The 115,343-nt window shown below is 36.1% G+C and carries 121 protein-coding genes (2 of these 121 cut by a window edge); 78 read left to right on the top strand and 43 right to left on the bottom strand.

The window, feature by feature from the left end; genetic code table 11:
• From RHP76_RS06365 to RHP76_RS06345, 5 genes are all read left to right on the top strand, one after another.
• Positions 1–76 carry the final stretch of a glutaminyl-peptide cyclotransferase gene (locus tag RHP76_RS06365; protein ID WP_123277771.1) on the top strand. It extends 947 nt beyond the left edge of the window, so the window shows 76 of its 1,023 coding nt (coding positions 948–1,023); the start codon falls outside the window, past its left edge; the stop codon is at positions 74–76.
• 102 nt (positions 77–178) lie between these two features.
• Positions 179–1,204, top strand: a complete 1,026-nt coding sequence (locus RHP76_RS06360) for a glutaminyl-peptide cyclotransferase (RefSeq protein ID WP_311229754.1) — start codon at positions 179–181, stop codon at positions 1,202–1,204.
• 209 nt (positions 1,205–1,413) lie between these two features.
• On the top strand, positions 1,414–2,310 hold the full coding sequence (locus RHP76_RS06355; protein ID WP_253297131.1) for a hypothetical protein: 897 nt from the start codon (positions 1,414–1,416) through the stop codon (positions 2,308–2,310).
• A 27-nt stretch (positions 2,311–2,337) separates the two neighbouring features.
• Positions 2,338–2,952 carry a deoxynucleoside kinase gene (locus tag RHP76_RS06350; RefSeq protein ID WP_002977952.1) on the top strand — a complete coding sequence of 205 codons (615 nt, stop codon included), beginning with the start codon at positions 2,338–2,340 and terminating at the stop codon, positions 2,950–2,952.
• An 86-nt stretch (positions 2,953–3,038) separates the two neighbouring features.
• Positions 3,039–3,389 carry an arsenate reductase family protein gene (locus RHP76_RS06345; RefSeq protein WP_280210336.1) on the top strand — a complete coding sequence of 117 codons (351 nt, stop codon included), beginning with the start codon at positions 3,039–3,041 and terminating at the stop codon, positions 3,387–3,389.
• Positions 3,390–3,443: 54 nt separating this feature from the next.
• Here the strand turns inward: RHP76_RS06345 and RHP76_RS06340 are convergent, their stop codons facing one another.
• From RHP76_RS06340 to RHP76_RS06330, 3 genes are all read right to left on the bottom strand, one after another.
• Entirely contained in the window at positions 3,444–3,917 is a 474-nt protein-coding gene (locus RHP76_RS06340; protein WP_311229753.1) for a hypothetical protein, read from the bottom strand.
• Between the two features lie 62 nt (positions 3,918–3,979).
• Positions 3,980–4,285, bottom strand: a complete 306-nt coding sequence (locus RHP76_RS06335) for a DUF493 family protein (RefSeq protein ID WP_047433612.1) — start codon at positions 4,283–4,285, stop codon at positions 3,980–3,982.
• Between the two features lie 40 nt (positions 4,286–4,325).
• Positions 4,326–4,997, bottom strand: coding sequence for a DUF4197 family protein (locus RHP76_RS06330; protein ID WP_047433611.1), 672 nt, complete (start codon positions 4,995–4,997; stop codon positions 4,326–4,328).
• Positions 4,998–5,361: 364 nt separating this feature from the next.
• Between RHP76_RS06330 and RHP76_RS06325 the strand changes: the two genes are divergently transcribed.
• The 17 genes from RHP76_RS06325 to RHP76_RS06245 all read left to right on the top strand — a co-directional run bounded on the left by RHP76_RS06325 (position 5,362) and on the right by RHP76_RS06245 (position 28,040).
• On the top strand, positions 5,362–8,211 hold the full coding sequence (locus RHP76_RS06325) for a SusC/RagA family TonB-linked outer membrane protein (protein ID WP_311229752.1): 2,850 nt from the start codon (positions 5,362–5,364) through the stop codon (positions 8,209–8,211).
• A gap of 4 nt (positions 8,212–8,215) precedes the next feature.
• Positions 8,216–9,682 (top strand): RagB/SusD family nutrient uptake outer membrane protein, encoded by a 1,467-nt coding sequence (locus RHP76_RS06320; protein WP_311229751.1) that lies wholly within the window; start codon positions 8,216–8,218, stop codon positions 9,680–9,682.
• A gap of 77 nt (positions 9,683–9,759) precedes the next feature.
• Positions 9,760–11,151 carry a glucoamylase family protein gene (locus RHP76_RS06315; protein WP_311229750.1) on the top strand — a complete coding sequence of 464 codons (1,392 nt, stop codon included), beginning with the start codon at positions 9,760–9,762 and terminating at the stop codon, positions 11,149–11,151.
• A 96-nt stretch (positions 11,152–11,247) separates the two neighbouring features.
• Positions 11,248–11,955, top strand: a complete 708-nt coding sequence (locus RHP76_RS06310) for a carboxylesterase family protein (RefSeq protein ID WP_062671815.1) — start codon at positions 11,248–11,250, stop codon at positions 11,953–11,955.
• Positions 11,956–12,035: 80 nt separating this feature from the next.
• The gene (gene bglX, locus RHP76_RS06305; RefSeq protein WP_311229749.1) at positions 12,036–14,363 is read left to right on the top strand and encodes a beta-glucosidase BglX; all 2,328 of its coding nucleotides are present in this window, start codon (positions 12,036–12,038) and stop codon (positions 14,361–14,363) included.
• A gap of 94 nt (positions 14,364–14,457) precedes the next feature.
• On the top strand, positions 14,458–14,856 hold the full coding sequence (locus RHP76_RS06300; protein ID WP_288441435.1) for a hypothetical protein: 399 nt from the start codon (positions 14,458–14,460) through the stop codon (positions 14,854–14,856).
• 112 nt (positions 14,857–14,968) lie between these two features.
• Positions 14,969–15,379: a hypothetical protein gene (locus RHP76_RS06295; RefSeq protein WP_062671818.1), complete on the top strand. Its 411-nt coding sequence runs from the start codon at positions 14,969–14,971 to the stop codon at positions 15,377–15,379.
• A 786-nt stretch (positions 15,380–16,165) separates the two neighbouring features.
• Positions 16,166–16,669, top strand: coding sequence for a hypothetical protein (locus tag RHP76_RS06290; protein WP_311229748.1), 504 nt, complete (start codon positions 16,166–16,168; stop codon positions 16,667–16,669).
• A gap of 312 nt (positions 16,670–16,981) precedes the next feature.
• Entirely contained in the window at positions 16,982–17,125 is a 144-nt protein-coding gene (locus RHP76_RS06285; protein ID WP_156121528.1) for a bacteriocin-like protein, read from the top strand.
• Between the two features lie 998 nt (positions 17,126–18,123).
• Positions 18,124–19,551, top strand: a complete 1,428-nt coding sequence (purB, locus tag RHP76_RS06280; protein ID WP_047421604.1) for an adenylosuccinate lyase — start codon at positions 18,124–18,126, stop codon at positions 19,549–19,551.
• A gap of 51 nt (positions 19,552–19,602) precedes the next feature.
• On the top strand, positions 19,603–20,574 hold the full coding sequence (locus tag RHP76_RS06275; RefSeq protein ID WP_311229747.1) for a WG repeat-containing protein: 972 nt from the start codon (positions 19,603–19,605) through the stop codon (positions 20,572–20,574).
• 295 nt (positions 20,575–20,869) lie between these two features.
• Positions 20,870–21,805: a PDDEXK nuclease domain-containing protein gene (locus RHP76_RS06270; protein WP_311229746.1), complete on the top strand. Its 936-nt coding sequence runs from the start codon at positions 20,870–20,872 to the stop codon at positions 21,803–21,805.
• A 26-nt stretch (positions 21,806–21,831) separates the two neighbouring features.
• Positions 21,832–25,527, top strand: coding sequence for a phosphoribosylformylglycinamidine synthase (locus RHP76_RS06265; protein WP_311229745.1), 3,696 nt, complete (start codon positions 21,832–21,834; stop codon positions 25,525–25,527).
• Positions 25,508–25,921 (top strand): barstar family protein, encoded by a 414-nt coding sequence (locus RHP76_RS06260; RefSeq protein ID WP_062671903.1) that lies wholly within the window; start codon positions 25,508–25,510, stop codon positions 25,919–25,921. The genes RHP76_RS06265 and RHP76_RS06260 overlap by 20 nt, the downstream gene beginning before the upstream one ends.
• Positions 25,922–26,353: 432 nt before the next feature.
• Complete coding sequence (locus RHP76_RS06255; protein WP_311229744.1) at positions 26,354–26,983, top strand: SGNH/GDSL hydrolase family protein; 630 nt, start codon at positions 26,354–26,356, stop codon at positions 26,981–26,983.
• Positions 26,983–27,315 (top strand): gamma-glutamylcyclotransferase family protein, encoded by a 333-nt coding sequence (locus RHP76_RS06250; protein ID WP_288441449.1) that lies wholly within the window; start codon positions 26,983–26,985, stop codon positions 27,313–27,315. Before RHP76_RS06255 ends, RHP76_RS06250 begins: the two co-directional genes overlap by 1 nt.
• Positions 27,316–27,581: 266 nt before the next feature.
• Entirely contained in the window at positions 27,582–28,040 is a 459-nt protein-coding gene (locus RHP76_RS06245) for a GyrI-like domain-containing protein (protein ID WP_062671841.1), read from the top strand.
• 133 nt (positions 28,041–28,173) lie between these two features.
• On the opposite strand, the gene RHP76_RS06240 is transcribed toward RHP76_RS06245, so the two are convergent.
• Entirely contained in the window at positions 28,174–28,530 is a 357-nt protein-coding gene (locus RHP76_RS06240) for a diacylglycerol kinase family protein (RefSeq protein ID WP_062671842.1), read from the bottom strand.
• 183 nt (positions 28,531–28,713) lie between these two features.
• On the opposite strand from RHP76_RS06240, the gene dnaN reads away from it, so the two are divergent.
• On the top strand, positions 28,714–29,844 hold the full coding sequence (gene dnaN / locus RHP76_RS06235; RefSeq protein WP_034699704.1) for a DNA polymerase III subunit beta: 1,131 nt from the start codon (positions 28,714–28,716) through the stop codon (positions 29,842–29,844).
• Between the two features lie 69 nt (positions 29,845–29,913).
• On the opposite strand, the gene RHP76_RS06230 is transcribed toward dnaN, so the two are convergent.
• Together RHP76_RS06230 and RHP76_RS23430 are read right to left on the bottom strand one after the other, a co-directional pair.
• Positions 29,914–30,747: a GLPGLI family protein gene (locus RHP76_RS06230; RefSeq protein WP_123277755.1), complete on the bottom strand. Its 834-nt coding sequence runs from the start codon at positions 30,745–30,747 to the stop codon at positions 29,914–29,916.
• 77 nt (positions 30,748–30,824) lie between these two features.
• The gene (locus RHP76_RS23430; protein ID WP_409193525.1) at positions 30,825–30,974 is read right to left on the bottom strand and encodes a bacteriocin-like protein; all 150 of its coding nucleotides are present in this window, start codon (positions 30,972–30,974) and stop codon (positions 30,825–30,827) included.
• A 237-nt stretch (positions 30,975–31,211) separates the two neighbouring features.
• Here RHP76_RS23430 and RHP76_RS06225 point away from each other — a divergent pair, with 237 nt between their 5' ends.
• The 4 genes from RHP76_RS06225 to RHP76_RS06210 all read left to right on the top strand — a co-directional run bounded on the left by RHP76_RS06225 (position 31,212) and on the right by RHP76_RS06210 (position 36,227).
• Positions 31,212–32,042, top strand: coding sequence for an AraC family transcriptional regulator (locus RHP76_RS06225; protein WP_311229743.1), 831 nt, complete (start codon positions 31,212–31,214; stop codon positions 32,040–32,042).
• A gap of 63 nt (positions 32,043–32,105) precedes the next feature.
• A complete protein-coding gene (locus RHP76_RS06220; RefSeq protein ID WP_311229742.1) occupies positions 32,106–32,723 on the top strand; it encodes a DUF417 family protein in 618 nt (205 codons plus the stop codon).
• A gap of 205 nt (positions 32,724–32,928) precedes the next feature.
• Positions 32,929–35,331 carry a phenylalanine--tRNA ligase subunit beta gene (gene pheT / locus RHP76_RS06215; protein ID WP_311229741.1) on the top strand — a complete coding sequence of 801 codons (2,403 nt, stop codon included), beginning with the start codon at positions 32,929–32,931 and terminating at the stop codon, positions 35,329–35,331.
• Positions 35,332–35,816: 485 nt separating this feature from the next.
• Positions 35,817–36,227 carry an META domain-containing protein gene (locus RHP76_RS06210; RefSeq protein WP_062671854.1) on the top strand — a complete coding sequence of 137 codons (411 nt, stop codon included), beginning with the start codon at positions 35,817–35,819 and terminating at the stop codon, positions 36,225–36,227.
• Positions 36,228–36,275: 48 nt separating this feature from the next.
• On the opposite strand, the gene RHP76_RS06205 is transcribed toward RHP76_RS06210, so the two are convergent.
• The 7 genes from RHP76_RS06205 to RHP76_RS06175 all read right to left on the bottom strand — a co-directional run bounded on the left by RHP76_RS06205 (position 36,276) and on the right by RHP76_RS06175 (position 42,323).
• Positions 36,276–36,515: a DUF8828 family protein gene (locus tag RHP76_RS06205; protein WP_002977986.1), complete on the bottom strand. Its 240-nt coding sequence runs from the start codon at positions 36,513–36,515 to the stop codon at positions 36,276–36,278.
• A gap of 45 nt (positions 36,516–36,560) precedes the next feature.
• Complete coding sequence (locus RHP76_RS06200) at positions 36,561–37,457, bottom strand: 3-hydroxybutyryl-CoA dehydrogenase (protein ID WP_170872097.1); 897 nt, start codon at positions 37,455–37,457, stop codon at positions 36,561–36,563.
• 10 nt (positions 37,458–37,467) lie between these two features.
• Positions 37,468–37,878, bottom strand: a complete 411-nt coding sequence (locus RHP76_RS06195; protein WP_311229740.1) for a hypothetical protein — start codon at positions 37,876–37,878, stop codon at positions 37,468–37,470.
• A gap of 31 nt (positions 37,879–37,909) precedes the next feature.
• Positions 37,910–38,788, bottom strand: coding sequence for a CGA/CIA family class A beta-lactamase (bla-A, locus tag RHP76_RS06190; RefSeq protein ID WP_311229739.1), 879 nt, complete (start codon positions 38,786–38,788; stop codon positions 37,910–37,912).
• Positions 38,789–38,854: 66 nt separating this feature from the next.
• The gene (locus RHP76_RS06185; RefSeq protein ID WP_311229738.1) at positions 38,855–40,585 is read right to left on the bottom strand and encodes a cellulase family glycosylhydrolase; all 1,731 of its coding nucleotides are present in this window, start codon (positions 40,583–40,585) and stop codon (positions 38,855–38,857) included.
• Positions 40,586–40,717: 132 nt separating this feature from the next.
• On the bottom strand, positions 40,718–41,359 hold the full coding sequence (locus tag RHP76_RS06180) for a hypothetical protein (RefSeq protein WP_311229737.1): 642 nt from the start codon (positions 41,357–41,359) through the stop codon (positions 40,718–40,720).
• 1 nt (position 41,360) lies between these two features.
• A complete protein-coding gene (locus tag RHP76_RS06175) occupies positions 41,361–42,323 on the bottom strand; it encodes a Gfo/Idh/MocA family protein (RefSeq protein WP_034699728.1) in 963 nt (320 codons plus the stop codon).
• 134 nt (positions 42,324–42,457) lie between these two features.
• On the opposite strand from RHP76_RS06175, the gene RHP76_RS06170 reads away from it, so the two are divergent.
• The 4 genes from RHP76_RS06170 (at position 42,458) to RHP76_RS06155 (ending at position 45,503) form a co-directional block, all read left to right on the top strand.
• Positions 42,458–43,105, top strand: a complete 648-nt coding sequence (locus tag RHP76_RS06170; protein WP_120231617.1) for a hypothetical protein — start codon at positions 42,458–42,460, stop codon at positions 43,103–43,105.
• Positions 43,106–43,206: 101 nt separating this feature from the next.
• Entirely contained in the window at positions 43,207–43,857 is a 651-nt protein-coding gene (locus RHP76_RS06165) for a protein-L-isoaspartate(D-aspartate) O-methyltransferase (protein ID WP_062671873.1), read from the top strand.
• A gap of 316 nt (positions 43,858–44,173) precedes the next feature.
• Positions 44,174–45,160, top strand: a complete 987-nt coding sequence (locus RHP76_RS06160; protein WP_311229736.1) for a 2-hydroxyacid dehydrogenase — start codon at positions 44,174–44,176, stop codon at positions 45,158–45,160.
• Positions 45,161–45,209: 49 nt separating this feature from the next.
• Positions 45,210–45,503 (top strand): hypothetical protein, encoded by a 294-nt coding sequence (locus tag RHP76_RS06155; RefSeq protein WP_062671877.1) that lies wholly within the window; start codon positions 45,210–45,212, stop codon positions 45,501–45,503.
• A gap of 118 nt (positions 45,504–45,621) precedes the next feature.
• Here RHP76_RS06155 and RHP76_RS06150 read toward each other — a convergent pair whose 3' ends face one another.
• Positions 45,622–46,056: an endonuclease domain-containing protein gene (locus RHP76_RS06150; RefSeq protein ID WP_311229735.1), complete on the bottom strand. Its 435-nt coding sequence runs from the start codon at positions 46,054–46,056 to the stop codon at positions 45,622–45,624.
• Between the two features lie 289 nt (positions 46,057–46,345).
• Here RHP76_RS06150 and RHP76_RS06145 point away from each other — a divergent pair, with 289 nt between their 5' ends.
• The 3 genes from RHP76_RS06145 (at position 46,346) to RHP76_RS06135 (ending at position 50,034) form a co-directional block, all read left to right on the top strand.
• The gene (locus RHP76_RS06145) at positions 46,346–48,331 is read left to right on the top strand and encodes a urocanate hydratase (protein ID WP_311229734.1); all 1,986 of its coding nucleotides are present in this window, start codon (positions 46,346–46,348) and stop codon (positions 48,329–48,331) included.
• Positions 48,332–48,346: 15 nt separating this feature from the next.
• Positions 48,347–48,889 (top strand): Crp/Fnr family transcriptional regulator, encoded by a 543-nt coding sequence (locus RHP76_RS06140; protein ID WP_311229733.1) that lies wholly within the window; start codon positions 48,347–48,349, stop codon positions 48,887–48,889.
• Positions 48,890–49,272: 383 nt separating this feature from the next.
• Positions 49,273–50,034: an MBL fold metallo-hydrolase gene (locus RHP76_RS06135; protein ID WP_311229732.1), complete on the top strand. Its 762-nt coding sequence runs from the start codon at positions 49,273–49,275 to the stop codon at positions 50,032–50,034.
• Positions 50,035–50,302: 268 nt separating this feature from the next.
• Here the strand turns inward: RHP76_RS06135 and RHP76_RS06130 are convergent, their stop codons facing one another.
• Entirely contained in the window at positions 50,303–51,412 is a 1,110-nt protein-coding gene (locus tag RHP76_RS06130) for a hypothetical protein (RefSeq protein WP_311229731.1), read from the bottom strand.
• A gap of 365 nt (positions 51,413–51,777) precedes the next feature.
• On the opposite strand from RHP76_RS06130, the gene RHP76_RS06125 reads away from it, so the two are divergent.
• Positions 51,778–52,485, top strand: coding sequence for a DUF6261 family protein (locus RHP76_RS06125; protein ID WP_311229730.1), 708 nt, complete (start codon positions 51,778–51,780; stop codon positions 52,483–52,485).
• Between the two features lie 364 nt (positions 52,486–52,849).
• Here RHP76_RS06125 and tpx (RHP76_RS06120) read toward each other — a convergent pair whose 3' ends face one another.
• Positions 52,850–53,419, bottom strand: a complete 570-nt coding sequence (gene tpx, locus RHP76_RS06120) for a thiol peroxidase (RefSeq protein WP_311229729.1) — start codon at positions 53,417–53,419, stop codon at positions 52,850–52,852.
• Positions 53,420–53,730: 311 nt separating this feature from the next.
• Here tpx (RHP76_RS06120) and RHP76_RS06115 point away from each other — a divergent pair, with 311 nt between their 5' ends.
• From RHP76_RS06115 to RHP76_RS06090, 6 genes are all read left to right on the top strand, one after another.
• Complete coding sequence (locus RHP76_RS06115) at positions 53,731–55,362, top strand: NADP-dependent glyceraldehyde-3-phosphate dehydrogenase (RefSeq protein WP_311229728.1); 1,632 nt, start codon at positions 53,731–53,733, stop codon at positions 55,360–55,362.
• Positions 55,363–55,517: 155 nt separating this feature from the next.
• A complete protein-coding gene (locus RHP76_RS06110; RefSeq protein ID WP_062675295.1) occupies positions 55,518–56,027 on the top strand; it encodes an RNA polymerase sigma factor in 510 nt (169 codons plus the stop codon).
• A 10-nt stretch (positions 56,028–56,037) separates the two neighbouring features.
• Positions 56,038–56,853, top strand: coding sequence for a hypothetical protein (locus RHP76_RS06105; RefSeq protein ID WP_062675294.1), 816 nt, complete (start codon positions 56,038–56,040; stop codon positions 56,851–56,853).
• 62 nt (positions 56,854–56,915) lie between these two features.
• The gene (locus RHP76_RS06100; protein WP_062675293.1) at positions 56,916–57,275 is read left to right on the top strand and encodes a DUF7716 domain-containing protein; all 360 of its coding nucleotides are present in this window, start codon (positions 56,916–56,918) and stop codon (positions 57,273–57,275) included.
• A gap of 268 nt (positions 57,276–57,543) precedes the next feature.
• Positions 57,544–58,053, top strand: a complete 510-nt coding sequence (locus RHP76_RS06095) for an RNA polymerase sigma factor (RefSeq protein WP_311229727.1) — start codon at positions 57,544–57,546, stop codon at positions 58,051–58,053.
• 13 nt (positions 58,054–58,066) lie between these two features.
• The gene (locus RHP76_RS06090) at positions 58,067–58,657 is read left to right on the top strand and encodes a hypothetical protein (RefSeq protein ID WP_311229726.1); all 591 of its coding nucleotides are present in this window, start codon (positions 58,067–58,069) and stop codon (positions 58,655–58,657) included.
• A gap of 41 nt (positions 58,658–58,698) precedes the next feature.
• Here RHP76_RS06090 and RHP76_RS06085 read toward each other — a convergent pair whose 3' ends face one another.
• Positions 58,699–60,093 carry a S41 family peptidase gene (locus tag RHP76_RS06085; protein WP_311229725.1) on the bottom strand — a complete coding sequence of 465 codons (1,395 nt, stop codon included), beginning with the start codon at positions 60,091–60,093 and terminating at the stop codon, positions 58,699–58,701.
• A 378-nt stretch (positions 60,094–60,471) separates the two neighbouring features.
• Between RHP76_RS06085 and RHP76_RS06080 the strand changes: the two genes are divergently transcribed.
• Positions 60,472–61,506, top strand: coding sequence for an MBL fold metallo-hydrolase (locus RHP76_RS06080; RefSeq protein ID WP_311229724.1), 1,035 nt, complete (start codon positions 60,472–60,474; stop codon positions 61,504–61,506).
• Here the strand turns inward: RHP76_RS06080 and RHP76_RS06075 are convergent, their stop codons facing one another.
• A complete protein-coding gene (locus tag RHP76_RS06075) occupies positions 61,507–61,794 on the bottom strand; it encodes a GNAT family N-acetyltransferase (RefSeq protein ID WP_062675288.1) in 288 nt (95 codons plus the stop codon).
• A gap of 562 nt (positions 61,795–62,356) precedes the next feature.
• Between RHP76_RS06075 and RHP76_RS06070 the strand changes: the two genes are divergently transcribed.
• From RHP76_RS06070 to RHP76_RS06055, 4 genes are all read left to right on the top strand, one after another.
• On the top strand, positions 62,357–62,812 hold the full coding sequence (locus RHP76_RS06070) for a hypothetical protein (protein ID WP_120231602.1): 456 nt from the start codon (positions 62,357–62,359) through the stop codon (positions 62,810–62,812).
• Positions 62,813–62,926: 114 nt separating this feature from the next.
• The gene (locus RHP76_RS06065; RefSeq protein ID WP_120231601.1) at positions 62,927–63,832 is read left to right on the top strand and encodes a helix-turn-helix domain-containing protein; all 906 of its coding nucleotides are present in this window, start codon (positions 62,927–62,929) and stop codon (positions 63,830–63,832) included.
• Between the two features lie 86 nt (positions 63,833–63,918).
• Entirely contained in the window at positions 63,919–64,920 is a 1,002-nt protein-coding gene (locus tag RHP76_RS06060; protein WP_062675285.1) for an aldo/keto reductase, read from the top strand.
• An 86-nt stretch (positions 64,921–65,006) separates the two neighbouring features.
• Positions 65,007–65,999 (top strand): MBL fold metallo-hydrolase, encoded by a 993-nt coding sequence (locus RHP76_RS06055; protein WP_311229723.1) that lies wholly within the window; start codon positions 65,007–65,009, stop codon positions 65,997–65,999.
• A 322-nt stretch (positions 66,000–66,321) separates the two neighbouring features.
• Here the strand turns inward: RHP76_RS06055 and RHP76_RS06050 are convergent, their stop codons facing one another.
• From RHP76_RS06050 to RHP76_RS06020, 7 genes are all read right to left on the bottom strand, one after another.
• The gene (locus tag RHP76_RS06050; protein ID WP_062675283.1) at positions 66,322–66,714 is read right to left on the bottom strand and encodes a DoxX family protein; all 393 of its coding nucleotides are present in this window, start codon (positions 66,712–66,714) and stop codon (positions 66,322–66,324) included.
• Between the two features lie 38 nt (positions 66,715–66,752).
• Positions 66,753–67,529 carry a DUF1223 domain-containing protein gene (locus RHP76_RS06045; protein WP_311229722.1) on the bottom strand — a complete coding sequence of 259 codons (777 nt, stop codon included), beginning with the start codon at positions 67,527–67,529 and terminating at the stop codon, positions 66,753–66,755.
• 324 nt (positions 67,530–67,853) lie between these two features.
• Positions 67,854–68,618, bottom strand: coding sequence for a LytR/AlgR family response regulator transcription factor (locus tag RHP76_RS06040; RefSeq protein ID WP_311229721.1), 765 nt, complete (start codon positions 68,616–68,618; stop codon positions 67,854–67,856).
• Positions 68,599–69,612: a sensor histidine kinase gene (locus tag RHP76_RS06035; RefSeq protein ID WP_120231597.1), complete on the bottom strand. Its 1,014-nt coding sequence runs from the start codon at positions 69,610–69,612 to the stop codon at positions 68,599–68,601. Before RHP76_RS06035 ends, RHP76_RS06040 begins: the two co-directional genes overlap by 20 nt.
• Positions 69,613–69,692: 80 nt before the next feature.
• On the bottom strand, positions 69,693–70,136 hold the full coding sequence (locus RHP76_RS06030; RefSeq protein WP_311229720.1) for a hypothetical protein: 444 nt from the start codon (positions 70,134–70,136) through the stop codon (positions 69,693–69,695).
• A complete protein-coding gene (locus tag RHP76_RS06025) occupies positions 70,133–71,116 on the bottom strand; it encodes a heme-binding domain-containing protein (RefSeq protein WP_311229719.1) in 984 nt (327 codons plus the stop codon). The genes RHP76_RS06030 and RHP76_RS06025 overlap by 4 nt, the downstream gene beginning before the upstream one ends.
• 172 nt (positions 71,117–71,288) lie before the next feature.
• On the bottom strand, positions 71,289–72,035 hold the full coding sequence (locus RHP76_RS06020; RefSeq protein ID WP_228432193.1) for an SDR family oxidoreductase: 747 nt from the start codon (positions 72,033–72,035) through the stop codon (positions 71,289–71,291).
• Between the two features lie 101 nt (positions 72,036–72,136).
• Between RHP76_RS06020 and RHP76_RS06015 the strand changes: the two genes are divergently transcribed.
• Complete coding sequence (locus RHP76_RS06015; RefSeq protein WP_047377604.1) at positions 72,137–72,472, top strand: winged helix-turn-helix transcriptional regulator; 336 nt, start codon at positions 72,137–72,139, stop codon at positions 72,470–72,472.
• 213 nt (positions 72,473–72,685) lie between these two features.
• Here RHP76_RS06015 and RHP76_RS06010 read toward each other — a convergent pair whose 3' ends face one another.
• Positions 72,686–74,905, bottom strand: coding sequence for an NADP-dependent isocitrate dehydrogenase (locus tag RHP76_RS06010; protein ID WP_311229718.1), 2,220 nt, complete (start codon positions 74,903–74,905; stop codon positions 72,686–72,688).
• A gap of 359 nt (positions 74,906–75,264) precedes the next feature.
• Between RHP76_RS06010 and tpx (RHP76_RS06005) the strand changes: the two genes are divergently transcribed.
• The 23 genes from tpx (RHP76_RS06005) (at position 75,265) to RHP76_RS05895 (ending at position 92,105) form a co-directional block, all read left to right on the top strand.
• Entirely contained in the window at positions 75,265–75,765 is a 501-nt protein-coding gene (gene tpx, locus RHP76_RS06005) for a thiol peroxidase (RefSeq protein WP_062675275.1), read from the top strand.
• Positions 75,766–75,835: 70 nt separating this feature from the next.
• A complete protein-coding gene (locus tag RHP76_RS06000) occupies positions 75,836–76,183 on the top strand; it encodes a VOC family protein (RefSeq protein ID WP_120231592.1) in 348 nt (115 codons plus the stop codon).
• 107 nt (positions 76,184–76,290) lie between these two features.
• Positions 76,291–77,502 carry a DUF763 domain-containing protein gene (locus RHP76_RS05995; RefSeq protein ID WP_120231591.1) on the top strand — a complete coding sequence of 404 codons (1,212 nt, stop codon included), beginning with the start codon at positions 76,291–76,293 and terminating at the stop codon, positions 77,500–77,502.
• Between the two features lie 272 nt (positions 77,503–77,774).
• Positions 77,775–78,365 (top strand): Crp/Fnr family transcriptional regulator, encoded by a 591-nt coding sequence (locus RHP76_RS05990; RefSeq protein ID WP_079242156.1) that lies wholly within the window; start codon positions 77,775–77,777, stop codon positions 78,363–78,365.
• Between the two features lie 77 nt (positions 78,366–78,442).
• The gene (locus RHP76_RS05985; RefSeq protein ID WP_062675271.1) at positions 78,443–78,850 is read left to right on the top strand and encodes a VOC family protein; all 408 of its coding nucleotides are present in this window, start codon (positions 78,443–78,445) and stop codon (positions 78,848–78,850) included.
• Between the two features lie 96 nt (positions 78,851–78,946).
• Positions 78,947–79,357, top strand: a complete 411-nt coding sequence (locus RHP76_RS05980) for a VOC family protein (protein ID WP_062675270.1) — start codon at positions 78,947–78,949, stop codon at positions 79,355–79,357.
• A gap of 25 nt (positions 79,358–79,382) precedes the next feature.
• Positions 79,383–79,844, top strand: coding sequence for a DinB family protein (locus RHP76_RS05975; protein WP_277695033.1), 462 nt, complete (start codon positions 79,383–79,385; stop codon positions 79,842–79,844).
• A 226-nt stretch (positions 79,845–80,070) separates the two neighbouring features.
• Complete coding sequence (locus tag RHP76_RS05970) at positions 80,071–80,571, top strand: DinB family protein (protein WP_311229717.1); 501 nt, start codon at positions 80,071–80,073, stop codon at positions 80,569–80,571.
• Between the two features lie 2 nt (positions 80,572–80,573).
• Positions 80,574–81,350 (top strand): alpha/beta fold hydrolase, encoded by a 777-nt coding sequence (locus RHP76_RS05965; RefSeq protein WP_062675267.1) that lies wholly within the window; start codon positions 80,574–80,576, stop codon positions 81,348–81,350.
• A 90-nt stretch (positions 81,351–81,440) separates the two neighbouring features.
• Entirely contained in the window at positions 81,441–81,872 is a 432-nt protein-coding gene (locus tag RHP76_RS05960) for a VOC family protein (protein WP_062675266.1), read from the top strand.
• A 79-nt stretch (positions 81,873–81,951) separates the two neighbouring features.
• Positions 81,952–82,365, top strand: coding sequence for an SRPBCC family protein (locus RHP76_RS05955; RefSeq protein WP_062675265.1), 414 nt, complete (start codon positions 81,952–81,954; stop codon positions 82,363–82,365).
• A gap of 36 nt (positions 82,366–82,401) precedes the next feature.
• A complete protein-coding gene (locus RHP76_RS05950; RefSeq protein ID WP_228432187.1) occupies positions 82,402–82,641 on the top strand; it encodes a helix-hairpin-helix domain-containing protein in 240 nt (79 codons plus the stop codon).
• A gap of 133 nt (positions 82,642–82,774) precedes the next feature.
• Positions 82,775–83,641: a VOC family protein gene (locus tag RHP76_RS05945; protein WP_311229716.1), complete on the top strand. Its 867-nt coding sequence runs from the start codon at positions 82,775–82,777 to the stop codon at positions 83,639–83,641.
• Between the two features lie 198 nt (positions 83,642–83,839).
• Entirely contained in the window at positions 83,840–84,523 is a 684-nt protein-coding gene (locus RHP76_RS05940) for an SDR family oxidoreductase (RefSeq protein WP_311229715.1), read from the top strand.
• A gap of 113 nt (positions 84,524–84,636) precedes the next feature.
• A complete protein-coding gene (locus tag RHP76_RS05935; protein ID WP_062675262.1) occupies positions 84,637–85,065 on the top strand; it encodes an SRPBCC family protein in 429 nt (142 codons plus the stop codon).
• 87 nt (positions 85,066–85,152) lie between these two features.
• Positions 85,153–85,611: an SRPBCC family protein gene (locus tag RHP76_RS05930; RefSeq protein ID WP_311229714.1), complete on the top strand. Its 459-nt coding sequence runs from the start codon at positions 85,153–85,155 to the stop codon at positions 85,609–85,611.
• Positions 85,612–85,705: 94 nt separating this feature from the next.
• Complete coding sequence (locus tag RHP76_RS05925; RefSeq protein ID WP_280210536.1) at positions 85,706–86,164, top strand: DoxX family protein; 459 nt, start codon at positions 85,706–85,708, stop codon at positions 86,162–86,164.
• 172 nt (positions 86,165–86,336) lie between these two features.
• Complete coding sequence (locus RHP76_RS05920; protein WP_311229713.1) at positions 86,337–88,340, top strand: S9 family peptidase; 2,004 nt, start codon at positions 86,337–86,339, stop codon at positions 88,338–88,340.
• Positions 88,341–89,007: 667 nt separating this feature from the next.
• Positions 89,008–89,586: an RNA polymerase sigma factor gene (locus RHP76_RS05915; protein WP_034697053.1), complete on the top strand. Its 579-nt coding sequence runs from the start codon at positions 89,008–89,010 to the stop codon at positions 89,584–89,586.
• A gap of 11 nt (positions 89,587–89,597) precedes the next feature.
• Positions 89,598–89,930: a hypothetical protein gene (locus tag RHP76_RS05910; protein WP_311229712.1), complete on the top strand. Its 333-nt coding sequence runs from the start codon at positions 89,598–89,600 to the stop codon at positions 89,928–89,930.
• Between the two features lie 92 nt (positions 89,931–90,022).
• Positions 90,023–90,280 carry a hypothetical protein gene (locus RHP76_RS05905; RefSeq protein WP_062675259.1) on the top strand — a complete coding sequence of 86 codons (258 nt, stop codon included), beginning with the start codon at positions 90,023–90,025 and terminating at the stop codon, positions 90,278–90,280.
• Positions 90,281–90,535: 255 nt separating this feature from the next.
• Positions 90,536–91,069 carry an SH2 domain-containing protein gene (locus RHP76_RS05900; protein WP_311229711.1) on the top strand — a complete coding sequence of 178 codons (534 nt, stop codon included), beginning with the start codon at positions 90,536–90,538 and terminating at the stop codon, positions 91,067–91,069.
• Between the two features lie 388 nt (positions 91,070–91,457).
• Complete coding sequence (locus RHP76_RS05895; RefSeq protein ID WP_311229710.1) at positions 91,458–92,105, top strand: J domain-containing protein; 648 nt, start codon at positions 91,458–91,460, stop codon at positions 92,103–92,105.
• 6 nt (positions 92,106–92,111) lie between these two features.
• Here the strand turns inward: RHP76_RS05895 and RHP76_RS05890 are convergent, their stop codons facing one another.
• Entirely contained in the window at positions 92,112–92,261 is a 150-nt protein-coding gene (locus RHP76_RS05890) for a hypothetical protein (RefSeq protein WP_311229709.1), read from the bottom strand.
• Positions 92,262–92,735: 474 nt separating this feature from the next.
• Here RHP76_RS05890 and gcvP point away from each other — a divergent pair, with 474 nt between their 5' ends.
• Complete coding sequence (gcvP, locus tag RHP76_RS05885; RefSeq protein ID WP_062675256.1) at positions 92,736–95,594, top strand: aminomethyl-transferring glycine dehydrogenase; 2,859 nt, start codon at positions 92,736–92,738, stop codon at positions 95,592–95,594.
• A gap of 96 nt (positions 95,595–95,690) precedes the next feature.
• On the opposite strand, the gene RHP76_RS05880 is transcribed toward gcvP, so the two are convergent.
• From RHP76_RS05880 to RHP76_RS05865, 4 genes are all read right to left on the bottom strand, one after another.
• Positions 95,691–96,509, bottom strand: coding sequence for a hypothetical protein (locus RHP76_RS05880; RefSeq protein ID WP_311229708.1), 819 nt, complete (start codon positions 96,507–96,509; stop codon positions 95,691–95,693).
• A 729-nt stretch (positions 96,510–97,238) separates the two neighbouring features.
• Positions 97,239–97,505, bottom strand: a complete 267-nt coding sequence (locus RHP76_RS05875; RefSeq protein ID WP_110010378.1) for a hypothetical protein — start codon at positions 97,503–97,505, stop codon at positions 97,239–97,241.
• Positions 97,506–97,517: 12 nt separating this feature from the next.
• Positions 97,518–98,258 (bottom strand): YggS family pyridoxal phosphate-dependent enzyme, encoded by a 741-nt coding sequence (locus tag RHP76_RS05870; protein ID WP_311229707.1) that lies wholly within the window; start codon positions 98,256–98,258, stop codon positions 97,518–97,520.
• Positions 98,255–98,974, bottom strand: coding sequence for an AAA family ATPase (locus RHP76_RS05865; RefSeq protein ID WP_120231575.1), 720 nt, complete (start codon positions 98,972–98,974; stop codon positions 98,255–98,257). Before RHP76_RS05865 ends, RHP76_RS05870 begins: the two co-directional genes overlap by 4 nt.
• A gap of 1,091 nt (positions 98,975–100,065) precedes the next feature.
• On the opposite strand from RHP76_RS05865, the gene RHP76_RS05860 reads away from it, so the two are divergent.
• Positions 100,066–100,401, top strand: a complete 336-nt coding sequence (locus tag RHP76_RS05860) for a DMT family transporter (RefSeq protein ID WP_120231574.1) — start codon at positions 100,066–100,068, stop codon at positions 100,399–100,401.
• On the opposite strand, the gene RHP76_RS05855 is transcribed toward RHP76_RS05860, so the two are convergent.
• The 3 genes from RHP76_RS05855 to RHP76_RS05845 form a co-directional block, all read right to left on the bottom strand.
• Positions 100,398–101,054 carry a glycosyltransferase family 32 protein gene (locus RHP76_RS05855; protein ID WP_062675250.1) on the bottom strand — a complete coding sequence of 219 codons (657 nt, stop codon included), beginning with the start codon at positions 101,052–101,054 and terminating at the stop codon, positions 100,398–100,400. The genes RHP76_RS05860 and RHP76_RS05855 overlap by 4 nt on opposite strands.
• A gap of 360 nt (positions 101,055–101,414) precedes the next feature.
• Positions 101,415–101,639, bottom strand: a complete 225-nt coding sequence (locus RHP76_RS05850) for a hypothetical protein (RefSeq protein ID WP_120231573.1) — start codon at positions 101,637–101,639, stop codon at positions 101,415–101,417.
• A 7-nt stretch (positions 101,640–101,646) separates the two neighbouring features.
• Positions 101,647–102,075: a hypothetical protein gene (locus RHP76_RS05845; RefSeq protein ID WP_062675248.1), complete on the bottom strand. Its 429-nt coding sequence runs from the start codon at positions 102,073–102,075 to the stop codon at positions 101,647–101,649.
• Positions 102,076–102,266: 191 nt separating this feature from the next.
• Here RHP76_RS05845 and RHP76_RS05840 point away from each other — a divergent pair, with 191 nt between their 5' ends.
• Both RHP76_RS05840 and RHP76_RS05835 read left to right on the top strand, forming a co-directional pair.
• Positions 102,267–103,343, top strand: a complete 1,077-nt coding sequence (locus tag RHP76_RS05840) for a sensor histidine kinase (protein WP_311229706.1) — start codon at positions 102,267–102,269, stop codon at positions 103,341–103,343.
• Positions 103,343–104,065 (top strand): LytR/AlgR family response regulator transcription factor, encoded by a 723-nt coding sequence (locus RHP76_RS05835; RefSeq protein ID WP_311229705.1) that lies wholly within the window; start codon positions 103,343–103,345, stop codon positions 104,063–104,065. The genes RHP76_RS05840 and RHP76_RS05835 overlap by 1 nt, the downstream gene beginning before the upstream one ends.
• 187 nt (positions 104,066–104,252) lie before the next feature.
• Here the strand turns inward: RHP76_RS05835 and RHP76_RS05830 are convergent, their stop codons facing one another.
• Entirely contained in the window at positions 104,253–104,987 is a 735-nt protein-coding gene (locus tag RHP76_RS05830; protein WP_311229704.1) for a DNA-formamidopyrimidine glycosylase family protein, read from the bottom strand.
• A gap of 89 nt (positions 104,988–105,076) precedes the next feature.
• A complete protein-coding gene (locus tag RHP76_RS05825; RefSeq protein ID WP_311229703.1) occupies positions 105,077–105,706 on the bottom strand; it encodes a class I SAM-dependent methyltransferase in 630 nt (209 codons plus the stop codon).
• Positions 105,707–105,909: 203 nt separating this feature from the next.
• On the opposite strand from RHP76_RS05825, the gene RHP76_RS05820 reads away from it, so the two are divergent.
• A complete protein-coding gene (locus RHP76_RS05820; protein ID WP_062675314.1) occupies positions 105,910–107,265 on the top strand; it encodes a deoxyguanosinetriphosphate triphosphohydrolase in 1,356 nt (451 codons plus the stop codon).
• A gap of 7 nt (positions 107,266–107,272) precedes the next feature.
• Here the strand turns inward: RHP76_RS05820 and RHP76_RS05815 are convergent, their stop codons facing one another.
• From RHP76_RS05815 to RHP76_RS05790, 6 genes are all read right to left on the bottom strand, one after another.
• The gene (locus RHP76_RS05815; protein WP_311229702.1) at positions 107,273–108,364 is read right to left on the bottom strand and encodes an NAD(P)H-dependent flavin oxidoreductase; all 1,092 of its coding nucleotides are present in this window, start codon (positions 108,362–108,364) and stop codon (positions 107,273–107,275) included.
• 12 nt (positions 108,365–108,376) lie between these two features.
• Entirely contained in the window at positions 108,377–108,757 is a 381-nt protein-coding gene (locus RHP76_RS05810) for a nuclear transport factor 2 family protein (RefSeq protein ID WP_311229701.1), read from the bottom strand.
• 68 nt (positions 108,758–108,825) lie between these two features.
• Entirely contained in the window at positions 108,826–109,560 is a 735-nt protein-coding gene (locus tag RHP76_RS05805; RefSeq protein ID WP_202838611.1) for an SDR family NAD(P)-dependent oxidoreductase, read from the bottom strand.
• A gap of 7 nt (positions 109,561–109,567) precedes the next feature.
• Positions 109,568–109,786, bottom strand: coding sequence for a tautomerase family protein (locus RHP76_RS05800; RefSeq protein ID WP_311229700.1), 219 nt, complete (start codon positions 109,784–109,786; stop codon positions 109,568–109,570).
• 28 nt (positions 109,787–109,814) lie between these two features.
• Positions 109,815–110,348 (bottom strand): YceI family protein, encoded by a 534-nt coding sequence (locus RHP76_RS05795; RefSeq protein ID WP_311229699.1) that lies wholly within the window; start codon positions 110,346–110,348, stop codon positions 109,815–109,817.
• Between the two features lie 107 nt (positions 110,349–110,455).
• A complete protein-coding gene (locus RHP76_RS05790) occupies positions 110,456–111,046 on the bottom strand; it encodes a Crp/Fnr family transcriptional regulator (protein WP_311229698.1) in 591 nt (196 codons plus the stop codon).
• 181 nt (positions 111,047–111,227) lie between these two features.
• On the opposite strand from RHP76_RS05790, the gene RHP76_RS05785 reads away from it, so the two are divergent.
• Positions 111,228–112,166, top strand: coding sequence for an SPFH domain-containing protein (locus tag RHP76_RS05785; protein ID WP_062675312.1), 939 nt, complete (start codon positions 111,228–111,230; stop codon positions 112,164–112,166).
• A 121-nt stretch (positions 112,167–112,287) separates the two neighbouring features.
• Here RHP76_RS05785 and RHP76_RS05780 read toward each other — a convergent pair whose 3' ends face one another.
• Positions 112,288–112,902, bottom strand: coding sequence for a DUF4377 domain-containing protein (locus tag RHP76_RS05780; protein WP_288441567.1), 615 nt, complete (start codon positions 112,900–112,902; stop codon positions 112,288–112,290).
• Positions 112,903–113,058: 156 nt separating this feature from the next.
• Here RHP76_RS05780 and RHP76_RS05775 point away from each other — a divergent pair, with 156 nt between their 5' ends.
• A complete protein-coding gene (locus tag RHP76_RS05775; protein ID WP_409193523.1) occupies positions 113,059–115,068 on the top strand; it encodes a hypothetical protein in 2,010 nt (669 codons plus the stop codon).
• Positions 115,069–115,190: 122 nt separating this feature from the next.
• Positions 115,191–115,343, top strand: partial view of a lipocalin-like domain-containing protein gene (locus RHP76_RS05770; RefSeq protein ID WP_280210581.1) — the beginning only. It continues 303 nt past the right edge of the window; 153 of the gene's 456 nt are visible here — the first part of the coding sequence; it begins with the start codon at positions 115,191–115,193; the stop codon falls past the right edge of the window.

The raw sequence follows: 115,343 nt of genomic DNA, 5'->3' as shown, positions 1-115,343 counted from the left end.
AATTGCCTTCAAAGGAGATAATATGCTGGTAACAGGAAAGAACTGGCCAAAGATTTACGAAGTTCAGATCAAATAATCTGATTCTATTGATAAAAAATAAAAATAGCGTTCCCTTGGGAGCGTTATTTTCGTTTTGAGGATTAAATTTTAGTACTTTTGGAAAATGATTAATACCTTCATGAAGCGAAATATCCATATTACTTTGGCAGCCGCTTTATTCCTTGTCTCTTGCAGCAACAAGGAAAAAATGCTGGATTCTCTGGCGGATTACAATAACTCAAAAGAAGAAAAAGGTTATCATTTCGGTGATAAACTTGATCTTCCCAAAGAAGTGACTGAAAATACGGAAAGTATAACCATCAGCTTTGGGGATAAAGAAACAAAAGAATTAAGAATTAATCCTCAATTTTTCACATTGGGTGATAATAAAGTAGTCTTTGTGATTAAAACTAATCGCGGTGAAACTTTAAACCAGGATGCTACGATTAATGTATTTACTAAAACTCCTGAGCAGAATATTCCCTATAAAATAGTTGCCGATTACCCTCATGATCCCAAAAACTTTATTGAAGGTTTTGTGGTAGAAGGAAATACAGTGTATGAAAGTGATGGAATGAAGGGATCTTCTCAGCTTATAAAATATACTCTAGGATCTTCAGTTCCCAAAATTATGGCTAAGCAGCCCGCTGATATTTTCTCTGAAGGGTGTACGATTGTAGAAGATAAGGTGTATCAACTGACCTATCAGAATAAAATCGGTTTTATTTATGATAAAAATACTTTGAAAAAATTATCCGAATTTCCATTGCCCGGTGTAATTGGAGAAGGTTGGGGACTGACCTATGATGGGAAAAACCTGATCGCTACGGATGGTTCAAAGAATCTTTATTTTCTGGATGTTAATAATCCTTCAAAAGTAGTGAAAACAATTGCAGTTGGCGGTTATTCTACCGTTTATAATCAGCTCAACGAGCTTGAATATCACAAGGGATTTATCTATGCTAATGTTTGGCATCAACCTGTCATTCTAAAAATTAATCCTGCAAACGGAGAAGTCATAGGTAAACTTGATTTTACACAATTGACAAAGGAAAATGATAAGGAAGACAGCGAGCATGTCTTAAACGGAATTGCTTTTAAAGGGGATAATATGCTCGTGACAGGTAAAAACTGGGAGAAAATTTATGAAGCCGCTTTTCAATAAACTCATTATATCTATTGTAGAGCAGTTTTTTCATCAAGAAGATGGTCTCAATTTTGATTCACCTCAATGAAGATTCTATTGAAATAAAACCATCTTTTGAGTGAAGTTATTTTTCAGTAAATTGACCCCATTAAAAAAACAGAGTGAAGTTTTTAAACATACTATTTTTTTTTCTTTTCTGTATAGCTTCAGCGCAGAATATTCTTCCTTTGGATACATTGAAACTAAAGGAAGCTAAAGATATGCTTGCCGATGACTACGGAAATCTCTATATCTATAAAAACAAAGATTTCAGTTTTACCAAATATGATTCTTTAGGAAAACAGATCGGAAAAATGATGCTTACTGTACCCTACAAAGTTCAGAACGTTCAAAATCCTCTGAATGTACCTTTGTTTTCTGAAAATGCCCAGGAAATGAAATTTGTAGACCAGAATATGAATGAGATTCAAAGATTGGATTTTAAACAGAAATTTGGTTTTATCAGAATGGCTTATGCCGAAGATCTGCAGCAGCTGTGGCTTTTGGACGACAGTACAAAACGTCTGATACAATATAATTTCAGAAATGATACCACCATCAACTCATATCCTTTTGATATCAGTTTTGAAGATTTAATGGATATGCTGGTCTATGAAAATAAGGTCTATATCTTAACAAGAAAACATATCAGGATTTACAGCCTGAAATTTGAAAAACTTTTCGAAGCCCCTTTGGAAAACGGAAAACGTTTTCGAAGAGAGAATGATATGATCCTGGTGGTTGCCAGTAATTTCATTTCACAATATGTCCCTGAAAAAGGGATGACAACCATTTTTGAAGATCAGGAAGCACAAATTGTGGATAAAAACATCCTCTCTTATTTTGCAATCAAAGGGAACAAACTCTATCTTTACAGCCTTGAAAAAGTAAAGAAAGCCCAACAGCAAAAACAGCTCGAAGCTCAGCCGGAATCTCCTCCGCCATCTACAGAAAAACCAGTAGAAAAGATGGAAGAAAAACCAGTTGAGAATACAGCAGAGAAACCTTCAGACAATACTTTACAGAAATTGATTGAAGATATTTCCCAGGTTCAGACTGAGGCTGTCGAAAAACTTATCAACTAATTCGTAAATACAAGGAAAAAGAATATTATGCATATTGCAGTTACAGGAAACATCGGAGCAGGTAAAACAACTTTGACAACGATGCTTTCCAAGCATTACGGATGGGATGCACAATTTGAAGATGTAGATCATAATCCTTATCTGGAAGATTTTTATTCAGACATGAGCAAGTGGAGTTTCGCACTGCAGGTGTATTTCCTGGGGAGCAGATTCCGTCAGGTAAAGGAGATCAGAGAAAGCGGGAAAAACATTATTCAGGATCGTACGATCTATGAAGATGCCCATATTTTTGCGGAAAACCTGAATGATATGAACCTTCTTTCAGACAGGGACTTCAATAATTATTCATCAGTATTTGATCTGATGAAGTCTTTCGTATCTGCTCCAGATCTTTTAATCTATCTGAAATCTGATGTTCCTAACCTGGTTAAAAAAATCTACAAAAGAGGTCGTGAATATGAAGCATCTATCAGTATTGAATATCTTTCAAAACTGAACCAGAAATATGAAAAATGGATCTCCAACTATACAGAAGGAAAATTGCTGATTGTAGAAGTGGATGATCTTGATTTCGTTGAAAAACCTGAAGATTTCGGGTTTATTCTGGAGAAGATTGAAGCAGAACTGCACGGATTGTTTTAACATATTTTTATCAGAACATTAAGACAAACTCAGGTTAAATCTTTTTAAATTTGTTAAGACCAAGTTTAATTTTTGAATAATGTATCATGGTAGTTAAAGTTTTACATAACGGAAACTGTTCAAAGTCCAATGCTGTACTGGAGTATCTTGACGAAAACGGAGTACCTTTTGAGATCATTGATATTGTTGATGATCCTTTAAGTCCTCTTGAAATAAGAACGGTGCTGAAGAAACTGAATCAGAGTGTTTTTCATATTATCCGTAAAACCGATAAGCTTTACGTTGAGAACTATGCAGATAAAAACTATTCAGAAGAGGAATGGATAAAGATTCTTTCCGAAAACCCATCTTTAATACAAAGACCCATTCTGGTAAAAGGTTCAGTCGCAATGCTGGGAAGACCTATTGAAAATGTAAAGTTCTTTATTGAAAAATAGATGAAACTTAATAAATAAAAAAGATCCGTTCTGTTAAAGGGCGGATCTTTTATGTTATGGGGTTTTTGTAGTAACCGGGCCGTTTATCGCCTTATATAAAGCTTCCAGTTCTTTTGGAGGACGTCCGGAATCAAATTCTGAGGAAGTATACTCTTTTCCGCCAGCGGTAATGATAATGGATGCTATCATTGCCCTGTCAGAATGCCTGCCCTCTGTAGGAGCTTTAAGATCTGATATCTTCGATAAATCAATAGTTTGAGCTAATCTGGAAACCATCTGCCATTCTGCGGGAGATATTTTAGTAGTAGTGATTTCTTCGTTAATATTGGATTCTTTTGAGGAAGGAGTGAAAACAATATCTCTGCTGAATCCTCTTGTCCTTTCTGTTAACCGGATCTGTTGAATCTTTTGTTGCTGAACTGCAGAAGAGATATTTTGGGTATTATTTTCGCTGTTATTTTTGTGCATACAGTTTGTAGCGGAGGTTGCTAAAATGATATTAAACAGGATCAGTTGGATATTCATCATATTCTGTTTTTATGTATTAATAATAAAAAAACCGCTTCAACATGATGAAACGGCCTTTGTTTTTATAATAGAATAACGCCTTCTATTTTTGCTACTTCTTTATAAATATTCACTACCTGATTGGCATCCAGAACAAATGCATTGATATTGCAGGCTGTGTATTTTCCATTTTTGCTTTCGCGGTTTCCCAGTGTAAATTTAATACCATCAAAAACTCTGTAAATTTCAGTAAGTTTTGCCTGGTCTGTAGGAATAATAAATTTAAATAAATAGTCCTCCGGAAAATCATGATGATCCTCCAGTTTCTCCCTCAAAGACTGATAAAAGTCTTCAGGGCTTGCGTGTTGATTTCCTTGTAATATATCCATCTGCAATTGTTAATATAATATAAATATAACGAAAAATTTCCTATTTTCCAAATGGTCCCAGCAGAGACTTGGAGTTCTGGTGTTCATAATCTTCGATGATGTTGAATAATCCATTTACAAGCTGTTCAGAAGCAAGTTTACTCAGTCCTCCTGAATTGACAGTGTTGTTATTTCCCCCTAAAAGGCTGCCCAGAAAATTACTTCCTGATAACGCTGTATTGATAGTTTTTACTATGCCATATTCGTTCAGTTTTTCATCTACTTTAGGAGCAATGGCAGCAATAAGCTGTTGGGATGTTTTTTCCTTCAGAATCTGTGTAGCGGTTGTTCCCTGCATAATTCGCGTTACATCCTGAGCATTAAGACTGTTGACTGCATCCTGCAAAATGGGTTTCGAGGTGTTCACGGTATAAGCTGCAGCCTGTGCTATATAATCTCTTTCTTTGGCTACCAGTGAGGGTGCAATTTTCTCCAGCGTAGAATTGATATCTCTCAATTCTTTGGGAAGAGCTTTATCAACCATATTATTCTGCAGGAACGCTTCTTTATTCCCGTAGATACCCATTCCTTTATCAATACCATTGAGCAGAATTCTTTTGATAATAGAAAGCCCCATGTCTGATGTGGCCAGTGAAGTGCAGGATTGTACACTGGTGGTAATAACAGCACCGGTCCCGATCAGAAGAGCGGCTGCAATGATATATTTTTTCATTGATCTTTTATTATGTATTTCTAAGATGCTTTTGTCAAAAACTGCACCAAAGGTAATTACTATTCTGTATTTAACAAAATATTAAATTGAGTACATGTTTTGGTGAATATTGTGTCAAAAAAAATAAAATTTCATTTAGAGATATGATGAATAAAGTATGTTGATTTTAAATAATGGATTATAAAATTTGATTTTTTAGTGTTTTTCATTTAATAAAATGTGGAAATTTTTAAATATTTAAGATAGTTTAACAGTGTTGGATATTTTTTATATTTTTGGCTAATGTCTTTTTTTGAGATTTTAAATAACTCCACTATTTAGAGACAGGTACAAATTTGATTTATTTGAATAAAATTGAAACTATATGAAACAAAGTAATTTAAAGTATTCAGGTCTCATTGCCGTTCTATACTTCGGGATGAATGTGAATGCACAGGTTACGCAGGATTCTGCTAAAGTCCAGAAAATCGACGAAGTCGTTATGATTGGATATGGTAGCCGTAAAAAAGTTGATAATACAACAGCTATCAGTTCTATCAGTGCGGAGGAAGTAACCAGAACCAAAGTATTGAATGCATCACAAGCCATTCAGGGTAAAGCCGCCGGGGTACAGGTAATTGCTTCCGATGCACCAGGATCTACTCCGACAGTGATGATCAGAGGACTTGGTACTGTATTGGGTGGAAGAACACCTTTATATGTAATTGATGGAATGTATGCCGATAACATCAACAATATCAACTCTAATGATATTCTTACTTATGATGTATTGAAAGATGCTGCAGCATTGGCAATCTATGGTAACAGAGCGGCTAACGGGGTAATTATTATTACTACGAAATCAGGTAGAGGGAAGTTAAGTGTTTCCTATGATGGATTGGTTGGATTCAGAACCCCTTTAAAAACCATTAAAATGGCTAACGGGTCTGAATTTGCAAATTATAATAATGCTGGTAAAGCAAGTACTTACCTGAACCCTAATCAGCCGTACAACACAGACTGGTTCAAAGAAATTACAAGAACAGGGATTTATAATCAACATAATGTTTCTATTTCAGGATCTTCTGAAGCTGCTAAATACTTCTTAAGTTTAAGTAACTATGATGAGCAATCTATCCTTAAAGGTACCAATTATAACAGGACTACAGTAAGAACCAATAACGAATTCAGGATTACTAAAGGTATCAGATTAGCGCAGACCTTAAGTGCTACCTTTACCAATGATACTCCTAAATCGTATGGTGCTTTTACAAATGCATATAAACAATCTCCATTAGTCCCTGTATATTATCCGAATGGAAAATATGGACAGCCTATTTATAATAAGACTACCGGAAATATCGATTATGAAGGAGGAAGATTTAATAATGTAGGCAACCCGGTAATGCAGCTTGCTTATGATAATCAAAGGGGAAAAAATTTCTTATTGCAGGGTGGTTTAAAACTGGATATTGATATTTATAAAGATTTGAAGTTTACTTCTCAGTTTAGTGGTGAGTACAATAATTATAAATATTACAATTTTGTAAACTCCAAAGCATTCTGGTTAGATAGCGATCCAATGAGGGTTGACAGTGGATATGATACTTCTTTGCCTCTGACAAGATTAACCAATAAAAGTCAAAACTATTTCAACTGGGTACTTAATAACTATTTAACCTATACCAAGAAAGTAGGAAACCATGATATTGAAATTGTAGCCGGTACAGAAGCTTCAGTTGCCAACGGTCTTGAAACCTTAACGATCAACAGAAAGAATGTACCCGTTTCACAAGACTACTGGAATCTGGATGGTGTAGATTACTATGGTAATTTATTTAGTGACAATACGACCAAAGCTATTGAATCTATAAAAGGAAACAGAAATACTACCATTTCTTATTTCGGAAGACTTCAGTATAAATTTATGAACCGTTATTTATTAAGCGGGACATTCAGAAGAGATGGATCATCTCAGTTCGCTGAGGGGCACAGATGGGGGACATTTCCATCATTTGGAGCCGGATGGATCATTTCTGAAGAAAGCTTTATGCAGGATGGGTTCTTTGATCTTTTAAAATTAAGAGGAGGCTGGGGTAAATTAGGTAACCAGAAGGTTCCGTTAAATTATCTGCCACTTTCATCCGGAGCAACATACAATTACGGATTCGGGACATCGCCTGTAAGTAATGGAATAACTGTTAATCAGGGATATGACCCTAGTTTAGGATGGGAAGTAACTGAAGAAACTTCGTTAGGATTAGATTTTGCAATCCTGAATAAAAGGTTATCGGGTAGCTTTGATGTTTATAACAGAAAAACCAATAATCTTATCTTGGGGGTGGTACCTTATCTTGCAACAGGTATTTCTGAAGTGAATTATTCACATATGGGAAGTGTTGTCAATAAAGGTGCTGAGGTGAGTTTAAACTGGGCTGATAAAGTAGGTGAGGATTTTACCTATTCAATTGGTGCTAATTATTCTTACAATAAAAATAAACTTGCCAGCATTGATCTTTCCAAGCCGGTTTCTCAACTTGTGGGTGGAAATCTTGGAAACGGACAGGATACAAAAATTTTTAATGCTAGTGCACTTGGTTACGCATTAGGAAGTTTCTATTTATGGGAAGCAGACGGTTATGATGCAAACGGTAATCTGAAGTTCAAAGATCTAAATGGTAATGGAGTAACCGGAAGTGCAGATCCGGGAGACAGACGTTTCTTCGGCTCTTATATACCAAAATCAACCTTAGGGGTTAATTTTTCAATGTCTTACAAGAATTGGGATTTTGCTTTGAGCGGTTATGGAGCTTTTGGATTCAAAGTGTACAATGGTAAAAAAGCACAAAGAAATGGTGGAGAAAATGTTGAAGCTTCTGTAGCGAATAATTTCTGGACTCCTACAAACACTAATGCAGCAAATCCTGTAAATCCTGCAAATATCCCAATTGCATCTACATTCTATTTGGAAAGCGGAGATTATTTCAGAATCAATAATATTTCAGTAGGATATACATTTAAAAATGTAACGGATTATATGAAATCAATTAAGCTTTATGTAAGTGCAATTAATCCTTTTGTGTTTCAGAAATACTCAGGATATTCCTCAGAATTATCAGGATATAATCCTGCAGATCCTACAGCAGAAGGAGATCCAATTAAACGTGCAGGGGTAGAATTAGATGCTTATCCTACATTGAGATCTTTTGTATTTGGTGTTAACCTAAATTTTTAAAAAAATGAATAAGAAATATATCATAGCAGCTGCATTTTTAATTTTAGGAGCTGTTAACCAGAGTTGCAGCAATGACTTCGTTGATGTATCACCTACAGAAAAAATTCCTGAAGATGCTTTGGGTGAAATATACAATAATAATGAAGGAGCCAATAGCTTGGTAACTAGTATTTATGCTAAGTTTTTAGACTGGAATATGAGTACGTTTGCATGGATTGGAGTGACATCAATTGTTTCTGATGATGCAGATAAAGGTTCAAGTCCAAGTGACTCGGGTTCAGATAAAGATATTTTAGATGCTTTAACATTTACAGCATCAACACCATCATTCAAAGAATTGTTTGCTTCTAATTATCAGGGAATTAATAGGTGTAATCAGGCGCTAAAATATCTTCCTAAATTAGATAAAGCAGACCCGCAATTAATTCAGAGATTAACAGGAGAAGCAAAGTTTTTGAGAGCATTTATGTACTTTACTTTGGTTAGATCTTTTGGAGGGGTTCCGTTAGTAGATCATGTTCCCGTTACAGGAGTTGAAGCTGATAAGCAAATGACACTAACCAGAAAAAGTAAGGAAGAAATTTATGCATTCATTGAACAGGATCTTAAGGATGCCATAGCCGTTCTTCCTAATAAATCATCATATGGGGCAGGTAATATAGGGAGAGCATCTGTTGGTGCTGCCCATGCGCTTTTAGCTAAGGTGTATTTATATCAGAAGAAATGGCAGCTGGCTGTAGATGAGACTAATTTGGTGACAGGGTATTCATTGACACCTAATTTCCAGGATATTTATAAAGTTTCAGGAGAAAATAATGCTGAATCTGTTTTCGAAATCAACGGAACAGGGGGGACAGCAGGAAGAGCAATCCAGCAGTATAGCCAGGTTCAGGGAGCCAGAGGTACTACAGGCTGGGGCTGGGGATTCTCTACTCCTACCCAAGGTCTGTATGATGCATACTCTGCAACAGATTCAAGAAGAGATGCTACCATAATCCACAGAGATATGACTTTATATGATGGATATTATGTAGGTCCAAATACAGAAAATAAATTCTATAATTATAAAGCTTATTCTTCCAATTATAGAGATCAGGCTTCAACAGACGTAAATATTCGTTATCTGAGATATGCTGAAGTACTATTAATCAGAGCTGAAGCAATGAATGAACTTGGACAAACATCTGCAGCTATTCCTTTCCTGAATCAGGTAAGAAACAGAGCTAACATCGGAAACACTCCTGCTTCTTCTCAGGCAGACGTAAGATTGGATATCTGGAAACAAAGAAGATTAGAGCTTGCTTTCGAACATGACAGATGGTTTGACCTTGTAAGAACCGGACAAGCCCAGGCAGCCATGGCGGCTGATGGTGGTAAAAAATTCATCGTTGGAAAACATGAACTATTCCCACTTCCACAAGACTTTATAATGGAAGCAGGTGGATTGTCAGCACAAAACCCCGGCTATTAAATTTAATCAATAAAAACTTTAGAGGAGAATGAAAGTTCTCCTCTTCTTTTAGTAAGAAACCCTAAAAAAGAGAGCTCATGAAAAGGAACGTATTATCAATAGCTATTACTTCATTATTCTTTGTGTATTCCTGTAAAAACGCGCCCGTTGCCAAACAGGAAACCGGAAAAACTGAAGCGGTAAAAAGCAATATCACGGATGAACAACTGATGGACAGAGTGCAGAAAGATGCTTTAAAATACTTCTGGAACTATGCAGAACCTAACTCAATGCTGGGAAGAGAGCGCTACCATGAAGACAATATTTATCCGGATAATGATAAGCACGTGATCACAACAGGAGGCTCAGGATTTGGGTTGGCAACTATTCTGGTAGGAGTAGAAAGAGGATTTGTTCCAAGAAAAGAAGCGGTGAAAAGGCTTAGTCATATTATGGATTTCTTGGCTAAAGCAGACCGCCATAAAGGAGCATGGTCACATTGGATCAATGGGGAAACCGGAAAAACAGTGCCTTTCGGGAAAAAAGATAATGGTGGTGACCTTGTGGAAACCGCTTTCCTTACCTCAGGAATACTGATGGTCCGTGAATATTTTAAAAACGGAAATGCAGAAGAAAAAGCCCTGGCAGAAAAATGTGATGAACTGTGGAAAGGAATCCAATGGAACTGGTATACTAAAGGAGGTGAGAAAGTTCTATACTGGCACTGGTCACCGGATTACCAATGGGAAATGAACTTTCCTCTTGAAGGATATAATGAATGCCTGATCACTTATATTTTAGCAGCATCTTCACCTACTTATTCCATTGATGCAGAAACCTATTATAAAGGTTGGACCAGAAACGGAACTTACCTTACAGATAAAACAAAATACGGACTACCTCTGTATGTAAAACACAACTATGCCGAAGAATACGGCGGCCCGCTTTTCTGGGCACAATATTCATATATCGGGCTTGATCCGACTGGATTATCCGATAAACTTGTCAAAAATTACTTTGACGTCAATAAAAATCAAACCCTTATCGACTATCAATATTGTGTCGAAAATCCAAAACAATGGAAAGGGTATGGTCCCAACTATTGGGGGCTTACAGCCGGATATACAAGAAATGAAGATGGAAGCACTGGATACACCGCTCACATGCCTGGCAATGATAATGGAGTGATTACTCCTACAGCTGCCTTGAGTAGTTTTCCCTATACACCAAAAGAATCAATGGCTTTCCTGAGATTCATGTATACCCAAAAACCTGAATTCATAGGATCTGCAGGACCTTATGATGCGACCTCCATTAATTATAATAATTGGTTTACCCCAAGATATCTGGCGATAGATCAGGGAACGATAGCACCCATGATTGAAAATTACAGATCAGGATTCCTGTGGAAGTTATTTATGAATGCCCCGGAAATTCAGCAGGGATTAAAAAAACTAAGCTTCCGGTCAGCTAAATATGGAATAAAATAATTCAAAAGGAACGGCCATTGTCCCGAGCTTAGTCGAAGGGTTCCTTAAATAAAAAAAATCAAATCTGCTGGCTTTAACCAAAACCTAAATAACAATATGAAACTAAAACTGAAACATATTCCTCTTTTATTACTGCCGTTTTCATTACCAATGAGTGCACAGGAGATAAAAGCGGAACTCAATAAAGAAATTAAAAGACAGGAGAAAATGTCTTACATTCTGGATTACCCACAAAATGTTAAAGGAACTGTACCATTAATAGTTTTCCTTCATGGTTCAGGAGAACGGGGAACTAATCTTGACCTGGTAAAGGCTCACAGTCCATTTACCTATAAAAATCTGATCAAAGAACCTGTAGCGGTTCTGGCGCCTCAATGCCCGGAAGGAACTTGGTGGGATACGGTTACCGTATATCATCTGATCAAGGAAATTCAGAAGAAATATAAAATTGATGCTTCCCGTATTTATCTTACAGGACTTTCTATGGGAGGATGGGGAACCTTAAAGCTGGCCATGGAGCATCCGGAAATGTTTGCTGCAGTGGCTTCAGTGTGTGCCCCTACAGATCAGGTCATGACCGCTAATATTCATCGGTTTAAAGATCTGAACATGAAAATTTTCCATGGCGGAATGGACGATATTGTACTACCTGCGAATGCTTTTAATTTTTATCAGAAGCTGCATCCTGTAAACCCTTCAGCAGAATTGGTTATCTTCCCGAATGATAATCATAACTCATGGGATTCGGCATACTCAAATCCCGCTTTGTATGAATGGATGCTGTCCAAAAAGAAAGAAAAGTAATCCGGGACACCAATGATTGAAAAATAAGCCCATCAAATTAAAGCAAAAAATATAAAACAATAATTTAAGAAGATAGATTTATGAAAAAGTTAATTGTAATCGCCACTTTAGCATTGGCACCTGTATTTTCCGCACAGGAAATGGTAACGAAGCCCGTTCAGTCTTACCAGACAGCTCAGTATCAGGCTAAGAAGAAAGCTTTTGTAGACAATCTTTTATCTAAAATGACATTGGATGAAAAAATTGGCCAGATGAACCTTCCGACTTCCGGAGATTTCACTACAGGACAGGCACAGAGCTCTGATATCGGAAAGAAAGTAGAGCAGGGATTAGTCGGTGGATTATTCAATATAAAAGGAGCAGATAAGATCAAGGCAGTTCAGAAAGTGGCAGTAGAAAAAAGCCGTCTGAAGATTCCTATGATTTTCGGAATGGATGTTATTCATGGCTATGAAACTACTTTCCCGATTCCTTTAGGGTTAGCCGCTTCATGGGACATGAACCTTATCCAGCAGTCTGCAAAAGTATCTGCGAGAGAAGCTGCTTCCGACGGGATCAACTGGACATTCTCTCCCATGGTAGATATTTCCCGTGAACCAAGATGGGGAAGGGTATCAGAGGGTTCAGGAGAAGATCCTTATTTGGGAAGTGAAATTTCTAAAAATATGGTGTATGGCTATCAGGGGAAAGACCTTGCGAATGGAACCAATATTTTAGCATGCGTAAAACATTTTGCTTTATATGGGGCAGGTGAATCCGGAAGAGATTACAATACGGTTGACATGAGCCATGTAAGAATGTTTAATGAGTATTTTCCTCCTTATAAAGCAGCAGTGGATGCTGGTGTGGCTTCTGTAATGGCCTCTTTCAATGAAGTGGACGGAGTACCTGCGACAGGTAACAGATGGCTTCAGACTGAAGTATTAAGAAATCTATGGAAGTTCAAAGGCTTCGTAGTAACAGACTATACCGGTATCAATGAAATGGTAGACCACGGTATGGGAGATCTTCAGCAGGTATCTGCTTTGGCTTTAAAAGCTGGGGTTGATATGGATATGGTGGGAGAAGGTTTTTTAACAACATTAAAAAAATCCCTTCAGGAAGGAAAAGTGACACAAGCTGAAATTGATATGGCAGCAAGAAGAATTCTTGAAGCAAAATATGATCTTGGTTTATTTGATAATCCATATAAACATGGAGATGCGAAGTTAGCGGCAAAAGAAGTCTATAATATGGAAAACCGTAATATAGCAAGAAATACAGCTGCTCAATCCATGGTGTTATTGAAAAATGACAATCAGGTATTGCCTTTAAAGAAATCAGGAACAGTGGCTGTAATCGGACCATTGGTGAATAACTCAATGAATATGGCCGGAACATGGAGTGTTGCTACAAAACACGCTTCTTCAGTTTCTTTGATGCAGGGATTACAGTCGAACTACGGAAAAGAAGTTAAGTTTTTATCAGCAAAAGGAGCTAATATAGACTATGATGCTAAATTAGAAGAAATCTATGCAGCTCACGGTAAAAAAACAGACAGAGACAACCGTTCCAAAGAGGAGTTGTTAAAAGAAGCGGTAGAGGTTGCCAACAAAGCAGATGTGATTGTTCTGGCTATCGGAGAATCTGCTGAAATGAGTGGAGAATCTTCTTCAAGAACAGAAATTACCATTCCTCAGTCTCAGGTTGATCTGCTAAACGAGTTAAAGAAGACGGGAAAACCAATTGCAATGGTTCTTTTCACAGGACGTCCTTTAGCTTTAACCAATGTAAAAGATACTCCGGATTCTATATTGAATGCCTGGTTTGCAGGATCTGAAGCAGGTAACGCGATTGCGGATGTTCTGTTCGGAAAAGTAAACCCGTCCGGAAAACTTCCAATGACTTTCCCAAGAAGCCTTGGACAAGTGCCAATCTATTATAATGCTAAAAATACAGGTCGCCCGCTGAGTCAGGATAAAGTAGACAAATGTACTTATGAAAGATTCCGTTCAAACTATATGGACGAATGTAATACACCTTTATATGCTTTCGGATATGGATTGAGCTATACGAAATTCAATTATTCTGATATGGCAGTTTCCACTACTACTGCAAAAGGAAATCAGACCGTTCAGGCATCCGTTACTGTAACGAATACGGGAAATTATGACGGAGCTGAGGTTGTTCAATTGTATATCAGAGATATGGTGGGAAGTATTACAAGACCGGTAAAAGAACTGAAAGGTTTCCAGAAAATATTTTTGAAAAAAGGAGAATCTAAAAAAGTAACTTTTGATATCACTCCAGAAAGTTTGAAATTCTATAACGGAGATCTGAAATATGACTGGGAATCAGGAGAATTTGATATTATGATCGGAACCAGTTCTGACAATGTTCAGCATTCAAAGATTAACTGGACTAAGTAATATCCGGAAAAGTAATTCACCGGATTGTGTTATGATGTTTTTTTTGGCACGATTTTTAATAATACCTCGGGTAATTATTAGTATACAAATCGACATGAAAAAAACAATTTTATTAAGCACAATGTTCCTGGGTTCTTTAGTATTTGCACAAAAAGGAACAATAAAAGGTGGTGACAAAGATGCACACGGATGTATTGGTTCTGCAGGATATACTTATTCTCAAATTAAGAAAGACTGTATAAGAACGTTTGAGCAGAAAATCAAATTAACAGAAGTAGCTCCGAAAGACAGCTATACTTCAATAGCTGCAGTTATTTTCAGTAAAGACATGAAACAAGCTGAGGTTTTTGTAAAAGATGCCGGTGAAAGAAGCATTATCCTTACCAGAGCAGGAGGTAAAGCCAAAGCATGGAAAAAGGATGGTTATGTATTGGTTCCTCACAAAAAGCACGGATATCAGCTTAAAAAGGATAATATCGTGATCTATCAGTAAGATCCGGTTAAAAAAACCGCTCGCAAGAGTGGTTTTTTTTGTACCTTAGAGAAATTAATTAATATCACATTTTGGGATATTTTTAATCCATCAGAAAACAAAAATTTTACATATGAAAAAAATAATTTTACTCAGTACCATGTTCCTTGGATCATTCGTTTTTGCGCAAAAAAGTACTCCTGTTCTCGGAGGTGACAGAGATGTTCACGGTTGTATTGGTTCCGCAGGATACACCTATTCCCAATTACGAAATAATTGTATACAGACTTTCAATCAGAAAATAAAACTCAAAGAAGTAAACTCAGACAAAAGCTATACTTCAATGACGGCAGTTATTTTTAATAAAAGTATGACTAAAGCCGAAGTATTCATTCCGGATGGAGCTGCAAAAAGCATTATTTTGGATAAGCAGGGAAAAGCAAAAATCTGGAAAAGCGGGGCTCATGTGAAAGACAGCTATGTTTTAACTCCCTATAAAAAGAGTTACCAGATCAAGAAGAATGATGAAGTCATTTATCAGTAAAATAAAACTTTAAAAATATAAAGCCACTCGGAAGAGTGGCTTTTTTATTATATTAGAAATTTCAAATAGACCTGATAATATTGATTGAATATGCCAATATTAATAATCATTCCCCAAAAAAAATAAACTGGAAAATAAAATTTTATATTTTTGAACCTTTTTTAATTCAATTAAATTAATGATCAGATAAACTATGTCATCACTCAATATTCATCTTATTCTAAAACTTGTGGGGAGGTTTTTGTTTCATACATTAATCATTTTCAGTATAAATCTTTTATATTTTTTAATAATATATTATAATGTTTTTAAACTGGATAAATTTATAGATGTTGATAAAATTAAAAATAGTGTGCATGCAGCAGAGAATAGGTTGATTATTGTATATCTTATTCCTGTTTTGCTTTCATATATATACTATGCTATTTCCATTTATCGAAAGGAGAATTTATTCTTTAAGATTATTTTTTTTGTGGTGGCATTAGTATTATCTCAACAGCCATATTCTTACTGGATAAAAAATGTATTAAATTAAATATTAATTGGTAGATAAATGAGAATAGCGTTGAAAATGTTACAATGCATAAGCATCTTTTGCGTTCTGTTTTTGTGTTTCACATTTTTAATGGTTTTAGCAAGTAGTCATACTATTCCTTTTCAAACTTCTTTACACTAGAAATCCTACAGATTTAGACGGGTGGAGACATGTAAAAGCAGGAACTGCTGTAGATTCTAAAGGTAAAACACTTTTACTGAAGGGAATCAGAATTTTTTAAAAAAATATTAGTGAATCAACAGAAGAAACAAAAAACAATATTGGTAGATAATATGAAATCAATACTATTTTTAACTATATTTTTTTCTCAATTATTTTGTTCTCAAACTAATTTAATAAGTCATGATACTTCTATTTATCAATTAAATAATGAAATTATAGAATTGAAAACGACTTCGTTATATAATAAATATGATGAGAATCTAATAGTTTGGCTCAGCAAAAATAAAAAAGAAGATTATAAATTATATTTTTCGAAAAAAGGAGATTTTAGTTTATTGGAATGGCTAAATGATGATAATTTTTCTGACTATACAATTGATGTTTATAGTACTTTTTTGAAGGTTGTAAAGCCTAAAGAATCTTTTATTATACTATATAAAGGAAATGCTCCTGTGATAAACTACATTTGTGAAAATGAACTACCCCAATACATTAGAAAAACAATATTACGCGTAGAAAAAGATACTAATTTTAAACTATACAAATCAAATTATATATTTATAAAAGAATAGTTTTAATTTATGTAATTATTACATATAAGTTATTTTTGATTTAAATAAAATCTCTATCCGCTGGCGCGAGCGCCTCGCTCGTGCTTACGAATAAATCAGAACCTCTGCAACAGCGGAGGTTTTTTATTCCTTGTTTTAAGAAGCTATATTGAATAATGATTATCAAAAGTTAATAAACAATTGTCTTTGTAAATTATATTAAATGAACAGGTTATGTTTTTTTTATCTCAAAAATATGTATATTGGTATTACCAAATTAAAGCGCAATCCGAAAAGCATGTAGAGTAGGAGAAAAATCAAAAAAACGTTACTATGAAAAATTTAAGAAAACTTTCAAAAAGAGAATTGAAAACAGTTCAGGGAGGTATCCCAATGTGTCTTGCAGGATACTTCTGGTGCTCATTGGAAAGAAAATGTATTCCGGTAGGGTCACCATGCGGACTTATTATCGATTAACTAAATTAAAAATAGTAAAAACAAACAGGCTGTCTCAAAAATGGGATAGCCTGTTTGTTATATGCTCTCCACCAATTGACTTAGGAATCAGTAGCGTTAAGAAAATTTCAATGTAATCCGTTAAAAAATTTCCACTGTCTGAGCATGGGGTTTGTTCAGAACCGAAGCAGAACCGAATGATCCATGCGAGTTTGGAAATTTTAGGAGTACATTTAAATTTTTAGCGGATGATTCCCGTCTTGAACTTTTGTATACTTTTGTTTCAAGACAAAAGTATAAATGAAAATCATATTAAATACTTTACAAATTATTTGTTTTACTTCTTTTTGATCTGTGTATTTTAGGCAACAGTCATTTAAAAAGTAGTATGTTACTCATTAATGCCCGACTTAGGAATCAGGAGCGTTAAGAAAGTTTGAATGTAATCTGTTAAAAAATTTCCACTGTCTGAGCATGGGACTTACTCAGAAGCGAAGCAGAACCGGATGATCCATGCGAGTTTGGAAATTTTAGGATTCCATTTAAATTTTTAGCGGATGATTCCCCATCTTGAACTTTTGCATACTTTTGTTTCAAGACAAAAGTATAAATGAAAATCATATTAAATATTTTACAAATTATTTGTTTTACTTATTTTTAATCTGTGTATTTTAGGCAACAGTCATTTAAAAAGTAGTATGTTACTCATTAATGCCCGACTTAGGAATCAGGAGCGTCAAGAAAATTTCAATGTAATCCGTTAAAAAAATTCCACTGTCTGAGCATGGGACTTACGCAGAACCGGATGATCCATGCGAGTTTGGAAATTTTAGGATTCCATTTAAATTTTTAGCGGATGATTCCCGTCTTGAACTTTTGCATACTTTTGTTTGACTACGTCGAATCTTCGATTTCAAGGCAAAAGTATAAAAAAAATAATGAATGAAAATCATCCAAACTGGATTTTCAACTCTCACTGAAAAACCGTATTTTTGTACATCTAAAAAGTAAAAGAACGAATGAATTCCTACAAAAATCCATTGGAAGAGCGCTACTCCAGTGAAGAAATGTTATTTAACTTCTCACACAATAACAAATTCCAGAATTGGAGAAAGCTTTGGATAGCTCTTGCTGAAATCGAAAAAGACCTTGGACTTGAAATTACAGACGAGCAGATCGCTGAGTTAAAAGCTAATGCTGAAAACATCGATTATGAGAAAGCAGCAGAGTACGAAAAAAAATTCCGTCATGATGTAATGGCTCACGTTCACGCTTATGGTGATGTGGCGCCTTCAGCAAAAGGAATTATCCACCTGGGAGCTACTTCAGCTTTTGTAGGAGACAATACAGACTTAATCCAAATCCGTGACGGACTTTTAATCTTAAAGAAAAAGTTGGTGAACGTGATGAAGAACTTAGCAGACTTTGCTATTCAGTATAAAGACCTTCCAACTTTAGGATTCACACACTTCCAGCCGGCTCAGCTGACAACAGTTGGGAAAAGAGCTACGCTTTGGTTACAGAGTTTGGTTCTTGACATCGAAGAACTGGATTTCTTCCTTGAAACCCTTCGTTTTAGAGGAGTAAAAGGAACAACAGGAACAGCTGCAAGTTTCCTTGAGCTTTTCAACGGTGATTATTCAAAAGTAAAACACCTAGATAAAGAACTTTCAAAAAGATTCGGCTTCGATAAAGTTTTCGGAGTTTCCGGACAGACTTACGATAGAAAAATTGATGCGAAAGTAGTTGCTTTATTAGGAAATATTGCACAGTCTGCGCATAAATTCACAAACGATTTACGTTTACTTCAGAATCTTAAGGAAATTGAAGAACCATTCGAGAAAAACCAGATCGGTTCATCGGCGATGGCATACAAGCGTAACCCGATGAGAAGCGAAAGAATCGGAGCATTGGCAAAATATGTAATGTCTCTGACAACAAGTTCTGCAATGGTAGCTTCTACACAATGGTTTGAAAGAACATTGGATGACTCTGCCAACAAGAGATTAACCATTCCTCAGGCGTTTTTAGCCGTGGATGCTATTCTTTTGATCTGGAACAATATTCTGAACGGAATTGTAGTATATCCAAACAGAATCAACAAGCACATTATGGAAGAGCTTCCTTTCATGGCGACAGAATATATCATCATGGAAGAAGTAAAAGCCGGTGGTGACCGTCAGGAAATCCACGAAGTGATCAGAGTTCACTCTATGGAAGCTTCCAAGAAAGTGAAAGAGGAAGGAAAAGAAAACGACCTTATCGAAAGAATCCTGAATGATGATTCTTTAAAACTAGATAAATCAAAACTGAAAGAAGTTTTAGATCCTAAAAACTTTATCGGGTTCGCGCCGATTCAGACGGAGGAATTCATCAAGAACGAGGTACAGCCGATTATAGACCAAAACAAAGACTTAATAGGATTGGAAGCAGATCTTAAAGTATAAAACAATATGCAGTCTTTTCGGCTGCATATTTTATTTCCCACTCCAGATAATATGAAAAAACTACTATTAACCATTCTTTTAACACCAATCATTTCTTTTTCTCAGACTAAAGAAGATTTACATTATTTTAAATCCAAAGATTCATTAGTAGGAGTAAAAGATAAAGCAGGAAAAATAATTGTTCCTGCACAGTTCAAAGTCTTTTCATTCCTAAAAGATGGAGATCCTGTAGAAGGAGAAACCATTCTTTTTGATGGAAGCAAAGAAGGCGAAAAACCGGAGAAAAATGCATGGGGCTATGTGTATGACAGAAATGGGAAATTCCTGTATCAGCCTTTCCTTTATGACAATGGAGCAGATTATTTCTCTGAAGGAGTAAGAAGACTGGTTAAAAATGGTAAAGTAGGATTTGCAGACCGAAACGGGAATACTGTTATTGTAGCTAAGCACGATTTTGCATTTCCTTTTAATTATGGATATGCTGTATTTTGTGACGGCTGTGACTGGGAAAAAACAAATGATGAACACAGGTCTGTTGTAGGTGGTAAATGGGGAGTAATGAATGTCAAAGGAGAAACAGTTCAACCATTAACAAAACCATCAGAAAAGGATGTTGAAATAGATGGTAAATATTATCCTAATCAGTTTCAGTATAATGAAAAGGAGAAGAATATCCTTCAGTTCTTTGAAAAACAGAAGAAAAAATTGTCAGATCTTTATTATGTAAATTTTTACAGTAAACTGTCTGAAAAAGAAAAGAATCTGTTTTTTGAAATCGTAGAAAGACCAAAAGAAAACTTTCCTTATTATCAGGTGAATACCTATAATTACAGGAAAAAGGACTTGGATATGCTTTACCGTTTCAAATTCCTGGTTTCAGAAGATGGAAAAACATTTTATGCCATTGAGGATTTTAATGTAAAGAAAGTTCCTTTTGAAAACTGGCTGAAAGAAGAAATAAAAAATGCAGAAGACTTTCAGAAAGAACATAAGGATAATCCGAATAAATTTATCAATAAATAATATAAAATTGGAAATTCGGCAGTTCAAATTTGAAGAACATATGACTTATTCCTTTAAATTTGTACAGAATAATGATTGGAGGGAAAATCTCTTTCAAAAATTTCCAATATAGATGGGTTTAAAGAAAGAAACTTTAACTCAGAAAAAGTAAAAAGAAAAATAAATCTAATATTAAAAATCTGACATCTAATTTTTAATAATGTTACAGAATCAAAATCATCAACAATTAATGGCCGATCTTAAGGAGCTGGTAGACAAGACAAGAAGTCAGGTCGCTGCTCAGGTAAACTCGGCAATGGTGGTTTTGTACTGGGAAATAGGAAAAAGAATAAATGAAGATGTTTTAGATAATAAGAGGGCAGAGTATGGTAAAGAAGTTATTGTACAAATCTCTCAACAACTTACGTTAGAATTTGGAAATTCATTTTCTGAAAAAAATATCCGAAAAATGATGCAGTTTGCGTCTGTTTTTAGTGATTTTAATATTGTCGCATCAGCGATGCGACAATTATCATGGACTCACTTTCTGCTTCTCATTCCTATTTCACAAGATACTAAAAGAAACTTTTATCTTGAAGTTTGTAAAATTGAAAATTGGAGTGTCAGAGTCTTAAGAGAGAAAATCAATTCTCTGCTTTTTGAACGAACAGCAATAAGCAAAAAGCCTGAGGAAATAATAGATAAAGAACTGAAAAAATGGTCTGAAAATAATATTTTAAACCCTGATTTGGTTTTTAAAGATCCCTATTTTCTTGATTTTTTGGAATTGAAAGATACATTTTCTGAAAAAGATTTAGAAGAAGCCATTATCGTGGAACTTCAAAAATTCATTTCTGAGTTGGGAAGTGATTTTGCATTTCTTTCAAGACAAAAAAGAATCACAATAGATAATAGAGACTACTACCTAGATTTGCTTTTCTATCATAGGAAACTAAAATCTTTAGTCGTTATCGAACTAAAATTAGGTGAATTTGAAGCCAGCCATAAAGGGCAGATGGAGCTTTATCTCTCATACCTTAATAAATATGAAAAAGTAGAAGGTGAAAACCCTCCCATTGGTTTAATCCTTTGTTCCGGGAAAAATTCCGAACATATAGAACTCATGAATCTGGAAGGGGATAATATAAAAGTAGCAGAATATTTACTTATCTTACCTTCAGAAAAAGTTTTGCTTGAAAAATTGCATCGTTCAATAGAGATAGCAAGAAATAAATTTGAAAATAAAAAATAAATCTAATATTAAAAATCTGACATCTAATGTCTAATAACAAAAGAATTTTCGTAGAAAAAAGAGGAATTTTCGATGTTGAAAGTCCAAAAATTTTTGATGAAGTAAAAGCGGTTGTCCCGGCAGTCCAAAGCGTGAAAGTATACAATGTATATGATATTTTCAATCTGAACGACGGAGAATTTGAAAAAGTGGTAAACAACACTTTCGTAGACCCTGTTACTGATATTTTACACACAGAAAACCCTGCAAAGGCTATTCATTTCGGGATGGAATTTTTGCCGGGACAGTATGATCAGAGAGCAGATTCTGCACAGCAGTGTATCGCTTTGCTGACTGAAAATGAAAAATCAAAAGTAAGAAGTGGAAAATTAATCGAATTTGAAGGAGTTTCTGAAGCGGATTTGGTTAAAATCAAAGACCTTTTGATCAACAAGGTAGAATCTCAGGAAAAGGACTTATCTATTCTGGATATTCCTGCAGAGGAAACCCCATCAAAAGTAATCATCCACGAAAACTTCATCAATTTCAATGATGCAGAACTTGAAAGTTTCTATAACAACCATGGTTTTGCATTAGGATTGGATGACCTGAAATTTATTCAGGAATATTTCATAACTGAAGAGAGAAATCCTACGGAAACAGAATTAAAAGTATTAGACACCTACTGGAGTGATCACTGTCGTCACACGACATTCGAAACAGAATTGTCAGATATTCAGTTTGAAGGTCAGTTCAAACGCACATTGGAAACTATTTTCAATGATTATATCGAGAAAAGAAAATTCTTAGGCCGTGAGCTAAAGCCAATTTCCTTAATGGACCTGGCAACAGTATGCGGTAAATATTTCCATAAAACAGGGAATCTTGATAACCTTGTTATTTCTGATGAGATCAATGCATGTACCATTCAGATCGAAGCAGAATATGACGGTAAAAAAGAACCTTGGTATTTATTATTCAAAAACGAAACGCACAATCACCCTACGGAAATTGAACCTTTCGGAGGTGCTTCTACTTGTTTAGGAGGGGCAATCAGAGACCCGTTATCCGGAAGATCTTTCGTTTTCCAGGCGATGAGATTAACGGGAGCTGCAGACGTTTTGGAATCTGTTGACAAAACTTTACCAGGAAAACTTCCTCAGAAAACCATTACAAAGCAGGCTGCTAACGGATATTCTTCATATGGTAACCAGATTGGTCTTGCCACTACTATGGTTTCTGAAATCTATGACGAAGGCTATAAAGCTAAAAGAATGGAAGTTGGTTTCGTTACCGGAGCTGTTCCTGTAGATTGGGTAAGACGTGAGAAGCCTGAAAACGGTGATTCAATCATTATCTTAGGAGGAGCAACAGGTCGTGACGGAGTAGGAGGAGCAAGCGGAAGTTCGAAAGAGCAGGACGAGACTTCTATCCACACGATGAGTTCTGAAGTTCAGAAAGGAAATGCTGTAGAAGAGCGTAAAATTCAGAGATTATTCAGAAATCCTGAGGTAACAAAGCTGATCAAAAAATCAAACGACTTCGGAGCAGGAGGTGTCTCTGTAGCAATTGGTGAAATTGCAGACTCTTTAGAAGTAAACCTTGATGTATTACCATTAAAATATGAAGGATTAAACGGAACCGAGCTGGCTATTTCCGAATCTCAGGAAAGAATGGCAGTGGTAGTTGATCCTCAGGATAAAGAAAAATTCATTAAATTCTGTGAAGCTGAAAACATTGTTGCGGTAGAAGTAGCAAAAGTGACAGATTCAGGAAGAATGCAGATGTTCTGGAAAGGAGATAAAATTGTAGATCTTTCAAGAGCTTTCTTAGATACCAACGGATGTTCAAAATCTCAGGAAGTGAAAATCACTCACCTTGAAGAAGTAAAAGAAGAAACAAAATCTTTCACAGCAGAAAACTTCCTGAACATCTTAAAAGATAAAAACGTAGCTTCCCAAAAAGGACTATTGGAAATGTTCGACTCTTCAATTGGAGCCACTACAGTAGCAATGCCTTTAGGTGGAAAATACCAGCAGACCCTGATGGAAGGAAGTGTGCAGACACTGCCGATCTTAGGAGCAAAAGATATAAAAACCGTTTCTCTGGCAAGCTGGGGATTCGATGCTGAAATCTCAAAACAAAACTCCCTGTTAGGATCATCTTACGCCGTAGTAGAGAGTGTAGCGAAGATTGTAGCGATGGGAGGCGATTATAAAAATATCCGACTAAGCTTCCAGGAATATTTTGAAAAATTGGGACAGAACCCTGAAAAATGGGGTAAACCTTTGGCTTCACTTTTAGGAGCTTACGATGCACAGATCAATTTAGGTCTTGCAGCGATCGGAGGAAAAGATTCCATGAGCGGAACGTATCAGGATCTGAATGTTCCGCCAACCCTGATTTCTTTTGCATGTGCTAACGGAGACAAAGAAAATATCATTTCTCCTGAATTGAAAAACGCAGGAAACAAATTATATTTCTTCAATCATATTGCTCAGGAAAACGGACTACCAAACTATAATGCTTTAAAAGAAGTTTTTGAATTCATTTTTGAAAACATCAAAGCAGGAAAAATTGTTTCTGTGAAAACAGTAAAAGAAGGAGGTTTGGCAGTAGCTTTAGCAAAAATGAGCTTCGGTAACAGATTAGGAGCTGAAATCAATGCTGATGAAGCTGTTTTATTAGCTAAAAATATCGGTAGCTTAATCATTGAAGCTAAAGAAGAATTAAGCTCAGCAGCTCTTCAATTGATCGGAGAAGTAAAAGATTCAGGTGCTGTAAAAATCAATGGTATTGAATCAAACATCACAGATCTTGTAGCTGCTAATACCAATACTTTCGAGAACCTTTTCCCGACAGTAGAAAAAGAAAAGATTACGGTTGAAATTGATGAAAAATCAAACTCAATCCATCCAAGAAATATCATCATCAAAAAACACGGAATCGCACAGCCGAAAGTATTTGCTCCGGTATTCCCGGGAACTAACTGTGAGTACGACACGCTGAATGCATTCCAGAAAGAAGGCGCTGTAGTAAGCAGTTTACCTTTAATCAATATCAATCACCAGTTATTGGATGAAAGCATTGATGCATGGGTAGAAGAGATCAGAACATCTCAGATTCTGGCATTCTCAGGAGGTTTCTCTGCGGGTGATGAACCGGATGGTTCTGCAAAATTCATCGTTAACGTTCTGAAAAACGAAAAAATGAAAAATGCAGTACACGAATTATTAGACAGAGATGGAATGATTATCGGGATCTGTAACGGATTCCAGGCATTGGTGAAATCAGGATTGTTACCTTACGGAAGAATCAAAGATCTGGATGAAAACTCTCCAACATTAGCTCATAATGCTATCAGAAGACACATCTCTCAGATGGTTACAGTACAAGTAGTGAATGACGAAAGCCCTTGGTTAAAAGGAATGAAAGGACAAACTTTCACTATTCCGATTTCCCACGGAGAAGGACGTTTCATGGCTTCAGAAGAAGAGATTAAGAAATTGTATGAAAACGGGCAGATTGCAACTCAGTACATTGATCTTGATGGAAACATTGCCCACGGAATGCCATTCAACCCTAATAATTCATTATTCGGAATTGAAGGAATTATCAGCCCATGTGGAAAGATCTATGGAAGAATGGGCCATCCGGAGCGTTTTGCAGACGGTCTCATGAAGAATATACCAACCGCGAATTATCACAACATATTCAAAAACGGTGTTGAATACTTCAAATAATAATACAAGAAAAATGATCGTCATCCATGGCGGTCATTTTTCGTCTTTAGGAGGTTTCTACGAAGAAGCTTCCAACGTTCTCATGAAGGATACAGACTGGAAAGTAGGAACACTGGACGGCTTTGATGATATTCTCTACGGAGGTTTCGGAGTGATTGAAGGCAAAGAAAAAATTGAAATCATCTGGAAAGAAGCAGAAAAGTCAAAAGAAGACTTAGGCTTTAAGGCTACCCGTGAATTCTATGAAAACAAGATCAGGCAGGGAAAACCCTTCAACACAGAGCTCATTCAGCAGAAATTAAATGAATTGACTGAAGGGAAAGGGCAGACGCTTTTTGAAATACTGGTGGAAATTATAGAATCACATACGAATATTACGCTGACATTAGAATGATGTAATGAGTAATAAGTAATTTTGTTATATCAGCTTCATCCAATCAACTTGTTGATTCATTCTTTGCTTCCTTGGATAAACATACTCACAATAAAACCTTTGCGTCAAAAATTTAACTATTAAGAATAAAGATTGTAAGAAAAGTTAAGATTCATCGCCGATGAATAGGAAATTCTGCTTCATAATAGCTTTAGCTGTTGCCTTAATAATTCTTTATTCCTTCAAAAATCTTAATGGTTCAAATAAGTTTATTCAACCAGGGTACAAATTGGTCTATAGCTAAGTGAAACGCCCTTGCGAACGAAAACATAAAAAGTTAAACCATGAGCGTCTTTTGCGTTAAAAATCACACAAAATTGAGGAGAATTATTTCCCTTAAACGATTTTTTCTTAATACTTTTACTTCAACAAAACAGGAAACAATAAAGTTCAATGAAGAAAATTATGTACGGGCTGTTCTTCGGTGACAGCATTACCTACGGAGAATATGACGGAGTTTTTGGCGGCTGGGTAGATATTCTGAAAAGATATGCCCTGCAGAAATTTCATGAAGGAAATGGAGATGAACTGATCCTGTTCAATCTCGGAATAGGAGGAGAAACCACAGAAGGATTGCTCAAAAGAATTCCTCATGAATTGGCTGCAAGAAATTCTGCTGATGGAAATATCGTTTTTCTAAGCTATGGAGCCAATGATCTTGCGGTAAAAGATGGAGTACAGATTGTAGATCCTGACAAATTTAAAACCAATATCAAAGAAGCTGTCGCACATGCCAGGCAGTTTTCCAATGCCATTTATCTTGTAAGCATTCTTCCTTTCTCTCAAAAAATAGATGGAGTAGTAGTCAGCTCCGGGAAGAAAAGAATCAATGAAGATGTGCTTGTTTACAATCAAATTTTGAAAAATATTGCAGCAGAAGACTCATTGGGATATATAGATTTTTATTCTGCTTTCCTGGATGATAAAGAAATTCTGCTTTCTGCAGACGGTGTGCATCCTAATGAAAAAGGCTATGGAATGATGGCCGAAATCGCAATTCCAATCATTGAAAAGTATCTGTAATGCCTAATTTATTTTCTTATGGAACCCTGCAGAAAGAGCAGGTACAGCTTGAAACTTTTGGAAGAATTTTACAAGGTGAAAAAGATATCTTATCAGGCTATAAATTAAGTATGCTTGAAATTACAGATCCTGAAGTACTTCGGAGAAGCGGTCAGAAATACCATCCTGTACTTGAATTTTCGGGGAATGATAATGACCAGGTAGAAGGAGTACTTTTTAAGGTGACAGAAGAAGAAATTCTTCAGGCAGATGAATACGAAGTGGATGATTACAAAAGAATCGAAACCGTTTTTAAATCTGGAAAAGAAGGGTTTATCTATGTCGGGAAATAGTCATTGCAAGCAACGTGAAGTAATCTCACTATCTCCTATGAAATTCCAACGGTCTCTTTGTCATTCCGAGCAAAGGAAGAAATCTAAGCTAGAATGTTCTCTCGCAGATTTCGCTAATATGACCAATTTAATATTCAATAGAAGTGGGCTTTAGCCCACTTATCCCATAAAAATAAATTCACTGGCTTCAGCCCAAACTTAAAAAAACTCCTGACATACCCTTGTCACGACCTGTTTTTATCTTTGTGCTAACAAAAAATCAATAAATGAATAACGTAAAAATAGAACCTTTTAAGGTGATCGGGATCTCTGTAAGAACAACCAATGAAAATGGACAGGCAGGAAAAGATATTCCAGTTTTATGGGAGAAAATGATCAGCGAGAATATTGTCAATTCAATTCCAAATAAAATAGACAATACCATTTATTCCATCTATACAGATTACGAAAAAGACCATACAAAACCTTATACAACGGTTCTCGGATGTAAAGTCGAAAACCTTGATAACATCCCGGAAGGAATGGTTGGCTATTCTTTTGATGGTGGAGAATATCTGAAATTTGTCCCAAAAGGAGACCTTTCAAAAGGGTTGGTTATCAACGAATGGTTAAAAATCTGGGAAATGGGTTTGAACAGAACATTTACCGCCGATTTTGAAGTGTATGGAGAAAAAGCACAAAATCCTTCAGATGCCGAAGTAGATATTTTCATCGCTGTAAAATAACAAAAAGTGAAAAAACTTGCCTTCACAACCTTTGAACTGAAGACGTGATATTCCCCTCCTTCGGAGGGGTGTCAAAAATTCTTTGAATTTTTGACGGGGTGGTTAAACAATATTTGTCAACAATTCCCCAATTTTAACTAAAAACATATTTCCCATACACCAAGACTCCGACAATCACAGATGCAATGGCTGTCAGCAATACAGCTCCGGCAGCAATGTCCTTAATAAAGCCAATTCTTTTGTCGAAATCAGGTTGAATGATATCACAGATCTTTTCAATAGCGGTATTAAAAATTTCAGCACTTAAAACAGCGAATGAGGCAATAAGAACCAAAGCGGTGTCTGTGCTGCTCAGGTTGAAATAAAAAATAAGGAAGAGATTGACAAAAAATGCGATGAGCTCAATCTGGAAATTCCTTTCCGTTTTTATCATCATCAAAACACCCCTGAAAGCATTGAGAAAACTTTTATGAATAGGAGGTTTTTCCATAATTCTGAACTTTTCAGACAAAGATAGCCTTTGTATTTTGATAAAAAATGATTCTTCGAAGAAATATATGCATAATGTCAAGGCTCAAAACAAATTAAGGATCTTTGTTAAAAACTCCTCCATATTATTCTTTTCTTTGTTGTATGTATTTATTATATTTGTAGAAACTTATTTTATAAATCTATGAAATTTATTATTTCAAGTGGTGAACTGCAGAAGGCTTTGCAAACTGTAAGTGGCGTAATATCAAGCTCTCAATCGAGACCGATTTTAGAAAACTATCTTTTTGAATTAGACGGAAATAATGTTACCATTACAGCATCTGACGGCGAGACAACTCTTGTTACTTCCCTGGAAGTAAAGTCTGATGATACAGGTAAATTTGCTGTTCCTGCTAAAATTTTTCAGGATTTTATCAAGACATATGGTGAACAGCCTCTGACATTTGTTGTAAAAGACAATGCCGAAGGTACCGGAAGCCAGCTTGAGATTTTAGATGAAAAAGATAATTTCGCAGTAGCATTAGACAATGCTGATGACTATCCTGAATTACCGGAATTCGACGCTTCCCAAAGTGTAACGATGCCGGCAGGAGTTTTGTCTGAAGCTTTGACAAACACACTATTTGCTACAAGTAACGACTCTCTTCGTCCGGTAATGACAGGAGTGCTTTTCCAGTTTGGAGAAAATGAAACCAATTTCGTTTCTACAGACTCCCACAGATTGGTGGTGTACAAAAGAGCAGACCTGATGAATGCCGAACCGATGGAGTTTATCATGCCTAAAAAGCCTCTTAACATTTTCAAAAATATCCTGGCAAGTTCCAATGAAGACGTAACCATCGACTTCAATGAGAATATGGCTAAATTTACTTTTGGTAAGCATATCTGGATCTGTAGACTGATTGATGGTAAATATCCAAACTATACAGCGGTAATTCCAAAAGAAAATCCAAATGTATTGACCATCAACAGAAACCTGTTGCTGGGAGCAATCAAAAGAGCGTCTATCATGTCTAACAAATCTACCAATCAGGTGAGATTCAAGCTTTCCGGAAATATTCTTCACCTTCATGCAGAAGATACTGAATATGCAAATAAAGCAGACATGCAGATTCCTTGCGACTACAACGGAGAAGATATCAATATCGGATTCAGTTCCAAATTCTTAACTGAAATGCTTACGATTTTAGGATCTGATGATATTACCATGAAAATGTCTCAGCCTAACAGACCAGGAATCATTGAACCTCTTGATGGTCTTGAAGAAAATGAAAATATCTTAATGTTATCAATGCCGGTAATCGGATTATAATATTACTATAATAAATAATAGAAAGCCGGAATTTTCCGGCTTTTGTTTATGAATTAGTGTTTGGTGATTTTATTTAAAATCAATTTTTTGATTTAGCTCTATAGGATTGTTTTTTTCTCTTAAACTTTTTTGGATTTCAAAAGTTGATTCTCTGAAATTTAACTTTTTCATACCTCCATTTCCATCATCAGTCATTGCTTTATATCCTGATGTTTTTATGTATGCATAAGGATCATTATAGAAATCCTGCATAAGCTTTTTGAATACTTCCCAATTGATTTCTTTTCCACCATTTTCTTCTGATGTATATAAATTTTTATGGTCAAATTTTTGAGTTTTAATTAATCGGAATAAATAATCTTCCTTATCATCATATATTTCTATAATCAAACCAGGCAAACCATGAAATATATATGGTCCTTCGGATATTTGAATTTCGTGAGAAAACCATGCTGTCCAATGTCTGTCTCCATATGTTGTTTCAGCTTTTTGACATTTTATATTTCCAATCATTCTGATATCGTCAGTTAATGTCCAATTCATGACATTAGTAATTGGAATATAAAATTTATCCCTACTTATCATTGATGTGAAATATCTGAAAAATTGATTTGATTTTAGGTTTTTTTTCAGATATATTTGCTCATTAATGTTAGGATAACCCATTCCATAGCCATTCCCATAATAGATCATAGAATCTGATTTTTTTCTTGTATCATCACGGAAAACTGATTCCTGATTTAAAATATCCAGATAATATATTTTGGATTTTGTTTTTTTATATAATGTTGAAGGTCTATAGACAAGTTCATACATAATTGTTAAACTTTGAGAAGGAACAATAATATATGCAAGGAAAAAAAGAAGTAATATGACCTTTTTAAAAGTATATTTCTTATACATTTTAAGTTTATTATAAATCCCATCTTTTGAAAAAAGGGGATAAATTATCTACATACATCTAAAAGCTGCCCATTCTCCTACGGAATTATCTCTTCCAATGTAAAGTCCACATTCAAGTCCGTACTGAGCACAAATATCATTGTTGCCCGTACGCACATGTCACCATAAGATGTTCCGCCTTTTAAATCTTTCAATTCGTTTCGTGATAATTTTTTTAATTTTTTCATAATGCATTTATTTTAAAATTTGTAATTTAAATTTATATATAATTTTTTATTTTTAATTGTGGGAAACCGTATTTTCTAAAAAAAATCTATTTATAAGTAAATGAATCTCTATTGGTTATGTTTTTAATTTGTAATATTCTTTAAATTACTATTATTACTTTATTTGTCACTTTTAAAGTGCCTCTTTTTTAGTAGTTTTGTTCTAACTTAAAACGTTTATTTCGATCAATTTTCATCATGAAAATAAAGATACAGTCTTACCACACTTCAGATTTTCCTTCTGAGTTCACTACAGAAAATTACAGCGTGATTCTATGGAAAGGTTCTGGAATTTTTTCTGTAGACGCTATTAACTATTCTTATAGTGGATACAATATCCTGTTTCTTTCCCCTTATCAGAAGATGAAACTGGTTTCGGAAACGGAGGAAAATATTCATGTACTTTTATTTCATGGAGATTATTACTGTATAGAATATCATAAAGAAGAAGTGGCCTGCAACGGGCTTCTTTTCAATAATATTTATCTGAATCCCGGGGTTGAGCTGTCAGAAGAAAACTTCAATTATATTCTTGAGCTTTTTAATCATATCAAAAAAGAAGAAAGTGAAAAGCATCCGTTTTCTGAATCCATTATCAAAACCTATATCCAGCTCATTCTTGCTATCGGAAGCAAACAGAAAAGCAGTATTGAAAACAGCATAATTTCTAATGAAAAGCTTCCCAATAAAAATGCTGCAGAATTTCAGAAACTGCTGGAAACATATTTTAAAACAGAAAAAGAACTGTCATTTTACAGCGATAAACTGAACATTACCAATAGTACATTAAGCAAAGCGGTAAAAAAAGAATTTGCCAAAACACCCACACAGCTTATCAATGAGAGAATCATTCTTGAATCTAAGAAACTGCTTCATTTAACCTATCGGTCTGTCAAGGAAATTGCTTCAGAGTTAGGATTTGCCGATGAATTTTATTTCAGCAGGTACTTTAAAAAATCGGTTGGCTGCTCACCTAAAAATTACAGAGAAAAAGTAGGAATTTCTGTGGTGGCAAAAATGTCCATGTAATGTCCCGAAATGTCTATGTTGGCGCTCTGTGCATGTGAATACCTTTGGTAAAAAATAAATCACATGAAAAACTACAGACTTTACCATAGGCTACTACAATGGGACGCTTATTTTTTCAACTTTCTCAGAATTGCGATTTTCATTGTTATGGCCTGGATTGGAGGTTTGAAAGCCTTTCATTACGAGGCTGATGGAATTGTTCCTTTCGTTGCCAACAGCCCTTTGATGAGTTTTTTCTACAAAAATGCAGACCATAAAGTTATTAAGGAAGATAAAAAACGGGTTGCAGAATATACTTTGTATAAAAATCCTGAAGGAAAAGTGGTTCAGAAAAATATTGACTGGCATCAGGAAAACGGAACATATGCCTTTTCCTACGGTTTAGGGACAATGATCGTTGTAATAGGAGTTATGGTATTACTGGGGATTTGGTTTCCTAAAATTGGAACAATTGGAGGTGCTTTAACATTTTTAATGTCATTGGTTACCCTGTCATTTCTGGTCACCACTCCTGAAGTATATGTACCGAATCTGGGGGGAGATTATGCAACTCCCCAGTATGGTTTTCCCTATCTGTCAGGAGCAGGACGTCTCGTATTGAAGGATATTATCATGATGGCCGGAGGGTTGGTATTATTTTCTGATAGCCTGAAGAAGCTGGTGAGACCATTGGACCAATAGTTTCATGAACCAGCAGCACAAAGATTAACGAAAATTTATTATCTTAAAATCGCTTCTAAATTTCTCTATTTCTCAAAAAAACACGACATTTGTAGCTCGAAAAATCATCCATGAAAATGGTGGGATTTCAAATAAAAGTTTCAAAATAGAGCAGATGAAACCATAGGACACATCTGACGAATTAAATAAGTAGATAGATTAACAAATGAAAATATCAAACAACTGGCTGAAGGACTTTGTAAAAACGGAATCAAAAACTGAAAGAATCGGTGAATTCCTTACAGATATAGGTCTTGAGGTTGAAGGGATAGATAAATTTGAAAGTGTAAGAGGCAGCCTGGAAGGAATTGTTGTAGGTAAAGTACTTACCTGCGAAAAACATCCTAATGCTGACAAACTGAAGAAGACAACAGTAGAGGTAGGAAACGGAAAAGTGTTGAACATTGTTTGCGGAGCTCCGAATGTTGAAGCAGGACAGACTGTTCCTGTAGCCGTTGTTGGAACAAAAATCTATGATAAAACAGGAAACTTTTTTGAAATTAAAGAAGCAAAAATCAGAGGAGAGGTTTCTCAGGGAATGATCTGTGCAGAAGACGAACTAGGCCTTAGCGAAGATCATGGAGGAATTATGGTGCTGGATGAAACAAAATATGAAGTAGGGAAAAACTTTGCAGACTATTTTGAGTTGACCAATGATGAGGTTTTTGAAATCGGTTTAACACCGAACAGAACAGATGCCATGTCTCACTATGGTGTTGCCAGAGATTTACACGCTTATCTTTCTACGAACCAATTGAAGTCACAATTTAATAAAGTAGCTTCTGAAGTTTTGAATAGCGAAGGAACTCATGATTTCAAACTGGAAATTGAAGATGCAGAATTGTGTCCAAGATATATCGGTGCTGTGATTGAAGACGTAAAGGTAGCAGAATCACCGTCCTGGTTGAAAGACAGACTGAGAGCGATCGGACTAAGCCCGATTAATAACGTTGTAGATATTACCAACTATATTCTTCACGGATACGGACAGCCGCTTCACGCGTTTGATGCAGATAAAATTGCAGATAAAAAAGTGAAAGTAGGTGTAGTAAAACCGGGAACGAAATTCACGACTTTAGATGGTGTTGAAAGAACATTGAATGGTTCTGAAATCATGATCAAAGATGGTAAAGATAAACCAATGTGTATTGCCGGAGTATTCGGTGGTGAGAATTCAGGAGTATCTGAAACTACAAAAACAATATTCCTTGAAAGTGCTTACTTCAACCCGATTGCAGTGAGAAAAGGAGCAAAAGCGCATAGCTTGAATACAGATGCTTCTTTCAGATTTGAGAGAGGAGTAGACCCGAATCTTACCAGAACAGCCATCACTCACGCTATTAAAATGATTCAGGAAATTGCTGAAGGTAAATTGGTAGGTGACTTATTGGAAGAATATCCTAAGAAAATAGAGGACAATTACGTGATCCTTAGATTCTCTAAAATTGAGCAGATTTTAGGAACAAAAATCCACAGAGAAAAAGTAAAGGAAATCTTAAAAGCATTGGAAATTCAGGTTTTAAATGAAATTCCAAACGGTTTCGAAATCTCAGTTCCTGCATACAGAGCAGATGTAACAAGAGAAATTGACGTGATTGAAGAGATTTTAAGAATCTACGGATACAATAAAATTGATGCTCCACAGAAGATTTCGTTTACTCCTGTTAAGCTAAGTGCTAACGATCAGGACGAACTGGAAAACAGCTGGGCAAGAACTTTACAAGGCCTTGGTTTCAATGAAGTAATGAACAACTCTTTAACTTCTGTAAAAGACGAAACAGATGCTGTAAAACTATTGAACCCTTTAAGCGGTGATCTGGCATTCATGAGAAAGTCTTTATTGGAAGGACTTCTTCAGAATACAGTATATAACATCAACAGAAAAAATCAGGATATCAAGTTCTTCGAATTAGGAAAAATTTATCACAAAAAAGATAAATACGAAGAAAGAAAACAACTGGCATTACTGGTTTCCGGAAGAGATGTTGCAGAAAACTGGCTTCAGCCAAAATCTGCGGTAAGCTTCTATAACCTTAAAGCGTATGTAAAAGTTTTATTGGAAAGATTGGCTGTAGATTACAAAGAAGTAGCTCTAACTGATGACAGATTCTCTGATGCATTGGTATATGAAGCGGATGGTAAAACATTGGTAAGAATCGGAAAAGTAGCGCCTGCTTTATTGAAAGACTTTGATATTGATCAGGAATGTTTCTATGCAGAAATTGAACTGGAATTTGCTCAGGAGTTACGTTCTAAAAATGAATTGAAATTCAAAGATATTCCGAAGTTCAACAAAATCAGAAGAGACTTAGCTTTATTGATTGATAAAACGGTAAACTATCAGGATCTATATCAGACGGCTAAGAAGAACAAATCTCCATTCATTAAAAACATTAATCTGTTCGATGTGTATGAAGGTAAAAATCTTCCTGAAGGTAAGAAGTCTTATGCAATGAGCTTCGAACTGTTAAACGAAGAAAAAACACTGGAAGAAAAAGAGATTACAGAGGTAATGGATTCTCTGATCAAAGCTTTCCAGAAAGAATTCAACGCTGAGTTGAGATCTTAATCATTGAAAATACATATTTCAACATAATAGAAACGGACTTGTTTAAGTCCGTTTTTTTGTTTTATTGCGTTGTTGTTAGGCTTGAGCTAAATTCCGTTCCTATTGAATCATATTAGTGATATTAGTGAAAAGATTAGTGTCATTAGTGTTAAAATAGAAATCGTATATAAAAAAAATTATCCACAGGCTTTATCATTTCTTGGAGTCTCAATATATTTTATAACCCAATTATAGTATAGATTCCTTGCTTTGCTCGGAATGACAAAGACACCGAAAAATTTTATCGGAGATAAAATCTTTGAGTCTTAAACCTGCTGTATATTAAGAAATTTATGCCATTGCGTTTTCCAACTTATGACTGTATAATAAGATCTTTTGCTCTGAAAAATATTCAAAATATCAAATGTTAAAGAATAATAAAATTCACGGCAACCCGTTTAAATAATATAATTTCCGTAAATTTGGGTTAATTCAAAAAGAAAAAAATGAAAAATCTTTTTTTAAGTATATGTACAGCGGCAGTATTGGCTTCATGTGGATCCATGACAAGCCCGTCTGCATCTAAAGTAGGAAAAGCTCAGCCTGCTCTTGCCAGCACAAAATGGACACTGGCTGAAACGGTAAAAGGTAAAGTTCCGACATTAAATATTGAAGGAGAAAAGATCACTGGAAATGCAGGATGTAACAACTATTTCGGAACAGCTACAATAGATCCGTCTACAGGAAGTTTTGCAGCGGGACAGATGGGATCTACGAAAATGATGTGCAGCAACATCGGAGTAGAGCAGAACTTTATGGATATGATGGGAAAAGCTAACAAATATGTGGTTTCCGGAAATACTTTAGAATTGTACAAAGACAATCTTTTGCTATTGAAATTCACAAAATCAGAATAAAAAACAAAAGGAACTCAATTGAGTTCCTTTTTTATGTTTAGAGTGTTATTAATCTTCCTCTTCTTCGTCGTACTTAGCCAACTCTTCGTCGCACCATTTGAACGCTGCTTCTACTACTTTAGTAGCCTCGTCTGCCATCGTTTCTTCATCATCACCTTCAAGATCATCTAACCACTCAACTTCTTCTTCCTCAACGTTTAGGATAAATCTTGGATATTCTGTATGAACTACGAATAGATCCTCTGGAAATTCCGAATTATCTGCTAATAAAAACTTTGGTAATTTCATTTTTTTAATGTTTTAACTTTCTCAAAGATAAATAAAATTATTGATTTAAGATGACTTCAAAAACATTTTTGAAACTTTTTCAGCTTTTTTGCTTTCAGAATAATCGTAAAACCCTTCTCCTGATTTTACACCAAGTTTTCCGGCTGTCACCATATTCACAAGCAATGGGTTTGGAGCATACTTAGGATTTTTGAAACCGTCATACATTACGTTCAGAATGGCAAGGCATACATCAAGACCAATAAAGTCTGCCAGCTGAAGCGGACCCATCGGATGAGCCATTCCCAGTTTCATTACCGTATCAATTTCTTCTACACCAGCCACTCCGTTATAAAGGGTTTCGATAGACTCATTGATCATTGGCATTAGAATTCTGTTGGCCACAAAACCTGGATAATCATTTACCTCTACAGGAACTTTACCCAAAGTTTTACTCATTTCATAAATGGCATCAAAAGTCTCTTTGGAAGTAGAGTATCCCTTGATAATTTCTACCAGTTTCATGATAGGAACCGGATTCATAAAGTGCATTCCGATTACTTTATCAGCTCTTTTGGTAGCCGCAGCAATTTTTGTGATAGAAATAGAAGAAGTATTAGTTGCAAGGATACAGTTGGCAGGAGCCAGTTCATCCATCTGACCAAAGATCTTTAATTTAAGATCCAGGTTTTCTGTAGCTGCCTCTACAATAAGATCTGCAGAACCTGCAGCATCATTCAATGCTGTAAAAGTAGTGATGTTACCTAATGTTTCAGCTTTTTGCTCCTCTGTAAGGTTTCCTTTTGCAATGATTCTGTCAAGATTCGTAGTAATGGTTTTTAAACCTCTGTCCAAAGCTTCCTGGGATACATCTACAAGATTTACTTTAAAACCGCTTTGTGCGAAAGTATGTGCAATACCATTCCCCATGGTTCCCGCTCCGATAACTACAATGTTTTTAATCATTTTTCCTTTATTTTTTATAGATAGTTAAATTTTTTGCGTCTGTAAGATCCGATTGTGTGACAACAGCTGTAGAGTCAAAGGTAACATTTCCTACACTCTGGCTTTTTTTACTGTTATTCTGGTTGGAAACAGTAGCCGTTAAACCTCTTATCAATCGTTTTTTCTGATTCTTTGTAAGAAAGTCGGTGCCAACATACAATGTATATTCACCTTCTCTTCCCATGCCTTTTTTGATCAGGACTTCCAGGCTTTTGATCTGGCTTTTGTTCTTAAATTCTTTCAGAAAGCTCATCACAGGCTTATCAGAGGCAGGGCCACAGCATACACTTCCGTAGCTGATCTCTAAATAATTCTGATTCTTCTGAGCGTAAAAGAATGTGAAAGCGAATAGAGCCGTTGTTATTATTATTTTTTTCATGTTAAATCGCTTTAAAAATAAGCTTAAAATTTTACTTATTAAAATATTCCCAAACCTCCCTGGAAATATCTGAAATCATCCTGCAGTTGACTGCATCCGTTTCCGTTGAATTACTGACAAATACGGCTAATGCATAATGTTTTCCACTCGGTAAAGTAATGATTCCTATTTCATTTTCCGCACCTGTCAAACCTGCTTTATTTTTCCCGGAAGCTCCCGTTTTTCTTGCCACGGGAGTGTTTTTGGGAAGTTGTTCCACCATTTTATTCAATCCTGTGGAAGTAGACCATAGTACTTTCATCAGATAATCTGTAGATTTTTTGGAAAGTATTTTCCCGTCATAGAATTTTTTAAGGATATCGACTGCTGATTTTGTAGTACTGTAATTTTCATATTGAACATTCCAGTCTTTATGCATGTCCTCTTCATTATATTTGATCTGAAAACCTTGTACCCCTTTGGAATCTATGAATTTTTGAACAGTCTGGGTTTCTCCCAATAACCTGAGAAGAATATCACAGCCGTTGTTATCACTTTTGGCAACCGTATATTCAATCACTTCACTTAACGGAACTTCTGCATTCTTCCCGGCATATTGATCACGAAGCGGCGACCATGTATTCTCGAGTAAATTTGACTGATCCAGTTTAATTTTCTGATCCAGAGAAAGCTTTCCCTGGTCTATGGCATTCAGAACCGTTGCGGCAATGTGAAACTTGAATACACTTTGCATTGGCAGCTTTTTGTTTGCGTTTTTATTGTATGTAAAACCATTTTCAAAACCTAGGACAGAAACGCCCACAGTAGCTTTTTTGTTCTTAAGGATTGAGTTTATTTTCTGTTCTAATAAAGAAGTCTGGGCAAAGGTAAATGCTGAAATCAGAAGAAAAAAGAATGCTGTTTTTTTCATAATATGATCATTAAAAAAGCCCTCTTCTGAAGACCGGAAGAGAGCTGCAATTTAAGACAATTATTACTATTTTAATTCAAAATAATTCAGATTAACACCGTCATTTTCAAAGACAATTCTGATCTTGTTTTCACCTTTCTGAAGGCTGATGTTTTTTGCTGATACCGTTTTCCAGTTTTCATTTCCACCTGTCGATGCCAATGATACTGTAGCTAAAACTTTTCCTGAAGCCGTTTCAATTCTTATTTTAGAATCGTTGGCCGCAGAATATGTGATATCCATCGAATAACTTTTGTCTCCTTTGGACTGAAATGTGTACTGAAGCCATTCTCCGGTTTCTGTTTTTCCTACATAATACTGATTGGTAACTTTATCATTACATTTATATATATCCACCCCGTCATTTCTCATCTGCTGTCCGGAGTTCCATTCCGATCTTTTAGCCGGATCACTTACCCAGAGATTAATAAAATCCTTATCCAGATACGCAGCCCCCATTCTTCCCAAATCATATTCTGAAGCAAATATTCTTCCCGGAGCCTGGTGATTTCTGAAAGGTTTTGTAGAAGCATCTGTAATCTGTCTGAACATCGCATCAATTACATCTCTTTTAATTTCCGTATTGTTCAGTTTATAATTGTCGGCAATCTGTAGTAAAGCTTTTTTGGCATATTCTTTAGAAGGCTTTTCACCTCCGTTTTTCCAGTAATCCAACAGCTTTTCATATTCAGGCGTGATTTTTACATTGGTAATTCCCGCGATATTATCAATCTTTTTCATCGGCCAGAAGGCGTATCCTATATTATGCTTGCCCAAAAGCTGAATCAGCTCGGTAAACCATACATTGGAATTCTCACCAGTTTCCCCAAGCCATATCGGCATATTGTGTTTCTCTCTGAGATCCAGCGCGAATTGAATGGTTTGATCATCATTGTAATTCCAGTATTTATGAAAACTGAAGGCCATATTATTATCCCAGATCGCAGGAAGCCCGTTATAATTGTTTCCCCATCCGTTTCCTTCAATAAAAATAATATGTTTTTTATCAACTTCTCTAATAGCTGCAGTGATGTCTTTCTGAAGCTTCCAAAGTGGAGCGTTAGACATTTCATCTGTGCCATTCGGGTTTTTCCCGGTGAAATTGATATTGGGTTCGTTAATTAGGTCATACCCTCCAATCCATGGATTATCTTTATACCGCTCAGCTAGTTTTTTCCAAAGCGCAATCGTTTTTCTCTGGTTTTCTTCATTAGCCCAAAGTGAAGGCTTGGATTTGTCATTATCAGAGATGTTCGCATCATTTCCCTGACCTCCCGGTGCAGCATGAAGATCTAGAATAAGGTATATTTTATTATCGGTGCACCATTGAAGAAGGTCGTCAGTCATTCTAAAACCTTCATCTAGCCATGTATCTTTTCCTTTTGCAGGTTCTTTTTCAATAGGAAGGGTGTAAAGGTTGTAATGCATCGGCAACCTTATAGAATTGAATCCTGCTTTGGCTAAAAAGTCGATATCCTGCTTTGTGATTCCATTTTTCAGGTAAGCTTTGTAGAACTCATTCATTCCGTCTTCACCAATCAATTCTGCAATTTTCTCCTTAATCTTATACTGTGGGCCTGCAAAATCAGCAGTTTTCAGCATATATCCTTCCTGTAGCATCCAACCGCCGAGCCCAAGGCCTTTCAATTGAATATTTTCACCTTTATCATTAACGATTTTTTGTCCTGAAGTCTTCAGTAATTGTGATGTCCCAAATTGAGACAATAAAAGTGCGGATAATAGAATGGCTCTTTTCATAGTAGTTTCAATGATTTAAATAATAGGAATTTTTTAGAAATTAGTCATAATGAATGGTGGCATCATAGTAAGAATCTACATTCAGACCATTTATTCTGCCAGGAATCCATTGCGTGTGTAAAACAAAATCTTTCAATTGTTTATTGAATTGTTTTTCAAATATATTGTTTTTTTGTTTTGAAATTCACTTTTTACTGATAAATCCTTAATTTTTCCGTTTTTAGTAATAATAAAAGAAGCTGAAGTGTAGGAATAAAACTTTTCCTTTTTTGATTTATATCCTTGGGGAGTAGGAAATTTTTTTAGATAATCAGTTTGTAGTTTTTCAAACTGATTGTCTGCGGTAGAGTTAGGATAGCGCGAAATATCATCACATTCTTCATATGAAAATATTTCATCGGGATGATTTTTTATAAACAGTTGCTTTGCGGTAAAGCGCAATGAGTCTATAAATTTCTTTCCGAATCTTTTTAAAATAAGTCTGTTCATCTCGATTTCCCGGCAGTTTTCATACTGATCATTCGGAAATCTTACACAAGATATGGGAATTTGCTTTGTTTTTATATGATTCTGATTCAGAAGCTCTATAAATTCCTTTTCACCCAGATAATCATAGCCTAAGCCAGAGAAATTGGTCCAGGTATAATTTTTATAATTGAAATCATTTTGTGCCTGCTTTTTTTGATCATCACAATCTATCTCGTAACCATTTTTTTTCTGATGACAAGATAGCATTGTGATTGCTGCCAAAAATAGTGCAGACTTTATTTTCATGTTAACTGATCAGTTTCATAATCTCTAAAGCCACTTTCAATGCTTCAGTTCCATCTTCAAGAGAAACTTCTACATTTTTGTCGCCAGTAATCGCATCAGCGAAAGAATTTAATTCGTCCAGAATAGCATTGTTAGGCTGGATATTTGGATATTCAAACAGAATCTGGTTCTTTTCTCCCTCTGCATTTTCAATGATCATATCAAATGGAGTAGGGTTTTCAGGAGCATCTTTCATTCTGATCACTTCAGCCTTTTTCTCAAGGAAGTCAACGGAAATATAAGCATCTTTCTGGAAGAATCTGCTCTTTCTCATCGCCTTCATAGAAATTCTGGAAGTCGTAAGGTTGGCCACACATCCGTTCTCGAACTCTATTCTTGCGTTGGCAATATCCGGAGTTTTGCTGACTACACAAACACCACTTGCGTGGATATTTTTCACTTTGGATTTCGCAATGCTTAATAAGATATCAAGATCGTGAATCATAAGATCCAATACCACAGAAACATCTGTACCACGGGGATTAAACTCTGCCAGCCTGTGGATTTCAATAAACATCGGAGTACTGATATATTCCTTGGTAGCAATAAACGCTGGGTTGTATCTCTCAACGTGTCCTACCTGTGCTTTGATTCCTTTTTCCTGGCACAAACGAAGAATTTCTTCTGCCTGCTCAAGAGTTTGGGTTACCGGCTTTTCAATAAAGAAATGAAGACCTTTTTCAATGGCTTTTAAGGCATAATCATAATGATAAACAGTTGGAGTGACAATATCAAGCATGTCAATCTGCTCAAGCAATTCATCAAAATTTTCAAAATATTTATATCCGAATTCGGCTTCTAATTTCTTTCCGTTTTCAATATCTTTATCATGGAAACCTACAAATTCATATCTATCTGACTGATTAAGAAGTTTTAAATGTATTTTTCCCAAGTGTCCGGCACCTACCAAACCTGCTTTTAACATAGCTGTATTAAATTTTTGTAAAGATAGTGAATGTACATTTATAAAATACATGACTTTTCACTTGGTGATAGTCAGGAATGAACGTCTTCATTCATTAAAGAAATTATACTAAATTCACGGTCAGAAAAATAGCTATGAAGAGAATAATTTCGATTGTAATCATCTCTGGATTATGCACTGCAGGATGTATAGGAGATAGCCCATATGATCCGCAGGCTCAATGCGGAACGCCAACAAATCTGATATTTGAAAAAGGAAATAACAAGCTTTCCTGGAGCTTTATCAGCCAGGGAGAAGGATATTTTGAAATACAGTATGGGGGGCAGGGGTTCACTTTGGGAAAGGGAACTACAGTGGTCACCAACAAGTATTTTTATAACCTTCCTCTCTATAAAGATAATAAATATGACCTTTATGTGAGAAAAAATTGTGGAACAGCTAATGGGCGCAGCCATTGGGCAGGACCTGTTACCGTATTGGCTGGCACTACAACTACCTGTGTAAGGCCAGAGTATGCAACCTATTCAAAAACAACCTCTTCTGCGAATTCTTCTATTTTTGATGCTACAGTATCCTGGGAAAATGATGGGGTTTCCGCATATGAAACGGTTTTGACAACAAGTTCTGCTCCTCCCGCAAGTGGAGATTTGGTGTTTGCAGGTCAAAAAGCTATTTATGTAGGATTAAGTAAAACAGTGAATTATAACTTTTTTGTGAGAAAAAGATGTGCTGACAATACTTTTAGTGATTTTTACGGACCTTATCCGATAAAGTGGAATTAAGAAATAAAAACAAAGCAATCAAAAAATGATTGCTTTATTTTTGTGGATAATTCTTTGCTTCAATTTCTGAAATCTAATTTCTAATTTATTACTTTTGTCAAATGCAGGATTCGTTTGTACATAAAGGAAAAAGAAAGATTTTAGTAGATTACCTTCGAAACAGAATTGGTATTTCGGATGAAAATGTACTTTCGGCGATGAGTGAAGTTCCGAGACACCTTTTTATCGAAAGTATTTTTGAAGATTTTGCCTATGAAGACAGAGCATTTCCTATTCTGGCTCATCAGACCATTTCCCATCCTTCCACTGTAGCGGAACAGTCTGAATTACTGAAGGTAAAACCGGGTGAAAAAGTGTTGGAAATCGGAACAGGATGCGGATACCAGACCGCAGTGTTAATGGCGATGAAAGCTCATGTCTATACGGTGGAAAGACAGAAAGACCTGTTTGATTTTTCCAAAAAGAAACTCAGAGAACTTCATCTGTTTCCAAAATTCCAAAGCTTTGGGGATGGTTTTGCAGGACTTCCTACTTTTGCTCCTTTTGATAAAATTATCGTTACATGTGGCGCTTCTACACTGCCTACAGAACTTTTAAAACAACTGAATGTCGGAGGAATAATGGTGATTCCATTAGGTCCAACGGATGAGCAGGTTTTATACCGATTTACAAAAGTAGGTCCAACAGAATTTGAAAAAGAAGAATTTGGAGCTTATAAATTTGTTCCGATGCTTGGAAATACAAATCAGTAGAATAGATTTGGTAGACTTAGTGGTCTCAAACACCAGTTCTTTGTGAGAAACATCTTATCAGTAGAAGCTCACTTTTATTCGTTTTTTCAAAAAAAATCATTTGGATTTAATCAAAATTTAAAATCTTTTAACTCCGTTTCGGAATGAAAATTGATGGAATTAAAACCCTCAGTATACAATCACGATCACAGAAATATATATAGATTTTGAATCAAACATTCAGATGAAAAGAAATAATTTTTTTAATATTAAAGTTCAATAACCTTACTTTTTGAGAGTGAGGTTTTTTTATTTAAAATCATTAAATAACAGTACAATGAAAGTTTTTATCAATAAAAGAATTCCCGAAACAGGAGTTGAAATGCTGAATGAGGCCGGTCTGGAACTTATATTTCCGGAAAAGGAAACCCTTTCTTACGAAGAATGGATTCATTACTGTAAAAACACTGACACCATACTCAATGTGGGCGGAGATTTCAAATATGATAAGAATTTTTTTGATGCCTGCCCGAATGTCAAAGCCATTGCCTTATATTCTGTAGGATTTGATCACGTTGACATTAAAGAAGCTACGCAAAGAAATATTCCGATAGGGAATACTCCTGATGTTTTGAGCAGAGCTACTTCAGATGTTGCTTTTTTACTGATGCAGTCTGTTGCCAGAAGAGCAAGCTATAATTTTCAGAAAGTAAAAGATGATAACTGGGGAGCATTTGATCCTCTACACGCCCTGGGCCAGGAATTATATGGAAAAACACTGGGGATTTTTGGATTGGGCCGAATCGGGTATGAAATGGCTGAAAAATCAAAAAAGGCTTTTGGTATGAACATCATTTACCACAACCGCCATCAGAATGAAGAAGCAGAAAAAGAGCTGGGGGCAGCTTATGTTTCTTTTGAAGAATTGATCAGAAACTCAGATGTATTGAGTGTGCACGCTAATTTTACCCCTGAACAGAAAGAATTGTTTAATTATTCGATATTTGAACAAATGAAGCCGGACTCGATTTTCATCAATACGGCCAGAGGAGGTTTTCATAACCAAAAAGATTTGTATCAGGCGCTTGTAGATAAAAAAATCTGGGGAGCAGGCCTGGATGTTACCAATCCGGAACCAATGTCTGCAGATGATCCTATTCTGGGACTTTCAAGTGTCTGTATTCTGCCACATATCGGTTCTGCGACTTTGGAAGCCCGAAATGGAATGGCCAGACTGGCTGCAGGAAATATTATCGCTTTTTCAAAAAATGAAAAAATGCCGAATTGTGCAAATCCTGACGTTTATTCTCATCAATCATCATAACTTGGAATTATTTTTGTTCTGATGATATAAACCTAAAATCTTAAATACTATGGCACCAGAGAAAAATATTAATGAGCAAAACAAGAGGTTAGAACAGATGGATTATAGCCCTAATGAAGATATATTTAAGAGAGAAAAACATATTTCGCTCGATGGCGACGGAAATCCTATTCTGGATGAAGACTTTGATGAAGATAAAATTGATAAAGGCTTAGATATCCCTGGAGCTGAGGATGATGATGAAATGGAAGAAATAGGAGAGGAAGATGAAGAAAACAACTACTGGAGTCTCAGTGATAATGAAGATGACCATGAAGAAGAAAACGATGATGTTTTAACTTAAATTTTAACGATACAAAAACCAGCCTTATTGAATTTCAGTAAGGTTTTTTTATGCTGAATAACGACTAATATGGGTAAGGGCAATTCCCCTCCCTCGGAGGGGTGGATTCGAAAATTCTTTAAATTTTTGAAGACGGGGTGGTTCCATAATGCAGCACAATAAAATCCTCCAACTCCTTCATCACCAGACTCAGATTATTCCTCACATCAAAATCACTAATCCTGAAAACCAACAACCCCAAAGATTCAAGATATTCTTCTCTTATCCCGTCATAAATCTGTTTTTCATCATGGCTTGAAACGTCTATTTCTATAATGAGCCCAAGCGTTTTTACATAAAAATCAACGATATAATTTCCGATAATCCTTTGTCTGTCAAAATCAATGGTATAGAATTTTTTTGCACGGACTTTTTTCCAGAAGATCACTTCTCCCAAAATCCGGGCTTTACGTTTTTCTTTTGATAATGCTTTTAAATAGGGATTGTAGGGCAGGTTTTCAACGAAATTCCTGCGGATAGGAATTCCGTTTACAGTAGTAAGGATTTCTTTCATTGTTGTGTTTTTGACCACCCCGTCTTCCAAAGTTGTTAACTTTGAAATCCACCCCTCCAAAGGAGGGGAATTGAGGTGTGTTTATTCAAATATAGTATTTAATATTAAATTATAGTCGATTTACAATTTTCATAATTTTGCTTAAACCTTAAACCTTAAACCTTAAACCTTAAACCTTAAACCTTAAACCTTAAACCATTCTTTCCTTCCCCTCTTGCCTATATTTCCTATTTTGAATATCTTTAAAACTTCAAACATTGTTTAAAAACATAGACCTTTAAATAGTAATATGACATTTCAAGAACAGATACAGCAGGGGATTCCTAATCAGCTGCCACAACCAAAACCATACGAGACCAATATCAACCATGCTCCGAAGCGTAAAGAAATTTTAGGGGAAGAAGAGAAAAAACTGGCATTGAAGAATGCTTTACGTTATTTCGATCCGAAGTTTCACGCAGAACTGATTCCTGAATTCAAGCAGGAACTTGAAGATTACGGAAGGATTTATATGTACCGTTTCCGTCCGGATTATGAAATGAAGGCGAGACCTATTACAGACTATCCCGGAAAATCTGAGCAGGCGAAAGCGATCATGCTGATGATTCAGAATAACCTGGATTATGCAGTAGCACAGCACCCTCATGAATTGATTACGTATGGTGGAAATGGAGCAGTATTCTCAAACTGGGCACAGTATCTGTTGACAATGAAGTATCTCTCGGAAATGAGTAATGAACAAACTCTGGTGATGTATTCAGGACATCCGATGGGATTATTCCCTTCTCATAAAGACGCACCAAGAGTTGTGGTAACGAATGGTATGATGATCCCGAACTATTCAAAACCGGATGACTGGGAGAAATTCAATGCATTAGGTGTTACTCAGTATGGGCAAATGACGGCAGGAAGTTATATGTATATCGGTCCTCAGGGGATTGTTCATGGAACGACGATTACTGTGTTAAATGCTTTCAGAAAAATCAAGAAAGAGCCGAAAGGAGGACTTTTCGTTACTTCAGGATTAGGAGGAATGAGTGGAGCTCAGCCCAAAGCAGGGAACATTGCAGGCTGTGTTACTGTATGTGCAGAAGTGAATCCGAAGATCACGAAAATCCGTCACGATCAGAAATGGGTGAATGAGATTCATGAAGATCTTGATGCATTGGTAAAAAGAGTAAGAGAAGCACAGGCTGACAAAGAAACAGTGTCTTTGGCTTATCTTGGAAATATTGTAGAGGTTTGGGAGAAATTTGATCAGGAAGATTTAAGAATCGATATCGGATCAGATCAGACTTCCCTTCACAATCCATGGGCGGGTGGTTATTATCCTGTAGGACAAAGTTTTGAAGAATCTAATACCATGATGGCTGAAAACCCTGAGTTATTCAAAGAAAAAGTTCAGGAAACGTTGAGAAGACATGCTGCAGCCATCAATAAACATACCGCAAAGGGAACGTATTTCTTCGATTACGGAAATGCCTTTTTGTTGGAAGCTTCCAGAGCCGGAGCTGATGTAATGGCAGAAAATCCGACATTAGGAAGAGAATTCAAATATCCGAGTTATGTACAGGATATCATGGGACCTATGTGTTTTGATTATGGTTTTGGGCCGTTCCGTTGGGTATGTTCCAGTGGAAATCCGGAAGATCTTCAGAAGACAGATGATATTGCCTGTGCAGTATTAGAGGAAATGGTTAAGAACTCTCCTGAAGAAATCCAGCAGCAGATGAAAGACAATATCCAATGGATCAAGGGAGCGCAGGAAAATAAACTGGTAGTAGGTTCTCAGGCAAGAATCCTTTATGCAGACGCAGAAGGAAGAATGAAAATTGCTGAAGCCTTCAACAAAGCCATTAAAAATGGGGAAATAGGCCCCGTTGTATTGGGTAGAGATCATCACGATGTTTCAGGAACAGATTCTCCTTACAGAGAGACTTCCAATATCTATGACGGATCAAGATTTACAGCAGATATGGCCATTCACAACGTGATTGGAGACAGTTTCCGTGGAGCTACCTGGGTTTCCATTCACAATGGTGGCGGAGTAGGCTGGGGAGAAGTAATCAACGGAGGTTTCGGAATGCTTCTTGACGGAAGTGATGATGCCGACAGAAGATTAAAATCCATGCTTTTCTGGGATGTAAACAACGGAATCTCAAGAAGAAGCTGGGCAAGAAACGAAGGCGCTGTTTTCACCATTAAAAGAGCGATGGAAGCAGAACCAAATCTGAAAGTAACACTTCCGAACCTTGTAGACGAAAACTTATTGTAATATAAAAATTCAACATTGACAACCATCAACAAAAAATTGTTTTCACACCTGAACGTAGAGGATAGTGATCCTGTATGGGAGAAGTTTGCTGAGGTTGAGTTTTCAAAGAAAAACATATTTACTGACAACAAAGCCTATCTTGTAGAAGATGGGCTTGTCCGTAAATACTACATCAACAGTACCTCAGATATCGACACCGAGATCTGTGCAGAATTCTACTTTCCCGGTGATATTTTTACTGTTGAAGAAAAAAGTTCTGATGCCGTTTACGAGTCCATCAACAAAGGACTGGCATGGGAAATCACTCTGGATGAGGTGAAAGACCTGTTTGCTGTAAATCCGCACTGCCGTTTCGTACAGAACTATTATCTGAGCAGAAAGCTCAACGCTGCAATGAAAAGGGAAATGCTTCTGCTGAAAAACACTCCGCAGGACCTTTATGAATACCTGTTGAAGAACAAACCTCATTATATTCAGAATATTCCTCTGAAATATCTTGCTTCTTATATCGGGATTACACCTATCTCTTTAAGCAGAATCAGAAAAAGAATTTTGTAAGAGGGCTGGAAATTTGAAGATAATAAAAGAACTTACTAATATTATCTTGCTGAGTTTTTTTAACGCAAAGTTTCAATTTTAAATCCACCTTATTAGTGAGCAAAGGATGAATCTATTTTCAATCGATTTGATGAAGCGTGCTCTTACCATTAGCTTAGACAACGGCTTTGCCGTCTTCTTTGCCCCCTTAGAATCTGCAGTTAATCAATAAAAACTTTGCGAATATAAAATCCTTACTTTTAATTCAAAGAAAAGGCAATAGAAACTGTAGAGAAAGCATCAACTTCCATCCTCCATCTTCCAACCTTAAAAACCCCCTCATTAATTATCTTTTGTTTATTGACTGGCCTTTCGGAAGTCTCTTCCTTTGCTGAAAAAAGAATATGGAAATACAAAAATTAAACTGGGCAGGTGTAAAACTCACTTCAAATAACAAAACCATCTTAATAGATGCTGTAGAAGATTTCTCTTATTACAAACCCGTTTTGGGAGATGCTGTAGAAAATCTCATAGAATTTTCAGACCATGTACAGGCAGATTATATCCTGTTTACGCATATGCACCTTGACCATTTTGATAAAGGAGTAATCCAAAAATGCTTAAAGAAAGAGGGAAAACTGATCGTCTACGCAGGATTGGAAGCTATTGTAAGAAAACTTGTACCTGATGTTGAAATGATCGTTTTGGATATTGATGAAACCTTCACAGAAAACAACATCACCTTCAAACCTGTATTTGCCATGGATGGCGTAGGAGAAATACAGTCTTCCTGGATTGTAGATGATGGTGATACTAAAATCTTTCACGGAGGAGATACTATCTGGCACAACCAATTCTGGAAGCTTGGAAAAGAAAACCCCAATATAGATTACGCTTTCTTACCCGTAAACGGAGTAGTAGTCAACTTTGAGATCATTGGATTAGAATACAGCCCTGTTCCTGCTTCCCTCAATCTGAAAGAAGCCTTTGCTGCGGCTCATCTTCTGCACGCCAGAAAGCTGGTGCCTATCCATTACGGATTGTTTGCCCACGAGAAATGCTATATTCCTCAGGTGTTTGATGGTCAGGATTTGAAAAATATTTCTGAGGAAGTGGGACAGGAGTATTTGATTTTGAAAGATGGAGCAATGCTGGTAGAATCTTAACTAATATTTGTAAGGAAAACTGTCATTCTTAGTGAAATGCAATGGAATGAAGAATCTCAACATCAATAGGAACGGGCCATAATCCTAAGCCTAGTCGAAGGAAGCCCGTTTTCTTTGTGTGTAATATGATTGGCTTTAGCCGAAGTTTAAAATTAAGTTTAGGCTTTAGCCTTGTTATATAAAAAATAAAACTTGTTATCACTTAGTCTTTACTCTTTACTAATGTTTTCTGCTTTTGAAAGATTGTTTGGATAGACTAGTAAGAAAATTATTTTGTTATATTATATATAAAATAATTTCCAGTTATTCTTATCCAGTTTTGAATTTCAAATGAAAGCTGATTTATTATATTTGTTATTATAGAAATTTTTTCTGGTTTTATTTTATAATAAAAAGTTGCATATTTCACTTTGTTTTTAATTAACAATCCTCCATTTAAAACAATACCTTCAGTTTCAGAAATTTTTTCCATTAATATATAACTATTTAAAGAATTATCGGAATTCATTTTATTAGCATTAATTACATAGTATTTCTCATTGTTTGTTATTTGATCATAAAATGATTCGTCAGCTAAAACTTTAAATAAATTTCTTAACTGAAGAATGACTTTTGAAAGTATATTTTTCTCAGAATTAGTTAGAAAATTTACATATACTTGATTATTTAGAAAATCCATAAATTCTTGGAGATGTTCTTTATTGTCTTTAAAAATTGTAAACCCTAAAATTTCTAGTTGAGATAGTTCCTCTTGAAGACTCTCATTTGACAGTTGTAAAATTCTGTTATAATCAAATCTCTTTTTACTATTTTGAAAATATAAAATTGTTCCTAAATCAATAAGAACGGCTTGTAATGACAAATCAACTTCTCGTTTTAATTCTAAATAATAACGCTTATCACTAATATAATTCTCAACTATCTTTTTGATATTCAGTTCAAGTAATTGTTCTAAATTATTATTATCTTTTATGTACAACAAAGGTTTTCTATGTCGAATATCAAATGGTAAATCTTCTATTTTTCCATATTCACTATTAAAAATTGATATTATTTTATCCCAACCAATTCTAGAAGACGCATATCCTAACTCTATTAATACATTAGGATTAGGAACTTTTCTAGTTTCTACATTTGAATTAATTATTGATATATCTCCAATAAAAATGTCACAATTGTCAATTTTCGAAAATATTGTATTAACTAAATCGGGAGTTCCTAACTCATCTCTACTGTCACTTTCGATTAATATCTCATTAATGTCTTTGTTGGTTTGTAAAATATTTTTTATTGCTTTTTGAATCGCTTTTTGAATGTAACTTCTATTAGAATTATTTGGTAGATCCGATTGCCAAGAATAGAATAAGGTGATTTTCATGTATTATTTTTGTAATATTATTTTCACAATCATTAATTTAAAACTATTTTAAATACAAAAAAACAAAAAAACAAAAAAACAAATTAGATTGGGTTTCCCTTAACTACAAAAACTTCCTACCTCAAAATATCCCCATTTACACCCCCAACTCCTCCAGAACTCTAAAACAATAGCAAAACACCCCTCCCAAGCCCTCCGCTTATTACAAACAAGTCTGTTTGAAACTTCCCAAGAACTTGGGAAATCTCCTGCAAGTTGGGAGAAACCTCCCAGGACCTCGGGAGGTTTGTTGCAGGTATGTTTGTAACAAAACAACTTTTTTCTATATTTGAGTATTAATTTATTAATCCCAAAAAACACAAAAAATGAAAATTGCTCTCACACAGCTGAGTACTAAAGATCTTGCGACTTTAGCTCAGAGAATTCTTTCTAATACCCAATCCGGAAAATACCCTGTTATTAACAATCATCCTCTTGTAGGCGCTTTGGCGTCTTCCTATACGGAATACGATAAGGTCTATACAAAGCAGGTCTACAGCGGAAAAGGGAAGGACGTAGCCACAGCCGATCACGAAAGAGATACCGCCTATGCCAATCTGAAATCTTTCCTGAACGGCTATCGTAAGCTGCCTTCTGCGGTCAACTATCGGCTGGCAGAGGATCTCTACGGAGTATTCAAAACTTTTGGACTGAACCTGGACAGGCTCAGTTACTCTTCACAAACCGCTCAGATGAAGAAGCTTATAGAAGCATTAGAAACGACAGAAAACAAACAGAAGATCACAGCACTTTTTCTGGATGCAGCCTTTGCAGAGATGAAAGCTAAGCAGGATGCTTTTGAGATCGTGTTTGCAGAGCAGGCGGGAGCTAATGCCGATCTTCGTCAAATGACGAGTGCGAGTGTTATCCGTAAAGATCTGGAGAAAACTGTGAAATCTTATCTTAATCTGCTCACGGTGATGAAAGAGGTATCAGGCTGGGAATTGCTGTACAGTGATACCAATGAGTTGGTGAAAGCTGCAAAGAACTCTACATCAGAGAAGAAAGAGAGTGGTGAAACTCCACAGAAATAAGTTTTGGATTTTTTGTTGGAGAACCGAGAAGACGCAAGTTTTTTTTAAGTGATGTCTTATTTTAAGGCGCAAGAAGATTTCAACTTCGCTCAATATGAGATTTTCAGCAGGTAATACGTGATTATTTTCCCACAGATTTCACTGTTCTTTTCCTATTTATCTGCTTAATCCGCCTAATCGCGTTTAGATTCCTTGCTTTACTCGGAATGACAAATATGCCGTTGAAATTTTATCTCCGATAAAATCCTTGCGCCTTACAACAGAAAGTTTTTAATGTCATTTTGCGTCTTAGCGTTTTTACAACAAAACAATTATAACATAAAAAACTCAGCAATTCGCTGAGTTTTATTTTTTAAGCCATTTATTATTTCACAGCCGCAATAGCCGCTTCATAATTCGGTTCCTGAGCAATATCCGGCACTTGTTCTTCATAGATAATATTACCTGAAGGATCTATCACCACAACCGCTCTGCTCAGAAGCCCTTTCATTGGAGAATCTACCAGTTCCACCCCATAGTTCCAGCCAAAGTCTGAACGGAAATCGGAAAGCATGATTATGTTTTTGATGCCTTCCGCGCCACAGAATCTTTTCTGGGCAAACGGCAGATCTTTGGAAATACAAAGGACTACCGTATTGGGAAGGTTTCCAGCCTCTTCATTGAAATGATATACAGAAGCAGAACAAACACCGGTGTCTACACTCGGAAAGATATTCAGAATAACGTATCTTCCTTTGAAGGAATCCAGGGTCTGGTCATTCATATTCACATCGGTAAGGGTAAATTTAGGAGCCGGCTTATTCAGTGCCGGCAATTTGGCATAAGTATGAACTTCTTTCCCGCCCATTAAAACTGTATTGATCGCTTTAGATTTTTGAGCAAAGCCCACCGCAGAGAAGAATAGCAGTGTGCCGCAAACTAATTTTGAAAACATGAAATTTATTTTTAAGCTAAATTATTCTTTTTTCAGGAGCTAAGATTAATTTTAATTCAAATAGATCGAATCTATTGTCAGATTATTTTTTTCAACACAATTTACTTTTACCTTTATATTATTAAACAAGGTTGTTTCAAAGGTGTCATTCTGAATGAAATAAAATGTAATGAAGAATCTCATATAAAAATCAATAAAGATTCTTTGAACAATGTTCGCAGAACTTCATTCTGTGTCAGAATGACGAAAGTCAAATAATTTAAATTTTGAGACAATCTCAATCTTATCACATAAAAAAAATAGAAAGATTTATGAGTTCAGAAAATACAGCATCATTTCATCACAGCATTTTTAAAGGAGAAAACGAAATTCCGGAAGAATATAAAGTTCCGGTCATCCATCAGAGAACGTATCTTTTGAATGGAGAACTGGTAGAGTGGAAAGGAGATGTCACGGAAATTTATTCCCCGGTATGCATCCCCACAGAAAACGGATTGGAAAGAAAACTTCTGGGAAGTATTCCGAATATTGGTCCGAACGAGGCGATGGAAGTTCTCGAAGCTTGTGTAAAAGCCTATGATAACGGACTTGGCGAGTGGCCGACAATGTCTGTGGAAGGACGTATCAAATGCATGCAGAAATTCGTATATCTGATGATCCAGCAGAGAGATCTGGTTATCAGACTACTGATGTGGGAAATCGGAAAGACACTGGCCGATTCTACCAAAGAGTTTGACCGTACGGTAGATTATATCAACCAAACCATTGATGCATTAAAAGATCTTGACAGGGAATCTTCCCGCTTTCAACAGGCAGAAGGAACCATTGCACAGATCAGAAGGGCTCCGCTTGGCGTGGTGTTAAGTATGGGACCTTTCAATTATCCTCTCAATGAAATTTTTACCACATTGATTCCGGCTTTGATCATGGGAAATACCATCCTTTTTAAACTGCCGAAACATGGTGTCCTTGCTCATTATCCTTTATTGAACGCATTCAAGGAAGCCTTCCCGAAAGGAACGGTGAATACATTATATGGAAAAGGCTCAGAAATTATCACTCCCATTATGGAAAGCGGGAAAGTAAACGTTCTGGCTTTTATCGGTTCCAGTAAAGTGGCGAACGGATTAAAAAAATTACACCCGAAAGTGAACCGTTTAAGAGCCATCCTGAGTCTGGATGCTAAAAATGCAGCCATCGTTACTAAAAATGCGAATCTTGATGTAGCGGTAAGTGAGTGTATTTTAGGAGCACTTTCTTTCAACGGGCAGCGTTGTACAGCATTGAAACTGATATTTGTTCAGAAAGAAGTGGCATTGGAGTTTACAGAAAAATTAAGTGCTGCTGTCTCTGCTTTGAAGGCCGGGCTGCCATGGGAAAAAGAGGTGAAAGTAACTCCACTTCCGGAGGTCAATAAACCGGCTTATCTGAAAGAATGTATTGATGATGCTTTACAGAAAGGAGCTACAGTACTGAATAAAGATGGAGGCTATACAGATGAATCTTTTGTTTTCCCGGCAGTTGTATATCCTGTAAACAGTGAGATGAAACTTTATCATGAAGAACAGTTTGGTCCTGTGATTCCTGTTGTTCCCTTCGAAGATATAGAAGAGCCTATAGAATATCAGGTGAATGCTTCCCACGGAATGCAGGTAAGTATTTTCAGTGAAGATCCTCATGAAGTAGCAAGACTGATTGATCCTTTTGTAAATCTTGTAAGCCGTGTCAATATCAACTGTCAGGCACAAAGAGGCCCCGATGTTTTTCCATTTACAGGAAGAAAAGACAGTGCAGAAGGAACACTTTCTGTTTTTGATGCACTCCGTTCATTCTCCATCCGGTCTCTGGTGGCGGCAAAACTGACAGATTCCAACAAAGAGCTGTTGAATACTATTGTCAGAGAACATGATTCTAACTTTTTAAGTACAGATTATATTTTCTGATTCTGACTGAAACTGTATTTAACATAAAATAAAAATCCTCAATAAACATCTTGGTTTGTTGAGGATTTTTTTAACTTAATGCCGGAAATTAGAGTTTTGTGTTATAATAAGATGGTATTTTTTAGAAATATCATCTAAGGATCAGTGTGTAAATCATGTCTTCACCCGAAAAAGAATTTTTAGAGAAAATTGAAAAGCACAAAGGTGTTGTTTTCAAGATCTCTAAAATGTATATGGATAATAAGGACGACCAGAATGACCTCTATCAGGAGATCATTTACCAGGCCTGGAAATCATATGGTGATTTTCAAAAGAGGAGTGATTTCTCCACATGGCTGTACAGAACTGCGCTCAACACAGCAATTGTTTTTCTGCGAAGTGAAAAAAAACGTAGTTTTATACAGAATCAGAATGTCGATGGGCTGAATGCCCGGCAGGAACCTTATAATGATACGGATGATATGAATATGAAGCGGATGTATGAAGCTATCCATCAGCTAAGCCCCATTGATAAAGCCCTTATATTCTTTTTTTTAGAGGGTTTTTCCGGAAAAGAGATTGCTGTACAGCTGGGAATTACTGAAGTGAATACACGGGTAAAGCTGAAGAGAGCAAAAGAAAAGCTGAAAGAGATCATTACCAGACAGGGAACAGATTCCTATTAAAAATAACACTATGGATTTAGAAAATTTTAAAGAACTTTGGAATAAAGATACAGGGCAGGAATCCCCTGAAATTTCTCTGGAAAAACAGAAGGAAATACATTCTCCGCTGCAGATGCTGAAAGTGAATATGGAAACTGAATTCTGGCTGATGATTGTAACACTGCCTTTGCTGTTAACAGGTTTTCCTTTCGCCTCTAAGGATTCTAATATTAAAACGATTTCAGTATTTGTCACGATCCTGACCGTTGCTATTATTGTTTATTTTTATTCCCGCTTCCTGAAATTGTATAAGCTGCTTAGAAAAAACAGTACCAATACAAATTATGATCTGTTTACGCTCAAAACGCAGCTTCTCATCTCGAAAGAAATTTATATCTCATATTATATTTCTTATATCCCGCTTGGATTTCTTTTGTCTCTGATCCAGATCAATTTTCATTTTGACAGGGAATATAACCTGGCTATTTTCGGGATCAGTCTTCTGATTACCCTTTTGTTGATTGCTTTTATTATAAGATACTGGATCTATTATATGTACGGAAGATACATTGATGATGTAGTGCGTTGGGTAGATGAACTGAATGGAATTGAAGTAAGACCAAAACGTGAAAAGAAAAAAACATGGTTTGAACGTTCACAGAAATTTTTCATGAATAAAATGGGAATTAAAGGAAACATCCTGAATACCGTCATATGGTTTGTATCCATGTATTTTTTTATTATTTTATTTCTGACAATTGTTCTTTTGATCATTATCATAGTAGGAGCAAAACTTCATTTTCTGGATATCGGATCATTGCAGAGGGCTTTAAATAAACTGAATTAGAAATTACGCTGTATTCTGTAAAATTTCTATCTTTAGAAAATTGAGTTGTAAAAAAATGTCACATGGATGATTTTAAAAATCAGGTGTATTCTATAGAAGAATTTCTGGAACTGGTAAAGAGCAAACAGGATAGGCAAGCATCCTTTGACCCGGAATATAATTATGCAGTCTATTCTTCAACAGATGAGTTTAAACCCGAAATGAAAGTTTTTATCGGAGATCCTTTGGATATTGGTGAGCATGATAATGAAATCTTACCTGATTTTGTTTTTCATAACAAACTTCATTATATGTGTTCTGATGAAAATATTCAGGATGTGGTGGATCTTGCTTTAAGACAGCGTGCTGATATTAGCTCTTCTCAGCTTATCACAGCTCTGAACCATTATCTTGAAAAAGATGATTTCTTAGATTTTAAATAATAAAAGAATTAAATACTTAAAAACAATAAGCTGATATCAAAAATATCAGCTTATTGTTTTTTTTATGTAACATTTTTACTTTTCTTCTACTAACTGACCAGGTCAGAAAAAATTATTTCGACTCATACTATTCTAAGGAAATAGTAAAAAAAACTTAAAAAACACACAATGAGACCTGGCAGTATTTTCTGTCAGGTTTTTTTATTTCTTTTGTAAAAATCTGTAACAATTTTTTTAAACGAAAACTAACTCTATAGAGTAACAAGCTATGACCTCATTAGAACAAGAGTTTATCAGTAAAATTGGACAGCATAAAGGAATCCTGTTTAAGATTGCTAAGATGTATATGACTGATAAGGACGATCGTGATGATCTTTTTCAGGAGATTACCTATCAGCTCTGGAAAGCATTTCCCGGTTTCAGAGGTGAAAGTGAATTTTCTACATGGCTATACAGAATCGCTTTGAATACCGCTATTATTTTCCTTAAAAAAGAAAAGAGAAGAAGCTTTATTTCTCATGAAGATTTTTCTAACCAACTCATTATCCAGGAAGATTATGATGATCGTAAAGAAGAGCGCCTGACTGAAATGTACAAAGCTATCCATCAGCTTAATTCTATTGATAAGGCTTTTATATTCTATTATCTGGAAGATTTTTCAGGAAAGCAGATTGCCGAACAAATGGGGATTTCAGAGGGCAATGTAAGAGTGAAAATGAACCGGGCCAAAAATAAACTTAAAGATATCTTAAGCCAAATAAAAACCAACCAACATTAAAATCAGTAATCCAATGAATATCAATGAATTGAAAAATACCTGGAACGAAGATATTGTGGAGGAAACTCCCGAAATAACCATAGAACAGAGAAATAAACTGAATCTTCCCCTTGAAAAAATACGTAAAAATATGCGTGTTGAATTCTGGTGGATGATAGGAATCTTTGTCTTTGCTTTTCTGGTGTGCTCTGTGTGCAGACCATTTAAACTTCAGTTGTACATAACCGTATTGATTGCCTCCATGCTTATTGTTACTGTTTTCTTTTTCAGCAAGTTTTTTAAACTGTATAATGAAATCAGTAATCCTGCACCTAAAACTTATGATTCTTTGAAAGATCTCGTGATGCAGCTCAATCTTAACAAACAATATTACCTCTCATACTACATCAGTTTTGCCCCATTTCTGGTATGTGAAATCCTGATTGTCCTGGAGTTTATCCCGTGGCCAAAACCTTTGAGTGAACTGAAGATTGCAGTAGTGTTAATTAGTACAGTAACCATAGGCTTATTTTTGCTTTATATTGTTGGAAGGTTCTGGTATCAGCGCTATTATGGAAGATACATCCAATATATTGAAGATCTTTTAGAAGAATTAAAAAGATAAAAAGAGTTCGGCGGGCTGAAAGCCCGCCGAAACTATATTCATTACTGTCCTTTATGTTCTTTTTCTTTGGCAATTTCGTTTTTTATCCAATCCAGTTGTGGGTCTTTTTTATCAATAATATCCTGCATGTTTTCAGTAACAGTCACATCAGGAACAACGCCTTTCCGTGAATCTGAAAAACTGATATTAGGTTGTACCAAAAGTAATCCTATGGGAAATCTGATTTCAGAATTGGGAAGCTTTTGGTAGGAATAAAAACCGGCCACAGTTCCGTCATTGGCACCACCTGTTTCTTCTCCCACAAGCGTTGCTCTTTTATCATTTTTAAGTTTGGCGGTAATAATAGACGATGCCGAGAAACTTCCTCCGTTAATCAGTACAAAAATTTTTCCATGGAAGGCATCCTTTTTGGGTTTTGTAGGTTTGTCAGCTTTCATCTTGTAGAATACTTTTCCATCCTTTTTATAGGTACTGAAAGTCTGCGCAAGAAAAAAACTCGGATAAGCGATACTTTTAAGAGCATACTCTAAAGGAGTACTTTTTCTGAAATAATTGGTACGCAGAGGGGCATTTCTTGAAGTTAACTGAGAAGGCTTGATCAGCGTAAACGGCTCATCAGCTAAATACGAATACAGGTTATTGATTTCATACAAGGAGCCGCCATAATTATTTCGGACATCTATGATGAGGTAAGGAGATTTCGCAAGGTTGATCTTGGCAAAAGTCTTTTTATAAAACTCATCCGAATAATCCCTTGAAAAGCTTTTCACCTTAATATAAGCAATAGTACTGTCTTTGTCCAGAAACTTAAAACTTCTGTTATAAGAATTACTGGAAGCTACATAGTCGTTCAGTTTCTTTTCCGGGGTCTTTTTCTGCATTTCCTTATCCTTTTCAAGATCAGCGTCAGATTTTGTTTCTCTGGTTAAGGTATACGTCTTTTTTTCTCCCTGGTATAGGGTTTCAAGAGTAGCTTTGCTGTCAAATCCATTTTCGGCAGTATAAAAATTAAAGAACAGATCTTTTAAAAAATACGGGTGGAAAGTGGTATTATCACCATCACTGCTGATCAGACTTCTGTACTTCTTGATATAATTGGATACAGGAATATTATTGATGGATAAAATTTCAGTTCCCGGTTTTATATGTTCAATAGAATCTTTGTTTTGAATAATATACATCTGATCTCCTGAAATATAATATTCAAAACGGCTGAACATCCCTTTCTGATGTTCCAGTCTTTTTATTTCACTTTTGGTAAATTTTTTTCTGGGAATTCTCAATGAGAGATGTCCTTCCCGAATTCCTGCAATGACAGGTTGAAGTTTGAAATAAAACTGAAGAGGAGTAAGAGGCTCGGTGAGGGTCTGTTTAAGACTGTCAAATTTACGTTCCAGTTCCTTCCTGGGAATATACCAGTATAATTGAGGGTGCATTTGCTGTAGTTTTGAATACGCAAAGTCTACATCTTCTTTAAGTTGCTCCGGTGGAATACATGAGGCCCGTTGTTCGTTGTGTTTTTTTATAGAGGCACAAGACGAAAAAATAACGAGAAGAAATATTACCGAATAATTTTTCAATGTATCTGAGTTTTTTAGGGTGCTAAAATAGAAAGTTTAAAATTAATCCCGAGCTAAACGAGTAATAAATTTTTAAAAATACATGATAAATTTAGTTAAAAAATGGAGTAAAATGGAATAAACTTTCATTTAAAAGCAAAAGTCAATACATTTGATATTTATTTCGTACAGATGATTTACTGGATTATTACGTGTATAGCTGTTTTGACGGTAACTTTTTTTATAGTGATCAATATGAAGGCATTTGGTGGAGTGCCAAAAGGAAAGAGGCTGAAGCGTATCAGACAGTCAAAACTTTATAAAAAGAAACAGTTCAGGAATGTCAGTCATACTCCTTCCATTACTGAAGGCTACAAGATGTGGAAAGTAACCTACGATTTCTTTTTAGGAAAAAAAGATCCGTTGTTGAAACCTTTAACAGCCATTCCATCTCTTCATACCAATCTGAAAAATATTGATAAAAATAAGGATGTATTGATCTGGTTAGGACATTCATCTTATTATCTGCAGACTGATGGAGTTTCCTTTTTAATAGATCCTGTCCTGAGTCTTTATGGTTCACCTTTCAAATACTTTAATAAAGCTTTCAAAGGATCAGATATTTTTAAACCTGAAGATATTCCGAATATTGACTATCTTGTGATAACGCATGATCATTTTGACCACCTGGATTACCCAACTGTAAAATCTATCGAAGAAAGAACAGGAATGGCTATTATTCCTTTGGGAGTAGGAGCGCACTTGGAAAGATGGGGGTATGCGGAGAGTAAACTTATTGAAGAAGAATGGGGAACAGAAGTTGCCCTGGAAAATAATATAAAAATTGTCTTTACTCCTGCCAGACATTTTTCCGGCAGAAGGGTAAGACAGAATGATACGCTATGGAGTTCCTATGTTCTGATAACACCTACAAAAAGAATTTTCTTAGGCGGAGATAGTGGCTATGATTCTCATTTTAAAACAATAGGCGAGCAATATGGCCCTTTCGATTATGCTGTTCTTGAGAATGGACAATATGGAGAGGCATGGAGGTATATCCATACATTGCCGGAAGATGTTATTCAGGCGGCTATTGATCTGAAAGCAGAACGTATTATCCCGGTTCATGCTGCCAAATTTGCATTGGCACTTCATCCATGGAATGAACCTTTACAAAAGATAACGGCTCTTGGAAGAGAAAAAAAACTGAACATCCTCACTCCGATGATCGGAGAGGTGGTAGATCTGAATCAGTCAGAACAAAAGTTTACAGCCTGGTGGGAAAGCTGATCAGGCATGCCAGATTTCTTTATATCTTGCGGGATGATTTTCAAACTGTTGTCTTACAAAATCACATTCCGGGTCTACAAGCAAATCTTTTTCTTCTGCGTAGCGTACAAGTTCATCCAGCAATAGTTTAGCGTATCCTTTTCCCTCACGCTCTTCGTCAAGTTTCGTATAATATACAATAAGCAGTCTTCCGTCAACCTCTATAGACATATAACCTGCCTTTTTTTCATCGATAAGTAGCTGCAATTCATCCTGATATTGAGATACCTGAAACTTTATATTTTCCATAACAATGTAAGATTTGGTTGATCAAAAATAATTTGAGAAAATTTCTTTAAAAACATTCTCTTCATTAAAATTACGAAATTAAACTATATGAAATAATAATTTATGGGAATCTTAACGAATTTTATAACATAAGTGGATAAAAGATAAAAGATAAAAGATAAAAGATAAAAGATAAAAGATAAAAGATAAAAGATAAAAGATAAAAGATAAAAGATAAAAGATATTACCATTAAATATCCGTATGCCAGGATCAATAGAGATGGGCTTAGCCCGCCACATGATATATAATTCTCTACGGCTTTTAGACGAAACTTAAATATGTGTTTTTATAAATCTGCAATGTGTTGATTATTAATGTGTAATAGGGTTGTTACTTAATAATTCTTAGGATATAATCATAACCTTAAAATAATTAATGTTTAAGAATTTAATAAAAAATACAGAAAATAATTCAAAGATAATCAGTTGTTTGTGGTTTTTTTTAACAAATATTAGTATTTGTAATTAATAATTGGCACTTTAATTGACTATCACTTGGTAATTATTTTTAAAGTGGAATGAAATGAAAAAGTTAATATTAACAGCATTATTGGTTGGGACATTCAGCTTAAGTTATGCCCAGTCAGATTATTATAATGATTACAGAAGGAGTATCTCTGATATCAACTGGCAAAGAGTAATTACTGATCTTGTGCTTTCAACAACACAGGCTAATCAGATTTATGTGTTAAATGACAGATATCGTGATTATGATACCTGGAATAGAGTGTATGTGGTGGAACCGGGAAGATGGAGAAACGACCGTTATTCAGAGCTGGAAAGAATTCTGGGTAGAGAAAAGTATATCATCTTTAAAAAGAAGTACTACAGAGGACAGAATCCTGTAATTGTTTACGGAAGAAACAAAAACGATTATAAAAAATACCGTAAACAACAGGAGAAGTATTATAAAAATCAGGAAAAATATTACAAAAAACAAAATAAACATCATGGTCACGGACATGATGATTGGGATTAGATTATTATCAACTCAATATTCACTTTTAAATGGCTGGCAGCATTGTCAGCCATTTAATTTTTTAATCCTATAATTTTTATGATTTAATTTGTTTGATTTTTATAACTTTGATTTATGGAATCACACGAATCACTGAATGGTTTTTATGAAAGGAATGCTCCTAATCTGGCATCTCAATGTGTTGGGGTGAATAAAATGGGGCACTTCAATGTCTTTTCACGGGAGTATTGCTCTCCGCATACTCCTTACAGCAGGAGAGATTATTATAAGATTTCACTCATCATTGGAAAAGGAAAACTTCACTATGCTGATAAATGGATCAAAGTAGATCGCCCCGCCTTATTGTTTTCCAATCCCATTATTCCTTATTCCTGGGAAGCTGATGATGAAGATCAGAAAGGTTGGTTCTGCCTTTTTACCGATCAGTTTCTCCACAATGGAAGCCGTATGGGAAACCTTCAGGATTCTCCGCTGTTCAAGATTGGAGGAACACCTGTTTTCTTTGTCGATGAAGAGCAGCAGAAGATACTTTCTGAGATGTATATCAAAATGATGACGGAGATTCAGTCAGATTATATCCACAAGTATGATATGTTGAGAGCATATCTTCATCTGATGATACATGAAACAATGAGAATGCAGCCGGCAGAAAGCTTTGAACCTTATCAGAATGCTTCCCAAAGAGTGGCGTCCTTGTTTATGGAACTATTGGAAAGACAGTTTCCTATCGACAGCCCTGAGGCTTTTTTGAAATTAAAAACCCCGAATGATTATGCTCAAAGTCTTTCCATTCATGTGAATTCTTTGAACCGTTCGGTAAAAGAGATTACAGGGAAAACAACCAGCCAGCAGATCACTGCAAGGATTATTCAGGAAGCCAATGCCTTGCTGAAACATACGGATTGGAATATTTCTGAGATTGCCTACGGATTAGGCTTTGAAGAACCTGCTTATTTCACCAATTATTTTAAAAAACAAACCGGAATTACTCCCAATGCCTTAAGAATGGATGTTGTTTGAATTTTATAATTCTTAGTTTGAATTCTATATCGTGGTTGGTTTCCGGATGTTCTAATTTTGTCATATAAAATTAAATCATACCTATCATGAAATTTAAAAAATTAGGAAACACAGAAGAACAGTTATCAGCAATCGGTTTAGGATGTATGGGAATGAGCTTTGCTTATGGTCCTACAGACGAGCAGGAAAGTATCAATACCCTGCACAGAGCGCTGGATTTAGGCGTCAACTTTTGGGATACAGCAGATATGTATGCTAATGGAGAAAATGAAAAACTGATCTCCAAGGTTTTAGTGCCAAACAGAGATAAGATTTTTATTGCAACCAAATTCGGATTCAGGTTTAAAGATGGTAAAGCAAGTCACAGTGGAGCTCCCGGAACATACTTCGACGGCTCTCCGGAATGGATCAGACAGGCAGTAGATTTAAGTCTTCAAAGATTAAAGATTGATACCATTGACCTGTATTATGCCCACAGAATAGATCCCAATGTTCCTGTAGAAGAAACAGTAGGCGCTATGGCAGAGCTGGTGAAAGCAGGAAAAGTTAAATATCTTGGATTATCTGAAGCTTCTGCAGAATCTATCAGAAAAGCGAACAAAATTCACCCTATTGCCGCCTTACAGTCAGAATATTCCATCCTTACCAAAGATGTTGAAAAAGAGATTTTACCAACCATCAGAGAGCTTGGGATTTCTTTAGTCCCTTATTCCCCATTGGCAAGAGGACTTTTTACCAATATTTATGAAGCGCAGAATCTTGGCGATGACGATTTTAGAAAATCATTACCGCGTTATCAGCAGGAGTATCTTGAAAATAATACCAAACTGGCTAACGAAATCAATGAGTTGGCAGCTTCCAAAGGAGTAAAAGGAACCCAGCTTGCCTTAGCATGGGTGTTGAATCAGGGAGATGATATTATCCCGATTCCTGGTACAAAACGAATCAAATATCTTGAAGAAAACATTGCCGCTGTTAATATTGAGCTTTCTCAATCAGATCTGGATACCATTGATGCGATCCTGAAAAAATACCCTAATGTGGGAGAAAGATACAATGAAGGTTCAATGAAACTGGTGAACAATTAAAGACAATGTTAGATAAAAACTGAGTTCCTGATAATGAAGGAGCTCAGTTTTTTTGTTTTAAATTTTAAAATGAAAAACACTCAGCTATGAACAGAAGGGAATTATTAAAGAACGGATTATTGGTAGGAACATTAAGCATGATTCCTTTTTCCGGTTTAATGGCACAGTCTAAAACAACTGTTGAAAAAACTGGAGATGACCTTTCCGGTTTTAAAAAATTAAAATTGGGTGAACTGGAAGTTTTTGTACTAACAGACGGATATATTCATGAAGAAAACCTTAACTCATTCGCTCCCAGAGGAAATGTTACAGAATTGAAATCAATCCTTAAAAACAATTTCAGACCGGAAAATTATATCGATATGGCGATGAATATTCTATTAGTTAAAACAAAAAATAAACTCATTTTATTCGATACCGGAATGGGGATTTTTGCTGATGAAAGAACCGGATTTCTATTAAAAAGTCTCCAAAAAGCAGGATTTTCAGCGAAAGATGTTACTGATGTATTCATCTCTCACGCCCATCCGGATCACATTGGCGGAGTAGTGGATAAACAAAATCAGTTTATTTTCCCCAATGCTGATATTTTTATTTCTAAGATAGAACATGATTTCTGGATGAAAGCTTCCATCAAAGATTTCAGTAACAGTGCTTTGAAAACACAACCTGGATTTCTTAATCAGATTATTCCTGCAATTCAGAATATTTTGAAAACGATTCAGCCTAAACTGAAATTTTATGACCTTAATCATCCATTATATGACTATTTTAGTTTCCAGTTAGCTCCCGGTCACACTCCCGGTTTAACGGTTACAACCATCTCTTCAGAAAATGAAAAGCTGATCTATATCGCAGATTTGATTCATTCTGATGTCATTCTTTTTCCACATCCTGAATGGGGCTATTTCGGTGACACCGATCTGGATATTGCAACGGCATCAAGAAAAAAACTCCTTCAACAATTGGCAGATACCAAGATCAGAGCATTTGCTTATCATTTACCATGGCCAGGTTTGGGATACACAAAGAAAAAAGCAACAGCATTTGAATGGTTCCCGGAAAGTTTTATGAATTAGGTAATAGGTTGAAGGTGAAAGGATAAGAGGATTAGGAATAAGTGATATATCGACATTGATTAATGCATATGTGCTCACTATTCCTCTCCTCCGGAGGGGTGGCAAAAATTCAAAGAATTTTTGACGGGGTGGTCAAAAACGGGATGATACATCATACATGCAATACAATCAATAGCAGCGGACTTTAGTCCGCTTTCAAAAACAGTATTCCTCTATCCGCCTTCAGCCAAAACTTATTCATCACCTCACTGAAACAACAGATCCTCCCAGGCAACGGAAGGATCTGTTTCAAACATAAGAAAAAATTAGAATTGTATGCCTATCAAGCCTCTCCAAATACCAATTCAGGAGAATAAAGCTTTCTGAACATGATGTAAGTTACCGTTAACACAGAAAAGGCAACAATTGCATCTACCGTAGACGGAAAACCCAGGACCGCAATTTTTGAAAAGAAAGCAAAAAGAATATCAAAGAACATTCCTGCAAATACCCATTCTTTCAATCTTAATAATCTATTGGGAAGCAGAAGAACCAGAACTCCAGCAATTTTAAAAACACCTAATATATAAATGAAATGAGGCGGATAGCCAAGCTGTTGAGTAATGTCCCACACCACCGAATTTTTTGTCAGTTCAAAGAAACCGCTGGCCCCAAACCATAATGACATAAAAATAGCACCTGACCAATAGATAATTTTTGTAGTTTTTGTTTTCATTGTTGTAATTTTTAGTGATAATTAAATTGTACAGTATTTTATTTAAAAGCTGTTTTTGCTGATCCTGAGATTTCTCCCGTTTTCATATTCTGAATAAAAGCGATGACTTCCCAGTTTTCCGGAGAAAAGCCTTCCGGCAGTTTAAATGTTGTGATTCCTTCCTGCTTTTTATTCAATGAGATGAGGTTTTGCTTATAAACAATTTGCCAATGATGAAGATGACGTCCCTCATTTTCACCTTTTCCTACCTGAGTAGAAGAATGTTTTTCAATCAAATTAATAAGAAGTATATTCTGAGGATCGGTGGAAGGCGCTTTATACTGAACATTAACTGCATTCTGAGAAACGGTTGCAGATAATTCTACATTTGTTTTTTTAGAAGCAAACAAGGCTTTCTGAATGGCATTTTTGATATTGTTTTCATCAGAGCCTACAAATTCTGTTTTTCCGTTGACTACCAGCTGTGGAGTATAAACCTGTGAATTCAATATTCGGCTGTACTGCTGTTGTCGTTGAGAGTTTTCAGAACTACTGAATCGGTCTTTCCATCCAAGGCGGTTCCAGTAATCAACATGGTAGGAGAGTAGATACACAGGTTCATCCTTATATTCTTTTTCAATTTTTCCCATCAGCTCATCAGCAGGAGGACAGCTTGAGCAACCTTCTGAAGTAAAAAGTTCCAAAACAGCAAATCCGTTATTCTCAGAAGCTTGAGATTGTGATGTCTTTTGTTCTTTATTTTGATGGATAAATGCTGAGGTAGCAAATAGTAATGCGGTGAAAGCGCTTACTGTGATTAAGTTTTTTAGTATCATGTCTTTTAATTTGATTCAAAAGTAGATACTCTTCAAAGGCAAAAGAATGCAAAAAAGGGTAAACCGGACAAATTAAGAGGTGAATCCGGAAATTGTAGGGGGAAGTATTTAAAGGCTGTATGCTGGAAGAGAGAGGAAGGAAGTTTTTGGAGTGCAAAAAGGAATTGGCGGTTATATTTTTTGATAGTAAAAATACGAGTAATGAATCTTAAAAAAATTAAAGCAAAAGAAAACCCTGATCATCTCAATCAGGGCTATAATTTATTTAAATAAGACTTTGTCTTCAAGTACTTCCAGCATCCATCCTCCATCTTCCTTACTGCTTTATCTATCCTCCAGCCAAGTAAAAAAACTATGGGTCTTTTCTTTGTTAATCAAAAGTTTTTCAGGGGTTTCAATAGTGAGTTTTACCAGTATTTTACGCTGAAAATAATGTTCCATCTCCTTAATAGCTTTAAAATTAACAAGATATTGTCTGTTAACTCTGAAAAACTGCTTGTCAGACACCTGTTCTGCCACTTGTCCCAAAGGCTGCGTAAGGGGAAACTGTTCTTTGGTGAACGTAACCAGATGGGTGATCTCATTATGGATATAAAAATACGCAATGTCTTCAGTAGGAATGGTGGTGTATTTCTGATTTTTAAAAACCAGAAAACTACTCTTACCTGCGGCAGCAGGCTGGCTGATTTTCTGTATCAGAGAATCCAGGTCCGGAAGATCATTTTTCTGGAAGAATTTTTTCAGTTCATCAACCTTTCGCAGGGCTTCGGCAATATCTTCCCTGGAAAAAGGTTTCAAAACATAATCAACTCCTTTACTTTTAAAAGCATCCAGCATATATTGATCAAAAGCAGTACAAAAAACCACAGGACAGGTGATCTCCACCGATTTGAAAATTTCAAAGGAAAGTCCGTCCGAAAGATGGATATCCATAAAAATAAGATCGGGTTTAATGTCCTTTAAGCCTTCAATACTTGTTTCAATACTGTCATAAACACCCAGTATTTTTGAGTCCGGTTTTAAGTCTGATATCAAATTCTGCAGGGATTTTGCAGCCCGGAATTCATCTTCAATAATGATTATATTCATGGATTAATGGTAATTTTATCTGAAACTTTTTTTCGTCTGAGTTAATCATAATATCCTTTTCCAGCAAATGTTTGTAACGCATTTTAATATTGTCAAGACCAACTCCCAAAGAATCTTCAGGATTCACTTTTCGCTGTATAGGATTTTCAATTACAATATGATCATCAGCAGTGTAAATTTTGATATGTAAAGGTTTGCTTTGAGAAACAATATTATGTTTGATACAGTTCTCCACCAAAAGCTGAAGCGTAAAAGGAGGAATAAGGGTTTGGGCGGTTTCTTTTCCAAGTTCGTTGGTGAACTTAATTCCTTCTCCAAAACGGGCTTTCTGAAGGAATAAATAAGAATCTACTATTTTCATTTCTTCCTGAACGCTGATGAGGTCCAGTTTTCTGCTTTCCAGTGTAAATCTGTAAAAATCAGATAATTTTACAATAAAATCAACAGTTTCTTCATCACGGGTTTCGGCCATCAGTTTTAATGTGTTCAGACTGTTAAAAAGAAAATGAGGGTTGATCTGCTGTTTTAACAATTCATATTGAGCTCCTAAATTGTCACTTTTTACCTTTTCCAGTTCAAGCTGTACCTGTTGTCCTGTATAATTATTCTGAAGAAGGCTCAGGAACATATAGCACACCAGATTGATCAGGATTCCTCTTACCTCGATCATCAGCATCACCGGACCAAAATTAATATGGGAGAGAATCAGCTGCTGAATCCAGGCCAGGCCAAACATAATTACCATACCAAAAGCGAGTACTACCATCAATCTTGAATACGAGATATGCTGTCTGCGTTTTGTGGTGCGGTTCAGCATATAAATATTGATGTACCACATGATCACCGAAAATGCTGCCGTGATAGCTGAGTTGACCACGGCTTCTTTCCAGTCGAATTGATGGGATGCCAACTGAGGTACGGATGATAAAATACCCAGGAAAATGGAGCTTATCCAGATAATAGCTTGTGAGATTTTTATTTTTTGCTGTTGCATGAAATCTGCTGATTTGAAAAGGTTAAATTAACCTTTTTTATTTAAAATATTATGATAAATAGTGAAACTGTAGTTTTTTATTAAGGCCTGTTTACAGGGCGGTAACTCATAAAATACTGTATTCTTTCTTCTTTATTGGGAGAGCTGTTTTGTGGTAGACTATTTTTTATATCATAGGAAACCTTTCCAGAATGATCAGCCTGAACAGTTTCAATACTTACCAATTCTCCGGTGATGGTTCCTCCGATATATTGAGGATTATCATGATACTTCCAGGTTACCAGTTTCATCACAGAACCGGCTTCAGGGGTCTGGATTTCTTTTGTTAAAGATTCCAATGCTTTTTCGTTCCCATATAAGGCAGACATAGTTTCTTTTTTAGGATTTAAAGAATTAGAGATAAATTTGAGAGGTCCCGGGTCAAAGACAACCCTTGAAAGGCCATTATTCATATCACTATTTTCTTTGCTGCAGGCGGTAAGAGAAACAAGGCTTACCAATAAGATCAGGATTGTATTTTTCATTTTTTCTGTAAATTTTGAATTAGTCTTTGGGTATTTACTTTCATGGGAACATCAAACAGGTATCCTGTTTTTTCTGCGAGTTGTCTGTGGCAGGCAATGCAGGATTCTTTGGCGAAGGAAGCCGTTTTTCCTGTTGGATGGAGATCGTCTCCTGAGAATTTCGCAAATCCCCAACCCTCAGTATCTTGATATTGCTTGGAATCTTTGACCATAAACTGCGCATTGATAAATTTCCCGGGTCTGATTTCCCCATTTGGAAGTTCCTGTTGCTTCCACACAGATTTTACTACAATACTTCCGTCCGGCCAAGGATGAAAATCTTCAGTTTCTACCGCTTTTACAGCGATGTCATTTCCATAGATTACACGGATGGAATTGTCAAAAAGAGTACTCATGCTGATGACTTTCCAATTTTTAAAATCAGGAGTATATTGAAGTCTATTGGGAGAAACCGGAAATTGAGCTGGAGCTAGGTCAGTTTTAGCTGCAGAAGGTGAATTGGGCACAGTTTTATTTTGTATAGAAGGTTGTACTGAGGATAATGAAAGGGTATATTTTTTGATCGTTTCAATATCTTTTGCTGTAATCTTGGCTGAAGGATGCAGAAGGGTGTACTCATGGAGAGGCATTTTACCACTTTGCATCATATTGAGGATAGCGTACATTTTTCCCTGATGTTCTGCAGGAGATAACTTTTCCCATTCTGAGAAGTTCAAGACTTCTCTGGCTCTTTTGATATCTTTGTTTACAGCCCAGGAAACAGGAGCAAGTTTATCATACCAGCTTAAATTCTGCTGGTTGGAATGACAGCTGAAACATGAGTTTTCAAGAATACTGATCACTTCCTTTGGCGCTTCAATTTTTCCTGTAACCGGTTTTCCTTCCAAAGGTGTGCTGAATAACTGCAACCCTCCGAAAATTCCTAGAATAGCCAGAAATACGATGGCAATGGGATTTCTTTTTTTCTTTACGGTATCCATAATGAGTATTGTTTTATTTTTCTGGATCAAAAGTAGGCGGGTAGTACATGCTGTGAAACGGAAAACTGTCCGAGCTGGACAAATCAAAAGGCGAATCCGGAATTTTTAACCCCGAAAATCTACAAGAAAAATCCCGGTAACACAATTACCGGGATTTGATTAAATCTGTTGTTTATAAAGTAATACCACCATCTATCACAATTTCAGTTCCGGTGACATAGCCTGAAATCTGATCATCTGACAAATAGGTAACCAGTTTGGCAATCTCTTCAGCGGTTCCCATTTTCTTCATTGGAATCTGTTCTATGAGATGGTTTTGGATATTTTTCAAAGTTTCTTCATCCAGGCCTGCTTTACTCATGATTTCTGTTTTTATCGGACCCGGACTTATCATATTCACTCTGATTTTTCTTGGAGCCAATTCTGCTGCTGCCGTTTTGGCAATAGAATTCAACGCGGCTTTGCTTGCCTGATAAGCTGAACTGTTGGGTTTATAGGTAGACGCAACAATAGAAGATAAAAAGATGACAGAAGCACCATCATTTAACAATGGTATGAATTTGCTTAATGTAAAATAAGCTCCTCTGAAATTAATATTCATCACCTGATCGAAATTTTCAACATCCATATTTTCAATAGGAGTCAGAGTTCCGGTAATTCCTGCATTGATAAACAGAATATCTGCTTTACCGAACTTTTTCTCTACTTCTTTCTTCAACAGATCAATATCATCAAGATTAGACTGGTCTGCTATGAACGGGATTGCTCCAAGTTCCTGAGCTGCTTTTTCTACAGCTTCTTTTCGTCTTCCGGTAATGATTACGGTTGCTCCTTCTGAGATAAGTTCTTTGGCTGCAGCGAATCCTATTCCGCTGTTTCCTCCTGTTACGATAGCCAGTTTATGGGTTAATTTTTTCATTGTAAAATTTTTTGACAAAGTTATTTCAAAATGGTATACTTTTGTAACCAGTATCACAGAGTATACCAGTATCATTCTTGATATCACTTAACTTTGCAGCTATGGAAAGAGATCAGACAGAAGAACTTAGAGCCTTGCAGGATACCCTTTATTTTATCGGAGGAAAATGGCGTATTCCTGTTATCAATTCACTTTGTAACGGAAACAGACGTTTCAGGGAAATTGAACGAAGTATTCCCGGAATTACTACCAGAATGCTTTCCAAAGAACTGAAAGATATGGAACTGAATAAACTGCTAAAACGCACCGTTTACCCGGAAACTCCTGTTTTAATAGAATACGAACCTACAGAATACTGCCGAACCTTTGGAAATATTATTCAGGAAATGATCAACTGGGGCAGGGAGCATAGGAGAGTAATTGTGGAAGATAGGTAAGGTGGCAGATGTTAGATTGCAGGAATTAGAATTAGGGATGCGTTGATCTTGATGAGTATATATGTACTCACTATTCCCCTCCTCTGGAGGGGTGTCAAAAATTCAAAGAATTTTTGACGGGGTGGTTTTTAAATAGTTCAGTTTTTAAATTCCGGAGTGGTTACAAAAAAAAGCTCCTTAAAAAGGAGCTTTCATTTATATCAAAACGAACAATTAAATTCCGTCAATGATTTCATTTAAAACCGTACTAGGTCTCATTGCTGCATACGTTTTATATGTGTCAGTTTTGTAGTATCCTTCAATGTTCTGAGGTTTACCCTGAGCACCAATTAATTCAGCATTGATTACTTCTTCGTTTTCCTGCATTGCCTGAGCAACCGGAGCAAACTGAGCTGCCAATTCAGCATCTGCAGTCTGGTTAGCTAGTGCTTCAGCCCAGTACATTGCTAAATAGAAGTGAGAACCTCTGTTATCGATCTGACCTACTTTTCTTGCAGGAGATTTATCTGTAGCTAAGAATTTAGCGTTAGCTTCATCCAATGCATCAGCCAGAACCTGAGATTTCGTATTTCCCTGAGTTTGTGCCAGGTGCTCTAAAGAAGCCTGAAGCGCTAAGAATTCACCTAGAGAATCCCATCTTAAGTATCCTTCTTCTAAGAACTGCTCAACGTGTTTTGGAGCAGAACCTCCGGCACCAGTTTCAAATAAACCACCACCGTTCATCAATGGTACAATAGAAAGCATTTTTGCAGAAGTACCAAGCTCAAGGATTGGGAAAAGGTCTGTTAAATAATCTCTCAATACGTTTCCGGAAACTGAGATTGTATCTTTACCTTCTCTTGCTCTTTTCAACGTTTCAGTCATAGCATCTTTTACATCAAGGATTCTGATGTCAAGACCTGTTGTATCATGATCAGCAAGATATTTCTCTACTTTTTTGATGATTTCTCGGTCGTGAGCTCTTCCTTTGTCTAACCAGAAGATAGCAGGAGTATCAGATAATCTTGATCTGTTTACAGCTAATTTTACCCAGTCCTGGATAGGAGCATCTTTAGTCTGACACATTCTGAAGATATCATCTTTTTCTACTTTCTGAGAAAGAAGAATGTTTCCAGCTTCGTCCTGAACTTCTACAGTTCCGTCAGCAGCTACTTGGAAAGTTTTATCGTGAGAACCATATTCTTCAGCTTTCTGAGCCATTAAACCTACGTTTGGAACAGATCCCATAGTGGTAGGGTCTAATTTTCCGTGCGCTTTCATATCATCAATCACAGATTGATAGAAACCAGCATAAGAACGGTCTGGAATGATACAAACGGTATCTTCCTCATTTCCGTCTTTGTTCCACATTTTACCTCCTCCTCTTACAAGGGCAGCCATAGAGGCATCGACGATGATGTCAGAAGGTACGTGGAAGTTGGTAATTCTTTTGTCAGAATTTACCATTGCCACTCTAGGTCCTGCAGCAAGAGCTTTTTCAATATCAGCTTTAATGTCAGCTTCCTGAGCATTTCCTTTGATTTTTTCAAAAAGATCCGCAAGACCATTATTTGGATTGATGTCTAAAGACTTGAAAGTCTCAGCATATTTTGTAAATACTTCTTTGAAGAAAGTCTCAACGATAGCCCCGAAAATGATTGGGTCAGAGATTTTCATCATTGTTGCTTTAAGGTGAGCAGAAAGAAGTACATTTCTTTTCTTAGCTTCCTCGATAGCTTCCTGAACGAACGCTCTTAATGCATTAAGGTTCATTACAGAAGAGTCAATTACTTCACCAGCCTGAAGACCTGCGAAGTCTTTCAATACAGATTCAGAACCGTCGTTTCCTTTGAATACGATTCTGTATTTGGTAGCATTTTCTAACGTTGTAGAAGTTTCTGTACCGTAGAAATCACCATTGTTCATGTGAGCTACGTCAGTTTTGCTGTCAGATGCCCAGTTACCCATTCTGTGAGGGTTTGCTTTTGCATAGTTTTTAACAGCTTTTGGAGCACGTCTGTCAGAGTTTCCTTCTCTTAATACTGGGTTTACAGCACTTCCTAATACTTTAGCATATTTAGCTTTGATTGCTTTTTCTTCGTCATTTTTAGGCTCTGCAGGATAGTTTGGAACTGCGAAACCTTTACCTTGTAATTCAGCAATCGCTGCATCCAATTGAGGTACAGAAGCAGAAATGTTCGGTAACTTAATGATGTTGGCTTCAGGTTTTGTTGCCAATTCTCCAAGTTCTGCCAAAGCATCACCGATCTTTTGGTCGTCTTTTAAAAACTCAGGGAAGTTGGCTAAAATTCTTCCTGCCAAAGAAATGTCCGGTACTGCGATTTCGATATCTGCTGATTTTGTAAAAGCTTTTACGATAGGTAAAAACGAGTGAGTAGCCAGCATTGGAGCTTCATCAGTAAGTGTGTAATAGATTTTTGATTTTTCTGACATTATACTGTTATTTTTTATTTGAAATTTTAAGTCCCACAAATTTAGTAAATATCATTGTTTTATTTAAGATATTTCCATAAAAAAAAGAGGCTTTTGACTCTTTATATTGATATCTGCTTAATTTATGTTCACCTTCCGGTTATATTTATTTTAGAAATAATTTTATAATGTTCAGAGGCTGAACTTTTTGTCCTTAAAATCAGGCTTTTTTGAGGCTGTAGTTATATAGTAATTATGTCTGATAAAACTGATTATCAATAAGATGTTTTTTATTTTCACTTTAAGATTAATTTAACCATAATAAAACCGGAAAAATTTTCTTTTTTGATTACATTTGAAAAAATAAAAAAATAAATATTATGTCAACGACAATCACTTTAAAAGGAAACGAAGTACACACAATAGGAGCATTACCATCAGTAGGAACCACTGTAAAAGACTTTGCATTGGTAGATTCAGGATTAAATGTAAAAACACTTCAAAATTTTGACGGAAAGAAAAAAGTATTCAATATTTTCCCAAGCATTGATACCCCTACCTGTGCTGCTTCTTCCAGAAAATTCAATGAGGAAGCTTCAAAGCTTGATAATACGGTGATCATCAATGTTTCTAAAGACCTTCCATTTGCATTAGGAAGATTCTGCGCGGCAGAAGGATTGAATAATGTAGAAACACTTTCAGACTTCAGAAGCAGCTTCGGAGACGATTATGAAGTGACCATCGCAGATTCTCCTATGAAAGGATTACTGAGCCGCGCCGTTATCGTTACAGACGAAAACAACAAAGTAGTATATACAGAGCAGGTTCCGGAAATTGCTAATGAACCTAATTACGATGCCGCTCTTGCAGCATTGAAATAATAAAATAATTTTTGTAGAAAAGCCTTGTGAATATGATTTTGCAAGGCTTTTTTAATCAAAAAAATTGAACATGGTAAAAAGAATCGTAGTCAATATTAAAACCAATGATCTTTCCAGAGCCCATCAATTTTATCAGGATATTTTAGAACTGGATGTTTTGATGGATCATGGCTGGATTAAAACGCTGGGTAACGAAGAAGAAGCCAAAGTTCAGATCAGCTTTGCTGAACAGGGTGGAAACGATACGGAAGTTCCTGATCTTTCCATTGAAGTGGATAATGTGAATGAAGTGTATGAAAAGATGAAAAAGGCCGGTTTTGAAATCACTTACGAACTTACCCATGAAGAATGGGGAGTACGAAGATTTTTCGTTATAGATCCATTTGATAGACTGATTAATATACTGTCTCACCAATAAAAACAGTTTTATGAATCAGTATGTTTTACCGTAATTAAACATTATTAATGATCCGGATCATTAAATAATAAGATGAATAAAACCTACCTTTACAGTTTGACAATAGAATGAAACGTTCAGGAACTGCAGATTTACCCCTTCACTATGGCAAAGTACCGCCATGGCTGTATGAGCGTATGTCTGTTCTTGGGCTTTCCATTATTGAAGTCATTCTCATGGATTATGGTAAAGATGAGGTTCTACGCCGGTTGGCAGATCCATTCTGGTTTCAGAGTTTTGGAGCGGTGATGGGAATGGACTGGCATTCTTCAGGGATTACCACTTCCGTTATGGGAGCTTTAAAACGTTCTGTTAACCCAAATTCTCAGTCGCTGGGACTTTATATCTGTGGCGGAAAAGGGAAGTTTTCCCGCGAAACTCCATCAGAGCTTATTAAAATTGCAGATAAAACCGGACTGAACGGAACAGAACTGGTAAGAGCCAGCAAGCTTTCTGCAAAAGTAGATAATACGGCCATCCAGGATGGTTACCAGCTGTATTTACACAATTTCATTCTTTCAGACAATGGAAACTGGAGCGTCATTCAGCAGGGAATGCATGAATCTGACGGAACAGCAAGACGTTACCACTGGCACTCGGAAAACATTACCTCTTTTGTAGAACAGCCCCACACAGGAATTAATGGGATTTCAAGAGGGAGAATTCTTAACCTTACGGATACCGAAGCCTCGGATAACAGAAAAGGAATTCTGAATATTTCCCATACCGATTCTGCAGAAGTGATGAAAGATTTTGCACGACTGATTCTTCCTGCCCACCATGATGTGCAGGCCTCTGATGTTGATCTGAAACGTCTCGGAGCCCTTCTGTATGTTACCAGAGAACAGCAGCCACAGAATTTTGAAGACCTGCTGATGCTGGAAGGAGTAGGTCCAAGAACCATGCAGTCTTTGGCTTTGGTAAGTGAAGTGATTCACGGAGCACCGTCAAGATTTGCAGATCCGGCAAGGTTTTCCTTTGCTCATGGCGGTAAAGACGGACATCCTTTCCCTGTTCCGATCAATACATATGATGACAGTATCAGCATTCTCAGAAAAGGGATTGAAAAATCCAAACTTGGAAATTCTGATAAGCTGAATTCTTTAAATAAACTTCATCAGATCATAGCAAAAGCAGAAAAAGATTTCACTCCGGATTTTGATATTCAGCAGGTGATTGAAGAAGAAAGGCAGAATTCCTGGCGTTTTGGTGGGAAAACGGTATTCGGCGATGCCCAGAAACCCACTGCTCCCAAATCAATACAGCTTTCCCTGTTTTGAAAAAATATTTCCTGTAAAAAGCTTACAATGACTGTATCGGGAGATAGTCATTCCCATCCTCCGGAGGGGTGGCGAAAATTCAAAGAATTTTTGACGGGGTGCTCAGAGATAGTATGTTTCAAATAACTGTTTAAAAACAAAAAGATTTGAAATGTCTTTAATTTCAATAGGGTATGTGCTTTTTATGAAAATATTCAATGCTTTGTTTAATATTTTTTGCTCTGAATTCAATTAAAAATTTTACTTTTAAAGACTTAAAAAATTGACACCAAATGACCAATAAAGCTTTAGAAACCTGCTATGATTTCCCCTTTTTTTTCCCTGAAGAGCTTGCTGAAATATTCCAGGCTCATGAAAAAACATCTTTCCAGAAAGGTGATTTCATTCTTGAGGAAGGAAAAACAGCCAATGAATATTATATTCTTGAAAGCGGATTGGCGCGTTCCTATGTGAATGATTTCAACGGAAATGAAGTAACAACCCACTTTTTTGTAGAAAATGAAGTCATTATTGAGGTTTTGTCAATGTTTCAGCGGGTTCCGTCTCAGGAGAATATCGTTTGTATTACAGACTGCGAGTGCTGGAGGCTGGATTATGATACCTTCCAGGAGTTGTTCCATAAAATCCCCAACCTCAGGGAATGGGGAAGATCGTGGATGTCTCAGGAGCTTTTTGCCTACAAACAAAGATCTGTAGAAATGTTTACCCTTTCTGCCACCAGAAGATATCTGAATCTGCTGGAGCAAAAATCTAAAGTCATACAATTTGCGCCCTTGAAACAAATTGCTTCCTATCTCGGAGTTACAGACACTTCTCTCAGTCGTATCCGTAAGGAAATCGTCTCTCATCCTAAGAAAATTTAAATCTTGCCCTATGGCAAGTAGATTTTCATTGCACCTCGGTAATTTTGGATTACAGATTAACACTAAAATTACGAAAAATGAAAGTCAACCAAATTTATGTCAACCTTCCGGTAAAAGATGTACAGAAAACCAAAGAATTCTGGACTAAGGTAGGTTTTTCTATCAATGAACAATTCTCTGATGATAAAGCAACCTGCGTTGTTTTGAATGATACCATCTATGTGATGTTTCTGCAGGAAGATTATTTTATGACCTTCACCAATAAACCGGTTGCCAAAGAAAATACCAGTCAGGTTCTTGTAGCGGTAGGTTTGAACAGCCGTGAAGAAGTAGATGAAATAGTAAACACTGCTGTAGAGAACGGCGCACGGCAGCATGAAGAACCTCAGGATTATGGATGGATGTATCAGAACTCCTTCTGGGACCCGGATGGGCATGGCTGGAATATTACTTTTGCAGATATGTCTCAAATGCCTGCTGAATAAATTAATCCAAATAAAAAATAAATCTTGCCCTATGGCAAGCACATTCTTACCAAATCCCGGTAATTTTGGATAACAATCACCACTAAAATTTACAAAATGAATATTACAGATATTTACGTCAATTTACCTGTAAAAGACGTTCAAAAAACCAGAGAATTCTGGACGAAGCTTGGCTTTTCTATTAATGAACAGTTTTCAGATGAGAAAGCAATATGCGTAGTCATGAAAGAAAATTATATCTACACTATGTTTCTTAAAGAAGAGTTTTTCCAAACCTTTACCAACAGACCTTTTGCTAAAGGAGATACAACACAGGTACTTCTTGCTATCGGAGTCAACAGCCGGGAAGAAGTAGACGGTATGGTAAAAACAGCGATCGAAAACGGAGGGTCAAAATACAGTGAACCTGTAGATTACGGATGGATGTATCAAAGCAGTTTTGCTGATATCAACGGCCATCAGTGGGAAGTAGTGCATGGTGATGCTTCTCAGATCCCTGCAGAATAATCCATAACACCACAAAATATATCATATGGAAACACAATCAAACGATATAGAAATCATAAAAAATCAGGTAACCAGTAACTATTTTGTGATTACGATGAATATCGATGGTATTACCCATGAAGAATCTATGATTTTTCCCAATGGTGAAGCCAATTGTATGAACTGGATCCTTGGACATTTAATTTACATCAGAAATCCATTACTGAATATTTTAGGAGAAGATTCTGTCTGGGATAGTGAAAGATTTTCTTTCTATAACAGGGGTGAAATTGCTTTAGATCATCAAGATAAATTGATTAGTTTCGAAGATTTAAAATCCTATCTTAAGCAATCCCAGGATAAACTGGAAGCAAAGCTCAACACACTTAAGAGTTTTAAACCTGAAATGGTTAAAGATATATCAACCTTAAGCCTTCATGAAATCTATCACAGCGGGCAGCTGGGTTACCTCCGCAGAATTTTAGGAAAACCGGGTGCTATAAAATAGCAGGTTATTTTTAGATTTATTGATTCACTCGGAATGACAGGTACATCCCTGAAATATGAGTATTCCCTTTTTAGAAGAGTACAATTTTATCGCAGATAAAATCCTTGCAACTTAAAAACGCATAGTTTATAAAACTCTTAGCGCCTTTGCGTTTCTCCAACCTACTAACCTCTAATTTCTAACTTCTAATCTCTGATTAAAAATGAACACACCAAAATCAAAAAAAATGGAGCTCGTTATTCCGGCTTACAGAATGCATTCCCAAAGCTTTATGAATGTTTTGGACGGCATTTCGGAAGAAGACGCCTTGAAAAGAATTGAAAATAAAACCAATCATATCGTATGGATGGCAGGAAACTTTGTCAATATGCGCTACGGATTAGGTTCAGTACTTGGGCTTCAGGGAGAAGACCCTTACAATGATTTGTTTTTCCAGGGAAAAGCATTGAATGAAAGTTTAAAATATCCAACCCTGGCTGAACTGAAAGAAAACTTTCATACAATTTCAGCTAAAGTCTTTCAAAAACTTCATGAAGTAACCGATGAAGAGCTGGATGAAATATTTGAAATAGGAATGAACATCCCTTTCATTAAAGAAACAAAACTCAATTTTGTCGGAATGTGCATCGGCCGTGAAGACTACCTCTGCGGGCAGATAGGTCTCATGCGCAGAATTTTGGATTATCCGGGAATGAAATATGATGTGAACGAAAATCTTAAATATTAATAATGAATCCAGTAGAAAAAGGCTATAAAAAAGTCAACGGAATCCAATTATACTATGAAATCTACGGATCAGGAAAACCTGTGGTTTTAATCCATGGCGGTGGCTCTTCAATGCTTTATGATTTTAAAGAAGTCATCGCAAGGCTTGAAGATAAATTCCAGCTGATAGGAATCGATTTACAAAACCATGGCAGAAGTGAACACCGCGATATTCCTGAAACATTTGAACAGGATGCAGACGATGTTGCAGGACTTTTGGCAGAACTTAACATTGAAAAAGCTTCATTCTGGGGATTCAGTAATGGAGGAAGTACCGTAATGCAGATTGGGCATCGTCATCCAGGAATTGTTGAGAAATTAGTGATTGCCTCAGCTTTTTATAAAAGAAGCGGAATGATAGACGGCTTTTTTGAAGGAATGCAGGAAGCAACTTTTGACTCAATGCCGGAACCTTTTAAAATTAATTTCTTAAGCCTCAATCCTGATTTCTCAAAGCTTGAAAACCTTTTTGAGAAAGATTGTAGAAGGATGCAGACTTTTCAGGACTGGAATGATGAAGTGCTGAGGTCAATCAAATCACCTGCATTATTTATCAGCGGCGATCAGGATGTGATGAAGCCGGAACATACTGCCGAAATGTGGCGGTTGGTGAAAGGCTCCCGGTTATTGATACTTCCCGCAACTCATGGTACTTATATGATGCCGGACTTTGATGGAAGTATTGATGCCAACTTAATAGACTTTACCGTCAGGGAAGTAGAAAAATTTTTAAACCATTAAGCGTTTTTTTATTCATAGTAAATTAATTAATCCTTAATGGATCAACAGTAGAAACAATATTTTATAATAATAACTTTAAAATTAAAAATCATGGCTAAATTAAATCCATACCTAAATTTTGATGGAACAGCTGAAGAAGCGTTCAATTTTTACAAAAGTGTTTTCGGTGGTGAATTCGTTGGTGGAATTCATAAAATGGGAAATGCTCCCGGAACAGAAAACCTTTCGGAAGAAGAAAAAAACAGAGTAATGCACATCGCTCTGCCTGTAGGTGGGGACCTGTTAATGGCCTCCGATATTGTACCGGCATTCGGGCAGACTCTTACCGTAGGAAATAATAATTATGTGTCTATTTTCCCTGATTCAAAAAGCGAAGCAGACAGGATTTTTAAAGAACTTTCTGATGGCGGAAACGTGGAAATGCCTATTGAAGATCAGTTCTGGGGAGACTACTTCGGATGTTTTCAGGATAAGTATGGTGTTCATTGGATGGTGAACTATAATGAAGAATCTGCAAAATAATCTTATATTTAACTAATGATAATAAAGAGATGCTCATTTTTGGGCAGCTCTTTATTTAAACTTTTAAAAATATAGAACTATGGATCCAATTAAAATAGACATCACAATTTTAGCACCGGTGGAGAAGGTTTGGAATTATTTCAATGAACCCAAGCACATTACGAAATGGAATTTCGCCCATGAAACCTGGCACTGTCCTAGTTCTGAAAATAACCTTGTAGTAGGAGGCAAATTCAAAAACAGAATGGAAGCAAAAGACAAAAGCTTCGGATTCGATTTTGAAGGCGTATATGATGAGATTATTCCTCATGAAATCATTAGGTATCACCTTGAAGACGGACGAAAAGTGGAAGTTGTATTTGATAAGATAGATGAGAATACAACGAAAGTGATTGAAATTTTCGATCCGGAAAAACAAAATTCTGTGGAAATGCAGCGGGATGGCTGGTATGCTATTCTCAACAACTTCCACAAATATGTTGAGAATCATTAACAATATTTTTTTGTAGCCATGATCAATCTAGTTATCATGTCAAAGAGTTTAAACTCTATGTATGCTTTTAATTATGACTCTGCAGAGCAATTCCTTCACGGAGTTATTGCAATACCTGCTAGAAAAGCCTTAGAAAAAGAAAAAATAAATTCTTTGGAAAAACTTTCAGATTATTCCGAAAAAGAAATCATGCAGCTGCATGGTTTCGGTAAAAATGCGATGATGAAACTGAAGAATTACATGAAAGAAAATCAGGTCTGCTTTAAAGAAGCATAATATATATACAACTGAAAAATTTTGCAGTGTCATTGCAGTAAAACGGATTGGTATCGTTTAAAAGCAAAGGCATAAGATCTGTTTTTGCTGTATAGAAAGTCAAAAATACATCACCCTTTTAAAAATTAAAATTATGAATAACGATATTTTCCCATGTCTCTGGTATGATGGAGACGCCAAGCAGTCAGCCGAATTTTATTGTAAGGTTTTCGGAGGCGAAATCACTGCAGATACTCCTGTTGTCATGAATATTGATTTGTTTGGACAGAGAATTATGCTTCTGAATGGAGGCCCTCAATTCAAAAAAAATGCTTCCATCTCTTTTATGGTAATCTGTGAAACAGAAGATGAAGTTCAAAAATACTGGGATCAGTTACTGGATGGCGGAATAGCTTTGATGGAATTGGGATCTTACTCATGGAGCGCGAAATACGGATGGGTTCAGGATAAATATGGCGTAACATGGCAGTTGTTTCTGGGAGAAAAAGCAAGCGATCAGAAAATAATTCCTACCTTGATGTTTATCCATGGAAATAACGGAAAAGCCAAAGAAGCAATGGAACTTTACACGAAAACTTTTCCCAATTCAAGCATCGGAAATATATTGACCTACGGAGCAGGGAGCGAAGGACATAACATTCCGGAACCCGCAGAAAATGTTCAGCATGCTCATTTTACAATCGATAATTACAGCGTATTCTGTATGGATAATTCCTATGATCACCCATTTGACTTCAATGAAGGAATATCTTTAGTAGTAATGACTGATGATCAGGAGCAAACCGACAGATATTGGAATGCCTTTACAGCCGATGGCGGCAGAGAAAGTATGTGCGGCTGGCTGAAAGATAAATACGGATTAAGCTGGCAGATTGTTCCTAAGAGACTCATCCAGCTGATGAATGATTCTAACCAGGAAAAAGCCTATAAAGTTGTTCAGGCGATGATGAAAATGCAGAAAATTATTATTCAGGATCTGGAAGACGCTTATAATTCTTAAATATTTTCGGCGTATTGTTTGATGTGATTTAGGAAAAAGATTTGCATATGAAAACACAGAACAAATCAGACTCTAAGTCAAAAGTCCCTAAAGAAGGGGGGGGTTCCGGAAATTATCCGGAACGATTATCAGGGAAGCCGGAAGCTGCAGGGTAAAAAAGCGGTTATTTCCGGAGGAGACAGTGGCATAGGACAGGCGGTGGCCGTTCATTTTGCCAGGGAAGGAGCAGATGTCGCCATTATCTATAAAGAAAGTGACGATGATGCCAGAGAAACCCAAAAGCTGGTTGAGAAAGAAGGACAGAATTGTCTTGTGATCAAAGGAGATCTTACCCGGAAAGCATTCAGAACCAAATGCGCAGACAAGATTAAAACAGAGTGGAAGAATATTGATATTCTTGTTAATAATGCAGGAATTCATACTTCAAAAAGCAGTCTGGAAAAAATCTCTGATGAACAGATTCAGGAAACGTTTGATACCAATATTATTTCCATGATTTCATTCACCAGAAATTTTCTTCCTATGATACCCAAAGGAGGACGAATCATTTGTACAACCTCTGTTACAGCGTACCGCGGAAGTGACCACTTAATAGATTATGCGGCAACAAAAGGTGCTGTTTTGTCCTTTATCCGGTCTCTTGCCGATAATCTTGCCGAAAAGGAAATTCTCGTAAACGGAATTGCACCAGGACCTATATGGACTCCATTGGTGAAAGAAGCTTTTGATGACCTTTCCTCCTTTGGAAAAGACACTCCGCTGAAACGTGCGGGACAACCTTCTGAAGTAGCACCAGCTTATGTTTTTCTTGCCTCAAAGGATGCAAGTTATATTACAGGAGAAATTATTCATATCAATGGAGGTGATTTTGTCGGAGGATAGAATGAGAGGCTAGAAGTGGTCACAATAACATTCTCAATCTCTGACTCTCAAACTCACCCACCAACGCAGTCACCTGCAACCTATTATCCATCACCTAATCCCTTAAAAAATATATGGAAAAATTATCATACGAAATAGAGATCAATGCTGAACCTGAAAAAGTATGGAGTGTCCTTTGGGGTGATATTACCTACAGACAATGGACAACAGCATTTACAGAAGGTTCTTTTTATGAAGGAACACTTGAAGAAAATAATATTGTCAAGTTTCTTGATCCGAAAAACAACGGAATGTACAGCAGAGTGGAAAAAATGATCCCCAACGAGGAAATAAAATTTTTGCACCTTGGAGAAATTTATGAAGGCATCGAAGTTCCTCAGGATTGGGGAGAAGCAACAGAAGCTTACTTTCTTGAAGAAAATGAAGAAGGAACTTTACTGAAAACAGAAATTCAGACACCGGCAGAATTTAAAGAATTTTTTGAAGAGAAGTTTCCAAAAGCGATGTCACTCGTTAAACATCTTTCAGAAAATCAGCTGTAAATAATTGAGTTAGAATTAAAGAAAAATCTGTGAGCTTTGAGATTGCTTCACTTTGCTCGTAGTGACCAATTAAAAAAAATGAAACAAATGGAAACCTTATCATACGAAACAGTAATTGATGCTCCCCTTCAGAAAGTGTGGGACATCCTCTGGAGTCCTGAAACATATAGTGAATGGACTAAGTATTTCGGTGCAGGATCTGTTATGAAATCCGACTGGAAGGTAGGTGGGAAAACTTATTTCCTGAATGCACAAGGAGAAGGAATGGTTTCAACCATAGACAGCATGGATGAACCTAACCAAATTGTATTCAAACATCTGGGAATGGTGGATAAAGAGGGAAATGAAGACACCCATAGTAAAGAAGTCATGGAATGGAACGGAAGTTTTGAGAAATACTTTTTGATAGACTTTGGAGGAAAAACAAAACTTCATGCCGAAGTTCAGGTAGAAAAACAATGGCAGGATCATATGAATACAGGCTTTACAAAAGGATTAATGGTTGTGAAAAGTCTTGCGGAAGGAGTGAGCCTTGGTTCAGTGTGATGAAATTCAATGTTTAATGTTTAAGGTTTAGAGTTGGTTTCTTACCCTGAATACTAATATCTGCTACCTGTCACCTAATATCTACCACCTATAAATGAAATTACTCGTAATACTTTTCGCAACTTTTATTCTGGCTTTGCTGGGGACTTTTTTGTTTCAGGGGAAGCCGGATTTTATATTTTCAGGAAACCTTGGAATGGCTGTTTTCATCATATTTACAGGTTTCTCTCATTTTAAATTTCAAAAGGGAATGGCGATGATGATTCCTGATTTTATTCCTGCCCGAATGTTTTGGGTATATTTTACGGGAGTTCTGGAAATTGCAGCAGGAATTGGATTGATGATCCCGTCAATTCGTGAGATGACAGCAATTTTACTGATCATTTTTTATGTACTGGTTTTTATAGCCAATATCAATTCTTCCAGGAATAAGATTAATATTTTTAAAGCCGATTACACCGGTCCGGGAATGAAATACCTTTACACGCAAAGGATTCCCATGCAGATTATTCTGATCGTCTGGACCTGGTATTTCGGAATTTATTTACACTAAAAAGACAGTCTGTAAAGACTGTCTTTTTTATATAATTGAGATTTTTTTTAATTAAATGATATAAAATTGTAACATTTTGTAACCGAATGTGTCTTATTATATAAAATGCATTTGTTTTCTATTGTTTTAAAAATGAGTGCTTTCTATAACTTTAACCTTTAAAACAGAAGTTATGAACCTAAATCACAACATTTTCGGTACAGCCCTTATTGTACTATCCACTATTATGACCAACGCACAGAGTTCTACTGCCAAACTGCCTGGAGATCCTACTTTGCCATCTTCCAAGGCTAATCTTGAGAAACTGATTTCTTACGACAAAGGAAACTTTAAATACAAAGTCGAAGACTATTTTGCAAGACCTAAAGCTTCAGCATTTAAAATCTCTCCTGATGGGAAATATCTTTCCTATAAAGAGAAAGATCAGGAGAAAAAAAATCATGTTTATGTAAAAGATCTTGGCACCGGAAAAATTACCAAAGCTATTGTAGAAAAAGATGATCTGATAAGAAACTATGGCTGGCTGAACAAAAAACGCCTTTTCTATACACAAGATAGAGGCGGAAATGAAAATATCCACCTGTATGCTACCGATACAGACGGAGGAAATCAAAAGGATTTAACACCATTTGACGGAGTAAAAGTGCAGGCCATTATTCCTATAAAAGATACGGATTTTGTTGTGGTTACCATGAATAAAAACAACAAGCAGATCTTTGAGCCTTTTAAAATCAATTTCGTTACCGGGGAAATGACCCAGCTGTATGAAAATAAAGATGTCAACAGTCCTATTGACGATTATCTTTTTGATAAAGACGGAAATCTGAGAGGTTATAGCGTTCTTGAAAACGGATTAACCACAAAAACCTATTATAAAGATCTGCAGACCGGAAAATTCAATCTGATCAAATCTGCAGACTGGTCTGATACCTTCAGTATTATAGAGTTTAATGAAAATTCTAAAAATAAAGATGAAGCGTATGTAGTAACCAATCTGGATAGCGATAAAGCGAGAATTGTACTGTATGATCTGAAGAAGAATACAGTGATTAAAGAGGTTTATTCCAATCCTGTCTATGATGTAAGCTCAATAAGCACGGCGGGTAAAAACAGAAACTATGAACTTGACTATATCAGCTATGAAGGCACAAAAGGAGAAACAGTTCCGGTAAGTAAATTTTATAAAGAAATACATGACAAATTAAAATCTCAGTTTGGAGACAAGGAATTTGGAATTGCTTCTTCTGATGATAATAATGATAAACTTCTGGTTGTTGTAGGAAGTGATAAGCTGTATGGAACTTATTATGAATACGATACCAAAACCAAGCAGACCAAGCTTCTGTACAACCTGATGCCGCAGCTGAAGGAAGAAGATATGGCTGAAATGAGACCTATCGAATTTAAAAGCAGAGACGGGTTGACAATCCATGGGTATATTACCCTACCTAAAGCGGCATTGGAAGGTAAAAAAGTTCCTTTGATCGTAAATCCTCACGGCGGCCCTCAGGGAATCAGAGACAGCTGGGGATTCAATCCGGAAACACAATTGTTTGCCAGCAGAGGTTATGCAACCCTTCAGGTTAACTTCAGAATCTCCGGCGGATATGGAAAATCATTCCAGAAAGCGGGTTATAAGCAGATCGGAAGAAAAGCAATGGATGATGTGGAAGATGGTGTAAAATACGCCATTGAACAGGGATGGGTAGATAAAGATAAAGTTGCCATTTACGGAGGAAGCCACGGTGGATATGCAACATTGATGGGATTGATCAAAACTCCGGATTTATATGCTTGTGGAGTGGATTATGTAGGTGTATCCAATATCTTTACTTTCTTTGATTCTTTCCCGGAATACTGGAAACCCTACAAAGAAATGGTAAAACAGATCTGGTACGATCTTGATAATCCTGAGGAAGCTAAAATTGCTAAAGAGGTATCTCCTGTGTTTCAGATTGATAAGATTAAGAAACCATTATTTGTAGTACAGGGAGCTAATGACCCAAGGGTAAACATCAATGAATCTGATCAGATTGTAAAAGCGATGCGTGCCAAAGGATTTGAAGTTCTTTATCTGGTAAAATATGATGAAGGACACGGATTTGGAAAAGAGCCGAACAGAATTGAACTTTACAAATCGATGTTGGGATTCTTTGCTGAAAATTTTAATAAGTAAACTATTAATTAAATAGCATTTGAACGGAGGACTCAGGTCTTCCGTTTTTTTTACCATAAAGTCATTGCGAGCAAAGCGAGGCAATCTTATTAAAACTAGAAGTAGTAGAGTTGGAAAACGCAAAGACGCTAAAAATTTTCACAACAATCTGTATATTTTTAAGGCGCAAGGATTTTATCTCCGATAAAATTGAAGACTGCCTATTTTAGTTTTTCAGCTGATTATGTTGACTAAATAGATTTGAGAAGTCCCATGATTAGAAAATAATAAGACAGATCGCTTGCTGAAAATCTCTGATTTTCTTGCGCCTTACAATTATACATTATAACGATAAAAACTTTGTGCCCTTGCGTTTTCCAACAAAAATATTATTTTACAATTTTATCATTCATCATTCATCAATTATCAATTATCAGTCACCACCTTAGCCCCGATAGCAGCGGTTACCCCGGAACACGAGTGGGAGAGTCGTAGGGTAGGGTGTGGGATGGTCTGGCGTGAGGAGTATGAGCGGATAGCGGGAAAAAGCTTCTGAAAAATAATTTATGCCTAAGTTGTTGAAAAAAATTATGAAATAAAAACACGATGAATAAAAGAAAAATTGAATTGTAAGAAAAATATTTTAAATTTATTAAAGTAAAACTAAAAGGCTAACCGTCATATCAGTATGGAGGTTGTCGAAAAAATAACAATGCCACAGAAGGAGAAAGAAAGCATCATCTCACAGACCGTTTCCAACTACGGAGGGAAGCTGATGTCTTATATTCGTCCGAAAGTGAAAAACACGGAGGATGCGGAAGATATTCTGCAGGAAGTGTGGTATCAGTTCAGTAGCCTTACGAATCTTTCTGAGATCGTAAACGTTGGAGGCTGGCTGTACAGGGTGACGGCGAATAAGATCACAGACCGTTACCGGAAAAAGAAAACAGAAAATCTTGAAGATTTCGTATATGAAGATGAAGACGGCAGTTTTTCTATCAAGGATATCCTTTTGATGGATGAAAGTGCCGGTCCTGAAGTTAAGATGTTTCAGGATGAGATCTGGAAAAAACTGTTTGAGGCGCTTGATGAACTTCCCGAAAAACAAAGGCTGGTCTACGTAGAAAATGAGCTGAACGACAAAACCCTCCAGGAGATCGCCGATGAACAGGGAGAAAACATCAAAACTATCATCAGTAGAAAAAACTATGCTGTGAAGCATTTAAGAAACAGATTGAGAAAATTATACGAAGATTTAAAAAGTTAGAAAAAGAAATTATGAATCATAAACACAAAAAGGGTTGGATTTTTTTATTGCTATGCCCGCCATTAATTTTAGCTGCCGTTACATGGATTGTCATGATGCTTTGGAACTGCCTTCTTCCGGAGATTTTAGGAGCAAAAACAATTACTTTCTGGCAGGCCATGGGAATACTGATCCTGAGCAAAATTCTTTTCGGAGGCTTCCATTTCGGGAAAGGAATGAAAGATTTTAAAGAAAGAAAAATGAGAGAGAAAATGGAAGGTTTATCCCCGGAGGAAAGAGAGAAATTCAAAGAGGTTTGGAGAAATAAATGCTCCGGTGGATTCTTCAACAGAAATAACGAATAATCTGAAATTTTTAAAGAAGTAGTAAAGTAAAAATCAGCATTCATTCGTCTCTATAAAAAACAATAAGTAGTAAAATTTAAAATTTTGAAAAAATGAAAAATTCAGCATTAAAAGGGGCTCTTGGAGCATTAGCCGTTGCAGGTGTAGCCTTAATCGCTAAAAAAGCAATACAAAGAAAAAGATTTATCAAAGGTATTTTTGATGAGTACGGAATCAAAGAAAAGTCACCTTTCGGACTGGCAGATAAGATCAGGGAAATGAGTGATGAAGACTATCAGGAACTGAAAGGGAAATTCAAAAAAGAATTTCATTCAAGATGCTGCAAAAAGGATAATATGTGTGAAGCATAAGAAAAGTAAAAAACTAAATTGAAATTGTTACATTCCGGCTCGGGAAGCTTCGCTTCCCGAGCCGGAATTTTTACATAAAATAGTCCCAGTAAAGACTTTTTAACACTATATTTGTTTCTTTCTAATTAAAAGCTATTTCCGGTTATGATGAGGTTTACAAATGTTTTTATTATCGTATTTTCATTTTTTTCGATCATATTGTTTGGGCAAAAGTCACAACAAAAACAATATATTTTCTTTTTACATAATAAATTTTTGGAAGATCATTCTTTTGAGGAAAAACATCCGAAATATGGTGTTGCAGAATATGAGACAATACTCAATAAGCTAAAGGATAAAAATACGATTCTCATTTCTGAGAAAAGAAAAGCGAACACAGATCCGTTAGCGTATGCTGAAAAAGTAAAAAAGCAGATTGACAGCCTGATAAAAAAGGGAATTCCTGCCGGAAGAATAACAGTGGTAGGAACTTCACAGGGAGGTTATATTGCACAATATGTCTCTTATTATGAAAAGAATCCACAATTGAAATTTGTCTTCATCGGAGCTAGTTTCAAAGATGATTCTCTGGAAAAAGATAAAAATTTCAGATTGTATGGAAGGATTCTTTCCATTACGGAGAAATCAGATGACGGACATGTGCCGATGTCGTATGAACAGCGGTTCGTCAGATCCCACCTAAAAGATTTTAAAGAAATAGAGCTTAATACAGGATTGAATCATGGCTTTCTTTTCAAAGCACTCAATGAGTGGATTGCTCCCACTAAGGATTGGATTTCCCGTAAGTAATTACGATCGGTCTAATACGGTGTGATTCTAATGATTGAATTTACTACGAAATGATCTGGTAATTTGCGGCATCTGTGGGAAATACCTTTAATATGAAGTTGAGATTCCTTGCTTTGCTCGGAATGACAAAGGGGCTGTTGAACTCATTGAATTCATGTATTTGTTGAGAAGTACAGTTTTATCGGAGATAAAATCTTTGCGCCTTAAAAATATGGAGGTATCTGTAAAAAAACTTAGCGTCCTTGCGTTTTTCAACCAATAAATTATGAGAGATATTGAGATTTCTTCACCTGCAGTTCGCAATGATTTTTTGATCTATACTTCCAACAAAATTTTACCGTAAACATCAAACGCAAAGAAAAATAAATCCTTATTTTTGTATTGCTCAATGAAAGATTACTACTATTTTCTCGGTATATCACAGGATGCTTCAGAAGAAGACGTCAAAAAAGCCTATCGTAAACTGTCCTTAAAATATCATCCCGATAAAAATGCCAATGATGACTTTTTTGCAGACCGTTTCCGTGAGATTCAGGAGGCTTATGAAACCTTAAGTGATCGCGCGCTGAGACGTACTTATGATCAGAATTTAGAAAACCATCAGCGAAGTTTCAGGTATAATATTCCGCCAGCCATCAAAACTTTTACAGCGAATAAAATTCATGCGAAAAAAGGAGAGGAGATTATCATCAACTGGCAGACGAGTAATGCCGATGTGGTGAAAGTATTGCCTTTCGGATTAGAAAAGCCGTATGGAGAGAGGATCTTTAAGATCACAGAATTTAAAGACGGAAAATTCCAGCTTCTGCTTCATGCAACGAATTCTCTTTTGCACAAAACGGTTGTTCAGGGAATTACCATCACAGAAGTTTTTGAAAACGATTCTGAAAAGTTCAAAAGTTCGGTGGAAGAAATGTTTAAGCCGCAGCCCGTAACAAGAATAAACAAGTCGGGTCAGCCTAAGATTATGATGCTGATCTGGGGAATTATTATTCTGGCAATTGCGATCTATATGCTGATCAAAAACTTCAGCTAATTGCGTTTATGCCATTTTCTTTCTTCCCGGGCATTTTTTACATCTTTTTCCCTTCTTGAATTTTTTACAGCATGATTTCTTTTCACAGAACATCTCTTCGTTATTGAATGAGTAAGGTGCCAATGGCGGAACTTTAAATGGGACAATTATATTCATGCTGCAAATATATTAATTTAGAATAAATATAATTAATAAAATTTCATAAAATTCTTACAACCTGATGAATAGCAGTTGCAAATTACTTTAAAAGAGTTTTAATAGAATTAAATTTGAATGACAGACACTTTCAGTAGAAGTATAAAAATAGATGTTGAATACATTATATTTTTAAAAAAAATCGTTTAATAGAATCAATAATAAGAGTGAGATTTATTGATTATATACACTAATTTAATACTACGTAAAGAACTTAATTATATAGAAATCGATAGTTTTTCTTGTGTATTATGTATAGAATAATGGTTATTGTTGATGAAATTAATGTCAACCTTATCATAATTTACGAAATGTAAATTGTGAGAAATATCACAAATAGATGTGTGAATTATCACCTCCTTGGTACTCTTGTGAAATCATTCAAAAAATTGTAATTTTACCCATCTTTTTACAAACAAAATCTAATAAATAAAAATGAATACAGAACAGTTTGTGAGCCGTCACATTTCCCTTAATGAAGCCGATAAACAGGCGATGTTGGAAAAACTTGGCGTTTCTAGTATTGAAGAGTTAATTTCTCAGACCATCCCTTCTTCTATCCGTTTAGAGAAAGATCTTGAGATCTCGGAACCACTTTCTGAATACGAAATGTTGAACCACTCAAAGGAATTGGCATCTAAAAATACTGATTATACAAGTTATATCGGATTCGGATACCACAATACACTTTTACCTTCAGCAATCCAGAGAAATATTTTTGAAAACCCTAGCTGGTATACGGCATATACTCCATACCAGGCTGAAATTGCACAGGGAAGACTTGAAGCTCTTCTTAATTTCCAGACTGTAGTATGTGATCTTACTGGTTTTGCATTAGCCAATGCCTCTTTGTTGGATGAATCTACTGCTGCTGCTGAAGCAATGCACATGTTCTTCAACAACAGATCTAAAGACCAGAAAAAAGCAGGAGCTAATAAGTTCTTTATTTCTGACCTTGTGCTTCCTCAAACAGTTTCTGTATTAAAAACAAAAGCTGAAGGATTAGAAATCGAAATTGTAGTGGGAGATCATAAAACTCACCAGTTGGATGCTTCTTATTACGGTATTTTATTACAGTATCCTGGTAAAAACGGAATCGTTTTAGACTATACAGAAGATATTGTAGAATATAAAAAACTTGATCTTCAGGTAGCGGTTGCTTGTGATCCGATGGCTTTGGTTAAGCTAAAGTCTCCTGCAGAAATGGGTGCTGACTGTGCCGTAGGAACTACGCAGAGATTTGGTATTCCATTAGGGTACGGAGGTCCTCACGCAGCTTTCTTTGCTTGTAGAGAAGAGTATAAAAGAGATATTCCTGGAAGAATCATCGGGGTATCTCAGGATATGTATGGAAGACGTGCTTTAAGAATGGCATTACAGACGAGAGAGCAGCACATCAAAAGAGAGAAAGCTACTTCAAACATCTGTACAGCTCAGGTTCTTTTAGCAGTAATGGCCGGTATGTATGCTGTTTACCACGGACCAAAAGGATTAAACTATATCGCTGATCAGATTCACTTTAAAGCAAATGCTTTGAAAAACGGTCTTAAAGCATTAGGATATCAGGTAGTAGAAGAGCCAATCTTCGATACTGTGAAAATCACTATGGCTGAAGATGAGAAAGCAAGATTGGTAAGACTGATGCTTGATCACAGATTAAACTTAAACTATTTCACAGAAGGAGTAGTAAGCATTGCGATCAACGAAAGTACAACATTAGAGAAATTAAACTATCTGATGGCTTCTTTCGCTCAGTTCAAAGACAAGCAGACTTTCAAATTAGAAATCAAAGAAGGATACAGTATTCCGGAAGAAAACTTAAGAAAAGACGAAATTCTTACAGAATCAGTATTCAACAAATACCATACGGAAACAGAATTGATGCGTTACATCAAGCGTCTTGAGAGAAAAGATTTATCATTGACTCATTCAATGATTTCTTTAGGATCTTGTACCATGAAACTAAACGCAGCCACTCAGATGTTACCACTTTCATGGGAAAACTGGGGCGCAATTCACCCATTCGTACCTGTAAACCAGGCTGAAGGATATCAGGAAATGATCCGTGAACTGGAGAAAGACTTAGCAGAAATTACAGGTTTTGCAGGAACTTCACTTCAGCCAAACTCCGGAGCACAAGGAGAATACGCAGGATTAATGGTGATCAGAGAATACCATATTTCAAGAGGAGACCACCACAGAAATGTAGTATTGATCCCTCAGTCTGCACACGGTACCAACCCGGCTTCTGCTGCAATGGCAGGAATGAAAATCGTAGTGGTGAAAAACCTTGAAAACGGAGAAATCGACTTCGAAGATCTTAAAGCTAAAACAGAACTTCATTCAGCGAATTTATCTGCTGTAATGATCACTTATCCTTCTACGTACGGATTCTTTGATGCTAATATTAAAGAAATTACCAACCTTATCCACGAGCACGGAGGACAAGTATATATGGATGGTGCAAACATGAACGCTCAGGTAGGATTTACAAGTCCTGGAAACATCGGAGCAGACGTTTGCCACCTTAACCTTCACAAAACTTTCGCAATTCCTCACGGAGGCGGAGGTCCTGGAGTAGGTCCAATCTGTGTTGCTAAACACTTAGTACCTTTCCTTCCTTCTAACGCGAATATCAGAATCGGTTCCAAAGAAGCTATTGAAGGTATTTCTGCTGCACCTTACGGTTCAGGATTAATCCTTAATATTTCTTACGCTTACATCAAGATGTTAGGAACAGAAGGTCTTAAAAAGGCTACAGGACATGCCATCATGAATGCTAACTACCTGAAAGAAATTTTAGCAGAGCATTTCCCAATCTTATATTCCAACGAAAACGGAAGAGTAGCTCACGAATGTATCGTAGACTTCCGTCAGTTCAAGTCTTTAGGAATTGAAGTAGCTGATGTGGCGAAGAGATTAATGGATTATGGTTTCCATGCTCCTACCGTTTCTTTCCCGGTTGCAGGTACATTAATGATTGAGCCTACAGAATCTGAAAGCAAGGCTGAAATTGATCGTTTTGCAGAAGCGTTGATCTCTATCAAAAAAGAAATCGATGAAATTGCAAACGGTGAAGCAGATGCTACCAACAACGTATTGAAAAACGCTCCTCATACAGAACAGCTGGTAATCTCTGATTCTTGGGATAAACCATACAGCAGAGAAAAGGCAGCTTATCCGTTAGAGTGGGTAAGAGACCACAAATTCTTCGCTTCTGTATCAAGAGTAGACGAAGCATACGGAGACAGAAACTTAGTATGTACTTGTGAGCCTATTGAAGCTTATATGTAATCTCAGTTTTTTAACGATAAAAAAGATCCCTTTCAGCAATGAGAGGGATTTTTGTTTTTATAGTCATTGCGAGCGTAGCGAAGCAATCTCAATTTTCTATTTCTCTCTATAATCTCCTTTTGGCTTAAAATGTCCTGTTTTTTGATCGTAAAGAAAAATATATTCTACAGGAATTTTTTTGTAAGGATTATCAACAGAATATTTGATTTTTCTGCCATCTATTGTTAGATTGTCATACCAGAATCCATCCGGTGTTCGCCTCTGGATCAATACAAGTTTTCCTGTGAAAGCAATATCATTAAATCCGTCATTATCGTAGTCTTTAATTTTTAATTGCAGCTCATACGGTTCATAAATTTTGTTGTCTTCATGAGCATCATATGTTCTGACGTTACCCCCATAGATATCTTCTAAAGAGTCTGCTGTTATTTTGTAAATTTCATGACCTCCGTTTCCATGTGCTGTGACCGAGGTTGCCAGTAAGTATGGATTTTGTTTTGGGAAAATAGAAACAAATTCATACCGTTCTGCTGATAAAATTTTAACAAGCTTCCCTTCTTGTGTTAATAAAAGTTGATTTTTCCAGGGATATTCAGAATTTGGTCCTGTCTTCCAGTCGTATTCAACAAAGTAATACTCCTGATCTGAACCATTGATTTTCACCTTTTTGAATACCGTTATCTTTTCACCTTTTTGCTGAACAGGACTTTCATGAACATGGAGATCAAAAGCTTGCTGAAGATTTTTGATAAATTTTGAAGAGTCTTTAATTAAAGGATAATCCACAAGATATTCAAGCGGGATAGACATTGTAAGGTTGGGATTCTCTTTGTCTGTCTGTTGAACATTTTCTTTTTTGTGAGTACAATTCAAAATGAGCAAAGGTAAAAATGCTGATAGGAATGTTCTTTTCATTAGGGTTATTAGTTACTAAAGAGAAATTTTTTGAAATTTATTATATTTTAATGAAATGCCAATCATTTAATTAAAATTTTTAAAACAAAATCACCTCCCAAAAATCGAGAGGTGTCTTAGTATTTAAATTCCGGTTTGTTATCTTCGTTTAAAGCTATAAGCAAGCAAAATAGCTACGCCCATAGTAACGCAGGTTATAATTGAAATGGTTTCAATGGAAATTCCACTTTTCATCTGTGTGTTTTCTTTTTCACATGAAAAAAAGAATAATAATGTCATGAACAGACATACCGATAGTAATTTTTTATCCATAAATGTATTTGTTTGGTTACGAAATATTTACAGCAAAAAGTATACCGAATTTGTAGACTAAGGAATGGGTTTATTGACTTGTCCTTATAGTTAATACCTGGGATTAATGAGTAACAAAGGTTTTTCTTATTATTAGCCCTTCGACAGGCTCAGGGGGACAACCGAATACCTACCGAAATTTTTAAGCGTTGTCAGGCTGAGCCTGTCGAAGCCGGTATTTTACTAAAGAGATAGGTTTTTACTGCTTAATTTTCGGTTAAATTTTGGAAACGTTATCTATTACCAAAATATAATGACAATAATGTATAATGATACCGGCAATGAAAAGAAGAGAAGCTATTAGTATCTCAGTAGTCAGGTGATTTAGGATAAAATGCAGGATCAGGAAAAGTACAGCGGAATAGATCAGGGAAAATACTATAGAATAAAATGCTTTGTTTTGTAGGTAAGAATTCTTGTATTTTCGTTGTAGTAGAAGTATTCTTTGCCAGGTGAGAAAACTAATGGGGATTTGTTGGCAAAATCAAGTTTAAACATTTTGTTTTCACCTATGATGGTGCCGTCAGCAGGAACAATATCAGTTAAGCCCCTTTCTGTGATTGAATGACATACTGCATCAGTGACATTTTTAAACGTTTTGCTATCTTTTATTTCTCTCTCAAAAGTATAAGTAAATGGGAACATGTAGTTGTAAGCTTAGTTATTTGTTTTTCCTTCATCCCAATAATAACTGTCCGGGTAGATTCTCGCTCCAAAAACGGCAGTTCCCACCCGTACAATGGTGGCGCCTTCTTCAATGGCTGTTTCCAGATCGCCGCTCATTCCCATAGAAAGTTCCTTCATTTCTACGTTGGGGATATTTTCGGTGATGATGTCCTGCTGAAGATTTTTCAGGATTTTAAAGCATGCTCTTACTTTATCGGTCTCAGCACTGAACAGACCGATGGTCATCAATCCCTTTATCTTTAAAGTAGAGTAGCTGGAAATCTTTCGGGTAAGTTCAATAGCCTGATCAGGATCAACTCCAAATTTGCTTTCTTCATTGGATGTGTTCACCTGAATTAAAACATCCATCGTTCTTTTTTCAGTCAAAAGTCTTTGATGAAGTTTTTCAGCAAGTTCCAGTCGATCCAGAGACTGGACACAGGTAACATCGTATTTCAGGATATCTTTGATTTTATTGGTCTGAAGATGGCCGATAAAATGATTTTCATGGGGAATGTCTTTCAGGTTTTCATATTTCTCCTTCAATTCCTGTACCCTGTTTTCTGCGATTAATTCCTGTCCGTTTTCCAAAGAAATTTTGATACGGTCTGCAGAAACAGTTTTCGTAGCCAGTAATAATCTGACTTCATTACTGTTTCTTCCGGATTGCTCACAAGACTTTCTTATTCTTTCATTGATCAAAGCGAGATTGTGGAGGATATCTTCTTTCATGATGAGATGGTTTCTTTGGCTTCCAGTTTTTTAATTAAAGCAGCTTTCACGGCTGTTAAAGCATAGTCTTTAGCTTCAGCAAAAGAAATAGCGTATTTTCTTTCAATCGTTCTCAAGTCTTCCGGAAACTGTGCTAATAATTGATTGTAATACGAATCCAGAATTTCAGCGGAAGGCATTTCATAATTAATTTTTAGCTGGAAACGTCTTAGAAGGGCGGTGTCAATAATCTCAGGATGATTGGTGGCACAGATTAAAAGCGCATTTTCAGGATAATAATCAATCAGCTGAATCAAAGTATTAACCAATCTTCTCATTTCGCCCACATCTTTATCATCGCTGCCCCTTGCTTTCCCGATCTGATCCAGTTCATCAAGGAATAATACCGATCTTTCTCTGGCGGCTTTATCAAAAATCATTTTAATATTCTGTGACGTTTCTCCAATGCGAGACGAAACAATATTACTAAGATTTAAAATAATAATATTTTTTCCAAGGGCATTGGCAATGGCCTTGGCTGTCATTGTTTTTCCACATCCGGAACTTCCTTCAAGTAAAATCTTATGGTTAACCGGCAAGCCATACTCCTGGAGCTCTTTAACGTAATTATGCTCTTTAATGAGCTGTACTAGCTGTTCTCTGTTGTTGGCATTAAGAAATACTTCGTTAAGATTTACCTGTTCTTTATCTTGAATAATAAGGTTGTACAGATTCATGATGATTAATGATTATTGAATAAACAAAGATAAAGCTTTATTGAATGTTAAAAAGAATCCTGAAAAATAATAAATAACTGGTCCACCGGATACTGAATGATAAATGATGCTGGTATTAGCAACAATTTGTGAAAGTCTGTGAGATCTGTGGGAAAAAGACTATATAAAAAAGAAAAGCTGGACTTGCGACCGGCTTTTCTCATTTGGATATTAAAATTTGTTATGAAACTAAGATCTTTCTGCTTATGTTTTTGGGCCCTTTTACCCGATGGTAAAAGAGCAATCCGATCTCTCAGACTAAAAACATAAAACAATATAATTAGTATAGATATTCTATAGGCTTGTTTTATTTTAAGATTAGTTTCTTTCTCTTCTTACTGTCATAAAATATGAAGTGATTACTACTAAACCTGTTACGATACCGATATAAGTTACCATTTTGTATTATTTTTAATTATTTGACTTTTTTTTATCAATCTTTCAATTGCAATATTACTACTTTCAAATCATGTGCCAAAGTAAAATACTATGATGTTTATCAGTGTATTACGGGGTTTTGTGTTCAAGTATTAGTGAATTTTTGTTTACAATAAATTAATGTATTATTTGAAATTTATTAATACTTTTATTATTCTGTCTGTAAAATCATGTGAATGTGTTAATCGTTTATTGACTTCTATATTGGAGTTGATAAAACAAATAATAAATAATGCTTAGCATAATATTGTTTTAAAGTGTAATTTTTGAACTTTAATTTTTCACTTTAAATAGATGTTTATGTTAATAAAATTTATTTTTAACACTTGTTTTTACACTGGAATTTTTGTCAGTTGTCACATTTCATGTCATAGAGAAATATTATTTTATGCCAGAAATGAAAATAAAGTTGTCTGCTGACCGATTATTTTGAGGCAGTAGAATCCAGACAATGAGAATAAATGGGTTTGAAAATAAGAAGCTTATGAAAATTATTGAAGTTTCGAAGGAGCTGGATAACAAAACATTGCTTATCCCGGGAATAGAGTGGTGTGAAAGAATTCTCTTTTGAATTCTCCGGGGGCTTTTACTACTTTTGCAGAAAGAATGAATTTATGGGACGCAGTTATATTTTTCTTGCACTGGCAATTGTATTTGAGATTATTGCCACGACTTTTCTGAAAAAGTCTGAGGAATTTTCTAAACTCTGGCCATCAGTAGTGACAGTTGTTGGTTATGCCTGTGCATTTTATTTTTTGAGTCTTACCCTTCGCCACATCCCGGTAGGAATTACCTACGCCATCTGGTCCGGAGTAGGTATTATTTTTATAACGATGATTGGAGTGATAGCATTCAAGCAGGTTCCAGATCTGCCTGCCATTATCGGGATTGCCCTGATTGTAATTGGTGTGATTATTATTAATGTGTTCTCAAAGATGGGAACTCATTAAAAAATAATTTCCTGATGCTTCTGCTTCTGTTTCCAGTGCTGGGATCTTGTTTTGTATAAAAAGAACTTTCCCAGTTTATATTTGAATTTTAAATATCCTCTGAACTCAATGCCGTTAAATAATGTAAAAGGAATGGTCGGATTTTCCTTTAATGATTCCCTTATTCCTTTACTGAATACGGTAGGACCTGTAGTAGCATGGATATTATGTGGATAGCGGTGAGTGTCTATGTTATCAATCATCAATTCTAATGTCTTCTTAAGAAAAGGATGGTTTTTATTGAAAATAAGAGCCCATTGAACATACAGGTTTTCGTGTCTTTCTACACTGATCACAGCTTCATCATCTTCCTGAATAAGTTTTTCAAACGGTTTGATAGTGCTGCTGTCTATATCCAGGTATATTCCTCCTTTTTTATATAAAATAGCATACCTGAAGAAATCTGCTTTTGCCGCTCCAATAGTCAGTTTACGGTAGCTTTTGATATATTCTGGAGGAAATTCTTCGGTGATAAACTTCTCTATATCCTGGTCATCATAGAAAAAATAGCGGTATTCCGGATTTTTCCTTTTCATATTCCAGATGTGATACCTTGTAATCAAAGGAAGTTTTTTAGTTATAAAAGTCTGAAATATTTGTTTGGGTACTGCCATTTTCTTTTTTTAAAGTATATTCTTATATAAAAACCGGAATCATTTTTTCATCAGCAATGTGTAGCAGTAATAAGATTTTTCCTGAAATAGAGAGTTACCTATCTTTGAAATAGCTTATGCTTAGCTGGAGATTTGATTCTATTTTAGACGAATGGTTAAATAATGTGGAGAATAATTTTAATTTTTTTTTAATCTCTCGATGGAGGAAGTTCAGGAATAAGGTGTGATATTGTAAAATCGCATGGTATTTTAAATTTATTTTGCCCTCGGTCTTTCAAAAGGGTTATAAGAAATTCCAATATTGAAATAGAGTGAAGGTTTCGTTCCTGATCGAAGTATAACGGTAGCTCAATGCAGTACTCAAAAACCAGCCTCCGGCAAATCCTGACCTTGTAACTGTGAAGAAAAAGAAGATGGGGTTATCAAAGTCAAAGTATATTCAATATTGAAGTTCCGTGACTGCGGGATTTTATCCGCAAAGAATGCACGGACCTTCAAAAGGAATACTATCCTTTTTTGAGCATAAATAATGTTTTTAAAAGGAAGAATTGCCAGGGGAACAATTACTCTTCTCAATGTTTTCATCGGTAGTTTATTTTAAAGGCTGAATAATAGATTGGAAAAAGCTGAAGGTGAAAATTCTTTCATAGAAGATATCCAGACTGTTTTCAATAATGGCATCCGTATAGCACGCAGTATCCTGAACAAAGGTTTCCTCTACAAAAACAAACCAGAGTTCTGATAATCCGTATCTTCTTCTAAACTCTTCAGAGGCATTGCTGTCAGGTACAGCAGAATGTTTAAGGTCACAAAACAGAATACCTTTTTTCTCTCCTTCATGTTCTACAATATTAATAGAATGGTGGAGGTAGCTGAGAATTTTCATTTCCGAATCAAAACATTCTATAAAATGATGCAGATCAATGAGCTGTATTACTTTTTCTTCCTGTTGAGATTCTGTCATAAAAAAGCATTCTAGAGATATTTCCTGAGTGAGTTCTTGAAAGACTGTTAATTCCATATGTGTCATTTTACGGTACAAAGGAATAGAGAAAAGAAGTGTGTAAATTTGTTTTTATACAAAATGGCTGGTATTTTATACAAAATCCCCGAGTGTGATAATTGGTATAATAAAATACAGGTTTTGTATAATAAAATAGTTGTAATTTACGTTATTGACTATTTTTGTTAATCATAAAATGAGCCTATCATATGAAATACAGTCCGTGGAAATTTGAAGAAACCTTTGTTATGGATTTTCTGGTGGAAGCGAAGTACGGACTCCGAAGACATCTGTTGTTTCTGATCTTCTTTTTCATTTTGATCTACAGTGCAAGGTTCTGGCATTGGTATTCAGGGGTCTATCAGTATTATGTTCTGTTTTTTGTGTATACGATTCTGATTGCAATGGTATACATTAATATATATGTGCTGGTTCCGCGGTTTTTCTTTAAAACAAAATACATCAGTTATCTTGTACTGTTGGTTCTAATGGGAGTTGTGGGACTTAATTTCATCGGCTATAGTTTCAGGCATCTCTTTCAGGATTTCAGAACGCAATACATTCCGAAAGATAATGAAAGAGGAGGTATTTATGAGGGTGTTTTGATGTGCATTCCGATAATCCTCACGACTACTACCATAAAGCTTTTACAGAAATGGATCAGTGATAATAAAAGGATCAATGAGCTGAGTAATCTTACCTTGAAGATGGAACTGAATGAATTGAGAAATCAGATCAATCCGCATTTTCTGTTTAATATGCTGAATAATGTAAAAGCACTCATCAGAACAGATCCGGCAAAAGCTTCAGTAGTACTTGTAAAACTTTCAGAGTTTCTCAGATACCAGCTCTACGAAAACAGTGAAGAGAAAACGTTGCTGACTTCAGAGATTGATTTTCTGTCCAATTTTTTAAACCTTGAAAAAATAAGACGTGACAATTTCTCTTTTGATATTCAGGTCAATGTGGAGAAAAGAATAATGAGCAGTATTTTTATTCCTCCCAATCTGTTTACCACTTTTGTGGAAAATGCGGTGAAGCACAGTGTAGATCTCAGTGGAGGAGAGTCTTATGTAGAAATAGACATCAATATTGAGAATAAACAGCTTTATTTCAGGTGTATTAATTCAAGAAGTACCGGGTATACCGTTTCAGATAAAAAAAACAGTGGACTTGGGCTTGCCAATATCACCAGAAGACTGGAGCTTCTCTATAGTGATACCTTTGATCTGAAGATAGAATCCATTGATAAAGAATATGTTGTAAATTTAAAAATTCCCGTGTGATGAATTGTATTATTGTTGATGATGAACCGCTGGCAAGAGCCGAAATGAGATCGCTGATCGCTGAAATTTCCAGTATGGATGTCCTGGGCGAATTTTCCAATGCTCCTTCTGCCCTTGAGTTTCTTAAAGATAATGAGGTAGATCTTATTTTCCTCGATATAGAAATGCCCATGGTAACAGGTCTTGAATTTGTAGAAATGCTTCCGAAAAAATCACTGATTATTTTTACCACCGCTTATTCTCAATATGCATTGAAAAGCTATGAACTGGAAGCAGTGGACTACCTTTTGAAACCTATTGATCCCCAAAGGCTTAAAAAAGCAATTGATAAAGCGGTACTTTATACGGAACTTTTATCTAAGAATACCGTGAAAAATACGGTAGAATCCAATACCGCAGACTTCCTGTTCATAAAGGCAGAACGCAGGTTCTATAAAATCAGTTTTTCAGATATTAAATTTATTGAAGGGCTCAAAGATTATGTCGTTATTCATACAAAGCAGCAAAAGCTGATCACAGCAATGAATTTAAAAACCATTCATCAGAAGATTTCCGGGGAAACCTTTATCAGAGTAAGTAAATCCTACGTGGTGAATATGAATTTTATAGATTCATTCGACAATCATAATATATACATTGAAGACTCCGAAATTCCTCTTGGAGAAGTATACAGAGCAGATTTTTTCACAAAATTTGCCGGAGGACTTCTCAACTCAGACTAATACATGAGTACTAGGTAATGAACAATGAGTAATAATCAATATCAGTCAAATGATTAGAAAATCTGTGTAAATCCGTGTAATCAGTGGGAAAAATAGAATACTATGATTCAATAGCAACGGGCTTTAGCCCGTTAAATAAATAAAAACAATCAACGGCTTCAGCCAAAACATGAGAATACCGGTTTATTCAATAAAGCTTCTGATCCTTTTCACAATAAAAACTTCTTCTTTTTCCCACACCCGTTTGTTTCTTGACCAATTTTTGTCCACAAACCGGGCACACCGATTTTGTATGGACCAGCCAGTGCTTTTTCAAGACAAATTCTCTTTTCCATTTCAAAAAATCAAAACTGTAATTCCTGGCTTCAGCAATGAGCTCTTTTCTTTTTTTAGCAGGAAGATTACCCAGTAAACTTTCAGGCTGCACACCAATTCTGAAAAGAACCTCATTCTTAATAATATTGCCTACACCTGAAAAAATATCCTGATTCATCAATGCATCACAAACCATCATTTTCGGATTGGATTTTAATTTTTCTTCGGCTTTTTTGGGGTTCCATTGGTCGCTCATTACATCAGCTTCCCAATCAATTGCTGAAAGATATTCAATAGGTACGGATTTTACGGAACAGGTATAAAAATAAATGTTTCCGGTAGAGAAAAACAAGGCCAAACGCAAACTTTTATCCGGTTTGGTCTGCTCATCAACACTGTAAGAACCGAACATTAATAAGTGAATTCTGATAGCTGAATTTTCAAAAACTAGGTAAGTCTGTTTTCCAAAAGTACGGATTTCGAGAAGAGTCTGGCCAATGAAAGAATCTTTCTCAAATTGGGCATTCCCTGAAACTTCTGTCACTTGCTGCCCTGCAAATGGCTGCAAGGTTTCTTTCATTAATATGATGGATGGACCTTCAGGCATACGTTTGTTTTGAGATAAAGATTCAAATAATATTCCATAGCTGCATAAAACCTGATTTTTATCCCAAAACAACCCTGTTTAAAATATTTTTAGGCCAGTTTTTGTCCTACAAAACGAATAACGGAACCTGTCCCGTTATGGAATAGTCCCTCATTGAGCTCTATTTCTGTTTCTGCTAATTCAATAATATCATAATCCGGAAAATCAGCTTTGATTTCTTCAATAGAGAATAAAGACTCAATATCTTTTGGACCACCTACTTTTTCGTTTTTTGCAATATATTCAAGATGATTTTTGCTGAAAGCTTCGAAAATAATAAAACCACCTTTACGGAGATATTGATTTAACATCTGATGAATAGAAGATTTGATCGCACCCGGAAAATGAGCGTAGATAAGCGCAATGGCATCAAACTGCTCTTTCTGATAATCCAATGTTGAAAGTTCTCCCACCTGATAATCAATGGTGGTTTCCAGTTGTTCTGCAAGCTGTAACGCTTTATTTCTGCCGTTTGCACTGATATCAAAAGCTGAAACTTTCCATCCTTGTGTGGCTGCAAAAACAGCATTTCTTCCTTCGCCTTCTGCAGGGAAAAGTATTTTACCTGGAGTTAATTGTGATAATTGTTCTCTTAGATAATTGTTGGGTTCTGTTCCATACGCAAACTCTTTGGTGCTGTATCTTTCATCCCATCTGTTGAGCCATGTGTTGTCTGTCATTATATTAAGAATTTAAAATTGACATGAAGAAGAATCATTCATAATCTTCAATGTATTAGTTACACCAAATGTAAAATATTTCATCAAGTTTTCCGATCCCTAAAAAACGTTTACTGTCATAGATTTTTTGAATGAAAGATCTCACTAATAAAAATCTAAATACTATTCCATACAATTAAAATTTGGAGTAATTTTGAAAAATGATGAATTTAAACCAGATTTTCACCAATCAACGTACAGGAAACAATCCACAGACCAAAGCTTCACGAACTGATTTTCAAAGGGATTTCGACAGAATTATCTTCTCTTCTGCCTTTAGAAGACTGCAGAATAAAACGCAGGTTTTTCCTCTTCCGGGAAGTGTTTTTGTGCATAACAGACTTACGCATTCTCTGGAAGTATCATCCGTAGGAAGAAGTTTAGGAAGTATTATCGGTGAATTTATTGCTGAAGATTTTAAAAATGAACTCACTGAAGACTCAAAGAATTTTTATCTCTATAATTTAGGAAATGTAATTGCGGCAGCCTGTTTGTGTCATGATGTGGGAAATCCTGCATTCGGACATTCCGGAGAAGATGCCATTGCAAGCTATTTTGAACGAAATGAAAAGGATCTGAAATCAAAATTCAATGAAAAGGAGTGGGCAGATCTGGTTAATTTTGAAGGAAATGCAAACGCCATCAGAGTGCTGGCACAGCAGCAGCAAGGGAAAGATGCAGGAGGTATCCAGCTGACATTCTCTACGTTGGCAAGTATTGCAAAATATCCGTGTGAAGCGGTTGCAAAGAAAAAAGGAATCATTCACAGAAAGAAATTCGGTTTTTTCCAGAATGAGAAAGATATATTTCTGGAAATTGCTAAAGAAACCCAGCTTATTTCTGAAAGTGAGGAACCTCATATTTTCAAAAGGCATCCTTTTGTGTGGCTGGTAGAAGCGGCTGACGATATCTGTTACAACATCATTGATATGGAAGATGCCCACAGATTGGGAATTGTTTCTACAGCAGACTGTAAAAACCTGTTTTTCGAGCTCGTAAAATCGGAAACGGATGATGTTCAGAGAATTGAAACAAAGTTACGTTCTATATCCAATGAAAATGAACAGATTTCTTATCTGAGAGCAAAAGTTATCAATGCATTAATCAACAAATCGATTGAGATGTATAAGCATAACTTTGAAACAATTCTTGAAGGAAATCTTAGTAATGGATTACTTGATATTTATAAAAAAGAAAATAAAGCACTGCAGGATATTGAAAGTTTTTCCGTAGAAAAAATTTACAATCATAAAGCTGTTGTTGAAATTGAAAATGCCGGTTACAACGTAATGTATGAATTGCTGGATCACTTTATTCCTTCCATTCTGAAACCTGATGACCAAAGAAAATCCTATGATGTAAAAGCTTTGAAATTAATTCCAAAGCAATTTATTTACAATGACGGAACCGATTATCAGAAAGTTCTTGGGGTGATTGATTTCGTTTCCGGAATGACAGACAATTACGCTACCGATTTATATAGAAAAATAAAAGGAATAGACATCGGAATGACCGTGTAGATTCTATTTATTGTAATAATTCAGAAGCCTCTTCGATTAATGACTGCATTAAAGTGGAGGCTTTTTTATGCTTTAAAAGAGGCGCAATCTGACCGGACCAGAAGAAAACCAGATCATTTTTTTGCTGTTCCAAAGCCGCTTTTCTTAATGCCCCCATAAAATGCGTCTGCAATGGGAACGGTAATGTTTTTTCTGTTGCAGCTAATAGATCTCTTGTGATTTTTGTCGTAATTCCACGTCCTAATCTTCCGGTATAAGCTCTGGTTAAAGTAGTGGATTTAGCAGCTTCAGAAAATAAAAACTCTTTGTGTATCGGTAACACTCCGGATTCTTCAGTTGCCAGAAATGCCGTTCCGATCTGTACAGCATCAGCGCCCAGTTTGAAAGCCCCCGCAATTCCACGGCCGTTGGCAATACCTCCTGCAGCCACCACAGGAATTTTTACACGATCTTTAATTAATTGAATCAAAGCAAATGTTCCCGTAGTAGAAAGTTCTGCCTGATCCAGAAATGAAGGTCTGTGACCACCGCTTTCAAAACCGGAAGCCACAATAACATCCACGCCTGTTTTTTCCAAAGCAATCGCTTCATCAAGTGTTGTTGCATTTCCCAAAACAACCGTTCCCTGACGATGAAGATCTTCGATGAGGTTTTCACCAAGCAGTCCAAACATAAAGCTGAAAACTTTAGGCTTTATATCCAAAACCACCTCCAGCTGATTTTGAAATCTCGATTCAAAAGGGAGTGGTGTTGAAGGAATATCCGTCTGCAGAAGATCAAAATAAGGTTTGAAAGTCTCAACAGCCTTTTGATATTGTTCTTTTGTATATTCTTCGTTAATGATATCGTGATCACTTACCCAGAGATTGAGATTGTAAGGTTTATCCGTTTTGGATTGTATCGCTTTGTGAACGTCAAAGATTTCCTGCGGTGACAAAGTATACGCTCCGAAACCTCCCAATCCGCCAAGATTACTCACTGTTGTTGTCAGTTCAGCGGTGGAAAGGCCTCCGCCAAAAGGTCCCTGCAGAATAGGATATTCTATTCCCAGTAATTCCGTAATTCTATTTTTATTCCACATGATTGTATTGGTTTTCATTAAAAATCTGAATTAAGGCTGTACATTGGTCAAAGTCTTGTTAACGATCATCCATTGCCCGTCTATATAATTGAAAGTTATGAAATTATAGTAATTAAAATCATACATCCTTACATTTAATTTTGCAACAGCAATCGAATTAATGATATCTATTGAGATAATTACAGCATTAAATTCCTTTCCTGATTTTTCCGGGCTTACACGGCTTCCGACTCCTTCAATATATTGCTTAGCAGTTTTGAAATAGGGAACTCCGTTAACGTCTCCGAAAAGCAAAGCATCTTTATAAAAAGCTTTGGCAAGAATATCGGTATTTCCTTCATAAATCCCTTTGAAATAATAATTCTCTATGACATTTCTTATTTCAGTTTCTGAGGTCTGATTGGTTTTCATATCCTTTAGATTTTGTGCAAGGCTACTCAGGGGAAAGCTGAGCAGCCATGCTATAATTAATGATAGTTTCATGATAAATGATGCCCGGCACCCATTCCGCCATCAACATTGATGATGGCCCCGGAAATTAATGTGTTCTTTGCAATCGCATGAATCATCTGAGCAACTTCTTCCGGCTCTCCGATACGATTAATGAGGTGAATTCCTGCATTATTGTCAAGGTCTGCACCATGCATTGGAGTTCTGATCAATCCGGGAGCCACCGTATTGACTCTGATATTATCTTTCCCAAACTCTGCCGCCAGCTGCAAAGTCAGTGCATGAATAGCTCCCTTACTCGAAATAGGCGCTGTGGAAGGAGACTCTGCAATGGCATGATATACCAATGGCGTTCCTACATTAATTACCACACCGTCTTTTTGTCTGATCATCTGAGGAATAACAGCCTGTGTAGTGAAGAATGTTCCTTTCAAATTCGTTGTTAAAAAACGATCCAGATAATCTTCGGTAACGTCCAGAAATGCTTTATTTTCATAAATTCCTGCATTATTAATAAGAACATCAACAGATCCGAATCTTTCTAAAGCTGTTTTTACCAGCGCTTCACCTGTTGCTTTGTCTGAAACATTTCCGGCAACCATTGCCAGATTTTCACCGGCTCCAAGTTCATTATAAACATCCTGTAGTTTAGATGCCGTTTGGGAATTGATGATGACATTATCATCTCGGTCTAAGAAATAACGTGCTGTTTCCAATCCTATTCCTGAAGAGGCTCCTGTTATTATTACGGTTTGTTTTTTCATTGATGATTTATTTTTTTCCTGTTGAAAATCCCTGTTCTTTTAATATTGAAACCTGTTCTCCGGCATATCCCCAGTTATCATCTTCAATCTCGTTAATGACAATATGGGTTAAGTGAGGATCCTTATTCAAAACTGAAGTTACAGCTTCACTTATTTTTCTGATTAATTGTTGTTTTGTTTCGCGGTTAAGATCTTCGCGAAGCACATCTACTTTGATGAATGGCATGATGGTAAAATTTTTAAGGTTATTTGAATTAATAAGCTTCCGCAACAAAATGAATGTTGAGATCAAAATTGTTGTAGATCAATGTGTCACCAAGATTGGTAAAGAAATTAGATGATCTGAATTTGATGTTGAACTTTGTTCTGTCAACCACTATTTTAGTATCCAAAACAGCAACGTTTTCCGTTTTTACAATGTGTAGACTTGTATCGATAGGATGGGTAATCCCTTTTATCGTAAGATCTCCTTTTGCATAATAGAGGTTTTCATCACCCGGTTCAGCATGCGTGATTTCGAAATAAGCTTCAGGAAACTGTTCAGAATTAAAGAAATCATCAGAAGCCAGATGATTGGCAAACTGGGTGTTGGTCTCAGTATCCTCAATATCAAGGATTTTGATGGCTCGGGTATCAATGATGAACTTTCCGGAGACAGGTTTCCCTTCTCCAAATGTGAAGTTTCCATCTTTTATACCGATAGTTCCATTGTGAGTACCGGTTACTTTTCTTCCGATCCAGTCGATAGTACTGTTTTCTGTATTGACTTTAAAATTTTTTGTGTCCATTTTTATTGGCTTTAAATATTGACACAAAGTTCAGCCGACTGGAGGAAAAAATTACGTGATGTACCTCACAAAATAGAGGAAGAGATTAATTGTTTTAAAGAGGTTGATTACTGGTGCAGCCTGCTCAAAGTTTCTCTGGTTACTCCCAGATAAGATGCAATCAGATGTTTCGGAACCAGATTGTACAATTGAGGATACATGGATAGAAGTTCTTCATACCGGAATCTGGCATCATTATTCATAAAAGATAACAAACGTTTCTGGGCGGCTACATACCCTTTATTGGTTCTCCATCTGAAAAAATGTTCAACTTCATGAATTTCATTACAGATCTTTTCCCTGTTCTCGTTGGAAATAGAAAGGATGCTGGCATTGGTGATACAGTCTACATTGATGGTTGCCCTTGTTTTACTGTAAAGTGCATCAAAATCTGTCACCCACCACGTAGGCATGGCAAACTGAAGGATAAACATTTTCATGCTGTCATTAAGATAAAAAGCTTTCAGACAGCCTTCCAGAACAAAATATTCATGATTCACAAAATCGCCTTCCGAAATAAGACTTTGCCCTTTTTTTAAAGAGATCAGGTTAAAATGTCTGAAAACATAATCCAATTGCTCTTCAGTAATTGAAGTGAATTTAGAGATGTGATCTTTTAATATTTCTTTTGAATTGACCATGATGTAATGAATATTCAAAAGTAAGTCTTTTTCAGAATAATTTTGGTTTTAAAAAAAAATATGATATCATCAAGTCTGATTTCCCGGGGATTATATTCCGGATCTTACATTTATTTTTCTTATATTTAAGCAGCTACTTACAAAAAATGTTTTTAACAAAAACAGGTGGTGTAACGACATATTAATAAAAATTAAAACTATGAGTATATATTTTGCACCCGTTATTTTCTTCGGGCTTATCATTTTATTCGCTTCGTTTTTTGTCGTTAAGCAGGAAACAGCAGCGATTATAGAGCGTTTCGGGAAATTCCGTGCGGTAAAGCATTCAGGTCTTCACCTTAAGTTACCCATCATAGATCAGATTGCTAAAAGACTTAATCTGAGAATTCAGCAGTTGGATGTACTGATTGATACCAAAACATTAGACAATGTTTTCATCAAAATGAAAATTTCTGTTCAGTATCAGGTCATTAGAAGTCAGGTGGGAGATGCTTATTATCGTTTGGAAAATCCTGAAAATCAAATTACTTCTTTTGTTTTTGATGTGGTAAGAGCAGAAGTTCCCAAGTTGAAGCTTGATGATGTTTTTGTAAGAAAAGATGATGTGGCCATTGCAGTGAAAAGCGAGCTTCAGGATGCCATGAACAGTTATGGTTATGATATTATCAAAGCTTTGGTAACAGATATTGATCCGGATGAGCAGGTAAAACATGCCATGAACAGGATCAATGCAGCAGAAAGAGAAAAAACGGCTGCTGAATACGAATCTGAAGCACAAAGAATCAGAATTGTTGCGGTTGCAAAAGCAGAAGCAGAATCTAAGAAATTACAAGGGCAGGGAATTGCCGACCAGAGAAGAGAAATTGCAAAAGGACTTGAAGAGTCTGTAAGAATGCTGAATAATGTGGATATCAATTCTCATGAGGCTTCAGCGCTTATTGTAGTAACACAGCATTATGATACTTTACATTCTGTGGGCGCCAGCAACAGAAGTAATCTTGTACTCCTTCCCAATTCACCCACTGCAGCCAGCGGAATGCTGAATGATCTTGTGGTAGCGATGACTACAGCCAACACAGTAGGAGAAGCTACTAAAGGAAAATATCCTGATCCTCCACAAAAAGAGACTGGGTTTTAAGATAAAAAGGAAAATGAAGATATAATGGTTAGCTTTTCCGGATTGACCAAAAAGTAACTTCTGACTTCCTTCTTCCCGCAAAATAAAAAACCGCTTCTGAATTTTCAGAAGCGGTTTTTTATTATTTCTTCGTTTTAGAAACCTGTTCTACCAATGTATATTTGATGGAAGAAGCATCTGCCGGAGGATTTTCGATTTTTTCTGTTTTTACTTTTAAAACATATTCGTAACCCGGCTCATAAGTAAAGCCTTCAATGTTGCTGTAGAAATTCGTCCAGGCTGCAGAAGCGCTTTCTTTTACCTGCATGCATTGCATACGACCGGCTCCAGCAGAACACTCTACGGTTTGCGGCCCTACGATAATTGTCTTTTCATTGGCTGCCATTTCTGCTTTTTTCGTTTTAGAAACCTGCTTTACCAAAGTGTATTTTATGGAAGATCCATCAGCAGGAGGATTGGCAATCTTTTCCGTTTTTACTTTTAAAACATATTCATACCCCGGTTCATAAGTAAATCCTTCGATATTGCTGTAGAAATTGGTCCAGCTTGCGGAAGTGTTTTCTTTTACCTGCAGACATTTCATAGGAGCTACTCCTGTACAATCTGCTGTTTGTGGTCCTACGATGAATGTTTTTTCATCACCTGCGGATGCATTGGCTGTGGTTGTACATTGCGTCATTGCGAATAATGCTAATGCGGGTGCTGCCCCTTTTAGAATTGTTGCTATACTTTTCATAAACTTGATTTTCCCCATACCTCGCAATTACTGTGCCGAAAAAAAATACTGAATTTGTAGTACTTCTGCTATTGTTTTTTACTTTTTTAATTGTTTAATTTGAATTTCTTAAAAACTAACCAAAATATAATTCTTATAATAAATATGGATAATCAAATGCAAGTTGAAAATTACAGGATTCAAAAACCTGAAATGTGGGCAGGAAATATCGGGGATGAGGAAATAAAAAACCGAATCAAAGACTCCGAATTTGCCAGAAGACAAATTGATGAAGGTCGCGATTACTGCTATTTTTTAGACAAAAAATACTATACAAGCAATACTGAAAACAGTGAGTACGTATGCATGGCTTATACTCTGAACGAACCGGGAAACCTGGAAAGGGCTTCTGTTTCTGATGTGATTGTTGAGGAAAATGAAGTTTACCAGATTCACAGGATCAGTGTGTTAAGGGATGGAGTGCTGATCGATAAGATTCCGGACACAAAAATAAAGGTTCTTGACAGTGAAAACCAAAGCAGTGGAGGAGTTCTTAGCAGTAATAAAAAAATCAATATTACCATTAAAGATCTCAGGCTGTATGATGTTCTGATTTTAGAAGATTCAAGAATCAAAGAATTTACAGACCGCGATTTTCTTAGAAAGGAGTTCTCCAAATATGTCTGGGTAAGTCCGGATAACTATTGGGCTTATGGCAGTTTTAAATTCACGTTTATCAATGAGCGTGAACAGACTATTGCTTACAAAAAAACATTTTTCAGAGATGAACAGGGCAATGTTCTTGAGCCGGAAATCAGTTATCTGAAAAAAGGAGACAGATTTGTCATTGAAGAAGAGAATTATATCAACCCTGTAGATTCAGGCCGTGAAATTTTCCCTTATGTAGATTTTGCTACAGAAAGCAACTGGAAAGATCTTTCCAACTATATTGTACCGTTCTATGAGGAGATTTTCAACAAATCTTCTTTAAAGGATTTTGCTCCCAACCTGGTTGAAAAACTGGATGCCATTGCTGATCAGGATGAAAAACTGCAGTTTGCCATAGAATATGTACAAAATCATATTTATTACGTCTTCAATGCAGATGAAATGAATGGACATAAACCACAGGAGCCGTCAGTAACCTATGAAAATAAACAGGGTGATTGTAAGGCAAAATCGGTTTTATTGAAAGTAATTCTTGATTATATAGGAGTAGACGCCTCTGTAGTGCTGGTTAATTTTAATACGGATTATTATATTAAATACTATCTGCCGTCCCTGTTAAGTTTCAATCATGTTGTCGTAAAAGTGAATTATAAAGGTGAAGAATATTTCATTGATGCAACCATTCGTGATGAATTCGGATTGATTGAAAACAGAGGCTTTATCTATTTTATGCATTATCTGGAAGTTAAGAAAGATCAGGAGCTTCAGGTAAGAAAATCTTATAAATTCCCTTACTTCTGCATTGATGAAAGAGTTGATTTAAATGCACAGGGCAATACAGGAAAGCTTACTCTGTCAACGACTTATAAAGGAAACAGAGCCAATGCTATGAGAAGGTATTTTAAAAGTACCAATAAAAGAGAAATCATAGACAGCTGGAACAGCTTTCTTTTCTATGCGCTTAATTATTCAGGTGACCGCAATGGTACAGATGTTCGAAACGTATTCAAAGATGCTGCTATTGATGTAGTCAGTGATGATAAGAAACTGAATGAAGTTAAGATCCAGTATACCGCAACCATTGAAAATCCTTATTTTGTGGATCCGCAGAAAAACCGTTTTCTAATGTACTTTGACCGAAATGTAGTGAAGGCGAGTGCAAGAGATTTCATCCACAAAGATTTACCTTTCTGGCATAATTTCGACAGTGAGAAATATGAAATCAATTTACAGACGGATCAGAAAATTGATGTTGAAGAAAAATATACAGTCCAGGAAAGTACAATATCCAACCCATATTTTGATTATAAAAGTCGAAAAAAAGTAAACAAAAATGGGGCAAGTGTGTACATTGAATACAATCCTCTGATTAATATTGAAATTCCGCAAAGCGAGTTTGAACAATTCCGAACAGATCATCATACTGTTGCTGACAGTAATTTCGGACTGGGAATTGATATCATTGAACCGGGACTCATGAATATGCTTAAATTTAGCTTTAAGAAGAAGTTTAAATAAAATCCTTTAAGTTCAAAGTTTAAGGTTTAAGGTTTAGAATTACGGCGGGCGGCTTCACCGCCCGCCGTAATTCTTTACTATGATTATTATATTCGTTTACAATCAAAAAACACAAATTCATTATGTCTAAAATATTTTTTCTCGCTTCCTGTATGACCTTTTCTCTGGTCAGTGCCCAAAAATTAACCAAAGAAAACGTTACTGGATTCTGGAAACTAAAGGAAGCCGGATTTTATGAAGGTAAAAAGAAAGTGATAAAAGAGTTCGATAACTGC

It is taken from the genome of Chryseobacterium sp. SG20098, from assembly GCF_031844745.1.
Lineage (GTDB): Bacteria > Bacteroidota > Bacteroidia > Flavobacteriales > Weeksellaceae > Chryseobacterium > Chryseobacterium cucumeris.
This window is presented reverse-complemented; position numbering and strand designations above follow the sequence as displayed.

Excerpts from the sequence above, each read along its gene's own strand:
- RHP76_RS06360 (WP_311229754.1), top strand. The coding sequence starts at position 179 with ATGAAGCGAAATATCCATATTACTTTGGCAGCCGCTTTATTCCTTGTC.
- RHP76_RS06350 (WP_002977952.1), top strand. The coding sequence starts at position 2,338 with ATGCATATTGCAGTTACAGGAAACATCGGAGCAGGTAAAACAACTTTG.
- RHP76_RS06345 (WP_280210336.1), top strand. The coding sequence starts at position 3,039 with ATGGTAGTTAAAGTTTTACATAACGGAAACTGTTCAAAGTCCAATGCT.
- RHP76_RS06340 (WP_311229753.1), bottom strand. The coding sequence starts at position 3,917 with ATGATGAATATCCAACTGATCCTGTTTAATATCATTTTAGCAACCTCC.
- RHP76_RS06335 (WP_047433612.1), bottom strand. The coding sequence starts at position 4,285 with ATGGATATATTACAAGGAAATCAACACGCAAGCCCTGAAGACTTTTAT.
- RHP76_RS06330 (WP_047433611.1), bottom strand. The coding sequence starts at position 4,997 with ATGAAAAAATATATCATTGCAGCCGCTCTTCTGATCGGGACCGGTGCT.
- RHP76_RS06325 (WP_311229752.1), top strand. The coding sequence starts at position 5,362 with ATGAAACAAAGTAATTTAAAGTATTCAGGTCTCATTGCCGTTCTATAC.
- RHP76_RS06320 (WP_311229751.1), top strand. The coding sequence starts at position 8,216 with ATGAATAAGAAATATATCATAGCAGCTGCATTTTTAATTTTAGGAGCT.
- RHP76_RS06315 (WP_311229750.1), top strand. The coding sequence starts at position 9,760 with ATGAAAAGGAACGTATTATCAATAGCTATTACTTCATTATTCTTTGTG.
- RHP76_RS06310 (WP_062671815.1), top strand. The coding sequence starts at position 11,248 with ATGAAACTAAAACTGAAACATATTCCTCTTTTATTACTGCCGTTTTCA.
- bglX (WP_311229749.1), top strand. The coding sequence starts at position 12,036 with ATGAAAAAGTTAATTGTAATCGCCACTTTAGCATTGGCACCTGTATTT.
- RHP76_RS06300 (WP_288441435.1), top strand. The coding sequence starts at position 14,458 with ATGAAAAAAACAATTTTATTAAGCACAATGTTCCTGGGTTCTTTAGTA.
- RHP76_RS06295 (WP_062671818.1), top strand. The coding sequence starts at position 14,969 with ATGAAAAAAATAATTTTACTCAGTACCATGTTCCTTGGATCATTCGTT.
- RHP76_RS06285 (WP_156121528.1), top strand. The coding sequence starts at position 16,982 with ATGAAAAATTTAAGAAAACTTTCAAAAAGAGAATTGAAAACAGTTCAG.
- purB (WP_047421604.1), top strand. The coding sequence starts at position 18,124 with ATGAATTCCTACAAAAATCCATTGGAAGAGCGCTACTCCAGTGAAGAA.
- RHP76_RS06275 (WP_311229747.1), top strand. The coding sequence starts at position 19,603 with ATGAAAAAACTACTATTAACCATTCTTTTAACACCAATCATTTCTTTT.
- RHP76_RS06270 (WP_311229746.1), top strand. The coding sequence starts at position 20,870 with ATGGTGGTTTTGTACTGGGAAATAGGAAAAAGAATAAATGAAGATGTT.
- RHP76_RS06265 (WP_311229745.1), top strand. The coding sequence starts at position 21,832 with ATGTCTAATAACAAAAGAATTTTCGTAGAAAAAAGAGGAATTTTCGAT.
- RHP76_RS06255 (WP_311229744.1), top strand. The coding sequence starts at position 26,354 with ATGAAGAAAATTATGTACGGGCTGTTCTTCGGTGACAGCATTACCTAC.
- RHP76_RS06250 (WP_288441449.1), top strand. The coding sequence starts at position 26,983 with ATGCCTAATTTATTTTCTTATGGAACCCTGCAGAAAGAGCAGGTACAG.
- RHP76_RS06245 (WP_062671841.1), top strand. The coding sequence starts at position 27,582 with ATGAATAACGTAAAAATAGAACCTTTTAAGGTGATCGGGATCTCTGTA.
- RHP76_RS06240 (WP_062671842.1), bottom strand. The coding sequence starts at position 28,530 with ATGGAAAAACCTCCTATTCATAAAAGTTTTCTCAATGCTTTCAGGGGT.
- dnaN (WP_034699704.1), top strand. The coding sequence starts at position 28,714 with ATGAAATTTATTATTTCAAGTGGTGAACTGCAGAAGGCTTTGCAAACT.
- RHP76_RS06230 (WP_123277755.1), bottom strand. The coding sequence starts at position 30,747 with ATGTATAAGAAATATACTTTTAAAAAGGTCATATTACTTCTTTTTTTC.
- RHP76_RS23430 (WP_409193525.1), bottom strand. The coding sequence starts at position 30,974 with ATGAAAAAATTAAAAAAATTATCACGAAACGAATTGAAAGATTTAAAA.
- RHP76_RS06225 (WP_311229743.1), top strand. The coding sequence starts at position 31,212 with ATGAAAATAAAGATACAGTCTTACCACACTTCAGATTTTCCTTCTGAG.
- RHP76_RS06220 (WP_311229742.1), top strand. The coding sequence starts at position 32,106 with ATGAAAAACTACAGACTTTACCATAGGCTACTACAATGGGACGCTTAT.
- pheT (WP_311229741.1), top strand. The coding sequence starts at position 32,929 with ATGAAAATATCAAACAACTGGCTGAAGGACTTTGTAAAAACGGAATCA.
- RHP76_RS06210 (WP_062671854.1), top strand. The coding sequence starts at position 35,817 with ATGAAAAATCTTTTTTTAAGTATATGTACAGCGGCAGTATTGGCTTCA.
- RHP76_RS06205 (WP_002977986.1), bottom strand. The coding sequence starts at position 36,515 with ATGAAATTACCAAAGTTTTTATTAGCAGATAATTCGGAATTTCCAGAG.
- RHP76_RS06195 (WP_311229740.1), bottom strand. The coding sequence starts at position 37,878 with ATGAAAAAAATAATAATAACAACGGCTCTATTCGCTTTCACATTCTTT.
- bla-A (WP_311229739.1), bottom strand. The coding sequence starts at position 38,788 with ATGAAAAAAACAGCATTCTTTTTTCTTCTGATTTCAGCATTTACCTTT.
- RHP76_RS06185 (WP_311229738.1), bottom strand. The coding sequence starts at position 40,585 with ATGAAAAGAGCCATTCTATTATCCGCACTTTTATTGTCTCAATTTGGG.
- RHP76_RS06180 (WP_311229737.1), bottom strand. The coding sequence starts at position 41,359 with ATGAAAATAAAGTCTGCACTATTTTTGGCAGCAATCACAATGCTATCT.
- RHP76_RS06175 (WP_034699728.1), bottom strand. The coding sequence starts at position 42,323 with ATGTTAAAAGCAGGTTTGGTAGGTGCCGGACACTTGGGAAAAATACAT.
- RHP76_RS06170 (WP_120231617.1), top strand. The coding sequence starts at position 42,458 with ATGAAGAGAATAATTTCGATTGTAATCATCTCTGGATTATGCACTGCA.
- RHP76_RS06165 (WP_062671873.1), top strand. The coding sequence starts at position 43,207 with ATGCAGGATTCGTTTGTACATAAAGGAAAAAGAAAGATTTTAGTAGAT.
- RHP76_RS06160 (WP_311229736.1), top strand. The coding sequence starts at position 44,174 with ATGAAAGTTTTTATCAATAAAAGAATTCCCGAAACAGGAGTTGAAATG.
- RHP76_RS06155 (WP_062671877.1), top strand. The coding sequence starts at position 45,210 with ATGGCACCAGAGAAAAATATTAATGAGCAAAACAAGAGGTTAGAACAG.
- RHP76_RS06150 (WP_311229735.1), bottom strand. The coding sequence starts at position 46,056 with ATGAAAGAAATCCTTACTACTGTAAACGGAATTCCTATCCGCAGGAAT.
- RHP76_RS06145 (WP_311229734.1), top strand. The coding sequence starts at position 46,346 with ATGACATTTCAAGAACAGATACAGCAGGGGATTCCTAATCAGCTGCCA.
- RHP76_RS06135 (WP_311229732.1), top strand. The coding sequence starts at position 49,273 with ATGGAAATACAAAAATTAAACTGGGCAGGTGTAAAACTCACTTCAAAT.
- RHP76_RS06130 (WP_311229731.1), bottom strand. The coding sequence starts at position 51,412 with ATGAAAATCACCTTATTCTATTCTTGGCAATCGGATCTACCAAATAAT.
- RHP76_RS06125 (WP_311229730.1), top strand. The coding sequence starts at position 51,778 with ATGAAAATTGCTCTCACACAGCTGAGTACTAAAGATCTTGCGACTTTA.
- tpx (WP_311229729.1), bottom strand. The coding sequence starts at position 53,419 with ATGTTTTCAAAATTAGTTTGCGGCACACTGCTATTCTTCTCTGCGGTG.
- RHP76_RS06115 (WP_311229728.1), top strand. The coding sequence starts at position 53,731 with ATGAGTTCAGAAAATACAGCATCATTTCATCACAGCATTTTTAAAGGA.
- RHP76_RS06110 (WP_062675295.1), top strand. The coding sequence starts at position 55,518 with ATGTCTTCACCCGAAAAAGAATTTTTAGAGAAAATTGAAAAGCACAAA.
- RHP76_RS06105 (WP_062675294.1), top strand. The coding sequence starts at position 56,038 with ATGGATTTAGAAAATTTTAAAGAACTTTGGAATAAAGATACAGGGCAG.
- RHP76_RS06100 (WP_062675293.1), top strand. The coding sequence starts at position 56,916 with ATGGATGATTTTAAAAATCAGGTGTATTCTATAGAAGAATTTCTGGAA.
- RHP76_RS06095 (WP_311229727.1), top strand. The coding sequence starts at position 57,544 with ATGACCTCATTAGAACAAGAGTTTATCAGTAAAATTGGACAGCATAAA.
- RHP76_RS06090 (WP_311229726.1), top strand. The coding sequence starts at position 58,067 with ATGAATATCAATGAATTGAAAAATACCTGGAACGAAGATATTGTGGAG.
- RHP76_RS06085 (WP_311229725.1), bottom strand. The coding sequence starts at position 60,093 with ATGCACCCTCAATTATACTGGTATATTCCCAGGAAGGAACTGGAACGT.
- RHP76_RS06080 (WP_311229724.1), top strand. The coding sequence starts at position 60,472 with ATGAAGGCATTTGGTGGAGTGCCAAAAGGAAAGAGGCTGAAGCGTATC.
- RHP76_RS06075 (WP_062675288.1), bottom strand. The coding sequence starts at position 61,794 with ATGGAAAATATAAAGTTTCAGGTATCTCAATATCAGGATGAATTGCAG.
- RHP76_RS06070 (WP_120231602.1), top strand. The coding sequence starts at position 62,357 with ATGAAAAAGTTAATATTAACAGCATTATTGGTTGGGACATTCAGCTTA.
- RHP76_RS06065 (WP_120231601.1), top strand. The coding sequence starts at position 62,927 with ATGGAATCACACGAATCACTGAATGGTTTTTATGAAAGGAATGCTCCT.
- RHP76_RS06060 (WP_062675285.1), top strand. The coding sequence starts at position 63,919 with ATGAAATTTAAAAAATTAGGAAACACAGAAGAACAGTTATCAGCAATC.
- RHP76_RS06055 (WP_311229723.1), top strand. The coding sequence starts at position 65,007 with ATGAACAGAAGGGAATTATTAAAGAACGGATTATTGGTAGGAACATTA.
- RHP76_RS06050 (WP_062675283.1), bottom strand. The coding sequence starts at position 66,714 with ATGAAAACAAAAACTACAAAAATTATCTATTGGTCAGGTGCTATTTTT.
- RHP76_RS06045 (WP_311229722.1), bottom strand. The coding sequence starts at position 67,529 with ATGATACTAAAAAACTTAATCACAGTAAGCGCTTTCACCGCATTACTA.
- RHP76_RS06040 (WP_311229721.1), bottom strand. The coding sequence starts at position 68,618 with ATGAATATAATCATTATTGAAGATGAATTCCGGGCTGCAAAATCCCTG.
- RHP76_RS06035 (WP_120231597.1), bottom strand. The coding sequence starts at position 69,612 with ATGCAACAGCAAAAAATAAAAATCTCACAAGCTATTATCTGGATAAGC.
- RHP76_RS06030 (WP_311229720.1), bottom strand. The coding sequence starts at position 70,136 with ATGAAAAATACAATCCTGATCTTATTGGTAAGCCTTGTTTCTCTTACC.
- RHP76_RS06025 (WP_311229719.1), bottom strand. The coding sequence starts at position 71,116 with ATGGATACCGTAAAGAAAAAAAGAAATCCCATTGCCATCGTATTTCTG.
- RHP76_RS06020 (WP_228432193.1), bottom strand. The coding sequence starts at position 72,035 with ATGAAAAAATTAACCCATAAACTGGCTATCGTAACAGGAGGAAACAGC.
- RHP76_RS06015 (WP_047377604.1), top strand. The coding sequence starts at position 72,137 with ATGGAAAGAGATCAGACAGAAGAACTTAGAGCCTTGCAGGATACCCTT.
- RHP76_RS06010 (WP_311229718.1), bottom strand. The coding sequence starts at position 74,905 with ATGTCAGAAAAATCAAAAATCTATTACACACTTACTGATGAAGCTCCA.
- tpx (WP_062675275.1), top strand. The coding sequence starts at position 75,265 with ATGTCAACGACAATCACTTTAAAAGGAAACGAAGTACACACAATAGGA.
- RHP76_RS06000 (WP_120231592.1), top strand. The coding sequence starts at position 75,836 with ATGGTAAAAAGAATCGTAGTCAATATTAAAACCAATGATCTTTCCAGA.
- RHP76_RS05995 (WP_120231591.1), top strand. The coding sequence starts at position 76,291 with ATGAAACGTTCAGGAACTGCAGATTTACCCCTTCACTATGGCAAAGTA.
- RHP76_RS05990 (WP_079242156.1), top strand. The coding sequence starts at position 77,775 with ATGACCAATAAAGCTTTAGAAACCTGCTATGATTTCCCCTTTTTTTTC.
- RHP76_RS05985 (WP_062675271.1), top strand. The coding sequence starts at position 78,443 with ATGAAAGTCAACCAAATTTATGTCAACCTTCCGGTAAAAGATGTACAG.
- RHP76_RS05980 (WP_062675270.1), top strand. The coding sequence starts at position 78,947 with ATGAATATTACAGATATTTACGTCAATTTACCTGTAAAAGACGTTCAA.
- RHP76_RS05975 (WP_277695033.1), top strand. The coding sequence starts at position 79,383 with ATGGAAACACAATCAAACGATATAGAAATCATAAAAAATCAGGTAACC.
- RHP76_RS05970 (WP_311229717.1), top strand. The coding sequence starts at position 80,071 with ATGGAGCTCGTTATTCCGGCTTACAGAATGCATTCCCAAAGCTTTATG.
- RHP76_RS05965 (WP_062675267.1), top strand. The coding sequence starts at position 80,574 with ATGAATCCAGTAGAAAAAGGCTATAAAAAAGTCAACGGAATCCAATTA.
- RHP76_RS05960 (WP_062675266.1), top strand. The coding sequence starts at position 81,441 with ATGGCTAAATTAAATCCATACCTAAATTTTGATGGAACAGCTGAAGAA.
- RHP76_RS05955 (WP_062675265.1), top strand. The coding sequence starts at position 81,952 with ATGGATCCAATTAAAATAGACATCACAATTTTAGCACCGGTGGAGAAG.
- RHP76_RS05950 (WP_228432187.1), top strand. The coding sequence starts at position 82,402 with ATGTCAAAGAGTTTAAACTCTATGTATGCTTTTAATTATGACTCTGCA.
- RHP76_RS05945 (WP_311229716.1), top strand. The coding sequence starts at position 82,775 with ATGAATAACGATATTTTCCCATGTCTCTGGTATGATGGAGACGCCAAG.
- RHP76_RS05935 (WP_062675262.1), top strand. The coding sequence starts at position 84,637 with ATGGAAAAATTATCATACGAAATAGAGATCAATGCTGAACCTGAAAAA.
- RHP76_RS05930 (WP_311229714.1), top strand. The coding sequence starts at position 85,153 with ATGGAAACCTTATCATACGAAACAGTAATTGATGCTCCCCTTCAGAAA.
- RHP76_RS05925 (WP_280210536.1), top strand. The coding sequence starts at position 85,706 with ATGAAATTACTCGTAATACTTTTCGCAACTTTTATTCTGGCTTTGCTG.
- RHP76_RS05920 (WP_311229713.1), top strand. The coding sequence starts at position 86,337 with ATGAACCTAAATCACAACATTTTCGGTACAGCCCTTATTGTACTATCC.
- RHP76_RS05915 (WP_034697053.1), top strand. The coding sequence starts at position 89,008 with ATGGAGGTTGTCGAAAAAATAACAATGCCACAGAAGGAGAAAGAAAGC.
- RHP76_RS05910 (WP_311229712.1), top strand. The coding sequence starts at position 89,598 with ATGAATCATAAACACAAAAAGGGTTGGATTTTTTTATTGCTATGCCCG.
- RHP76_RS05905 (WP_062675259.1), top strand. The coding sequence starts at position 90,023 with ATGAAAAATTCAGCATTAAAAGGGGCTCTTGGAGCATTAGCCGTTGCA.
- RHP76_RS05895 (WP_311229710.1), top strand. The coding sequence starts at position 91,458 with ATGAAAGATTACTACTATTTTCTCGGTATATCACAGGATGCTTCAGAA.
- RHP76_RS05890 (WP_311229709.1), bottom strand. The coding sequence starts at position 92,261 with ATGAATATAATTGTCCCATTTAAAGTTCCGCCATTGGCACCTTACTCA.
- gcvP (WP_062675256.1), top strand. The coding sequence starts at position 92,736 with ATGAATACAGAACAGTTTGTGAGCCGTCACATTTCCCTTAATGAAGCC.
- RHP76_RS05880 (WP_311229708.1), bottom strand. The coding sequence starts at position 96,509 with ATGAAAAGAACATTCCTATCAGCATTTTTACCTTTGCTCATTTTGAAT.
- RHP76_RS05875 (WP_110010378.1), bottom strand. The coding sequence starts at position 97,505 with ATGTTCCCATTTACTTATACTTTTGAGAGAGAAATAAAAGATAGCAAA.
- RHP76_RS05870 (WP_311229707.1), bottom strand. The coding sequence starts at position 98,258 with ATGAAAGAAGATATCCTCCACAATCTCGCTTTGATCAATGAAAGAATA.
- RHP76_RS05865 (WP_120231575.1), bottom strand. The coding sequence starts at position 98,974 with ATGAATCTGTACAACCTTATTATTCAAGATAAAGAACAGGTAAATCTT.
- RHP76_RS05860 (WP_120231574.1), top strand. The coding sequence starts at position 100,066 with ATGGGACGCAGTTATATTTTTCTTGCACTGGCAATTGTATTTGAGATT.
- RHP76_RS05855 (WP_062675250.1), bottom strand. The coding sequence starts at position 101,054 with ATGGCAGTACCCAAACAAATATTTCAGACTTTTATAACTAAAAAACTT.
- RHP76_RS05850 (WP_120231573.1), bottom strand. The coding sequence starts at position 101,639 with ATGAAAACATTGAGAAGAGTAATTGTTCCCCTGGCAATTCTTCCTTTT.
- RHP76_RS05845 (WP_062675248.1), bottom strand. The coding sequence starts at position 102,075 with ATGGAATTAACAGTCTTTCAAGAACTCACTCAGGAAATATCTCTAGAA.
- RHP76_RS05840 (WP_311229706.1), top strand. The coding sequence starts at position 102,267 with ATGAAATACAGTCCGTGGAAATTTGAAGAAACCTTTGTTATGGATTTT.
- RHP76_RS05835 (WP_311229705.1), top strand. The coding sequence starts at position 103,343 with ATGAATTGTATTATTGTTGATGATGAACCGCTGGCAAGAGCCGAAATG.
- RHP76_RS05830 (WP_311229704.1), bottom strand. The coding sequence starts at position 104,987 with ATGCCTGAAGGTCCATCCATCATATTAATGAAAGAAACCTTGCAGCCA.
- RHP76_RS05825 (WP_311229703.1), bottom strand. The coding sequence starts at position 105,706 with ATGACAGACAACACATGGCTCAACAGATGGGATGAAAGATACAGCACC.
- RHP76_RS05820 (WP_062675314.1), top strand. The coding sequence starts at position 105,910 with ATGAATTTAAACCAGATTTTCACCAATCAACGTACAGGAAACAATCCA.
- RHP76_RS05815 (WP_311229702.1), bottom strand. The coding sequence starts at position 108,364 with ATGAAAACCAATACAATCATGTGGAATAAAAATAGAATTACGGAATTA.
- RHP76_RS05810 (WP_311229701.1), bottom strand. The coding sequence starts at position 108,757 with ATGAAAACCAATCAGACCTCAGAAACTGAAATAAGAAATGTCATAGAG.
- RHP76_RS05805 (WP_202838611.1), bottom strand. The coding sequence starts at position 109,560 with ATGAAAAAACAAACCGTAATAATAACAGGAGCCTCTTCAGGAATAGGA.
- RHP76_RS05800 (WP_311229700.1), bottom strand. The coding sequence starts at position 109,786 with ATGCCATTCATCAAAGTAGATGTGCTTCGCGAAGATCTTAACCGCGAA.
- RHP76_RS05795 (WP_311229699.1), bottom strand. The coding sequence starts at position 110,348 with ATGGACACAAAAAATTTTAAAGTCAATACAGAAAACAGTACTATCGAC.
- RHP76_RS05785 (WP_062675312.1), top strand. The coding sequence starts at position 111,228 with ATGAGTATATATTTTGCACCCGTTATTTTCTTCGGGCTTATCATTTTA.
- RHP76_RS05780 (WP_288441567.1), bottom strand. The coding sequence starts at position 112,902 with ATGAAAAGTATAGCAACAATTCTAAAAGGGGCAGCACCCGCATTAGCA.
- RHP76_RS05775 (WP_409193523.1), top strand. The coding sequence starts at position 113,059 with ATGCAAGTTGAAAATTACAGGATTCAAAAACCTGAAATGTGGGCAGGA.